The sequence below is a fragment of the Paenibacillus glufosinatiresistens genome, from assembly GCF_031470375.1.
Classification (GTDB): domain Bacteria; phylum Bacillota; class Bacilli; order Paenibacillales; family Paenibacillaceae; genus Paenibacillus_AQ; species Paenibacillus_AQ glufosinatiresistens.
In genome coordinates, this window is sequence record NZ_JAVFHT010000009.1 from 1 (window position 1) to 115,343 (window position 115,343).

The window sequence follows — 115,343 nt, forward strand, 5'->3', positions numbered from 1 at the left end:
GCTGGGTAGCTATGTACGGACGGGATAAGCGCTGAAAGCATCTAAGCGTGAAGCCCCCCTCAAGATGAGATTTCCCAGTATGTAAGACCCCTTGAAGACGACGAGGTAGATAGGCTGGGGGTGGAAGTGCAGCAATGCATGGAGCTGACCAGTACTAATCGGTCGAGGGCTTATCCAAAAGAAGTTGCAATGTGAGTTTCGGATCCGGTTTTCAGGGAGCAAACCCTGAACGATTTTAAGCTGCATGTCCTTTTAAGGATTGATATTTTGCTGAAGCCAAGCGCAGAAGCGAAGCAGCGCAAAAATCACGTTTGGTGGCGATGGCGGAGGGGTTCCACGCGTACCCATCCCGAACACGACCGTTAAGCCCTCCAGCGCCGATGGTACTTGGACCGAAGGGTCCTGGGAGAGTAGGACGCCGCCAAGCACAGATAACCACTGCCGATCTTTCGGCGGTGGTTTTTTGTTCATCCTGAAAGGGGCGTAGGCCAGTGAGTCAATCGGGTAAGATCTATGAAGGGAAATATACGGTTCACTCCAGCGATACGGATTTTCGTTCCAAGGGGAAATTGTCGTTTCTGCTGGATATCATGCAGCGGGCCGCAGATTCGGCTGTGCAGGATTATCAGGTCAGTCTGGCGGAGATGCTGAAGCTGAATATGGGCTGGATGCTCATGACGCTGGACCTGGAGATCCGGCGGATGCCGACTGTGGAGGACGAGCTGGTCGTGCGGACCTGGAGCAAGGGGACGAAGGGAGCGCTGTGGCAGCGGGACTTCCGCATTCTGGCGACGAAGGCAGGCGCCGAGGAAGGGACCGAGGCCGGGAAGGCAGAGGAAATCGCGGTAGCCCGCACCATCTGGGCGCTTGTGGATACCGGGAAGCGCAAAATGCTGCGTCCGTCCGCTTTTCCGGTACCGGTTGAACATTACACGGAAGACTCGGTTGGAGCATTTCCAGCCCAAGTCAAGGCCCCGGAAGGAACGGAATGGCAGGAGGTCTATCCTTACATCGTACGGTACAGCGGACTGGATCAGTATGGTCATTTGAATAATGCCCGGTACGGCGATCTTTGCTGCGATGTGCTGGAGCTGGAGGAGTGGCGCGGCATCGATCTAAAGCATTTCCGGATTACGTATGTGCAGGAAGCGACAATGGGAGCCGAGATTGGCCTCCAGCGCGCGAAGCTGAAGGAAGGATGCCTTGCGGTTCGCGGATGGAACGGCGAAGCTGTCTGTTTTGAAGCGGAACTGGAATGGGAAGCGGAAGAATCGGTGGGCCAAGACGAAGACGCCGGAATGGAGACCCTTTAAGTTGAAGACACTGGTGTTAGCGGAAAAGCCGTCGGTAGCTCGGGAGATTGCCCGGGTGCTGGACTGCCGGGAGAAACAGAAGAGCTTCATGGAAGGCCCCCGGTACATTGTGACCTGGGCGCTTGGACATCTGGTGGGTCTCGCTGAACCCGAAGATTATGATAAGAAATACGCTGTCTGGGCGCTGGAAGACCTGCCGATTCTGCCGGAGAAGAGCAGGCTAAAGGTGCTGAAGGAGACGGGCGGACAGTTCAAGGCCGTACAGCATTTGATGAAACGGGCCGATGTGGACGAGCTGATCGTGGCTACGGATGCTGCCCGGGAAGGCGAGCTGCTGGCGCGCTGGATTATGGCGATGGCGGGGTGGAACAAGCCCTTTCGGCGTCTGTGGATTTCGTCCCAGACCGACAAGGCGATCCGCGAGGGCTTCGCGGCTCTGAAGCCGGGCAGCGAGTTCGACCGACTGTACGAGTCGGCTCGCTGCCGCGCGGAGGCCGATTGGATGATCGGCCTCAATGTTACCCGGGCGCTGACTACGAAGTTCGGCGCCCCGCTCTCGGCCGGGCGGGTGCAGACGCCCACGCTCGGCATGATTATGGACCGGGAAGCCGAAATTGACGGCTTCCGGTCCCGGGAGTACGAGCGCCTGACGGCGGACTTCGGAAGCTGGCAGGCCGAGTGGCGCGGTGCGAACCAGGATGCGAGGCTCTGGGACAAGGCGCGGAGCGCGGAGCTGGCGAAGGCGCTGGAAGGCCGGAGCGGAACGGTCACGGGTGTGGTGCGGAGCGAGAAGACCGAGCCGCATCCGCTCGCGTATGACCTGACGGAACTGCAGCGGGATGCGAACCGGCGGTTCGGATTCTCGGCGAAGCAGACGTCGGGTCTGCTGCAGCGATTGTACGAGCAGCACAAGCTCGTCACCTATCCGCGGACGGACAGCCGGTATTTGACGGCGGATATGACGGATACGCTGAAAGAGCGGCTGGACAGTATCGGAATCGGTCCCTATGCGTCTTTGGCGCGCCCCTTGCTTCGGCGCAGTCTGAACATAACGAAGCGGATTGTGGACGACAGCAAGGTCAGCGATCATCATGCCATCATTCCGACGGAGCAGACGGTGCTGCTGAATGAGCTCTCGGCCGAGGAGCGCAAGCTCTATGATCTCATTGTCCGGCGGTTCATCAGTCTGTTCTATCCCCCTGCCCGCTATGACGCGGTATCGGTGACGGCGGAGGTCAACGGGGAGACCTTCACCGCAAGAGGAACGACCGGCAAGGAGCTGGGCTGGCGCGAAGTGTATGGCGGCGACCTGTCCGATACGGAGGAAGGAGAGTCCGAGGAAGAAGAGAACGCGGCTTCCCGAAATATCCGCCTGCCCGAAATCCGGGAAGGGGAGGGGGTAACGGTGCGCCGCTGCGTGCTGCGGCCCGGACGGACCCAGCCGCCGAAGCGCTATACCGAAGCCAGCCTGCTGACCCAGATGGAGAAGCATGGGCTTGGGACGCCGGCTACGCGGGCCGACCTCATTGAGAAGCTGGTAAGCTCGGATACGATTGAGCGCCAGGGCAATCTGCTCCACCCGACGAGCAAGGGCAAACAGCTGATCGGGCTGGTCTCGCCGCGGCTGCGGACACCGGAGCTGACGGCGCGCTGGGAGAGCGAACTGGAGCGGATTGCGCGCGGTCTGGGCAAGCCGGAGCCTTTTATCCGGGGAATTCGGGAGATGGCGCGGGAACTGGTCGGAGAGGTTAAGAACAGCCAGGCGGAATACAAGCCCCATAATGTCTCGAACAGCCACTGTCCGGACTGCGGCGCAAGGCTGCTGGAGAAGAAGACGAAACGGGGCAAGCTGCTGGTCTGTCCTTCGGAGAGCTGCGGATACACGCGGTCCGGTGAGAAACGTCTCTCCGGACGCCGCTGTCCGCAGTGCCACAAGAAGATGGAGCTGAAGGAAGGCAAGGCGGGTAGGTATGTGCAGTGTCTTCCCTGCGGCATCACCGAGACGGTCGACAAGGACAACGGGCGGGTGAACAAGCGGGAGCAGCAGAAGCTGGTCCAGCAGTACAGCAAGCCGGAGAGTCTGGGGACCAGTCTCGGCGATCTGCTGAAAGCCGCTCTGGAGAAGCAGCAGGAAGGTAAATAACGAAGCCGGCAGCGGCTTCTACTGAAGGCCCGGACCATGAAACCGGGTCGTTATTTTAAATTTAAAGTTGACGTTAACGTTAACAATACATATAATAAGACAATGGAAATGAAAGTCTGTCAGAAAGCGCATGAGGAGGAGCAGACATGGGCTGGCTCAAAATTGAACAGGTCGCTCAGGAGACGGGGCTGACGAAGCGGACGATCCGCTATTACGAGGAGATCGGGCTGCTTGACTCGCCGCACCGGAGCGAGAAGGGAACACGGCTCTACACGCCCGAGGATATCGAGAATCTGCGCCGGGTGGTCGATGCCAAGGAAGTGCTGGGAATCTCGCTTCAGGATCTTCAGCGGTTCGTCTCCTTCCGCCACTCACTGGAAGCCTACCGCCGGGATTACAAAGGCCGGGAGGCTCCCGAGGTCCGAAAGGAGCGGACGGAGAAGCTGTCGGAGCTGCGGGAACTGCTCGATGAACAGCTGGAGCTGCTGGACCGCAAGCTGGAGAAGATGACCGCCTTCCGCGACGAGCTGCACGGGATACGGGTACGGGCAACCGAAGTGCTCGATGAATTGGAATCTACGAAAGAGTAAGGACAGGTGAGGAATGAAGATGAATACAACGACTGTAAAAACGCCGAATCGCATTGAACCGGCCGATCTTGCGTCCGCCAAGCAGCCGCGGGCCGTCTGGGCCGTTGCGTTTGCGTGCGTGATTTCTTTTATGGGACTCGGGCTGGTAGACCCGATTCTGCCGGCGATCAGCCATCAGCTGAACGCGACGCCGAGCCAGACTTCGCTGCTGTTCTCCAGCTATAATCTGGTTACGGGCATCGCCATGCTGGCAACCGGCTTCATCTCTTCGCGCATGGGCGTGAAGTGGACGATGATGACGGGGACCCTGCTGATTATTGCTTTTGCTCTCCTCGGGGGGATGTCGGGAAGCATCGGGGAACTGGTGGGCTACCGGGCCGGATGGGGCCTCGGCAACGCGCTGTTCATTGCTACCGCACTGTCCGCCATCGTCGGGCTGTCGACGAGAGGATCGGCGAAGGCGGTCATCATGTATGAGGCGGCCCTGGGCCTTGGCATCTCGGTTGGCCCGCTGCTCGGCGGGGAACTCGGTTCGATCTCGTGGCGCGGCCCGTTCATCGGAGTCGGCGCGCTGATGCTGATTGCGTTCATCTCGATCGGTGTCCTGATGCCGAAGGTGCCGAGACAGGCCAACCGTACCTCGCTGGCCGATCCGTTCAAGGCGCTGCGCCATCCGGGTCTGCTCGTGCTGGCCGTTACCGCTTTTCTGTACAATTTCGGCTTCTTCACCCTGATGGCCTACACGCCGTTCGTCATGGACCTGGATGAGCATGGCCTCGGGTATGTCTTCTTCGGTTGGGGCATTCTGCTGGCCGTTACTTCGGTATTTGTTGCTCCCCGGCTGCAAAAGCGCTTCGGCTCCATCCGGTCCATGTCGGTGGCCCTGCTGCTGTTCGCCCTGGCGTTGCTGGTGATGGGCATCTGGACGTCGTCGCAGACGACCGTCATTGTGTCGGTTATCGTGGCCGGCGCCTTCCTGGGCACGAACAACACGCTGATAACGACAGCGGTGATGGAAGCGGCTCCGGTGGAACGCTCGACGGCATCGGCGGCCTACAGCTTTGTTCGGTTCATCGGAGGGGCGCTGGCGCCCTGGCTGGCCGGCAAGCTGGCCGAGTGGTACAACCCGCACATGCCTTTCTATGTGGGCGCGGCCTTTGTCGTCGTTGCGGTGCTGACCGTGCTGCTGGGGCGCCGCTTCCTGAGCCATGTGGATGCGGCTTCGGGACACTGAGAACAGACGCCGGCCCTTTCAGAAGCCCCCGATTTCGGGGTTCGGTAATCCGAACCGGAATCGGGGGCTTCTGCTTTCAGGGAACATGCAGTATAAAGGAAGAGTGCGCATTCATAAGCCGGGGGAATTCCCGGCGTCAGTCAGGAGGACAACGATGACCCTCAAGCCATGGAATCAAACGCCGCAGGACGGTTCGGCCCCGCAAGCCGCAGACCGGACAACGGCAGGAACCGCCGGCACGCAGAACAACCGCAAGAACCGGCGTTTCTTTCTGCTTCTCGTATTTCTGTTCTGGTTCTCCTCCTATATCTATGTCCCGGTCCTGTCTCCGTATGTGGAGCATCTCGGAGCCTCCTACCTGATGGTGGGTATGGTGATCGGCGTGTACGGCCTGATGCAGATTTTCCTGCGGATGCCGATCGGCATCGGCTCGGACGTTACCGGGCGGCGGCGTCCGTACATCTGGCTGGGCCTGGCCGCAAGCGGCGTGGGCTGCCTGCTCTTCCTCGGCGGGGACCAGCCCGGATGGGCGCTCGCCGGCCGGGCGGTCTCCGGCGTCGCGGCAAGCGCCTGGGTGGTATACAGCATTATGTTCGCGGATTACTGGCCGAAGGAAGAGTCCGGGAGAGCGATGGGGATGCTCCAGTTCACTACGGTAGCCGCCCAGCTTACCAGCATGCTCCTGAGCGGTTATCTGGTGGATCGCTGGGGCTGGAACACGCCCTTTATCCTCGGAGCTCTTGTAGCGGCCGGCGCGCTGCTGCTCGCGCTTCGGCTGCCGGAGCAGCGCCGCAGCGGCGATGGGCCGGGCATCCGGCTGAATGAACTGGTACCGGTCATGCGGGAACCGCAGCTGGTCCGGGTATCGCTGCTCTCCGTTATGGCCCACTGCGTTCTGTTCATTACGATGTTCGGCTATACGCCGAGTCAGGCGCTGAATCTGGGGGCCAGCAAGGGAGACCTCGGCTGGCTGACGCTGTCGTTCATGCTGCCCCATGCGATTGCGACGCTGTACGGCCGCCGGCTGCTGGGAAGCCGGATGGGGGACCGCGGCGTGCTGACGCTCGGCTTCGCCGGAACGGCCGCCTTCACGCTGCTGATTCCGTTCCTGCCGTCCTTCGGGGCGCTCTGCGCCACGCAGATCGGGAACGGGCTGATGCAGGGATTGATTTTTCCGCTGCTGCTCGGCAAATCGGTGGAAGGCATCCATCCGGCCAAACGGGCGACGGCGATGGGCTTCTATCAGGCGGTCTATGCGCTTGGCATGTCCGGCGGCCCGTTCGTGGCAGGCTGGATCAGCAGCCTCTGGGGCCTCCGCGGCGGCTTCTGGCTTGGAGCAGCGGTGGCGGCCGCCGCCGCCGGGCTGACGCGGGTCTGGCTTCGGGAGCACCGCATGGAACGCGGGGAATAGAAGGCGGGACGCCCGGGTAGGGGCGTCTCATTGGTTTTTTGATTCCGGTAGGAATATAATAGAAGCAGAGGACGCCCAGTAGAGGAGCCGGTACGAGCATGGAGAAGGGAATTGCCATCTGGTTGGCGCTGATCAATATCATCGGCTATGTCGTGATGTCGGAAGACAAGGACAAGGCTATGGCGAGAAGGCAACGGACGCCCGAGAAGACGCTGTTTCTCCTGGCGCTGATCGGAGGGGCAGCCGGTGTTCTGATCGCCATGTACCGCAGACGCCACAAGACGAGGCATTGGTCCTTCATCCTGGGTATCCCGCTGCTGCTGCTGGTGAACGTTCTATTCTACGGTTATCTTCTCATCCAATAACAAGAGAGGTGTCGCACATGTTATTCTCCAACATTCTGCTTGCCTATGACGGTTCCAAAGCTTCCAAGCAAGCGCTTCTGCGCGCAATCGAGCTGGCCAAGGTAACGCCGGATTCCACGCTGCATGTCATCCATGCCTTTGACTTCCCAAGATTCTTCATCGGAGAAGCGCTTGCCCCTCTGCCGGCCTCGCTCAACAAGGATTATTACGACCTGGCCGTACAGACCACGGACGAAGCCAAGACCCGAATTGCCGAAGCGGGCCTGACCGCCAAGGTCGAGCTGCTGCAGGGTCCGCCGGCCGAACTCATTCTGAAATACGCCAAGGAGAACGAGGTGGATGTCATCGTAATCGGCAGCCGCGGGCTCGGCGGAATCCGGGAATTTGTGCTCGGAAGCGTCAGTCACAATGTGGTGCAGAACGCCCGTATCCCGGTGCTGGTCGTTAAATAAGAATAGCCTTTCACCTTAGAGAAGAGAGAACGCTGCGGCGTTTTCTCTTTTTTTGAATCGGGGCATTCCTTCTCGGCGAGGTTGCATCTCAAGGAGCTGCTAGCAAATGCAGGGCGGAGTGGGCCCAATGGCCCTTGCAGCGCCCTCTCGTTGTCCAAAAAGCGAACGTTGCTGACTATCTATTTGCCAATGTTCGGCTTTAAGTTGACACCGGATGTAGGGGGTTGTTAAACTGGACTCATAACCGCTCGTATAAAACCGGGGATAGGGCCCGGAAGTTTCTACCCGGGAACCGTAAATTTCCGGACTACGAGGAAGACAGAAGCCGTTCGGGTTCTCCCGGATGGACAGGGACAGCCGCCGGCCGCGTGCTGTTCTGCTTAACGCCCGCTCTGCGTGCGGACAATGGCTTCTCTCTTCCCTGGCAGTCCGGGTTCCCGCGTGGCAGCGAGAGGTCCGGACTTTTTTTGTGGGCCGCCGGCCAGGGACAGCCGGATCGAAATATGATAACGGAAGGCAGGTACAAGGATGCCGCTACAGGTCGGAGTCATTATGGGAAGCAAATCGGATTGGGAGACGATGGAGCAGGCGTGCGCCGTATTGGACGAGCTCGGGATCGGATATGAGAAAAAGGTCGTCTCCGCGCACCGCACGCCGGATCTCATGTTCCGCTATGCGGAGGAGGCCGCGGAACGCGGCCTTCGCGTCATCATTGCCGGAGCGGGCGGGGCCGCGCATTTGCCGGGCATGGTCGCGGCGAAGACGACACTGCCGGTCATCGGGGTTCCCGTGCAGTCGAGGGCGCTGAACGGCTTGGACTCGCTGCTGTCGATCGTGCAGATGCCGGGAGGCATTCCGGTTGCCACGGTCGCGATCGGCAAGGCCGGCGCCGTGAACGCCGGCCTGCTTGCAGCCCAGATCATCGGCGCGTTCGAGCCGGAGGTTGCCGGGCGGGTGCAGGCGCGCCGGGAACAGATTGCGGCCGAGGTGCTGAAGGGGAGCGACGAGCTATGAGCGGACAGGAGAAGCGGCAGGGCCGTCCGGTGAAGCCGGGGGCGACGATCGGCGTGCTGGGCGGCGGCCAGCTGGGCCGGATGCTGGCGCTGGCCGGCAGCGCGATGGGCTACCGGTTCGTCTCGCTCGATCCGGCGGCAGACTCGCCATGCAGCCAGGTGTCGCCGGCCATCGCAGCGGCCTATGACGACCGGGAAGCGGCGCGTGAGCTGGCGCGCCGCTGCGATCTGGTCACGTACGAATTCGAGAATGTCGATGCGGGCGTGGCCGCGCTGCTGGCGGAGGAGTCGTACGTGCCGCAGGGCAGCCGGCTGCTGTATACGACGCAGCACCGGCTCCGCGAGAAGGCGGCCATCGAGGCGGCGGGCGTGCCGGTGGCGCCGTACCGGCCGGTGTCGAGCCTGGACGGTCTGCGGGCAGCCGCCGCCGAGCTGGGGCTGCCTGCGGTTCTGAAGACCGTCACCGGAGGCTATGACGGCAAAGGCCAGGCGGTGCTGCGCGAGGAGCGCGAGTTGGAGGAGGCGTTCCGGTGGCTGATGCCGGATGGAGCGGCGAAGGCGGCCGGAGCGGGCGCGGAAGCTGGACAGGCCGGTGGCGCGGAGAACGGGCAAGCCGCAGCAGCGGCAGCTCTTCAGGCCCCGCTCGTGCTGGAGAAATTCGTGCCGTTCCGGTGCGAGATTTCGGTGGTGGCGGCGCGCAGCCCGGGCGGTGAGGTGACGAGCTTCCCGGTCTCCGAGAATATTCATGTGAACAATATTCTGCATCTGTCCATTGTGCCGGCCCGGGTGCCGCAGAATGTGCAGCTCCGCGCACGGCGGCTGGCCGAGCAGCTGATCGCCGGCCTGGATGCCGTCGGACTGCTGGCCGTGGAGATGTTCGTTACGGAAGACGGAGAGCTGTATGTCAACGAGCTGGCTCCCCGGCCGCACAACTCTGGCCACTATACGATGGACGCCTGCGCGACCTCGCAGTTCGAGCAGCATGTCCGGGCCGTGTGCGATCTGCCGCTCGGCGAGACCGACCTGCTGACCCCGGTGGTGATGGTGAACGTGCTCGGCCAGCATCTGGAGGGGGCCGTCGCCCGCTTCTGCGGCAGGGACGAGGCGGCCGCCGAGCTCGGGGTGATCCCGAAGCTGCACCTGTACGGCAAGACGGACGCCAAGACCGGGCGCAAAATGGGTCATATCAACCTGCTCTGCAAGGATACAGCCGATGCGCTGGCCTGGGTGGAGCAAACCAACTTGTGGAGGAACGAACAATCATGATTGAACGATACAGCAGACCGGAAATGCGGGCCATCTGGACCGAAGAGAACAAATTCAAAGCCTGGCTGGAGGTGGAGCTGTGCGCCTGCGAGGCCTGGGCGGAGCTTGGGGTGATCCCGAAGGAAGACACGGCGCTGCTGCGGGAGAATGCGAAGTTCGACATCGACCGGATCTACGAGATCGAGCAGGAGACGCGCCATGACGTCATTGCCTTCACCCGCGCGGTATCCGAGAGCCTGGGCGCGGAACGCAAATGGGTGCATTACGGTCTGACCTCGACGGATGTCGTGGATACGGCGCTCGGCTATCTGCTGAAGCAGGCGAACGACATTCTGGAGAAGGATCTGCTGAATTTCATTGCGATTCTGAAAGACAAGGCGGTGGCCTACAAGGATACCCCGATGATGGGCCGGACGCACGGCGTCCATGCGGAGCCGACGACGTTCGGCCTCAAGATGGCGCTCTGGCACGAAGAGATGAAGCGCAATCTGGAGCGGTTCCGGCATGCCGCAAGCGGCGTTCAGTTCGGCAAAATCTCGGGCGCCGTCGGCACCTACGCCAATATCGACCCGTTCGTCGAGGAGTTCGTCTGCCGGAAGCTCGGCACGACGGCAGCGCCGATCTCGACGCAGACGCTTCAGCGGGACCGCCATGCGGAGTATATGGCGACGCTGGCGCTGATCGCCACCTCCCTCGACAAATTCGCGACCGAAATCCGGGCGCTGCAGAAGAGCGAAGTGCGGGAGGTCGAGGAGGCTTTTGCCAAGGGACAGAAAGGTTCTTCCGCGATGCCGCACAAGCGCAATCCGATCGGCTGCGAGAACATCTCGGGCCTGGCCCGCGTGATCCGGGGCCATATGCTGTCGGCCTACGAGGATGTGACGCTGTGGCATGAGCGCGATATTTCGCATTCCTCCGTGGAGCGGATCATTCTCCCGGATGCGACGATGCTGCTCAACTACATGCTGAACCGCTTCGGCAATATCGTGAAGAACCTGACCGTGTTCCCGGAGAACATGAAACGCAATATGGGCGCTACGTACGGCGTGCCGTTCTCGGGCCGCATCCTGACGAAGCTGATCGACAAGGGCTTCAGCCGCGAGCAGGCGTACGACACCGTGCAGCCGCGGGCCATGCAGGCCTGGGAGACGCAGACGCAATTCCGCGAGATCGTCGAGAACACGCCGGAAATTACGGCTGTGCTCAGCCCCGAAGAAATCGCCGACGCTTTCAATCCGTCCTGGCATCTCAAGCATGTCGATACGATCTTCCGGCGGCTGGAGCTTATCTAAAATAATGGGAGTTCAGGGAGGCCCGTTGCGGCAGCGATGGACGTGCGGGCCTCCGGCATCCCAAGGAGGTATTTCCATGACGGTATCTACAGCCGTCGACCTGATCGACGCGCCGCTGCTCTACAAAGGCAAGGTGCGCGAGCTGTACGATCTGGGCGAGAAGGAGATGCTGGTCGTCGTCACCGACCGCATCTCGGCGTTCGACTATGTGCTGGAGCCGGCTGTGCCGGACAAAGGCAATGTCCTGAACCGGCTCAGCGCCTTCTGGTTCGGCCAGACGGCGAAGCTGATGGACAATCACGTTGTTCATATCGACGTGGACCGGCTCGGCCCGGCCGCGAAGCAGCCGGAGCTGCTGCGCAACCGGATTATGGTCGTCCGCAAGGCGCAGCGGATCGACATCGAATGCGTGGTGCGCGGCTATATTACCGGCGGCGGCTGGAGGCAGTACCAGGAGAGCGGAGCCGTCAACGGCATCGCGCTCCCCCCGGGACTGCGGAAGAACGCCAGGCTCCCCGAGCCGCTCTTCACGCCCGCGGCCAAGAACGATGTCGGCCACGATGAGGATATCCCGTTCGAGCGGATGCAGGAGCTGATCGGAAGGGAGCTTGCCGAGGAGCTGAAGGCGAAGAGTCTGGAGCTGTATGCCTATGCGCGCGATTACTGCGCAGAGCGCGGCATTCTTTTGGCCGATTGCAAGTTTGAATTCGGTCTGCTGGACGGCCGGGTGATTCTGATCGACGAAATCTTCACGCCCGACGCCTCCCGCTTCTGGGCCAAGGAGAACTACGCCCTGGACATCGAGATCGACAGCATGGACAAGGAGCCGGTACGGGCCTATCTGGCCGCCTCCGACTGGGACAAGAACAGCACGCCGGACCCGCTGCCGGAAGAAGTGGTCGCCGAGACAACGCGGCGCTATCTGGAGATTTATCAGCGGCTCACAGGCCATGCGCTGAAGGGGTAAAACCCGGGGCACCCCCGCGCCTTTTGCCGAAGATTGTCCGTCACGCACTGAATCGTTCATTATCTGAATGCTTAACGGCATTGAACTTAGGAGGAAGACAAGGATGTTAAAAGCGACCGTTTATGTCACCATCAAAAAGAGCGTGCTCGATCCCCAGGGTGTAGCTGTGCAGGGCGCGCTGCATTCCGTCGGCTTCCAGGAGGTTGAATCGCTCCGCATCGGCAAGTATATGGAGCTGACGCTGGATACGGACAACCGCAGCGAGGCCGAAGCGCGTCTGCGGGCCATGTGCGAGAAGCTGCTGGCCAATACGGTGATCGAGGATTACCGCTACGAATTGGAGGCGTGAAGCGTCATGAAATTTGCGGTACTTGTCTTTCCCGGTTCCAACTGTGATCTGGACTGCTACAAAGCGGTGGAAGAAACGGTCCGCGAGCCGGTCGATTACGTCTGGCATACGGCGACCGACCTGTCTCCCTACGACTGCATTATTGTGCCGGGCGGCTTCTCCTACGGCGATTATCTGCGCTGCGGCGCCATCTCCCGCTTCGCGCCGGTTATGAACGAAGTGGCCAAGGCGGCAGAGGAAGGCAAATACGTACTCGGCATCTGCAACGGGTTCCAGATTCTGACGGAGGCGGGCCTTCTGCCCGGCGCGCTGCGCCGCAACATGTCGATGAAGTTCCGCTGCCATGATGCGGTGCTGACGGTAAGGAACAACCGGACGCCGTTCACCGGCGATTACGCCCAAGGGGAAGAGATCATTATTCCGATCGCCCACGGCGAGGGCAACTACTATTGCGATGAAGATACTCTCTCCCGGCTGAAGGCCGGAGGCCAGATCGTATTCACCTACAGCGACAATCCGAACGGTTCCGTAGCGAACATCGCGGGAATCTGCAACGAGCGCGGGAATGTGCTCGGCATGATGCCCCACCCGGAGCGGGCGGTCAGCCGGCTGCTGGGGTCCGAGGACGGCAAGCGGATGTTCACCTCGATTCTGAAGACATGGAGGGATACGCATGGCACAGCAAGTGTCCGTTAAGGAACCGACCGCGGAGCAGATCCGCGACCAGTGGATCTACCGGCAGTTCGGCGTGTCGGACAGCGAATACGAGCAGATCGTCTCGTTCATGGGACGGCTTCCGAACTATACCGAGATCGGCGTATTCAGCGTCATGTGGTCCGAACACTGCGCGTACAAGAACTCGAAGCCGCTGCTGCGGCGCTTCCCGGTCAGCGGCCCCCGGGTCCTGATGGGACCGGGCGAGGGCGCGGGCATCGTCGATATCGGCGACAACCAGGCGGTCGTCTTCAAGATCGAGAGCCATAACCACCCTTCGGCGGTGGAGCCGTATCAGGGCGCGGCGACCGGCGTCGGCGGGATTATCCGCGACATCTTCTCCATGGGCGCGCGGCCGGTTGCGATTCTGAACTCGCTGCGATTCGGCCGTCTGGAGAGCGACCGGGTGAAGTATCTGTTCGAGCATGTCGTCTCCGGCATCGCCGGGTACGGCAACTGCATCGGCATTCCGACGGTCGGCGGGGAGATTATGTTCGACGACAGCTATGACGGCAACCCGCTGGTCAACGCGATGTGCGTCGGCCTGATCGACCACGACAAAATCCAGCGCGGCGTCGCCAAGGGCGTCGGCAACCCGGTCTTCTACGTCGGCCCGCCGACGGGCCGCGACGGCATTCACGGCGCGACCTTTGCCTCGGTGGAGCTGAGCGAGGAGTCGGAAGCGAAGCGGACGGCGGTGCAGGTCGGCGATCCGTTCATGGAGAAGCTGGTCATGGAAGCTTGTCTGGAGCTGATTGATACGGGAATCGTGCTGGGCATTCAGGACATGGGCGCGGCGGGGCTGACCTGCTCCAGCGCCGAAATGGCGAGCAAGGCCGGCAACGGTCTGGAGCTGTATCTGGATCAGGTGCCCCAGCGCGAAGAAGGCATGACGCCATACGAGATGATGCTGTCGGAATCCCAGGAGCGGATGCTGTTCGTTGTGGAACCGAAGGATGAGCAGCAGGCGCAGGAAATCTTCGACCGTTGGGGCGTGATCTGCCGCAAGGTCGGCAAGGTGACGGACGACGGACGGCTGAAGCTGTTCCACCACGGCGAGGTTGTCGGCGACATGCCGGTGACGGCGCTGGTCGACGAATGTCCGGTGTACGAGAAGCCTTCGGCCGTTCCGGCCTATTACGAAGCGAATGCGGAGGTCGATACGCTGCGCTACGAAGAAGTGACAGACCTCGGCGGCGCGCTGAAAAAAGTGCTGGCTTCTCCGACCGTCGCCAGCAAATCCTGGGTCTATGACCAGTACGACTATATGGTTCGTACCAGCACGGCGGTGCGTCCCGGTTCCGACGCCGCCGTCGTCACCGTGCCGGGAACGCGCAAGGGACTCGCGATGACGACCGACTGCAACGGCCGCTACGTCTACCTCGATCCCGAGATCGGCGGCCGGATCGCGGTCGCGGAAGCGGCGCGCAACATCGTCTGCTCCGGCGCGCAGCCGCTGGCCATCACCGACAATCTGAATTTCGGAAGTCCCGAGAAGCCGGACATCTTCTGGCAGATGGAACGGGCGGTGGACGGCATGGCGGAGGCCTGCCGGACGCTGGATACGCCGGTTATCGGCGGCAATGTCAGTCTGTACAATGAGAATGCCTCCGGGGCGATCTATCCGACGCCGGTCGTCGGCATGGTCGGACTGGTGGAGGATGTCGACCACATTACCACTCAGGGCTTCAAGCAGGAGGGCGATGTCATTCTGCTGGTCGGCGAAACGCGTGCCGAACTGGGCGGCAGCGAATTCCAGTATGCGGTGCACGGGGTAACGGAAGGCCGTCCGCCGGTGATCGACCTGGAGAAGGAGCGCCTGACGCTGGATGCGGTGCTCGCGGCCATTCGGGCCGGGCTGGTGAAATCGGCCCATGACCTGTCCGAGGGCGGTCTTGCGGCGGCGCTGGCGGAGTGCTGCATCAGCGGGGGCATCGGGGCGGCTGTCGTGATGAAATCCGGCGGGCTGCGCCGCGACGTGGCGCTGTTCAGCGAGAGTCAATCGCGGCTGCTGCTGACCGTGGACACGGACCGGGCGGAAGAGCTGCGGTCGAGACTGGCCGCCGCCGGTGTGCCGGTGGAAGTGATCGGAACCGTCAACGGCGAAGGGCCGCTGCGGATCTGGATGGATGGTGAATTGGTGCTGGAGGAGCAGGTAGCGGAACTGAAATCGGTGTGGGAGGATGCGATTCCATGTCTGATGAGATAAAGACCGGGAACGCTAACCAAGACAAGACATCTGCGCTGTGGACCGGCGATTATTATAACCAGGGAACGGTTTCCGGTGATATTTTTGATACGCTGAAAGAGGAATGCGGGGTCTTCGGGGTCTTCGGACATCCCGAAGCCGCCTCGATGTCTTATTACGGACTGCATGCCCTGCAGCACCGGGGCGAAGAGAGCGCCGGCATCTGCGTTACGGACGGCGAGAATTTCAATTACCACCGGGGAATGGGTCTGGTCAAGGAAGTGTTCGACAAGGACCGCATCCAATCTCTGGTCGGGGATCGGTCGATTGGCCATGTCCGCTATTCGACCAGCGGCGACAGCCGGCTGACCAATGCCCAGCCGCTCGTATTCAAATACCGGGACGGGGACCTGGCGATTGCTACGAACGGCAATATCGTCAACGAGCCGCTGATTCGAAGACAGCTGGAGGCCAGCGGCTCGATCTTTCAGACGACAAGCGATACCGAGGTGCTGGCGCATCTGATCGCCCGGTCGCCGAAGGGATTCGTCGAAGCGGCCAGGGACGCGCTGAGCCAGCTTGTCGGCGGCTTCGCCTTCCTGCTGCTGATGAAGGACAAGCTGCTGGTCGCCTCCGACCCGAACGGCCTTCGGCCGCTTGTGATGGGCCGGGTCGGCGAAGCGTATGTCTTCGCTTCGGAATCCTGCGCGCTGGAGACGATCGGCGCGGAGATTGTCCGCGACATCGAGCCGGGCGAGCTGCTCGTCCTGGACGAGCGCGGCCTGACGGAAGACCGGTTCGCCGAGCCGAAGCGCAAAGCGCTGTGTGCGATGGAGTACATTTATTTTGCCCGGCCGGACAGCGATCTGAACGGGTCCAACCTGCACGCCGCCCGCAAGCGGATGGGGGGGAGGATGGCTATCGAGTCGTTCGTCGATGCGGACATTGTTACCGGAGTGCCGGACTCCAGCATCTCCGCCGCCATCGGCTATGCCGAGCAGACGGGAATCCCCTATGAGCTGGGCCTGATCAAGAACAAGTACACCGGCCGTACCTTTATCCAGCCGAGCCAGGAGCTGCGCGAGCAGGGCGTGAAGATGAAGCTCAGCGCCGTGCGCCGGGTCGTGGAGGGACAGCGGGTCGTCATGATCGACGACTCGATCGTCCGCGGAACCACTTCCCGCCGGATCGTCAATCTCCTGCGCGAAGCGGGCGCGACCGAGGTGCATGTGCGGATTACGTCGCCGCCCTTCAAGAACCCGTGCTTCTACGGCATCGACACGCCGGACCGGCGCGAGCTGATCGCCTCTTACAAGACGATTGACGAGATGCGGCGGGAGATCAACGCGGACTCGCTGGCCTTCCTCACCCCGGAGGGGCTGATCCAGTCGATCGGCGGACTGAACAAGGACGATTACAAAGGCGGCCTGTGCCTGTCCTGCTTCGACAACGATTACCCGACTCAGGTCGATTTCGGCGGCGACGAGAAGGAAGGCTGCTCCTGCTAAAGAGCCGGGCAGAGGCGTAACTGCGGAAGCATGGTGCGGGAGCAATCTGCGGGAGCGGCTGAAATACGGGGTGTGGGAGCATGGTGCGGAAGCGGTTGAGGAACGGGTTGCGGGAGCATGTTGCGGAAGCGGCTGAAGTACGGGTTACGGGAGCATGTTGCGGGAGCAGCTGAAGTACGGGTTGCGGGAGCATGTTGCGGAAGCGGCTGAGGAACGGGTTGCGGGAGCATGTTGCGGAAGCGGCTGAAGTACGGGTTACGGGAGCATGTTGCGGGAGCGGCGGAGGAACGGGTTGCGGAAGCAAGCCGGACCGTACGGACGCTATATTCGGCGGGAAAGCGGTTTTTCGCAGATTGCCGGACTCCACAGCCCTTATTTGCTTGAATTTGAGCCGTGAACAGCCGTTTGGGGCGAAATAAGGGCGCTGGGGTCCGGCAGCAAGCCCCAAAGCTGCATATTCGGGGAAATAAGGTCTCCTGTGTCCGCTATGCCGGAACTTCCGGCCAGTCAGAACGACTGCCGGGCTGGCAGGCCGGATGCAGAACAAGCAGGCCGACTGCAGAGCAGACAGCGCATGCAGAGCAAGCAGGCCGTGTGCAGAGCAGACAGCGCATGCAGAGCAAGCAGGCCGAGTACCGAGCAGAGAGCGTATGCAGAGCAAAACAGGCCGTGTACCGAGCAGACAGCAAAATGCTGAACCAGCAGGCTGACTGCGTCGGTTAAGCCAGATACGCACAAGTATTCATCCGGATCTGGCTGCCATTCAAGGTCTGGGCTGTCTGTGAGGCGGAGGTTTGAGCGGTACCCTATTCTTATGATAAAAGAGGTGTCTAACGTGTCGGAAGCCTACAAGAATGCCGGCGTCGATATTGCAGCGGGCAATGAAGCGGTCGAGCGGATGAAGAAGCATGTGAAGCGCACATTCCGGCCCGAGGTCATGACGGAACTCGGCGGCTTCGGCGCTCTGTTCGCGCTGAACAAGGACAAGTATGAGGAACCGGTGCTGGTATCCGGCACGGATGGAGTCGGCACGAAGCTGAAGCTTGCGTTCGCCGCGGACCGGCATGACACGATCGGGATTGATGCAGTGGCCATGTGCGTGAACGACATTGCGGTTCAGGGAGCGGAGCCGCTGTTCTTCCTCGATTATCTGGCCTGCGACAAAGTCATTCCCGAGAAGATCGAGGCGATTGTCTCGGGAATCGCCGAGGGCTGCCGGCAGGCCGGCTGCGCGCTGATCGGCGGCGAGACGGCCGAGATGCCGGGCATGTACGCCGAAGGCGAATATGATATCGCCGGCTTCACGGTGGGTATCGCCGACAAGGCCAAGCTGGTCACCGGCGGCTCGATTGCGCCCGGCGACCGGGTCATCGGTCTGGCTTCAAGCGGCATCCACAGCAACGGCTACTCGCTCGTGCGCAAGCTGCTGCTCGAAGGAGAAGACCGCTTCGGGCTGGACGAGACGCTGCCGGAGCTCGGCGAGCCGCTGTCCGATGTGCTGCTCGCTCCGACGAAGATCTACGTCAAGCCGGTGCTGGCTCTGGCAGAGAAGCTGACCGTCAAGGGCATGGCGCACATTACGGGCGGCGGCTTCATCGAGAACATTCCGCGCGTGCTGCCGGAGGGAGTGAATGTCGAGATCGACTACGGCTCCTGGCCGATTCAGCCGGTCTTCGGGCTGCTTCAGCGCCGGGGAGAAGTGACCCATCGGGATATGTTCACTACATTCAATATGGGCATCGGCCTCGTGCTGGTCGTGGCGGAGGAAGACGAAGCGGCGGCGCTGGAGCTGCTTAAGGCGGCGGGCGAAGAGGCTTATGCCATCGGCCGCGTGACTGCGGGGGAACGCCGCGTGACCTTCCGGGGAGCGGAGGTATGAGCCGGGAGGCACCCGCCCGGATTGCCGTGTTCGCTTCCGGCCAAGGCAGCAACTTCACGGCGCTGCTTGAGGCCGAGCGCGAGGGCCGGTTGGGGAAGGCGCGCATTGTCCTCTTTGTCTCCGACCGGCCGGAAGCCCCGGCGGGCCGCAGAGCGGAAGAGGCCGGCGTGCCGACGCTGCTGCTGCGGCCGAAGGATTTCTCAGACCGCGGCGAATACGAGGCGGCCATTGTGGAAGAACTGCAGCGGCAGGGCATTGACCTCATCGTGCTGGCCGGGTATATGCGGCTGATTACGCCGGTGCTGCTGAGTCCTTTTGCCGGACGGATTCTGAATATTCATCCCTCGCTTCTTCCCGCCTTCCCGGGCAAGGATGCGATTGGACAGGCCCTGGCTTACGGCGTGAAGCTTACCGGGGTCACGGTACATATTGTGGACGGAGGCATGGACACCGGCCCGGTGGTGGCGCAGCGGGCGGTTGAAGTGCTGGAGACCGACGACGCCGCTTCGCTGGCGCAGCGGATCCATGCGGCCGAGCATGAGCTGTATGCCAAGGTGGTAGCCGCCTGGTCGGAGGGCAGGATCGAACTGGACGGAAGGCAGGCGAAGACCGGCGGCCTCTGATCCGGTGAACAAGCGACATTTCCCGACCCGGGAGCGCCGGATCAGGGAGGAAGGTCGATATTTCTCGGGAAATACCGTGAAGCGCGGATTTTGACGAAGACAGGAAGACAGGAAGAGCAGCACAGCATCATCCAGGACAGGACCCAATCACCGGTTGACAAGAGGAGGATCATTCAAAGTGAGTATCAAAAGAGCGCTGGTCAGTGTATCGGACAAGCGGGGCATCGTGGAATTTTGCCGCGAGCTGTCGCAGCTGGGTGTGGAAATTATCTCGACGGGCGGAACAAGTTCGCTGCTGGCAAAAGAAGGCGTGCCGGTTATCGGCATCTCCGACGTGACCGGGTTCCCGGAGATCATGGACGGACGCGTTAAAACACTGCATCCCGCGGTTCACAGCGGCCTGCTGGCCGTGCGGGACAACGAAGAGCATACGCGGCAGATGCGGGAGCTGGGGCTGGATTATATTGATCTGGTCGTAGTGAACCTGTATCCGTTCGCGGAGACGATTGCCAAGCCCGGCGTGTCTTATGAGGAAGCGATTGAGAACATCGACATCGGCGGACCGACGATGCTGCGCTCGGCCGCGAAGAACCATGCGTTCGTCAGCGTGGTGGTGGACGCAGACGATTACGCCGGCGTGCTCGCCGAGGTGCGGGAGAACGGCGATACGACGCTGGCTACCCGCAAGCGGCTCGCGGCCAAAGTGTTCCGCCATACGGCGGCTTATGATGCTCTGATTTCCGATTACCTGTCGAATGTGAACGGCGAACCGCTGCCGGAGCGCTATACTGTTACTTATGAGAAGATCCAGGATCTCCGCTACGGCGAGAATCCACATCAGAAGGCGGCCTTCTACCGGAAACCGCTGGCTGGCGGAGACACGCTGACGGCAGCGGAACAGCTGCACGGCAAGGAGCTGTCCTACAACAATATCAATGATGCCAATGCGGCGCTGCAGATCGTCAAGGAATTCGACGAGCCGGCCGTTGTGGCGGTCAAGCATATGAACCCGTGCGGCGTAGGCGTGGGTGCGAGCATCTTCGAGGCGTACCAAAAAGCGTACAACGCCGATCCCGTCTCCATCTTCGGCGGGATTGTCGCAGCCAACCGCTATATCGATTCCGATACCGCAAATCTGCTGAAGGATGTCTTTCTGGAGATCATCCTGGCGCCGGGCTTCACGGATGAAGCGCTGGAGATTCTAACGAAGAAGAAGAACATCCGCCTGCTAAAGATCGGCGAGCTGGGCGCGGCGGCGGGCCGCAAGAGCAGCCTGGTCGTGACTTCCGTGGAGGGCGGCATGGTTGTGCAGGAGAGCGATGTGCATTCCATCGGCGAAGGCGACCTGAAGACGGTTACCGACCGGCAGCCGACGGAAACCGAGCTGAAGCAGCTCCTGTTCGCCTGGAAAGTCGTGAAGCATGTGAAGTCCAATGCGATTGTACTGGCAGCGGACGATATGACCATCGGGGTCGGGGCCGGTCAGATGAACCGGGTCGGAGCGGCAAAGATCGCGATTGAGCAGGCCGGCGCGAAGGCGCAGGGAGCGGTGCTGGCTTCGGACGCCTTCTTCCCGATGGGCGATACGGTAGAGGCCGCAGCGGCTGCCGGAATTACAGCCATTATCCAACCGGGCGGCTCCATTAAGGACGAAGAGTCAATCAAGGCCGCGAATGCGCACGGCATCGCCATGGTATTCACCGGCGTCCGCCACTTCAAGCACTAGAACAACGACAGAAGCGGAGGCATGAGCATGGATATATTGGTAATCGGCGGAGGCGGACGCGAGCACGCAATCTGCTGGAGCCTGTCGAAGAGTCCGAAGGCAGGTACGATCTATTGCGCTCCCGGCAACGCCGGGATTGCGCAGGTGGCCGAGTGCGTTCCAATTGAAGTCTCCGAGTTCGACCGGCTGGCGGCTTTTGCCAAGGATCGCAAGGTCGGGCTTGTGATTGTCGGACCGGATGACCCGCTGGCGGCGGGCATCGTCGATGTGCTGGAAGCGGCGTCCTTGCGGGTCTTCGGGCCGCGCAGGAACGCAGCGGAGATCGAAGGCAGCAAGACCTTCATGAAGGATCTGCTGCACAAGTACGGCATTCCGACGGCGGCCTACCGAAAGTTCGATCAGCATGCCGAGGCGCTGGCCTACTTGCGTACGCAGCCGCTTCCGGTCGTAATCAAGGCCGACGGACTGGCCGCGGGCAAAGGCGTCACGGTCGCCTATTCGGTTGAAGAGGCGGAGCTGGCGCTGGCAGACATTATGCTGGCCCGCGTGTTCGGAGACTCCGGCAGCCGGGTGGTCATCGAGGAGTTCCTGGAAGGCCAGGAGATGTCGATACTGGCTTTTGTGGACGGCGAGACCGTTCGGGCGATGCCGGCGGCGCAGGACCACAAGCCGATCTTCGACGGCGACCGGGGACCGAACACCGGCGGCATGGGCACGTATTCGCCGCTTCCGCATATCGACCCGGCCATCATCCATGAGGCCGTGGAGACCATCGTCAAGCCGACGGCCCGGGCGCTGGTCTCTGAAGGACGGCCGTTCACCGGCGTCCTGTTCGCGGGTCTGATGATCTCGCCGGACGGAAAGCCGAAGACGATCGAGTTCAACGCCCGGTTCGGAGACCCCGAGACCCAGGTCGTGCTGCCGCGTCTGCGGAGCGATCTGCTGGACATCTTCCTGGCGGCGACGGAAGGGCGGCTTGGAGAAGCCGAGATTGAATGGTCGGACGAGGCAGCGGTATGCGTCGTGCTGGCATCGGGCGGGTACCCCGGCGCATATCCGCAGGGCGTGCCGATCGAAGGCCTGGAAGACGGGGAAGCCGCCGAAGCGGCTCCAGCGGAAGCGGCTCCGGCGGAAGCGGAAGCGCAGACCGGAGAAGGCCGGGGCTTGGTCTTCCATGCGGGAACAGCCCGGGATGCGGACGGAAGGCTTGTAACCGCAGGCGGTCGTGTGCTGAACGTGGTCGGGCTCGGAGGCAGCATTGCCGAGGCGAGAGCTGCGGCTTATGCGCGGGCGGCCAACATCCGGTTCGCGGGCAAGCAGAACCGGACGGACATTGCAGCGAAAGCGCTGGTCTGAAGCGGGAACTTCGAATAATTTCGGGTAAAGAACAAACGCCGTTGGCACAGCTCACAATTTTTGATGTGGAAAGTCCTAAAAAAGGGACTGACAAGTTGTGCCTGGGATGCTATAATATTGTTCGTACGGGGGAACAAGTACGGATAAATACAGATAGAAGAGGGCCTTCTCGATTGCCGGGAAGGCCCTTTTTAAGCGTGGTTAAGGGGTCTCCAGCGATTTCCGGTGCCGCCAGACCGATACGCTATCGGGGAGACCCGGGAATAATGTTATAATGTCGTAAGAAGTTGTGCTCCCGGAGAGAGCCGGCTTGTTAGAGCTTAAGGAGGAATTATTCTTGATCAAGATTGGTAGAAACGACCCCTGCCCCTGCGGCAGCGGCCATAAATACAAGAAGTGCTGTCTCGAGAAGGACCGGGCGGATGCGATGCCGGCCCTGAGACTTGCCTTCAACCGGGAGGCGGCTGCCGCTTCCGCACAGGCCGGGCAGAGAGAGGAAGCTCCGACGGAAGCGCCGGGGCTTAAGCTGTCCCCCGCCCCTTCGGCCCCGCCGGCCAAGCTGACGCTTGCCGGACTGCGCAAGCTGGCGTCCCGCGATCTGGAGTGGGCACAGCCCGCTCATCTGGCCCTGGCCCAGACGCTGATCGAACGGATGAAGGGCGAGTACGACAAGGAGCTGATCCAGGAAGCGCTGCTGCTCTGGAACGCCTACTCGCGCCAGGTCCGGCCGGTTATCAAGAAGGAGGGGACGTACTGCGCGGCGATCGAATATTTCCTGTCGGAACAGTACGGGCTCTCTGTCCCGCTCAGCGGACTGGCGGACAAATACGAAGTCGCTTCCGCGACGATCAGCCGCCGCTGCAAGGAGCTGGCGGCCTATGCGGAAGAGTACGGCCTGCCGGATGGGCTTCCCGCGCCGGAAGACTTCGGCCTGATCGGGGATTCGTCCCGGGACCAGGCCCAGATTCTCGTCTACCGGGCTATGGAGACGGCGGGTTCCCGCCAGCGGGTTCAGCTTGCCCGGCGGGCGCTGGAACTGTATCCCGATTCGGCGGACGCCTATCAGATTCTCGCCGAAGAGGCCGGCAGCGAGGCAGAGGCGCGCTCGCTGCTGCAGCAGGGAATGGAAGCCGGGAGACGCGATCTCGGCTGGAGCTTTTTTGAGCAGCATAAAGGCCATTTCTGGGGATTGTTCGAGACCCGTCCCTATATGCGGGTGACCCGCAGCTATGCCGAATCCTGCTGGCTGGGAGGAGACGCCGACGAGGCGGCGGGAACGCTGGCTCACCTGCTGGAGCTGAATCCGGCGGACCATACGGGAGCCCGTTATCTGCTGCTGGCCGCGTACCTCTACACCGGGAAGCTGGAGGAAGCGCAGCGGGTGCTGAAACGCTATGGCGGAGAGGACTCCTCCGCTTCGTTCGCCTATGACCGGATGATTCTGGAGTACAAGCAGAGCGGAGTTACGTCCCGGCTGAAAATGCTGTACCGCGTCGCCCGCGGCGTGAACCGGCATGTGCCGGATTATCTGCTCGGCGTAAAGCGGCTGCCGCCGGTGCTGCCGGATTACACGACTCCCGGCGAAGCCAGCGAGGCTTCGGAGTATGTCATCATGCACTCCCGCCTCTGGGCAAGCGTGCCGGAGCTGCTGAAGTGGATGCTGAAGCAGGCGGAGTAAAGGCGGATTGGCCCCTGGCCTTCGGCCTCAGAGCAACAAGACGAGAAACGGGCTCCCAAGGGGAACCCGTTTTTCTTGTGCGTTTCTTGGGGCGTTCCCCGGATTTTTTAGCAAGAAACCTGACATCCTCTACATAAAGCATGCTTTTTTACCGATACGCTAAGTATTAAATTTGCATGTTGGCGCAATTTCACCGCCGATAGCAGGGGAATATGGAATGAGGGGGATGCCCGATGGTTCAGCAGCGAATGAACAGCGAGCAGATAGAAGCGGAAAATGAGAATAGAACCGGGAGAAAACGGCGGAAGAGGGAAGATAAGCTGACACGTCCGGAAGGGACACAGCGTTCCTCCTTGTCGGCGTCGGGCCTTGTCCGGCGCTATCGCAATATGGGGTTGCGGAGCAAGCTGTTCATGTCTGTCATTGCTTCCACGCTGCTGATTTTCCTGGTGGTAGCGGTGATTATCTATAGCAACGCCCGCAGGACGATCATTGACAATTTGGACCGCTCGCTGGGTTACGAGAAGGCGGCGATCGCCTCCAAGGTGGCCGAGATGCTGCAGCCGGCGGAGAGCAGCGTCGAACTGCTCGGCGCCAATGCGTTCCTGCGCGATTTCATCGGACAGGTGTCTTCCACGGACAGCGTTAAAGCCGTGCCCGGTTATGACGACGTAGTCCGGACCTTGAACCTCATCAAGGAGAATAACGACAACCTGCTGAATGTCTACATTGGCCTTGACCAAGCAGGCAAGCTGATCTCCCAGGACGAATTCGAGCCGCCGGCCGATTATGTGCTGAAGGAACGCGGCTGGTATTCCGGCGCCTTGAAGAACAACAGGCTGACCGTTACCGATCCTTATGTGGATGCCGGAACGGGCAAGCTGGTGGTCAGCGTCAGCGCCCCGATTCTGGACAATGCCGGCAAGGCCATCGGCGCGGCGGGAGCGGACATCGCCATCGACCAGGTAATCGGCATGCTTGGCGCCTTCAATTATGAAGGCAGCGGATTCGCCGTCATGATCGACCGCAAGGGCAATTTTATCTATCATCCGGATGAAGCCAATATTCTGAACCGGAATGTCGCCGATCTCGGGAAGGACTGGAGCGCGCTGGGGAACAAGCTCATGCAATGGGGGTCGCAGGTAACAAAGACAACGCTGGACGGCCGCAGCAGCTATGTCTCCTATGCGCCCGCAGTCGAGAACCAGTGGGAAGTCGCGCTGATTGTGCCGGCAAGCGATGCCGAGAAGGAGCTGCGCACGTTCCAGAAGATCTTCGGCTTCTCCATCCTCGGCTTCATTGTGCTGCTGGGCGCCGTGCTGTACGCCGTCTCCGCCAGTATGCTGAAGCAGATTCCGGCCCTGGCCTCCGCTTTTCGCACCGCCATGGACGGCGATCTGTCGGTGAGAGCGGATGAGAAGGCGAAGGGCGAAATCGGGGTGCTGACCCGGGGCTTCAACGAGCTGCTCTCTGCCCAGCAAGGGCTGATCGGAGAGATTCTCGCAGGCTCCCGCCGCATCTCCGAGTCGGTGAACGAGACGGAGCGCAATGCAGCGGAACTGAACGATGGGATCAATGATGTATCGGCTACGACTGAAGAGCTGTCGGCCGGGCTGGAGGAGACGGCGGCTTCGATGCAGGAGCTGAACGCTTCGACGGTCGAAATCGAGAGCGCGGTCGGGACTATCGCCGCGAAGGCGGACAGCGGAGCCGAAGCGGCGAAGGCGATCAGCGGCCGCGCCGAACGCCTCAGGGAAGAAGCGATCCGCTCCCGCGAAGAAGCGCAGCAGATCTATGGGCAGGGCCAGGAGAAGCTGCGCAGCGCCATCGAGCATTCGCGGTCAATCACCGAGATCGAGAAGCTGGCGGCGGCCATTCTGGAGATTGCGTCGCAGACCAATCTGCTGTCGCTGAACGCCTCGATTGAAGCGGCCCGGGCCGGAGAGGCCGGCCGCGGGTTCGCCGTGGTCGCCGAGGAGATCCGCCATCTGGCGGACAGCTCCAGGGAGACGGTCAATGAGATCCGGGAAGTGACCGGGCGCGTGATTGCCGCTGTCCAGAGCCTGGTGGAGGGGGCGGAGGAAATTCTCGGCTTCGTGGACCGCAAGGTGCTGTCCGATTACGACAATATGGAAGTCACCGGAACCCGGTACACGGAGGATGCGCGCTATGTCGAAGAGCTCGTGACCGATTTCAGCGCAACGTCCGCCCAGCTTCTGGCGTCCATCCGCAATATGCTGACTGCAATTAGCGAGACGGCGGTGGCGACAAGCGAAGGCGCCGAAGGGGCAGGCAACATTGCGGCACAGGCGGAGGCAATCATCGCCCGTTCGGGCGGCATTGTGGCCGAGATGGAGGACATCAAGCGCAATACGGCCCGGCTGCTGGGCACGGTGTCCCGATTCAAGGCGTAAGCGCTGCGGAGAATGCTTGATAAATCGTTCCCGGAAGAGTATCTTACAAAGAGCGGCGGATGGACAGGCCGCAAAGCGAAGCGAAACGGGGAATGGTTCATGAGAGAAGGCACAGACCGGATCGTAGGGATGGAGGATATTGTGCGGGCGCATCATATGCTGCGGGAAGTCGTCGTCCGCACGCCGCTGCAGCGCGATGCGGTCCTCTCGGCCCGCTACGGCTGCAACGTCTATTTGAAGCGCGAGGATCTGCAGGTTGTCCGCTCCTTCAAAATCCGCGGGGCGTACCATATGATTCGCACCCTCTCGGCAGAGGAAAGAGCGAAGGGCATCGTCTGTGCCAGCGCGGGGAACCATGCGCAGGGCGTTGCGTTCTCCTGCCGGGCGCTCGGCATTCACGGCAAGGTGTTCATGCCGAGCACGACGCCGAACCAGAAGGTGAAGCAGGTTCGCCGCTTCGGCGGCGAATTCGTGGAGGTCGTGCTGAAGGGCGATACGTTCGACGACGCCTATGAGGAAGCGATGCAGGCCTGCATTACGTACGGGATGACGCTGATTCATCCTTTTGACGAGCCGAAGATTATTGCAGGCAACGGAACGATTGCGATGGAGATTATGGAGAGCCTGGACGAGCCGGCGGATTATATCTTCGTGACCATCGGCGGCGGCGGCCTGGCGGCGGGTGTCTCCTCTTATATCAAGACCGTCAGTCCGGCGACCAGGGTGATCGGCGTGGAGCCTTCGGGGGCGGCCTCGATGAGCATGGCGCTGGAGCAGGGGGAAGTGGTGACGCTGCCGGAGATCGACAAATTCGTGGACGGCGCGGCGGTGAAACGTGTCGGCGGGCTGACGTACGACATCTGTTCCCGGAACCTGGACGATATTGTGAAGGTACCGGAAGGCAAAGCCTGTACGGCGATTCTGGAACTGTACAACGAGAATGCGATCGTCGTAGAGCCGGCCGGTTCACTCCCGGTGGCGGCCCTGGACTTCTATAAGGACCAGATCCGCGGCAAGACGGTCGTCTGCATTGTCAGCGGCGGCAACAATGACATCGACCGGATGCAGGAGATCAAGGAACGTTCGCTGATCTATGAAGGGCTGAAGCATTACTTCATGGTTCACTTTCCGCAGCGGGCCGGGGCCCTGCGCGAGTTCCTGTCGGAGGTGCTCGGGCCGAACGACGACATTACACGCTTCGAGTACACGAAGAAGAACGACAAGGAGAACGGTCCGGCGCTGGTGGGCATCGAGCTGATGTCTACGGACGACTATGGCCCGCTCGTTGAGCGGATGCGGCAGAAGGGCGTCGATTTTATCGAGATCAATAAGGATCTCAAGCTGTTCAACATGCTGATCTAGAGCCAAGCTAGTTCACGCAGAAAAAGGATGCTTCCCGCCCGGGAAGCATCCTTTTTGGTCTGGGCAGGGACGAGCAACGCCTCCCCCATAGGTCATCCTTTGGCCGCAGACTCCTTGCCGTCCCGGAATGCCTTGACCTCGTCGGTCAGCTTGTAGTCGTTGGCCTTCAGCAGTTCCATAAAGGCCGAGAGCTTGCGCAGATAAGCGCTGTTGCTGCCGGCGTTCTTGGCGAGCAGGGCGGTGTAAGCCGCCTTGGCCTCCAGATCCATCTCCAGATTGTCATAGTGGAACAGCGGCGTGTTGTTCAGCCCATAGAACGTGTCGGATTCATAGATGCTGTAGAGCTCCCTCACCTTGGCAACCCGGTTGGAACCCTGATAAGTCTCCGCAAAAGCTTCCTGCGACAAGGCGCGGGCCGCGACATCGCCCCAGGAAATAATCAAAGCCGCGTCCTTGGCGGCGGGCAGGTTGGACTCGGTGGTCATAATGGAGATATAGTCCCGGATATCCGGCGTTACATAAGCCTTGTACTGGCTGTACAGAGAGTAGTCGATGACCGGATAGTAAAAGCCTTCGGCCGTCTCCAGCTTATAGCCGCGTTCCTTCGCGCCGGTGATTATCGAAGCGAGCGCCTGGTCGCCCTTCTTCAAGGCGGCGTCCGCAAGCTTGCTCATGCTCAGGCCGGGGGCGTAGACGCTGTCCAGCTTCCGCTGCAGGGAAGGATCGGCGAACCGCTTCTCCCAGTTGTTCAGCACATAGCGCTGGGCGTTCTCCAGCTTGAGCGTCAGAATCGTTGCCCGATAGCTGCCTGTGGCATAGAGATTGGCATTGACGTATGCGCGGGCCTGGACCAGCTTCTCCGGGGAGGCCAGCAGCGGCAGCGCCGCCCGGTAGACGGCCTCGGCATGAGTGACGGTAGAGGAGGCGGACGCAGCAGACGGACTTGGGGAAGCGGCGGGAGCGGCTTCGGCGGCGCCTGAGGCTCCCGCTTGCAGCAGAAGAAGAAGGGAGGCGGCAGCGATTACAGTTCTCATGGCAACATTACCTCTTTCGCAGGAAGATGGGGTGGAGCAGGATTACGCCGGCGGCGAACAAGCCAAGACTGACGCCGGAAGGGAGCGGAAGAACCGGAAGGAGCGAGCCAAGGAACAGGCCGACGAACACAAGCGCAACCGCGGCTCCGATGTAGAGGCCAAGCGACCGGTAATCGAACGCGGCCAAGCGCGGTTGGTCCGCGTCCGGCAGCGTTCCGAGCCATTTCAGCAGCAGCTCGATCAGAAGAATCGAAGCAGCGGGGACGGCCAGCAGGGTGAACAAGCTGATATGGCCGAATTCTCCGCCGAGTTTCTCGTCCTTCCGGGTCAGCAGGCCGGCCGCTCCGATGACGCCGAATAGCAGCGTCAGCGACGTCCACGCGGTCAGCAGCATCCGCAGCGTCCGCGTCATCGGACGGCGGGGCGGAGCCGCCGCCATCTCATCGGCGAAATAAGCGGACGGGTCGCTGCCGAAGAGCTGCTTGGCGGTCCGGCCGCGGCCCTGCTCCTTCAGCAGCAGGGCCGCGGCTTCCAGCAGCAGCTCTTCCCGCCGGTGCGGCTCGACTGCGCTCTCGCGCATGGCGATAATCATGTCCTCATAATAAGAACGGTTCTGGGGTGTCATTTGTTCCCGAATCCGGTTATTTTCCCGAATCATTTGTCTGACGCTCGTCACTTGTGCAGGCCCTCCAGCTTCAGCAATCCTTGCAGTTGCAGCAGTTCAATTCTTACTTAAGAGTATACGTGTCCCGGATGCGATGCTGCAAGGGAGCCAGGGGGGAAGGGTGCGTATAATCCCGGCCCGCCGGTAAACAATGTAGAAGAACAACCAACATTCTCGGATGCCGAAGGGAGATTGCGTGACTATGAATCAGGAGAACCAAGTGAAGGAGCCCGGCACTTCCGACCCGGCCGTAAACGATGCGACTTCGGACTGGGGCGCTTCCGACGGATTCAGTCTGTGGGAACAGCAGGCGGAAGACGGCCAGTGGCTAAAGGATTGGGAAGGCCGCAAAGAGACGCATGATATGTTCCACGACAGCTACGAGTAAGGGCGGGACCTGACAAGAGCTCCCGCCTCTGCTTCCCTTGCAGACCGGCAGCCCGCGTACCGCTTCGCTCCATGCCCTTTCTCCATAAGGAGGAGGGGCATTTGTATTGACAAAAACAAAGGACATGGATATGATAATTTTATAATTCATAGTATTTCAATCGGATTTTAATTCAATCGAAAACACAAGGAGGCAACGCGCATGGAACGGGCGATCGTAATCCGGTACGGCGGCGAAGAATTGACAGCCAGCATCCATTATCCGGCTAAAGAAGGGGGAGGCGGGCGCTGCAAGAACCGCGTTCCGCTGGCCGTGATCTGCCACGGCTTCGTCGGGAACCGGATCGGCACCGACCGGCTGTTCGTCAAGGCCGCCCGGGAGCTGGCCGAGGACGGCTGCGTGGTGATTCGGTTCGACTATGCCGGCTGCGGAGAGAGCACCGGCAGCTACGGCGCCGAGAATATGGAATCTATGATCGCCCAGACCCGGGCGGTGCTGGATTACGGCCTGGGCGCAACCGATGTCGATCCTACCCGCGTCACGCTGATCGGCCACAGCCTCGGCGGAGCGGTGGCGCTGCTGACCGCCGTCCGCGACCGCCGGGTCAAGAACCTGGTTCTGTGGGCTTCCGTCGGCTATCCGTTCAACGATATCGTCAAGATCGTCGGCCGCAGCGCCTACGATCAGGCAGTGAAGGCCGGAAGCGCGGACCATGCCGGCTATGCCTTCACGCCGGCCTACTTCAATTCGCTTGCAGCGTTTCAGCCCTTTCAGGAGGCGGGCAAGTTCGGGGGCGACGTTCTGGTGGTGCACGGCACCTCCGACGACATCATCCCGGTCGATTACGCCTTCCTCTACCAGAAGGTCTTCTGGACGCGGCCGGAGGGCCGGTGCGACAAGGAGATTATTTTCCAGGCAGATCATACGTTCTCGTCCGGCACGGCGCAGAGCCAGCTTCTGAAGCGGACCCGGGAGTGGATCAATGAGCGGGAGCATGTCCAGCAGGAATGGCAGAACTGGATGATTTAGCCGGAACGCGATACAATAGAGGGGCAAACCGATCACCGACGGATAAAGATACGGAGGGAAGCATCCGATGAGAATGCCGGCTTTCTTTATCGCACACGGTTCCCCGACGCTGATTATGGAGAACAACGATTACACCCGTTTCCTGGAGCAGCTGGGCCGGGACCTGCCGCGCCCGCGGGGCATCGCGGTGTTCTCGGCGCACTGGGACAGTCCCGAGCAGCTGGTCTCGGTGGACGAGAAGCATACGGCGCTGCATGATTTCTACGGCTTCCCCGATGAAATGTACCGGCTGCACTATGATGCTCCGGGCGATGCGGCGCTGAACCGGGCGGTCTGCGACCGTCTGGATGCCGGCCATCTGCCGTATCAGCCCGTGCTGGGACGGGGACTGGACCACGGCATCTGGGTCATTCTCAGCAAAATGTTCCCGGAGGCGGAAATTCCGGTGGTGGCGCTGTCCGTCGATTCGATGCGCCAGCCCCGGGAGCAGTACGGCATCGGCGAGCTGCTGGCGCCGCTCCGCGAGGAGGGCGTGCTGTTCATCGGCAGCGGCGGGATGGTGCACAACCTGCGGCTGCTCGGGGAAGAGGATCGCCCGGCCGACTGGGCCGTCGCCTTCGACGAATGGATCGCAGAGCGGCTGGAGAGCTGGGATACGCCGGCGCTGTTCGACTACGCAGCGCGGGCGCCCCATGCCCGGGAGGCGGTGCCTTCCTATGGCCGGGAACATTTCGTCCCGCTCTTCTACGCCATGGGAACAGCCGCAGACGGACGCCGGGCAAGACGGATGATTCAGGCGTACCAGTACGGTACACTCAGCTTGAACTGCTGGATGCTGGATTGACGGACCGGGGGCCAAGGCCCTGACCGGCCGAATTGAACGGCCGCAGCCGGGGAAACCCGCGCTGCGGTTTTTTGGTATGCTTGCGGGACAAACGCCGGTACCTGTGATTAAATGGAAGAAGAATGCGAACGGCCCCTGCCGTTCTTGAAGGAGGAAGCTTATCCCTATGCACCTCGCACGCCGTCTGCTTCGCCCGGCTTCAACGCTCGCCATCCTCTCGCTGGCTGCCCTGCCGCTGGTCTCATGCGGCCGGCCGGACGCGGACCAGGGCGGGAATCCGCCATCTGTTACGGCCTCCGCTCCGGTCATCGCGCAAGCTTCTCCGCCGGGCTCCGCAGGGCCGCTTCCGGCAGAACCGCCAGAGCCCGCCCCGCTCTCGGGACTCACCGGTCTTCCGGCGGACAGCCTCCCGCTGCCGCGTCCGCTGGCCGTGATGATCAACAATGCGCCTGCCGCCCGGCCGCAGTCCGGATTAAGCCAGGCGGATCTCTTGTACGAGGTGCTGGCCGAAGGCGGCATTACGCGGCTGATCGCCATCTATCAGAGCCGGCCGGGCATTCCCGAGATCGGCCCGGTGCGGAGCATCCGGCCTTATCTGCTGGATCTGGGCGAGAGCTATGGCGCGGTAACGGTCCATGCCGGCGGCAGTCCGGCCGCCTACGCCCTTCTGCAAGCCGGCGGACGGGACGATATGGATGAGATCGGGAAGGCCGGGCCGTACTTCTGGCGCGACAAGAGCCGCAAGGCGCCGCATAATTTATATACGAACGAAGCGCTGCTGCGCTCGGGGGCGGAGAAGCTGGGCCTGGCCGCGCCGGCCGATGTTCCGGATTATACCTTCACCAACCCGGATTATCTTCCGGCAGGGGGGGAGCCGGCGTCCGGCTTCTCGCTTTATTTTCAATTAAAGAACTACACGGTAGCCTACAAATACGAGGCCGGAAGCCGCGTCTATGCCCGCTCTGTGAACGGCAAGGCCCACCTGGACCGGGGAACGGAGGCTCCTGTAACGGCGACCAATGTGCTGGTGATCGGTGCGGACCACAAAGTTCTCGACGAGGCCGGGCGGCTGGCTGTGGATACGGAAGTGGGCGGAGATGCGCTGCTCTTCCAGCGCGGACAAGTCATCCGGGGACAATGGGCCCGGCGTCCGGGCGACATCATCCGGATCGTAAAGAACGGAACCGAAGCCCCGATGTATCCGGGCGTTACCCATGTGCTGATTGTGCCGAATGCGCCTTCTTTCGACAGTCATGTCACGGTTCTGAGCCCCTGAATCGGCAGTACCCGGAACCAGGTCGGTATAAGCTGACGAAAGCGGGTAAAAGTAAAGGGAGAACATGATTCTGTTCCCCATTAAATCCCATAAGGTCCAAATGCAGCGGATACTTTGTGAGCATCCCGCGAATTGTCTGAGGAAGACCTTAAAATTTCAATTGTCCGCTTCATTCCCCCCATTCAATGTGATAAGATAACAAGGGTTGTCATCCGTTTTCATGGACGTTTTCAGCGTCGGATACCGGTTGGAAATCAGGCATTTTCCAGTAAAGGAGCACTATACATGAAGCTTAGGAAGAAAGACATTTTCTTTGAAACGCTTGAGAACATGGCGGATACGATTGTGCAGGCGGCGGATTTCTTTGCCAAGCACCTGTCGGATTTGCGCGACATCGAGCAGTTTACCGGAGAAATGAAGAAGTACGAATCCCAGTGCGATTCGTATACGCATACGGTGATCAAGGAATTGAACAAAACGTTCATCACGCCGCTGGAACGCGACGACATCATGGATCTGATTACAAGCATGGATGATGTCATCGACGGACTGGAGGCGTCCGCTTCGCGTCTGTATATGTACAACCTTGTGGAAGCCGACGAATACATCATTCAGTTCGCCGACATTCTTCGCCAGTGCGCCTACGAGATTCAGAAGGCGGTGCATCTGCTGTCCCAGAAGAAGCTGCTGGCCATCCGCGAATATACGATCCGTCTGAACGACCTGGAGAATCAGGGCGATGAAGTGCTGCGCATTTGCACCAAGGCGCTGTTCGACACGGTCAAGGACCCGATCGAGCTCATCAAGCGCAAAGAGCTGTACGAACGTCTGGAGACGACGACGGACAAATGCGAAGACGTCGCGAACATGCTGGAATCGATTATTATGCGCAATTCGTAAGGAGCTTGCAACCATATGGATACCTCGATTTGGGTACTGGGCATTGTCATTGTGCTTGCCCTGGGCTTCGATTTTATCAACGGGTTTCATGATACGGCGAACGCCATTGCAACGTCCGTATCCACCCGCGCGCTGCCGCCCCGGACAGCTATAATCATGGCGGCATGCATGAACTTCGTGGGAGCCCTGCTCTTCACGGGCGTCGCGAAGAAAATCGGCGGCAGCGTCGCCGACCCGACGACGCTGAGCAACGGAATCAACATCGTAATCGCCACGTTAATCGCGGCGATTATATGGAATCTGGTCACCTGGTGGTTCGGTATTCCGTCCTCGTCGTCGCACGCGCTGATCGGAGCCCTTGCGGGCGCCGTATATGTGGGCGCAGGTTCGGACCATGTGAAGTGGAGCGGATTTATCGAAATCGTGGAAGGCCTCGTGCTCTCCCCGATTATCGCTTTTGTCATCGGTTATATTGTCATGACTCTTCTAAAGTGGATCTTTGCCAAGCAAAGTCCGCACACGGTCAACAAAGGCTTCCGCACGGTTCAGATCGTAACGGCTGCCTTCCAGTCCTTCACGCACGGAACGAACGATGCCCAGAAGGCAATGGGGATCATCACCTTCGCGCTGGTCACTTCGGGTGAACTGAAGAGCATGGAGGTTCCGCTGTGGGTCAAGCTGGCGGCGGCAACAGCCATGGCGCTGGGTACCTCAATCGGCGGCTGGAAGATTATCAAGACGATGGGCACAAAGATTTTCAAGATCGAGCCGATCAACGGCGTGGCCGCCGACGTGTCGGCCGCATCGGTTATTTTCTCGGCTACCATGCTTCATCTGCCGGTCAGCACCACCCATGCCATTACCTCCGCCATTCTGGGCGTAGGGTCGGCCAAGCGGTTCTCCGCCGTCAAATGGGGAGTGGCCGGACGAATCATCGTCACCTGGTTCATTACCATTCCAATTACCGCCGTACTGGCGGGCATTATCACGAAGATTTTCTTCTAGTGTCGATTCAATGCAAGGCGGCGCCGAAATTCACGGATGAGTGAAGGACGGGGCCTTTTTTTGGCAGTACAGCGAGAGCAGGGGGATTCACGAATGAGGAAGTATGGCCGTCTGAAATGGCTGTTGTTCGGCGCAACGGTCCTTCTGATTCTGGTCGTAGCCATCGGAGGCTATGCCCGGAACGCCTGGCAGGAGCGCTCGGTCAGCACTACGAATCTGACTGGAGCAGAGGTGCGCGGGCTGAGCATAGGCGGGCCGGCGGACCGTCTGGACGCTTCCGGCCTGCAGCCGAATCCGGACTATGAGAACCGGACCGAACGCGGCAAGACGTACCGGTATTATGACGGGCTTATGCTGGTCAGCGATGAGTCGACGGGCAAAGTAACCAAGATTCAACTGATCTCGGAGACGGTGAAAGCCAGCATCAACGGCAAGCCGCTGAAGACGCTGGAGGATGCCGACCGGGAGCTGGGCAGCGAATATGTGAAGAAGCCCTACAACCATGAGCAGGGCCTGGACGCGAGAGTCTACTACGACAAAGAGAACCGGATCCGGGCGACGCTGGTCTATCCGAAGCAGGATGCGGAGAACCGGGGGATTGTCTGGACGATTCTGGAGCGGTATTGATGGGCGGGCTGCCGTGGGAGCTTCGGGATATAAAGCAACAGGACAGGGGCGTCTTTCGGACGCTCCTTTTCTTCTTCGTATCTGCCGGATCTTCGCCTTTATCCGTGAAAGTTGGTTCAAAAGGTCCATATAATCCATAGATAAACAGGGGTATATTCCTAAGGAATAACTCTTGAAGGAGGGTGGGCCCATTTGTTGAACAAAATGCGGATGCTGCTGGTTCTGGCTGCTGCTCTAGTCTCGGTTCCGGCTCTCTCCGCCTCGGCCTCCGGTTCTGCATGGAACAATTCTGCGCTGAACGGTTCTGCGCTGAACGGTTCTGCGCTGAATTCACCGGTACTGCTGAAGCTCAATCAGTTCTATGTGGTCTATACTTCTCCTGTGGCTCCGTATGTGGATCAAGAGAACCGCTTGATGGTGCCTCTGCGAAGCCTGTCCAACCTGTTGTCCGCGGATGTCTCCTACAACTCTGACAGCAAAACGGCAGTCATTACAAGGAAAAATTACGGGGAAGAGGCCAAAGTCAAATTCTACACCATAAAAATGAAGATAGGCTCGAAAAAGGCGGAGATCAACGGGGCGTCATCCGAGATGGATACGGCTCCTGCTCTGTATAAAGGAAGCATGTTTGTTCCGCTGAGCGTGATTACGTCTTCCTTTCACATCGGTACGAAGTGGGACGCTTCCAAAAGAATGGCAGCGCTGAATGTGGACCCTGCGTATCTGCCGTCCGGCGTGGTCATGGATGAGCTGCACTTTCTATCCGATAAACTGAATCCGGATATCCGACCCCTTAAGGCTTCTGCGGTTACCCGGACCAACGCATCCGGCATTCGCGTAGCTAATGTTCAATTGACTGTGGCGAACGAGGGGACCTCTACAATTTTAAAGGACCAGCTATATTTGCACGTTTATGTACAGGATTCGAGTTTCACCTACTTGGACATCCCGATGCAACCGGGAGCAGCGAAGGCGGGAGGAACTTTTACCGCAGACACCGCCCCCCACACCATTCTGGCGGATTCCCTTCAGTATGTTCTTGTGGGGGCCTATAACAACTAAGGCAATCTTGGAGGTCGGATACGACAGATGATACGGACGCTTGCCATCACGCACGAAGGCCGGGTGCAGACCGGCCTGAATCTGGAGCGGATTGTTTTGGATGATTACGCCTGGATCTGGGCCGACTTCTCGGAGCCTGTCCCGGAAGAGACCCGGCTGCTGGACACCTGCTTCCACTTTCATGAGCTTGCGATCGAGGACTGCCTGCATGTGCTGCAGCGGCCGAAGCTGGATTACTATGAGGAGGTTCAGTTCTTCGTGCTGCACGCGCTGAATGAAGCGACGCTTCAAGCGGAAGAGGTGGATCTCTTTCTCGGCCCGTCGCTGCTGGTGTCCTTTCACCTGCAGCGGCAGGCGGGAATCGACGAGGCCTGGGAGCAGGTCATCCGCAGCATCGAGCACCGGGAGGGCTGGTCGGGCACGCCGGTGGCAGCGGCTTATACGGTGATCGACAAGCTGGTGGACCGGTACTTTCCGACGCTGTACGCCATTGAAGACGAACTGGCCGAGCTGGAGAACAAGGGCGCCGAGGAAGCGGTGAATACGCTGCTGGCCCAGGTCTTCGATGTCCGCTCCCGGCTGCTCAAGCTGCGCAGGACGATTGTGCCGATGCGCGATCTCATGTACCGGGTCGTCAATTCTACGCATGTGCAGCAGAACCGGGAGGAGCGCATTTATTTTGGCGACATCCATGATCATCTGCTGAAGCTCGCCGATATGATCGAAGCCGACCGGGAGATGACTGCGGATCTCCGCGACAGCTACATCTCGCTGAATTCCAACCGGATGAATACGATTATGAAGACGCTCACGGTCATTACGACGATCTTCATGCCGCTGACGCTGATCGCCGGCATCTACGGCATGAACTTCGAGGTGCTCCCGGAGCTGAAATGGAGATACGGCTATTTTGCGGTGCTGGGACTGATGCTGCTCCTTGGCGGCGGGATGATTCTGACGTTCAAGCGGCGGGGCTGGTTCAAATAGGCGGGAGGCGGGCCGGGGCCGTAAGAAGAGCGGCGCCGCTCTGTCAGCGGCGCCGTTTGCGGACCGCGGGAGCGCTGCGCCGCCGGCCGGATGAAGAAGAAGGACGCTTCTTGGAAGAGGAGCGTCTTTTTTGACGCTTAGGCGCGTACAGCGCAGAATCCTCCTCGGCGGCCAGCAGTCCGGCTGCGCCGGCTCCCGCCGCAGCGGCGGCGCCTTTGCCGAAGCCGCCCATCAGCAGCTTGACCATCGGGGCCATCTGCTGGAAGCCCTGCATCATTTTCTGCACCTTGCCCATCGAGCTGACGATGCCGTCGATGCCGCCTACCCGGTCGAGAATTCCCTTGATCTGGTCCATGTTGGGCAGGTTGCCGAGTCCGCCGAGCAGACCGCTCTTGGTCGGAGCCGCTTCGAGAGCTGCTTCTGCGGCTTCCGCGCCGGCGGCGGGAAGCAGCGCCGCAGCGCCCGGAGGCGGGGGAGCCGGCACGTAAGGGCCGATGCCCGGATACGGCGAACCCGGATAGGATTCGGACAAAGCCCGGACGCTGCGGCGGGAGTGATGATGGTAATGCTGAGCCATGGGATCACATTCCTTTGCCTTTGAATTTACTTTACTGTATGTCATGGGCGAACATAAGGTATAGACATACGCCCGGGTGAAGCCGGGATAGGAGCGGAAAAGGGCGGATGCCCAGCGCGAAAGCCGGATTTTGAAGAAAGCGTGACCAAGCTTGAAAACGATGGTTTTTGAACGTCGTACAGATGAGGCGGCGGAGCAGCGGCTCCTTGCAGTACGATGACTGTAACAGGTAGGCGCGAGGAAGGGGTGTGCGCGTGGAATGGACAAATGTCCGCCATTTTCGCTCTTTACTGCGATAAACCGTTAATGCTTGAAAAAACCGCTTCGTTGCAATATAGTAGAGGCAGATAAGTCACAATAGGGGATGATACACGATGCAGCTCAAGAAGCTTAACGATAAGAGCGTCGATCAACTGTTTGAAGCGATTTTAACTTTAAAAGATATGGAAGAATGCTATGTCTTCTTCGACGACCTGTGCACGGTGAACGAGATTCAGTCGCTGTCCCAGCGTCTGGAGGTGGCGCGCATGCTCGGCAAGGGCTGCACCTACAACCAGATCGAAGCGGAGACAGGCGCGAGCACGGCGACGATCTCCCGCGTGAAGCGCTGCCTGAACTATGGCAACGACGGCTACAAGATGACGCTGGACCGGCTGGGGCGTTAAGAGATGAACGCCTCTGTCCGGCCGGGCGTCCTTGTCATCAGCCACGGGTCGCGCGACTTGTCCTGGGTGTCGATTGTGGAAGAGGCCGTGGCCGGCGCGCTTAAAGGCCGGAAGCTGCCGGCCGCGGTTTCTTTTCTGGAGCTGGTGGCGGGGCGGTCTATTCAGGATGGCGTCAGCGATCTGGAGCACCGGGGAGTCACGGATATTCTCGTGATTCCCCTCTTTGTCTCTTCGGGAAGCACGCATGTGGATGAGATCGCCTACGCGCTCGGCGTGAAGCCCGAGCCCGGACGCGAGACGGACCTGGAACGGTTCGAGGTCTCGGCGCGCATTCATTACGGCGATCCGGTCGACGATGATCCCATTATCGCGGAGATGGTCTGGGATAAGGCGCGGGAGCTGTCGGAGGAACCCGAGCGGGAGACGGTGCTGCTCATCGGGCACGGAAGTGTCCATGACGGCTTCCGCGAGCGGTGGCAGCGCGGCATGGCTTCGCTGGCGGACCGCGTGCGTGCGGAGAGCGGCGTCTCTTCCGCCGACTACGCGCTGTTGAACCCGAACGATGTCCGGGACAAAGTGGAATATTGGAATGGACAGGGGCATAGGGTATTGGTGGCCCCGATATTTTTGAGCGAAGGCTATTTCACGAAGACCGTCATTCCTTCAAGACTTGAAGGGCTCGATTACCGCTATTCCGGCCGGACGCTGCTGCCCCATCCGCGGCTTGCGGATTGGGTGGAGAGCCAGATCGGGAGGCTGCTGGAGCGGATTTAGCGTCCGCAGGGGCAGCCTCTTTCTATCACGGCTTCCGAAAGATTGATTGTCCCCCAGTGAATTGGTTATAATCAGGAAGTCGGCAAAACGGACGGATTGGCGATTATTCTGGAATCGGCAACTCTACACCGTTGCCTATTCTATGAACAGGTGGCGTTTCGGGAATGAAAACGGCAAGATTGATTTACAATCCCACCTCCGGGCGGGAGGAAGTCAGAAAGCGTCTGGCCGATATTTTGCAGCGGCTGGACCAGGGCGGCATTGAGGCTTCCTGCCATGCCACGACCGGAGAAGGCGACGCGACGCGCGCGGCCGCGGAAGCTGTGGAGCGGGGATACGATCTCATTATCGCTGCGGGCGGAGACGGCACGCTGAATGAAGTCATCAACGGCATGGCCGAGAAGCCGAATCTGCCCCCGCTGGGCGTGCTGCCGCTGGGCACGACCAATGATTTTGCGCGGGCTATGGGAATTCCGAAGAACTGGGAAGAATCCTGTGACCTCATTATCCGGCAGAAGCAGCGGGTGATTGACCTCGGCAAGGCCAATGACCGCTATTTCATCAACATCGCCGGAGGCGGGTCGCTGACGGAACTGACCTATGAGGTGCCGAGCCGGCTGAAGACGATGATCGGGCAGCTTGCGTACTATTTGAAGGGGATTGAGAAAATGGCCAGCCTCTCCCCGACCGAACTGGAGATCCGCGCGAACGGCCAGGACATGATCCATGACGAGTTCATGCTGTTCCTCATCGCCAACACGAACTCTGTAGGCGGCTTCGAGAAGCTTGCGCCCGATGCCCGCATCGACGACGGCCTGTTCGATGTCATCGCGCTGAAGAAATGCAATCTGGCGGAGTTTATCCGCCTCGTAACGCTGGCGCTGCGGGGAGACCATCTCTCGGACAAGAAAGTGGTCTACTTCCGGACCGACGCGATGGAGGTAACTTCTCCGGGCTATGTCCAGCTCAATCTCGACGGGGAGCTCGGAGGCACCCTGCCGGGCAAGTTCCGGATGCTTCCTTCGCATCTGAACGTCTTCGCGAACAGCCTGTAAGGCAAGGCTATGCTGCCGTTCTCCCGCACAGGGCGGAACGGCAGCAGGGAGCGAACGACAGAGGTCTAGGCAGGAGAAGGAGAAACGTCCAGGACGCGAACCGCTCTGGTGTGTGCAGCTGTACTTATTCATACGAAGGTTTGTTGATTCCTCCAGTCCGCCGTTCGAGAACTGGAGGTTTTGTCGTTGCCGGATCTGCGAAAATCAGTAGGAAGATGAAATATCGGCTATAATGGAAGAAGGCCGGAGGAATCTGGCCGTGAGCGCAGCACGATGGGCGCAGAACGATACAGAAATGAGTGTACAATCATGAATAATCACCGCAGCGGCCGCAAGAACGGCCGCGGGATGAACGATAGCGCCCGGGCCGGGTCCCGGGCTGAGCAGGGCCGCCCCCGGAACGAGCGGGGCGGAGCGGCCGCCGGAGGCGGCCAGAGTGGGCGCGCCCCGGAGCGCGCCGGAATGGCGGCAGCGGGCGGCGCGGAGCGGACCGGCCCGGGCCGCCGCGGCGCAGCTCCGGCGCGGGGAGGCGCAGCCGCACCGGCGGCACAGCGCGGCGCAGACCGCAGCCGGACGGCGCCCGCCGCGGCGCCGGCGGGCGTGCCTGTCGCCAAGAACGATGAGGTCCTCCTGGACATCATCGGACTGACGCACGAAGGCGAAGGCGTCGGCCGTGCCGACGGCTATACGCTCTTCGTGCAGGGAGCCCTGCCCAGGGAGAAGGTCCGGGCCAAGGTGCTTAAGACCAAGAAGCAGTACGGCTACGCCAAGCTGCTGGAGCTGGTCGAGTCCAGCCCGCACCGGATCGCGCCCCCCTGCCCGATCTACGATCAATGCGGCGGCTGCCAGCTCCAGCATATGGAGTACGCCGCCCAGCTTGCCTGGAAGCGCCAGCTTGTCGTGGACAATCTGGAGCGGATCGGCAAGCTCCAGGTAGCCAAGGCGGAGTCTGCGGCTGACGAAGCCAATGAGGCAGGCGGCAGTGTAACCGTCCTGCCGACTCTCGGCATGGACGAGCCCTGGCGCTACCGCAACAAGGCGCAGGTCCCGATCGGCGCAGCCGAAGGCGGGCTGGTCGGCGGCTTCTATGCGCGGGGCAGCCACCGGATTGTCGACATGGAGACCTGCCTGATTCAGCATGAGCATAACGATGCGGTGGTCGCCACCGTCAAGCGGCTCGGGCGCGAGCTCGGCATCTCCGCCTATCAAGAAGAGACCGGCCGCGGCCTGCTGCGGCATGTCGTTGTGAAGAAAGCCTTCCGCACCGGCGAGATGATGCTCGTCCTGGTCACCAACGGGCGGGACATTCCGCACGCAGACGCCTGGATCGGAAGCATCCGCGAAGCGCTACCGGATGTGGTCAGCATCTGCCAGAACGTCAACACCAAGGAGACGAACGTGATCTTCGGCCCGGAGACCCGGGTGCTGTGGGGACGGGATGTGATCTACGATTATATCGGCGAAGTGCAGTTCGCGATTTCGCCGCGATCTTTTTACCAAGTGAACCCGGTCCAGACCGAAGTGCTGTATAACCGGACTGTCGCCTATGCCGGACTGACCGGCAGCGAGACCGTCATTGACGCTTACTGCGGCATCGGCACCATCTCGCTCTTCCTGGCGCAGCATGCCGGTCAGGTGTACGGCGTAGAAATCGTTCCCGAGGCCATCGAGGATGCCCGCGCCAATGCGAGACTGAATGAGATGAAGAACGTAGTGTTCGAGGTGGGAGCGTCAGAGGATGTCATCCCCGCCTGGAAAGAGCAGGGCGTCGACCCCGACGTCATCGTCGTCGACCCGCCCCGCAAAGGCTGCGACCCGCGCCTCCTGGAGACCATCCTCCAGATGAAGCCGGAGCGCGTGGTCTACGTCTCGTGCAATCCCTCCACTCTGGCCCGCGACCTGCGGGTGCTGGAAGACGGGGGCTACCGGACGGTGGAGGTGCAGCCGGTGGATATGTTTCCATGGACGGTGCATGTGGAGGCTGTTTGTTCCTTGGTATATAAGGGTTTGTGAGTAGTGAGAGAGTAGGTTGGAGACGAAATGGGGACGCGAGTGGTTCGCGTCTCCTTTTTTAATAGTGATTAGTGTAGCCAAAACAAAGTTTTAAACTGCACATCATTGTTAAGCTAACGGGCAGATTAACGTAATCGATGCTTCCAACTCGAATTTGGCTAACTTTGAGTCTTTTAATTTTATGGAGTTAGCGTTTAAATGTTTTTATATAATGTGAGCACCGCATGGGAGGAGGGAAATTATAATGAGATTAACGAAAGATGTCATACAAAAGCTCTTAGATATGAATGAAGGATTTGAGAAAACTACTGAAAACGTCAGTGGAAATTTCAGGGAAACGAATTACTATTTAATTAACGATGGAAAATTACTCGTACGTTCTGTGGGCAAGACATCATGGGCTGATAGCCGCTTTAATAAAAACACTATTGCGGATATAGACCAAGCCAGAAGAGTTTTAAAAAAGTTTATGGATGCACTAAAAACTGATGGAATCAAGTAGATAAATTCCAAGTTATCTTCTTAATTTTAAGTCTTATCTGAACTACCCAATAGAGACATAATCTATGTAGCACCAAAATTATTTTTTGCTACATATTTGGATTAAACCGTCTGCTGACAGACACTACCGCTAAGGCCGTCCGTCCAAATCGTTCCTAAGTTTGCTGAAAAGTATTCCGTAGAAACTTCGTGATTTCGTATCGCCCAACCCTAAACACTGTGATAAAATGGAAGTAGTCAGCATCTCCGACGAGTAGCCAACGGTTCCAAACGACGGAAAGTTCCGTTTGCTATTGTTTAAAAAGCTATTTGCGGGTAACAGAATACGGGGCGGAATTTGAAACTACTTATGTATAAGTAACACCATTAGAGGAGGTAGGAACTATGACTAAACAATTAACTAGTTTAGAGGCATTAGTGAAACAAGGATGGGTTGTTTCTGACTCTAAGGTTGCTACCAATGACAAAACTGGTGAAGCTGTAGTGATAGTTGGTAATAAGGTTTTAGGTCTAAGGCATAAAGCTCGTGAAGCCGTAGTGAGAGTTGATAAAGGGGCTCGTCGTCAGCGTTTTATGGACAAAAAGTTAGCCATGAAACCGTCTAGGGAGTACCTTACTCCAATTACTTTATTACAGAACGAGACTTCTGATAATGAATTATTCGAAATTGCCGATTATGCCTCTAAGGAATTGGCAAGGCTGACCTCACAATATAAGGGGGATACCTTGGAGTCAATGAAGGCATTGGTCGCGGTCCACATTGGGCATATGATCCTTTCTTTGAAAGATTACGATGCCATTCCTCCTCGGAATTTAGATGTAATTTTTATACCATTTGGGACAACCTTCAAGCAAATTGAACGTGATATTGAACAAGATATAATGCGAGGAGAGGAATAACCTGCCTAAAGCTGTCGTTCTTTATGGTCCTCCATCTATAGGTAAAAGCACTTTCCTTAGGGACGAGGTACGAAAATATCCAAATGCGCAGATCTGCAGCGTGGACAAAGATATCATTAATGGTCATTTCTTCATACCTCCACTAGTTAAAAATAATACTGAGCAATCTCCTACAACCCTGTTGTGGAAAACAACTTCATACTTGCTTGAAGAGGCCATCAAATATGAATGGATAGATGTGCTTACTTCTCAGGGACAGAAAGACCTTGTGGTTATTCTTCAGGGTGTAACCCTTGGAGGGGTACAGAATGACATTATGACTTTAAATAAAAGTGGATTTGATGTCACGGTGAAGCTTCTTGCCACAGACTCAATAGATCTTCTCAAATTCCGTATTGACGAGAGATCCCGCCAGCCCGGATCCATGGGGGCTCCATCAATGACAAGAAATCAATTAGAAGATATCTCTAAGACTTGTTACCAAGGTTTTGGTCAAATGCTAAATGGAAATGCCGGCCTTCAGAATATATCTTATGAAGCTTTTATAATTGGAGTTGGGAATGCAGCGACAATAGACAGTAAAACTCGGATTTATACGTCCCATTTTAGTCAAGGTGAGATATCTTTTAGTAGTAGTACCTTATCATTTGGTGATGTGGCAAGACCTGCGTTATCTCTACAAACGGCTTAGATAGGTTTCATCGTGTGAAAAGGGAAAGCCAGTGATGGCTTTCCCTTTTAAAATTATCTTCGATACGTAGTTGGTTGCGTCGATTGGGGCTTATTAAGGTACTGGAGCGGGCAGGGCTGATCAAACGCCAGCAGAAGCCAAATGGTGGAACCTGGCGATGCGCGCCGAGCCTCTCAAATATTTCCGGAAAAAATATAACATCCGAGATAAATAAAGCCATTTCTAAAGGTCTTTCCTGGTATACTAATTTACGAAGACAAGTATCAGATAGGAATTGTCCCTCATTGCGCTAACGGAGAACGTTAGTTTAAAGAGACAGCGACAGTCTAGGAGACTTTATTTTCTCGTCCTTTTCTGTCGCTGTTTCAATTTCTAGGTCAGTTTAAAACTTATTTTTGGAGTCTAAAGGTATGAAATTAGAAAAACCGCATGGTATTCTGTTAACAATCCTATTCTATCAAAAACAGGGAAAATTAACCAGAATTATGTTACAATCGTAGAGTTGTATAAATAAAGCTGGGGGTTGGATTATGAGTTTTAAAAAGAAAATGTTTTTTTTAGTTGGACTTATTACTTTATCAGTTGCTGTAGCTGGCTGCGGTGGATCAGCCAACGAGAGTATAGGGACTGGAAAAACTGATGAGATCGCAAAGAATGTGATTGCTGCAACTGAAACAGCTAATACAGATGCAGAAACTGTAAACACACCAGATCCGGCCCAAGAACAAGCCCTTTCTATAGCTCCTTTGATTACCAAAGCAGGAGGTCTTGGGGATACCAAGGAGGTTATCGAGCAAGTTCGGGGAGCCGATGAGAACGACAGTGAAGCAGGAATCAGCTCTTATCAGAACAATACTGTTCTCGTAATGTATTCAGAAGATGATGTGACGAAGAAAAATACAGCGAACAATGTAACCTTGTCGTTTGAAGCTACGGATTCGAAACATCGCACTGCAGAGGAAGCATTAAATGAGTATTCCTCAGTCATTCCAAGTGACGCTGTCAAGGTCAAAGAATATAAAGCTGACGAGGGCCGTGATGTCATTCAGTATGAGAGTAAAATCCTTTCAGATCGGTTAAAAGGATTTTATGATTTCGCTGGAATTCTTGATTCCGAATTAAAGCCTGGTACCTTCATTGTTATCTTGAAACACGATGATAGTGGTGTTTTCTCGGTTGTGGTAGCAGCAGGTAATAATCCATAAGATTAAGTTAATGTAAATAAATAATATAACAATACCGGGCTACCGACATTGGATAGATTCGGTTTTTATCTAAACTATCAGGAAACTATAGTTCAACCAGAACAGGGAGCAGGTCGTCGCGGCGCTGCTCCCTGTTCCATTGAAGTATCGGGCAGTTGACGTCAACAAATAAGAAAATCTGCGTAGGTTCGACAAATCTTTGAATGAGAATATTAATCAAATGGAGGATATACATAATAACTTAGGTAGAATTCAAAGATTGCCTTATAAGATATGGGATTATGAAACAGAGCAACATGTGAGGGATCTACGTAAAATTCAACTATTAGATGAGAGCATAAACAAAAGGTTTGAACCTATTATGTTTGGTGACGTCTTTGAGATTGAACCTTCAAAGGGGGCACGAAGGCAATATTAATATCTCAAGTTTGTGATCTAGTTATAAGAATATTAAAAAAGGGTGACACGGCGCCTAATCGAAATGAATCATTAGGAACACTTATTTTGCAATCTGATATAATTGGAAATGGAAATAATATGTATAGATGAAGTATAGGAAATGATGATATTTACTGGGACGTTAGGAGAAAAATGATTTCCCCTACTGAATTACTTGATTTCTGTACAACAAATGAGCATGGGAGCATTACTCTTGATTTTGGACTTTCATTAGAAAGAAAGTTTTCATGGAGTAATCATTACCACACATACATATATGTCTGAGTCAGTCAAAAATAAGAATGATCAATTTGCTAAGTTGAATAATGGAACAAATTATGTCTCTTATAATAATGGTGCTTTGTATGAAATGGACAAAAACGACAAAGGGGTTAAATTCAAAATTAAAAGAATTGGCCGATTGGATAGTAATGTTGCCAATCATGTTGTCAGTCTTTATATTAATGCTCAAACAAGAGTACCGCTCTTAATGGATCCATCTAAAGATTTGTTAGAGTTAAAAGAGAGGGAAGTGCATTATAAAGGTGCTAAAAAAGAGAACATTAAAATGTATTATTATAACAAAAATGCGTATCTTGATCTGCTCACTTTAGAATCTCAATTTGAAGAATTAGGTTTAGATCTCCAACAAGTCTTTAATCAATGTTTACAAAAATAAAAACTGATTTGAAGCCGGAATATTTTTTGCTAAACGACCTTTAGTTACGGCTGCGTCTTCGAGAAGTTCTACAAAATCAGCTGCACGTAGACTCGATTTGTAAAGCGAACAAACAGGAACCTTTGCTATATCGCAGTTGATGAAAGAGAGCGATAACATGACAGGAAGAAATGACCCATATCCTTGCGAAAGCGGGAAAAAGTATAAGCAGTGCTGTTTGCGCAAGCAGGCGGAAGATCAGACGATGCAGGCAAAGGGCAGGCATTTTTTGATCGGAAAGAAAAATTGATACATGATTTATATCTCTTTTTGGCGCAAAAGCAAGGCGGAACGTGAACCTTCGACAGTCAAAATAAAAAAATCTTCGATTCATCTTTAAGTCATTACAGAGACGGAGCCAGCAACATGTGGGCTTACTTCTTTCGTATCTATGATAACGGCCTGCGGGAGATAGAATGGTTTCTGCAGGAGAGGGGCCAATTCCACCTAAACAAATTTTCAAAAATACCAACTAATATGTTTTTGGTTTACAAATCACTGCTTCCCATTTCTTTTTATCGATAACTTCTTTTAGTTTTTTCTCTTTAGAGAGAAGCACCGTTATGAATGAGTCATAAACACTTAAGAATGCAAATTGCATTCCTTCATCTGTTAGTATTATCTCAGTTGGTGCTAATTCACATATCTCTTTAGCTGTGACATTATTAATGAGCAGCGTACCATCCTGATCTAAAATCGGGTCAGAATATATTATTGTATCAGCCCCCGAAGAACTAAATACATCAAGAATGTCCGAAATCAAAAATTCGGATATTTTGTCTTCTCGAGGATAATAAAGGTCTTTATGTAGATTGTTATTTAATAAGGCAGCTAAATCTGGGCGAGAAAACTCCTTCTTTAATGCTGAGATAGATGTCTTCAACGCCATAACGAGTTCTTCATAAGATTGTATTCCAGTATCTTGCATGACTTCTTTCCAAGGTTTAGGCCTACCAAGTTGAATGGACTCTTCTAAATCAGGATATACATGATCATATTCACTTCTAGCTTTTGAGTCAGTCCAACCTACAGGCATTTGGATAAAAGGGTTGAGTAATATTGCCGCTTCTGTAAACGGGTGAGGTAGTTGATCTAAGATTGGCTTTTCGTAACTAAACCATATATAGTTCATACAGTCCTCCTTCAAGTCACATCTGCCTAAAGTCTTATTAATAGGTGCAAGGCTTCTGATATAGTTTAATACTTCATGTAATTTACTCTTTTCCAACCATTGGGCAAATGGAGCATCGCCGAGTTCAAAACTATCATAAACGATCTTGGGAATATCAAAGCTCTCATAGGCATTTTGTCACCTGCGGAATGAAATCCGCTGCTTCCGGGTAGAACGAATTTTGAACATTACGCGCACGTCATTATCATTTAGGCGTCCCGGTGACTTTTCGGCGCGTGCTTTTCTGATGAACAGTCTGTTCCCAGAACCTGCCGATTCCTCCCGATTCACCTCTTTGATTATTGAGGGCAGGGCAGAAGCTTTGGATGACTTATGCATTCATTGGTTTATGGAGCATTATTTACAGGAACGCACACCCACGCAAGCTACTTTTCTAGTTGAGCAAGAATCTCTGTATACACATATTCCGTATATCATTCTTCGTTATGGGAAATCGGTTCAAGTTATAGAGCCGCAAAATCTAAAGAATAGACTGGTAGAGATTGCGTCAGAGTTAATGGAATATTACAAAGGTTAACAACTTCACTGACGGCAGTTGTCAGTGAAGTTGTTTTATGATGAGGATAACCGGTCCTTGCCGATGCAAGGCTGCTGTAACCAAACGAACTTTAGAAGGGGACCTGAACATGAATCGTACGGTTTATCTTTATGTGTTGGATACCATGTCCGATTGGGAAGTCGGTTATTTAACCGCTGAACTGAACTCTGGAAGATATTTCAGACCGGCACTGGCTCCAATAAAAATCGTCACCGTTGGAGTAGATCGAACGCCAATCACTACAATGGGCGGCTTGAAAATAGTGCCTGATATTAATGTGGATGAGTGCGCCATTAAAGGCATAGGGGCACTGGTTTTACCGGGCGGAAATACATGGTTAGAGGCTGTTCACGCACCTATACTGCAAATTGCCGAGAGATGTTTAAAGGAAGGGGTGGCAGTGGGAGCAATTTGCGGTGCTACCTTGGGACTTGCTCAAGCCGGAATGTTGGATTCACGTTGGCACACAAGCAATGATCTATCCTATCTTAAAATGATATGCCCTTCTTACTCGGGCCAAGAGTATTACAAAGCGGAAGCTGCTGTCACCGACGGGAAATTGATTACCGCAGCCGGAGTGGCTCCGTTGGAGTTTTCTGTTCATGTTCTAAAAGCGCTGGATGTATTCTCTCCAAAAACCTTAGATGCTTGGTATAGTCTTAATAAAACTCATAAACCCGAATTCTTCTACGAACTGATGAACTCGATCCAATAATCAGCTGTAGTCCTCAATCAATGCTATCCTGCCTTCTTTAATTTCAAATACGGACTTTCCTTTTAGCTGCAGGGTATCTCCAGCTTTTAATCCGTTGGGCAAATCGATGGCCAGTCTTCCTTCATAATCAATTTGCACTTCAGCCTGGTCACCGGAAGCCCTGTAAGCTGTAAGGGTCTGACGACGGCTGGAGAACATTTGGGAGGACTGTTCTGCCAATTCTCTGAACGCTTCTGTTCCTCTGGTGACGGTCTGAAGTTCGCCATTGGAGAAATTGCGGAACACAATATCCTTGTGCAACAGCTGAATCATCCCTTCGACATCGAAAGAATTGTAGGCCCTCACGTACTTCTCAATGATTCGTCGGATCTCTTCCGGACTCATCGGAACCCTCCTTAATCAGTTAATCATAAATAACAGCCTTGCCCTGCTCCCGCAGCCTTTGAAGAGAGGCCAGCATTTGATTGATTTGTTCTTCGGAATGTCTGTCCCAGGAGCCCAGCTCCGCTACAATTTTCAAGGGGGACTTCGACCGGTAGGAGCGTGTCGGGTTGCCGGAGAACTTCTTGTCGGTGACATTGGGATCGTTCTCGAATTCCCCTAAAGGCTCGACGATATAGATTCGTTCTTTGGAGGCGGTGGAAGCGGCGGCTAGTTCAGCCCCCCATTTCGCCGCCTCCAGGGTTGCGGTGAAATAGATATGATTGGATATTTTGTTCTGATAATTGGATAGGTGCAGCGGCTCCAGACAATCGCCGATCTTCAGTTCTGCTTTTGTCCCATGAAAAAAAGGCCCCCGGTCCAAGACCTCGGTCGGATGATTCATACGCGGTCCACCCTTTCTGTTCTGGATTTGTATCCACCAGTATAAGCGAGAAATCTCCAAAAGAGCAGTCTACAAATTCATTGGAAAAAACTTTATAATTAAAGTGAAGGAAGCAGGAACACGACCAGAGGCAATGGGGATGATCCATTGCTTTTTTTGTCTCATCAAAACTAAACTTTTAAAGGGTGTGACAGAATGTCGCTTGAAGTTGGGATTTGGAAGATTTCGGGGGGTGTGGAGCGTCTCTCATTCTCAAAAATGGAAACGGAAAATAAATTAGAAGAGGTTATTAATCGGGATATAAGGATTATTGATCCCGGTCTGCTTTTGATTGGCCGGCAAGTTTATACGGCCTATGGAAAAATAATAGATATGCTGGCAATCAATTCGGTTGGCGATTTGACTATCATCGAGTTAAAGAAAGATAGGACTCCGCGCGATGTCGTTGCACAAATTATTGATTATGCCTCATGGGTTCAAACGTTAGACTATGATCAAATTGCCTCAATTTACTCTACATATAACCCGGTCTGTCCATTTGAGCAGGCCTTTTATGATAAATTTCAGGCTCCCCCACCTGAGCGGATTAATGAAAACCATACGATGATCATTGTGTCGTCGGAAATTGACTTTGCAACCGAACGTATTATTCAATATCTTTCCTCCTCGTATGGTGTGCCTATAAATGCAGTCTTTTTTAAATATTTCAAGCAAAACGAGCATGAATATCTGGCACGTACTTGGTTAATCGATCCTTACCAGGTTGAAGCAAATGCAAGTAATATGCAAAAACCAAAGCCAGGCAATCAACCATGGAATGGCCATGATTTTTATGTGAGTCTGGGAGAAGGTGAATATAGAAACTGGGAAGATTGCATCCAATACGGCTTTGTATCTGCTGGTCAAGGCAGGTGGTACAGCAATACTCTTCAGCTTTTGAAGACAGGGTCCAGAATATTTGCATGTATTCCAAAGGTGGGATATGTCGGCGTAGGAATAGTGGAGGAACCTGTTGTTCCTGTTCGGGAATTCAAGGTGAGGTTAAGCTCCGGGGAAGAAAGACCGATTTTGGAGGTTCCGCTAAAAGCAAGGAGTATGGGGGAGAATTTGAACAACCCCGATCTTTGTGAGTATGTGGTTAGAGTAAAATGGGAAAAAACCGTCCCTCGGGAACAAGCTTTGTGGGAAAAAGGGATGTTCGCTAACCAAAATTCAGCTTGCAAGCTAAGAAACAAATTTACCCTAGAGAAACTGTCCGAGTTTTTTAGATTGGATGAGGAGCTCTGATGGAAATTTGCAGATGCTAGGAATTATACAGAATTTCCTGCTGCAAGTATCGCTGATTGTGGTTCTTATCTTTACCTACGAGTTATTCTTCGCGGAGCGGTTAACGGCAGGGCGGCGGGACAAGCTGGTGCTGTCCGCTCTTTTTGGTACGACCATCATCCTGACGATGATTTTTCCCATTCAACTTACCGGCGATATTCATGTGGATCTCCGCGTAGTGCCGTTGCTGCTGGGTACGTTGTACGGCGGAAGAAGGACCGGAGTGGCACTGGCGGGGATCATTATAGTGTGCAGGCTGCTGCTCGGCTTCGGCCCTGGGTTCTACACTACAACGTTCGCGCTTGCGGTCAGCATGCCGGCGGTGCTGTATTTCCAGCGACCTTTCATTGCGGCACCGAAGGGACGGAAGATTCGGATCGCGGTTCTGCTGTCGCTGCTGTACGGTCTGATGGGCAGCGGCTCCACGTTCGCTCTGAAGGGCACCTCGGCCGAGATGGTGCGTCTGCATCTGGTATATCTCCCGACTATTGTTGTCAGTGTCCTGTTCTCTGTAGTCTTTCGCGAAGCCATTCGCGGGATCGTCGAGAGGAACCGGCAGCTTCAGACCCAGGTCAAGGAGGCGGAAATTGCGTTTCTCCGGTCGCAGATCCGCCCTCATTTTCTGTATAACGCCCTGAATTCCATTGCCGAGCTGTGCGTGGACGAGCCGCGTAAGGCAGAGGCGCTGACTCTGGATCTTTCGCAGTATTTGCGCAGGAGCTTCGATTTCTCGCCACAGGACAGGAGAACCACGATCCGGCATGAGCTGGAGCTGGTTGAAGCCTATCTGAACATCGAGCAGGCGAGATTCGGGGACAAGCTGCATGTAGAATACGATATCCGGGCGAACCGGAGGAGCCTGATTCCGGTGCTTATGCTCCAGCCGATTGTAGAGAATGCCGTCATTCACGGCATCCGAAGTTCGGACCTGCCGGTCGGCAGGGTCCGGGTAAGCATTTGCGAGGGGAAGGATGGAGTCATTCGTTTCCGTGTAGCAGATAACGGCATCGGCATGTCGGAGGAACGCTTAGAGGAGGTACTGGCCAGGGGAACGGAAAGGCAGGACAGCGAGGGCGTCGGTCTGCGCAATATTAACCGGCGGCTGGAGCTGCTGTACGGTCGCCAGCTGCGGATTGAGAGCCAAGCGGGAGCGGGAACGACCGTGTCGTTCGATATTCCGGCGGAATCGTAGGTGAAGGGAGAGGGAGAGATGCCGCAAGCTATTATTGTTGATGACGAGGCCCTGTCGATCAGACGGCTGAAGCGGCTTCTGGAGGAGGAGGGGACCGTGGAAGTCAGCGAGACCTTCCTCGGGCCGAAGGACGTATGCGATTATGTGCGTGAGCATCCGGTGGAGGTTGCGTTTCTGGATATCGCGATGCCGGCGGAGAGCGGGATGAGTCTGTCGGAACGGCTGCACGCGATCCGGCCGTCGCTCGACATCGTCTTTATTACCGGTTACGACGAGTACGCGGTAGATGCCTTTGAGTTAAACGCGCTGGACTATCTGATGAAGCCGGTGACGGAACAGCGATTATCCAAGACGTTGGCCAAAATCAAACGGAAGCACGGTACAGCGCCCGTGCAAGCCGCAACGGACTCCGGCAGCCGCCTGGCGGTGGAAATGTCCGGGAACGGACCTTTGACGGAGCAGGAGCTGCGCGTCGTCCGGCTGATTGCCGACGGCTTGTCCAACAAAGAGATCGCCGGCCGGCTGCATATCGCGCCGGAGACCGTCAAATGGCATATCAAGAACGCGTACCGCAAGCTGGGCATCGGCAACCGGGTCCTGCTGCTGCGGCACGCCAAGGATAATGGCTGGCTGAACTGATTCTCCCCCGAGGGGTCCCCCCCTTTCGGGGGATTTTTATTTTTACATTTTACGAGTATATTCGACAATATCACTAACTAGACGAGGTGGAAGCATGAGAGGCAACAGGAAAAAATTCGGGATGTTCCTTAGCATCCTGTTAATCGGCGCGCTCCTGAGCGGATGCGTGTCAACAACCAGGGCGGTCCAGTTCAATATGGAGGCCCAGCTGCAGGATGGAGAACAACTATACATCCGGTTCGCGGACGGGACGACGGCAACATCCGCCGGCCAGGCGGATCAGGACGAGATTGTGATATCCAACCCCGAGAGGAAACAGATTGTCGGCGGCTTTATTACAGACGGGACCATGAGCTGGGTTGGGAATTATTCCTATGGATATTCCAACAATTCCGCCAATGTTTCTTCGATTTCCGAGGGGAAACCTGATTTTGCAGCCAGCTATGTTCAGCAAGACGCTGCGGTCCCTTATTCGGACGCTTCTTCCTTCGACGGCTACTCCGTAACGTTTACCGTGTACGGTGAACAGGAAGGAGAAATGCTGCCGGTTACCGGCAGAACGGAGGTGTTCGTGGAAGCGGAAGGCGCCGTGTTCCTGGATATGGATCCGAAGTCCGGCAATGGAGAAAAAGATACCGCCGATGGTGGAATGTCCTCCTATACGACGAACGGACAGGTTACCTTTGTAATCCGGCCGCCTGTAGAGACGTCCATAAAGGATCTGAAGCTGCGGGTCTGGTCGGGGCCGAAGCTGCTGTATACCGACGATGCCGCGGATTTGATGGGTCTAGAACTGTCCACGGGCAGCCTGGAGGAGGCTTTCCAGCCGGATGTCACCGAGTACAAGGCCGAAGTGCCTTACTCCACGACGCGTGTATCCGTCACGGCAGCGGTCTATAGCCCGGACGCTTCGTTGACGATCGGGGAGGCTGCCGCAGCGTCCGGTGCTCCGAGTGGCGAGATTCCCCTGAAGGTCGGCGAGAATCTAATTCCGGTAGCGGTTGCGCTGCCGGACGGAACCACAAAGACCTACACCGTTAACGTCCATCGCCAGAGTCTCATGAAAGGGCTCGGAACCGAGCAGCAACCGTATTTAATTACGGATGCCGAACAATTGAGCCGGATGAACCGCTATCTGAACCAGCCGGACGTGTATTTCAGGCTGGCGGCCGACATTGATCTGGAGGGGTATAACGGTCAATCCTTCTGGAAGCCGATTGGTACGGGGGAGGCGCCGTTCCAGGGCCATCTGGACGGCGGCGGGTTCACGATATCGAATCTTACCGTTGCACCTTACGAAGTCACCGGTCTGTTCGGCTATCTGGGAGAACATGCAGAGATCCGGGATGTCAAGCTGACAGGAGTTCAGGTCAATTCTATCAATGGTCTCGGCGGTGCACTGGCCGGAGTTAATGCAGGCACGATCACGGACAGCATGGCAGACGGCAGTGTAACCAGCAACACTCGCGCCGGCGGTCTGGTCGGATATAACAGCGCGGAGGCGGTTATCCAGCGCAGCTCTTCAAGTATAGACATTTGGGGCAATGACGGTGCGGGCGGCCTGGTCGCTGTCAATAATGGTCGTATTGAACAAAGCTGGTCTACTGGAAAGGTAAAAAGCAATAATGCAGCGGGCGGCCTGGTTGGTGAGAATACTGGTGCAATTATGAACAGCTATACATTTACCGATGTGATGGGTATAGATGTCGGCAGCATCGCCGGGTACAACAATGGCACCATTGAGACCAGCTATGCCGGCGGCAGTGTGACGGCCTCCGGCGATCGGGGCCGTGCTGCGGGAATTGCCGTATCGTCCGGGTACGGCAACGACACCGTGGAGAGCAGCTTTTATGACGCCGAGGTTGCCGTTAACGCATTGGCTTCTTCGTACGGGCGGACGACCGAAGAGATGAAGTCGGCGGCTCTGTACACGGAAGCCGGCTGGGATCTGGCCGAGGTCTGGACGATGGACTCCGCAGTCAATGAAGGCTACCCGGCGCTGCGGCCGGCTGTATCGCATGTCCTCTACAAGGCCGGCGGCGCAGACAGCGGGACGGTGCCGTCCGACTCGAATGACTACACATCCGGAAGCAATGCCGAAATTGCCGACAATACAGGCAAGCTCGCGAAGGAAGGTTACCGGTTCAACGGCTGGAATACGGATGAGGGCGGAAACGGCATGCATCTTGCACCCGGAGCGGAAGTGAAGGTCGGAGTCTCCGGTCTGGTCTTGTACGCGGAATGGGTACTCGACCAGACACCGGAGCTGCTGGCCGCGACAGCGGGAGAGTCGGGCGTGGCGCTGGAATGGTCGAAGGTTCCATATGCAACCGGCTATGAAGTGTACCGCAGCACGGAATCGGGCCATTATGAGCTTCCGGTCCACACAGCGGATGCCACGGTTGACCGCTGGACGGATACAGGGGTTACAAACGGAACGACCTATTATTATGTGATTAAGGCGATAAGCCCCGGCGGGGACAGCGAGAACTCGAACGAGAAGAGCGCGACGCCGGTCAAGAGTGAGGAACCGGGCAATCCGGGCGGCGAACCCGCGAACCCTGGCAATAATACCGGCAATCCTGGTGGCGACACCGGCAATCCTGGCGGAAACGAAGCGGGCAGTCCAAGCGTCAGTACGCCAGCTCCATCTGCCGGTACGCCGACAGCGGCTCCGGTGACAGCAGCTCCGGTGACAGCAGCGCCGAGCACGGCGGCTATCGAGCTGCAGGTGAACGGGAAGACCGTTCAGGGTGTGACGGTCTCCAGCACAGAGGCCGGCGGACGGAAGACGATGAAGGTGGCCATCAGCACGGCCGGAGCCCAGTCGCTTTTGGCTGCGGCAGAAACGGGCGACGTGATTACAATCCCGGTTGCGGGCGGAGCCGATGCGGTAATCCAGCAGTTGAGCGGATCATTCCTTAAAGGTCTGGCTGAGAAGAAGCTCACGCTTAAGCTCCAGACACCAGAAGCCTCCTTCTCGCTCCCGGCGCAAAAGCTGGATCTGGCTTCTCTATTGAAGAAGCTTGGAGCAGCGAGCGTCGAAGAATTGACGCTGGAGATCGAGGTTGCTTCTCCGGCTTCCGAGGGCCTAAGCCTTGCCGACAAGGCTGCTGCCCGCTACGGCTTCTCGCTGGTCGGTTCTCCGGTTGAATTCACGGTACGGGGCACGTCCGGCGGACAATCGGCGACCGTTGCTTCGTTCAATGCTTATCTGGAGCGGACCCTGGAGATTCCGAACGGTATTCATCCGAGCCGGATTGCAACAGCGGTCGTCGTCGAGCCGAACGGCTCGGTGCGTCAGGTGCCGACCAAACTCGTTGAAATCGGCGGAAAGTACCAGGCCGTCATCCAGAGCAGAACCAACAGCTTGTATGCATTGATTGAGAACAAGGCGGCCTTTACGGACATGGAAGGGCACTGGGCGAAGTCATCCGTAATCGATATGGCTTCCAGATTGGTTGTGGGCGGAGAAGGCGACGGTTCGTTCAGACCGAACCGTGAAGTAACCCGGGTAGAGTTCGCAGCGATGGTAGTGCGCGGACTGGGAATCAAGCCGGAAGACATCTCCGGCAGCCCCGCGTACCCGGATGTGACCCCGAATCATTGGTACTATGAAACGGTCGTATCGGCTTCCCGGGCCGGTCTGATCCATGGGATGGAAGACGGGAAGTTCCACCCGAACGACAAAATCACCCGGGAACAGGCCATGGTTATCCTTGCCCAGGCAATGGATCTGACCGGCTTGTCGGCGGATTCGCATGCAGTTGCCGGCTTGCAGGCATACACCGACGCTTCATCGGTCTCCGCTTGGGCGAAGGAAGCGGCTGCGAAGAATATCGGTGCCGGCGTGATTAGCGGCCGGAGCGCATCGAAGCTCGCTCCGCAAGCCGCGATGACACGCGCCGAAGCCGCAGCGATTATTCGCAAGCTGCTGGTCCAATCGGGCTTGATCTAAGAAGCGCGGATGAAGGAGCAAGAGGCGGTCCGAACGTCATGCTGATGACGGGAGGACGCCTCTTTTTTTGGCGTGATGGGCGACGGGGTATGCTATACTTTGATAGACCATCTACAGAAAGGTACAGGGATATGACAACGAATTTTTGGCGTGAGCTGCCGCGCCCCTTTTTCATTTTGGCGCCCATGGAAGATGTAACGGATGTGGTGTTTCGCCACGTGGTCAGCGCAGCGGGCAGACCGGATGTATTCTTTACGGAGTTCGCGAATACGGAGAGCTACTGTCACCCCGAGGGCAACCATGCGGTGCGCGGGCGTCTGACTTTTACAGCGGATGAACAGCCGATGGTGGCTCATATCTGGGGAGACAAGCCGGAATACTTCCGTCAGATGAGCATCGGGATGGCGAAGGAAGGCTTCCGGGGCATAGATCTGAATATGGGATGTCCGGTAGCGAACGTCGCCGAGAACGGAAAAGGAAGCGGGCTGATCTGCCGGCCGGACACGGCCGCCGATATCATTCAGGCTGCCAAAACCGGAGGTCTGCCGGTCAGCGTGAAGACCCGGCTCGGGTTCAGCAGCGTGGACGAATGGCGCGGCTGGCTGACCCACATTTTGAAGCAGGATATTGTGAACCTGTCCGTTCATCTGCGGACGAGAGAGGAAATGAGCAAGGTAGCAGCCCACTGGGAGCTGATTCCCGAGATCAAGAAGCTGCGGGATGAGGTAGCGCCGGATACGCTTCTGACGATTAACGGGGATATCCCGGACCGGGAGACGGGTCTGCGGCTCGCCGAGCAGTACGGAGTGGACGGCATTATGATCGGGCGCGGCATTTTTCAGAACCCGTTTGCCTTTGAGAAGGAGCCGAGGGACCACAGCAGCGAAGAACTGCTCGATCTGCTCCGGCTGCACCTGGATCTGCACGATCAGTATTCGGAGTCGGCGCAGCGGCCGTTCCGGCCGCTTCAGCGGTTCTTCAAAATCTATGTCCGCGGGTTCCGGGGGGCAAGCGAGCTTAGAAACAATATGATGAACACCAAATCGACAAGTGAAGTGCGCGCCCTGCTCCAAGAATTTGAGAATATGGCGCAGGAGGAGTCGGAAGAAATCGGGGATTAAACGCCCGTTCTTCCGCAGAAACACCGAAGGAGGCTGACATGTCCTGGAGCAAGCTGAAGCAGCAGTTGGAGAGCTTTCTCGCGCCCGCATTAAGCGGCAGGGTGGAGTACCGCGCGCCGGGCTACCGCTATTTGCCCGATAAATCGGGGATTTGTTATCTCTCCGTCGATAAGAAGAACATCCTCCTGATGAATGACAGGAACAGCGGAATCCGGTGGTATGAGTCCGAACTGGAGATCAAGAATGACCTCTCCGCCATCATGCCTGTTCGCGCAGAGGAGGTGGAGGCGGTCCGTCAGAGCAGCCAGGGAACGATCCCGGAGGATCGGCTGATTGTCATGGCCCGAGGCCGAAAGAGTTCGGAGCAGGCCAAAGCCATTTGGTCCGCGCAGGTTGCGCTCAGCAAATCCGATTTTATTAAGGAAGCCCATAAGTTCCTGACGACTTCGATCGAGGAGAGTCTGGAGAGCACGGAGATTCTGTCGAATATTCTGGCGCTCCTGGATCGAAGAGTAGGGAAGAAGCGGCTGATGAATCTGTCGGAACCGATGAAGCTGAAGCATCCGGGCGTGCAGTATTTCTATGAGCTGCGGCGTGCGACGATATAAACGGATGAATTGAACCGGGAAAGTCTCTAGCAGAGTGGTCTGCGCCAGATTGACTGAGCTGTGCATTTTGGAAGAACTATGATCAGTCTCCGAAAAGGCAGGCTGTGGCTTGAACAATCCAAGAAGGCGGTAGGAATGCTATGAAGTATGATTACTTAATCGTCGGTGCAGGACCTTTCGGCGCGGTGTTCGCGCACGAAGCGACGAAGCGCGGCCGTACCTGTCTGGTGATTGATAAACGTCCTCATATCGGAGGCAACATTTATACGGAACAGACGGAAGGGATTCAGGTTCACAAATATGGAGCGCATATTTTTCATACCAATGATAAAGAAGTGTGGGACTATGTGAATCAGCTGGCTATGTTCAACCGGTATACGAACTCGCCTATTGCGAATTTCAAGGGTGAGATGTATAACCTGCCGTTCAATATGAATACCTTCTACCGCTTATGGGGCGTGTCCGATCCGTCCGAAGCCGAAGCAATCATCGAGTCGCAGCGACTGAAAGGCGAGGAGCCGCAGAATCTGGAGGAACAGGCGCTTTCTCTTGTGGGACGCGATATCTACGAGAAGCTGATCAAAGGCTATACCGAGAAGCAATGGGGCCGCGCCTGCAAGGACCTGCCGGCCTTTATTATCAAGCGGCTTCCGGTCCGCTTCACATGGGACAACAATTATTTTAACGACCAGTATCAGGGAATTCCGGTCGGCGGCTATACGCCGATGATCGAGAAGCTGCTTGAAGGAAGCGAAGTCAGGCTGAATACGGACTATTTTGCCGAGAGAAAGTACTTCGACGGCCTGGCCGAGAAGACGGTCTACACGGGAATGCTGGATGAGTTCTACGGATACCAATTCGGACCGCTGGAGTACCGCACGCTGCGATTCGATACGGAGATTCTGGATAAGTCGAACTTTCAGGGCAACGCGGTCGTGAATTATACCGACGAAGAGACGCCGTTTACCCGCATCATCGAACATAAGCACTTTGAATTTGGCACCCAGCCCAAAACGGTCGTTACACGTGAATATTCCAAAGAATACGAACCGGGGGACGAGCCCTATTATCCGGTTAACGACTCCAGCAACAATGCCCGTTACCTGAATTACAAGGCGCTTGCCGAGCGGGAAGAGAACGTTATCTTTGGCGGAAGACTGGCCGAGTATAAATATTATGATATGTGGCAGATTGTCCGCAACGCGCTCGATCTGGCGAGAAGAGAGTTGGAGGGAGCTTGAATATCTCCTTGTTATCTAAGCAGGCAGCATCGACGAAGAAAGGAGAAATGGATGCTATGAAGATATGGGGTCATCGCGGAGCCTACTCCTCTGCCCCGGAGAATACACTGGAAGGATTTCAACGGGCTGTTGAAATGGGGGCGGACGGAGTAGAGCTGGATATACAGCTTACCAAGGATAAGGAAATCGTCGTCATTCACGACGAAACGGTTGATCGAACGAGCAATGGGCACGGATGGGTGAAGGATATGACACTCGCCGAGATCAAGAAGCTCAACTTCAATAAGAGCGGGCGGTCCAAGCCGTTGTTTATGGAAGTGCCTACGCTATCGGAAGTGCTGGAACTGCTGGAGCCAACAGGGCTGACCCTCAATATTGAGCTGAAGACAGGTCTGATTTATTATGAAGGAATTGAAGAATTGGCGCTGAAGCAAGTGCAGAAGCAGGGAATGGCAGAACGGATCGTATGGTCGTCATTCAACCATTACTCTATACAGCAAGTGAAGCGGCTTAATCCTTCCTCCAGGACGGCGCTGCTCTGCGGCGGAGAAATACTGGTTACTGCGGAGCAGTGCGAGAAGGTCGGAGCGGAAGCGCTCCATCCCTATGTAGCCATGCTGCGCCATCCGTTGCTAGCGGAAGACTGTCGCCGGCGGGGCGTACTGCTCCGTCCGTGGACGGTCACGCATGAAGATGATCTCAAGCTGGCCATGGAATTGGATGTTGATGCTGTTATGGTGAACAGAATTGACTGGGCAAAGGAAATCTCCGTTCTTTTAAGAGATTGAACTCTAGTTCCGCTTGTTCGGCTTGTAATGTTGGCTGACAACCTCTATTGGTAAGATAACTATAATCATTCTTTCCATGGCAGGGCCTTCGGCCGCTTGCTATACTCGGTTTATCTGAATCAAAGGGAGCGATGCAGGATGATAAGTCGGAAGGAACACACTCAAGCAGGGAATCGAAATAGCTAAGCTGCGGAAGCTGTATGGATACATATGAGGTGCTTCTGTGGTTTCCATACATGGAGGTTAGAGAATTGAGCAAAAACAATTGGGAAGCTTTCTTTGATGCACATGCCCCTCACTATATGAATAACGGCTTTACGAAGAACACTGTTTCGGAAGTGGACTTTGTCGTCGAAGAGCTGCAGCTTGCGCCGGGGAGTCGGGTGCTTGATATCGGCTGCGGTACAGGAAGACATGCGGTCGAGCTGGCCGGACGGGGGTACCGGGTTACCGGTGTGGATATTTCGTCGGGCATGCTGGCGGAAGCCCGCAGGAGAGCGGCGGAAGAGGAGGTGGAGGTGGAGTGGGTTCAGGCGGATGCGGCAGCCTATGTTCCTGCCCGAACCTTCGATGCGGTCATCTGTCTCTGCGAAGGGGCCTTTGGGCTGGTCGGCAGAGAAGAGGAGCCCATCGCCCACGACGCGGCCATTCTGGCCCACATTTCCGAAGGGCTGAAGCCCGGAGGACGGATGATCCTGACGACGCTGAATGCCTACGCCAGAATCCGGAGTCTGACCCAGGAGGATGTCGCTTCCGGCCGGTTCGATCCGGTGACGTTGGTGGAGCACTACGAGGACGAATGGGAGCTGCCGGAGGGAAAGAAGCGGGTCGAAGTGAAGGAACGCCGATATTTCCCTTTTGAACTGAAGGCGATGTTCGCCGAAGCAGGGTTGAAAGTGGAGAATATTTGGGGCGGCGCTCTGGGCGAATGGAGCAAGCGGCGGAGCATCGGTCTGGATGAGATCGAGATTATGGCCGTCGCCGTCAAGGAATAAAAGAACGGGGATTGCCGTCAAAGGCAATTCCCTTTTTTAATCAGCCGATCAGGCAAGCCTGCGGCTTTTTTTGTTATGATAGAAGGGAGCATAATTCGATTCATTGGGAGTGTAGGAACGGACGATGATTAAAAAAGAAATTGCCCATATTCGCAAGCAGTTCAAGCTGGACCACGAGATGCTGAAGCTGTATGACATTTTGAATGTGTACATCATGAAGGACAGCAGCGAAATCTACCATTTCGAGCGGCAGCCGTTCGCGATGCTGGACCGGGAGAAGCAGGAACTCTATATGGGGAACTTCAAGAAGCTGCTGACCGGCGAGCTGGATCAGAAGCTCTTCGAGCTGAAGTTCCAGGAGGCGGAGGAAGACGTCAAGGACCCGAGCCGGGTACTGCTTCATCAAGGGCTTGTTACCGGGGACCCGGATGAATGGCATGATCTGATGATGCTGCTTGTCGACAAAATGCTGGCAGACACCCGGTATGCCAAAGACATGGTGGTGACCTTTGTACGGGGACAGTATTTCCGGCCAACCAAGAAGCGCAGCGAGGAGTCGGAGGAGAGCGGCAAGGACGAGGTGTTCGCCAATCCCTTCATTCTCTGCAGCGTGAATTCGACCGAGGAGCAGCGGAAGTCGCTGATGTTCGACTATGTGGAGCGCGAGTTCAAGTACAATGTCATCGTGGACCCGATCATCAAGCTGAGCGCGCCGGAGCAAGGATTTTTTTATCCCAGCGTAACGGACGGCTATTCGGATGTGAATCGGGTGCTGTACTGCTCGGGCCGAGCCAATGAGCCGAACCCGCATTTTATCGATCAGATTTTGAATGCGGAGAAGACGGTGACGGCCCAGGAGGAACGGACGATCTTTGAGGAGATTGTGAAGGAAGTGGCCGGGGACCAGCTCGATGCGGCCACGATTGCCCAGGTATATGAGGAAATCCACCAGGTTATCGAATCTCACGAGAATGAGGAAGAGCCGCCGACGCTGGATTTTAAAGAGGTCGAGCGGGTGCTGAGTGTCAGCGGAGTGGAGAATGTAACCGAGGAGAAGGTGGAGCAGGCTTTCCGAACGGTTGTGGATGACCGGAACTACGAGATCAAAGCCAACAGCGTGCTGCCGAAGTTCACTTCAAAGTCGATCAAGATCAACACCAAAGTAGCGACCATCTCGGTCAGCCCGCAGGATCTGAAATATGTGAAGCAGGTCAATTACCAAGGAAAGCGGTGCATCCTGATCGAGATTGACGAGGACGCCGTCATTGAAGGGTTCACGCTGAATACGGAGACGTTGTAGAAAGGGATCGGGGAACCCAATGGGTTCCTCGTTTTTTTGTGGAGGAGCAAAGACCGGGGTCTTAAGATCAAGATACTAAGAATAGGAGAAATACAGAATGCTTAATAGATTAATTTCTTTATTTGCCAAAAGGGATATCGTTCCGAGCCGAAGTGTGCCTAAGAATCGCTCAGCGGTATCACGCCCAAAAATAGAATCCACCTGTGCAACAAACTGCGCAAAATTACCACGATAAGTAAAAAATGCAGGGGATTCACCTTTAATTTGTTAAGTGTTTTGAAAGCGGTTACCTTCTATAATTTTCCTGAAAGGAGGCGAGGGGCGAACATACCGTTTCTTTTAAGGAGACGGAAGGCAGGCCTATAAGAATCGGCGCGTACGAACGTATTCCACGGATGGTGAATGCATCATCCTAAAAAATCAGGAGGCGAATTCGGATGAAGATCACAAAGAAAATCTCGGCATTGCTTATGGCGGTAACGGTAAGTTGTACAAGCCTGTTTGCTGCAAGCGCTTATGCTGCGACGGACTATTGGCAGAACTGGACGGACGGCGGCGGAACGGTCAATGCAACGAACGGCTCCGGCGGCAATTACAGCGTGAACTGGAAGGACACCGGCAACTTCGTCGTCGGCAAGGGCTGGAACGCCGGCTCGCCGACCCGGGTGGTCAATTACAACGCCGGTGTTTTTGCTCCGTCGGGCAATGCCTATCTGACTTTATACGGATGGACCCGCAACTCGCTGATCGAATATTACGTGGTGGATAACTGGGGAACCTACCGGCCGACCGGAACCTACAAAGGCAGTGTGACCAGCGACGGCGGCACCTATGACATCTACACCGCAACGCGTTACAATGCTCCGTCCATTGACGGAACGGCCACGTTCACCCAGTTCTGGAGCGTGCGGCAGTCCAAGCGCTCGATCGGAACGAACAATACCATTACGTTCGGCAATCATGTCAATGCCTGGAAGAACGTGGGCATGTATCCGGGCAGCAGCTGGGTCTACCAGATTGTAGCGACTGAAGGCTACCAGAGCAGCGGCAGCTCGAACGTTACGGTGTGGTAAAATAGCCCTCCCGCCGGCGCAGAGCGGCTGACCGCTTGGAGCTGGCCATGAGGGAGCGGCAAGTACCGCTCTCCATGAAGCGGATAAGGCTGAACGGGTCCACTGCCGTCGGCCTTATCTGTTCCCGGGAGTGGCGGAGAGATAGACTCAGAAGGAGAGACGGTATGAGAACAAGGCTGCTAGTCCTGCTGATCGGACTGTCGATGGTCATCTCCGCCTGTTCGGACGGGAATGCGGCGTCATCTTCGCCGCCTGGGCAGTCCGCCCGGCCGGAGAACAGCGCCCGGCCTGCGAACGGTTCGGACGCCTCCAATCATTCGGCGGAACCGGGCAGTTCAGAGGTGCCCGGCCATTCGGCCGTTCCGGACCATCTGGATTCAACGGAGAGTTCGGCCCGCGCCGATAAGGCCTCCGGCCTGGTGTTCATCCAGGGAGGAGCCGTGCGCAGCACCCGCACCGCTGAAGCCGACACGCGGAAGGAAGTCGCAAGCTTCTACATCGGAAAGTACGAGGTTACCCAACAAGAGTGGACAGAAGTAATGGGGAACAACCCCTCCCAGTTCCGGGGAGACCGGCTGCCGGTCGAAGAAATCAGCTGGTATGATGCGGTTGAATACTGCAACAAGCGAAGCCTGAAGGAAGGCTATACACCGGTATACAGGATCGACAAATCGAAGCCCGATCCCGGCAACAAGAACGATCATGATCCCGTGAAATGGAAAGTTACGATCAAGGAAGGCGCCAACGGCTACCGGCTGCCGACCGAGGCGGAGTGGGAGTATGCCGCCGGAGGCGGACAGCAGAGCCGGGATGATCTCTACAGCGGAAGCGGCAATGCCGAAGACGTCGCCTGGTACTGGAGGAACGCCGGAGACAAGCCGCTGACGGGAGACTGGAACTGGCCGTTGATCGAGAGCAATCATAACCGGACCCATCCGGTCGGCAGCAAGAAGCCGAATGAACTTGGCCTCTACGACATGTCCGGCAACGTCAGAGAATGGTGCTGGAACTGGTATGAGAACCCGGAAGGCGATACCGGCAGCCTGAAGATCGTCAAGGGCGGCGGCTGGATCGGAGACGTGGTGAGCAGCGAGATTGCCTACCGGGGCAAATTCGAAGCGAGCGGCCTGGGACCGGACCAGGGACTGCGGGTGGCCAGGAGCGAATGAAGCCCCGCTACAGCGGCAGCAGGCAATTCGGTAAGCCCGCAGGCAGGCGGCGGAGCGCTCTGCGCGATCAGCACCCGGCAAAAGATTCCCCGGCCTTGGCGGCCGGGCTTTTTGCATGCACCTTAAATCCGCATAGGGCAGCGGCCCTTCCGCACAGGACCGAAGGCGGCCTGCCCGCTCCCTATGCTATAATGGACGGGCGAAGCAAGATACCAACAACCGGGAGTGAAGACCAACAAATGAGAGGCTATAATATCTGGCGGCCGCTGATGGTCATTATTGTGGCGCTGCTGATGCGGAATCTGGTAACCGGTATCGGCACAGCATTCGGCATGGGCGCGGAAGCGGCGGCCGGGCTTGGCATGGTTGCGGCGATTTTGTCTGCGCTGTTCATGTATACCCAATATACAAAACGGAACCGAAAGTAGAGAAAGAGCCCGTAGTGAACGGCAAGGGAGAGGAGAGAGAACTTGTACAACACGTATATTTTTGACCTGTATGGCACGTTGATTGACATTCGGACCGATGAGGACGACCCGAGGCTGTGGGAGACGCTGAGTGTCCATTTCCGGTACAAGGGGATGGAGATTACCGGTCCCGCGCTGCAGAAGCGGGCAGCCGAGGAGACGGAGCGGCAGCTGGCGGCTCTGCGGTCAGGCTGCGAATATCCCGACTTTGTGCTGGAGAAAGTTTTGGAAGCGGTTGCTGACGGGCTTGGCGTCAAAGTCAGCGCAGGCTGGCTGAACGAGACGGTGCGGTGGTTCCGTACGCTCTCGATGCGTCATCTGGCCCTGTACGACGGCGTAGAGGAGGTGCTGACCGCTCTGCGCAGCCAAGGGAAGAAGATCTACCTGCTGTCGAACGGGCAGAAGACGTTCATTGAAGCGGAGCTGGGCGCGCTGGGCATTCTCGGCCAGTTCGATGGCATTGCGATTTCGTCGGAAGCGGGGCTGAGCAAGCCCGATCCGCTGTTCTACCGCTATTTGCAGCGTACATACGGAGCGGATCTTACCTCAGCGCTGATGGTCGGCAACGACCCGCGCACCGATCTGGAGGGGGCGCGAAGAGCCGGCATCGACGGTTGTTACCTTCATACCGAGAGCTCTCCCCGGGGAATGGAGGTAACGAGCGCTTATCAGATCTGGGACGGGGATATTCGCCGGATACCGGGCTGGCGGTAAGCCGGAGGAGGGCTGTACTGCAAGGTCTCCCGGGCTATGGGAGTTGAGGCAAGTGGAAGCTGGTGCAAGACCGCCCGATGTGTTTATTAATGGGCTAAGAGCGGATGTCCTGCCGGATAGGCCGGCTCGTCTAAGGCTACACTAAGCGCAAGTCAGCCCGGAAGGCCAAGGAGGAATTCCCATGAAGGAAGAATCGAGAGAACCGAGCTACGGAAGCGATTATCACCGGATTCCCGCGACCTCGATCACCAGCGGTACCGGGGTGGAGGTTGCGCAGGACCTGTACGGCTATACCGTTGGGATTGTTAATGTTGCGCTGGTCGGCCGTCCCGGCGGCCCCGGCTATGTGCTGGTGGACGCGGGCATGCCGGGTTCGGCGGATTCCATTGTGGAAGCGGCGGAAGAGCGGTTCGGCAAAGGCAGCCGCCCGGATGCGATCGTGCTGACGCACGGACATTTTGACCATGTAGGTGCGATTGTGGAATTGCTGGAGCGCTGGGATGTGCCGGTGTACGCGCACCCGCTGGAGCTGCCTTTCTTAACGGGCGAAGAGAGCTATCCCGAACCGGACCCGAGCGTCGAGGGCGGGATTCTGGCCAAAATTTCCTCGGTCTTCCCCAACGAACCGATTCAACTGGGCAGCCGGATCCAGGCGCTTCCGGAAGACGGGACAGTGCCCCATCTTCCGGGCTTTCGCTGGATTCATACCCCCGGCCATGCGCCGGGGCAGGTCGCGCTGTTCCGGGAAGCTGACCGGGCGCTGATCGCCGGCGACGCTTTTATTACCGTAAGGCAGGATTCGCTGTACAAGGTGCTGGTCCAGAAGACCGAGGTGTGCGGTCCGCCGCGGTATTTTACGACCGACTGGAAGGCAGCCCGTGAATCGGCGCTGCGGCTGGCGGCGCTGCGGCCAGCGATGGCCATCACGGGGCACGGCCGGCCGATGGCCGGCGAAGAGCTGGCGGAAGGGTTGGAGCGGCTTACGCGCACGTTTGATCAGACGGCGGTGCCGGATCACGGCAAATACGTGTAGCAAAGGCTGACGGCGGGCAGCCGGAGAGCGGGCGAAAAGCGGGCGGAGAGCCGGGGTCCGGCTCCCGGAGGGCAACGGAACAGGAAGACGGAGAGGCAGGACTCTCCGTCTTTTTTTGCTGCCGGGAAAGGGCGGGTTGCACAGACAGGTGCAGATCGGCTACAATACTGAATATTCGTTCAGTATTCGAGGGGGAAGAACGCTTGAACAAGAAACAGCAGCAGACCGAGGAGACCCGCCGGAAGATTGCCGCAGCTGCGCGCCCGCTGTTCATCCAGAAAGGCTACAATAGGACCGCGATTGACGACATTGTCAAGGCGACGGGATGCAGCGCGGGGAATATCTATTACCATTTCAAGAGCAAGGAGGGGCTCTTCCTGTATCTGATTGAAGAATGGGATACGGAATGGGAAGAAGTCTGGCGAAGCAAGGAGGCCGATTACCCCACCGTTGCCGGGAAGCTGTACGGGCTGGCGGAGCATATGGCGATGCAGCAGATGAATCATCCGCTGACGAAGGCCGTCGATGAATTTTATAACAACACCGTCAAGGAATCGCACGCCGAGGAGCGAATCCGGGAGATGGTCAACGGCTACCTGAACTTTAACCGGAACCTGCTGCAGCAGGGGATGGACAGCGGTGAATTCGCCCCCCGCGATGCAGCGCGGCTCGCCGTCATCCTCGACAGTCTGCTGTACGGCCTCAGTCTTCATACCCGGGAGATGGGGCAGGAAGAAGCGCTGGCCGCCTATCGGCTGGCCATCGATGTCTTTATAAGCGGTGTAGCCGGGGACTAGGATGGGTCTGTATGGATCTAGAACGATCATTCAGTATTCTAAATACGATGGAGGCTTTATGTCTATTTTTTTGAAGAACCGCGGCGCTCTGCCGATTCTGATGTTAAATCTGTTCCTGGTGTTCACCGGCATCGGTCTCATTATTCCGATCATGCCGAAGTTCATGAACGATCTGGGCATAACCGGCGGCCTGATCGGGCTGCTGGTTGCGACCTTCTCGCTCACCCAGTTTATTTTCTCGCCGCTGGCCGGAAGGCTGTCGGATTCCTTGGGACGCAAAAGAATGATCGTCTCCGGGATGGTGCTCTTCGCTCTCTCCGAGGGTCTGTTCGGACTGGCGTCCTCTCCGCTCCTGCTGTTCGTCGCCCGGATGCTGGGCGGCGTCAGCGCGGCGATGATTATGCCGGCGGTGATGGCCTATGCCGCCGATATTACGACCGATGAAGAGCGGGCCGCAGGGATGGGCTATATCAACGCCAGCATTACGACCGGTTTCATTATCGGGCCGGGGATCGGCGGATATATTGCCGATTTCGGCATCCGGGTGCCCTTCTATGCGGCGGGTGTCGCAGGCCTTGCGGCGGCGCTGATTACTCTGCTGATTCTCCGCGAATCGCGACGGGCCCCGGCTGCGGTAAGCACGGCTGCCGCTTCCGGGGAACCGGGGCCGCAGGAGAGGGGCGGCCTGCTGAGCCAGCTGCGGCAATCTGTGCGCGAGCCTTATTTTATCAGTCTGATTGTTGTATTCGTCATGTCCTTCGGCTTGGCCAATTTCGAGACGGTGTTCGGCCTGTTCGTAGATCATAAATTCGGCTTCGATCCGCAGGATATCGCCTTCATCATTACCTTTGGCTCCATTGCGGGGGCTGTCGTCCAGATGACGGCGTTCAGCTGGATTCTGAACCGGTGCGGCGAGAAGCGGGTAATTACGGTCTGCCTGCTGTTCGCGGGAATTTTTATTCTGCTGACGCTTCTCGTGAGCGCCTTCTGGATGATCTTTGCCGTTACTTTCATTGTTTTCCTGGCTATCGACATTATGCGGCCGGCGGTCGGAACTCAAATGTCGAGGCTGGCGCGGGATCAGCAGGGCTATGTGGCGGGTCTGAACTCGGCGTTCACCAGTCTGGGCAACATTGCCGGACCGATTGTGGCCGGGTACCTGTTCGATTTTAACCTGAACCTGCCGTATGTATTGTCGGGTCTGGTTCTTCTGGGCTGCTGCGTTCTGTCGCTGAGCATGCGGACCGGACGGGACAAGACGGCGGCCTCTTCCTGAACACGGCCCGCTGCGAAGAGCATAAGAGCGTCCATTGAAGCGATGGCGCCGGGAGAGTACCATAAGGATTGAAGTCGGCGGAAATGGCCGCATGACTTATATCTGGGATGAGTGAGGAATCGAGGAATGAAGAACAATCCGAAGCTGAAGGAAATGACGCTGGCCGAAGCCGAAGCCGTCCGGGTCCATGGCCGCACGACAGGCTCGCGGTCGCCCCTGACGCTGTTCTGGACGGGCAGCGGCGTAGAGATGAATGTTACCGGAACCGAGCTCTGGATCGAAGTAGAAGCCGATTATGAGACGTACGAGCCCTGGATCAGCGTCCTGCTGAACGGCGCGCCAATCAGCCGGCAGATGCTGACGGCCGGACGCCGCTGGATCTGCCTGTTCCGGGGGATGAGCGCCGGCTCCGTCAAGCATGTGCGCCTTTTGAAAGACATACAGGCGATGAGCGAAGATCCGGGTGCCCTGCTTCAAATTCATGCCCTCCGCTTCGACGGAGACCTGCTGCCGGTGGCGGACAAGCCGCTGAAGATTGAGTTTGTCGGAGACAGCATCACCTCCGGCGAGGGCGCCATCGGCGCGAGAGAAGAGATGGACTGGATTCCGGTCTGGTTCAGCGCCGTGCACAACTACACCGCCCTGACGGCGGAAGCGCTGAACGCCGATTACCGCGTGCTGTCCCAGAGCGGCTGGGGCGTTCTGACAAGCTGGGACAATAATCCCCGCAACCGCATGCCGCGCATCTATGACCAGGTCTGCGGGCTGCTCTCGGGCCGGAGGAACGAGGAACTCGGGGCGCTGGAGCCGAATGATTTCCGCTCCTGGCAGCCCGACGCCGTTATCGTCAACCTCGGAACGAATGACGAAGGCGCCTTTCATAACGCCGGGTGGCAGGACCCGGCGACCGGCGAGCGCCGCAAGCAGCGGCTGAACGAGGATGGAAGCTATAACGAAGAAGATCTGGGAACCGTGGAACAGGCCATTGAACGGTTCCTTGAACTGATTCGCTCACGCAATCCCCGCGCCCGGATCGTCTGGGTCTACGGCATGCTGGGGCTTGGACTCATGCCTGCCATTTACCGCGCGGTCGATGCTTACGGCAAGCGGACCGGCGACCGGAACGTATCCGTCTTCCAGCTTCCGAATATGACGGAGGAGACGGTGGGGTCCAGAGTGCATCCGGGGCGGCTCGCCCATGAGAGAGCGGCGCGGGAGCTGGCCGGCTACCTGAGAGGGATCTTGCCGCGGGCAGGCGGGGGAAGCGGTTCAGGCCGTTAACTTAGGGAAGGAACGACGAAGCGGCTCGGGGGGCTGGAAACAGCACCCCGAGCCGCTTTCTCTGCCCTTAGCCGTCCGCCCTTAGCCGTTCTGTGAAAGCGCCTCTAATTCTCTATGATATTGCCTCTAATTATACGGGTAGCTCCTCACTGCGGTTCTCGCTTACAATACGCTCGAGGAGATGATGACAATGTCCGCACCAACCTATTTTCCTTTTCAGAATCCTGACTTGCCTCTGGAAGAACGGGTGAATGACCTGGTCTCCCGGTTCACGCTGGAAGAAAAGGTAGATCTCATGATTCAATATCAGGCCGCCGTTGAACGGCTGGGCGTGAAAGCGTATAAGCACGGAACGGAAGCGGCGCATGGCATGGCCTGGCTCGGGGAGGCCACCGGCTATCCGCAGCCGATCGGCCTCGGATGCACCTGGGACACTGAACTGATGCAGCGCATCGGCAGCGCGATCGGCGATGAAGCGCGCGGCTTCTATAAGCGCAATCCCGAAATCAACGGGCTGACCCTGTGGGCGCCTACGGTAGACATGGAACGCGACCCGCGCTGGGGGCGGACGGAAGAGGCCTACGGCGAAGATCCGGTACTGACCGGGAAGCTGGCGTCTGCGCTCGTGCAGGGCATTCAGGGCGACCATCCCCGATATTTGAAAGCGGTTGCCACGCTGAAGCACTTTATCGCCAACAACAATGAGGTCGGCCGGGGCGACGCTTCGGTCAGCATTGATCCGCGCAACATGCGCGAATATTACCTCAAGGCGTTCGAGATTCCGTTCAAGGAAGGCGGCGCCCAGTCGATGATGACGGCCTACAATGCCATCAACGGCGTGCCGGCCAACCTGAGCCCGGATGTGAAGGCGGTGGTGAAGGAAGAGTGGGGCATGGACGGCTTCGTCGTCAGCGACGCTTTTGACGTGACGGGAACCGTCCGCGATCACGGCTATCTGGAGAGCTATAAAGAAGCCGTCGCCCGTTCGGTCAAAGAGGGCGGCATCGACAGCATTACGGACGACGGAGAGGCCATCAAGGCGGCGCTGCGCGAAGCGCTGGCCGAGGGTCTGCTTGCGGAGAGCGATCTGGACATCGCCCTCCGCAACACCTTCCGGGTCCGCTTCCGGCTCGGAGAATTCGACCCGGAAGCGGGCAACCCGTACGCGGCCATTGATGAATCGGCCATCCTGCGTCCCGAACATGCCGAGCTCTCCCGGGAAGCCGCGTGCAAAGCGGCCGTTCTGCTGAAGAATGAAGGCGGCCTGCTGCCGCTGCAGGCGGATCAGCTGGGCCAGGTGGCCGTGATCGGCCCGCTCAGCGGGACGGTCTACCGGGATTGGTACAGCGGCTCGCTGCCCTATGCGGTAACGCCGCTGGAAGGAATCGAAGCGGAGCTGGCCGAAGCCGGCAACCGTGCGGAGCGGAAGACGCTGTTCGCAGGCGGAACGGATCGCATCCGGCTGAAATCGAAGAAGACGGGCCGGTATGTGACGCTCGGTGAAGGCGAAGAGGCTGCGCTGGCGGCGACGGCGGAGAAGGCCGAGGACGCCGATATTTTTGAAGTGACGGACTGGGGCTGGGACAGCCATACGCTGATTGCCGAGAAGAACGGCAAGTATCTGACGACGGACGACCGGATCGTGAAGGCAGCGGCCGACCGAATCTGGGAATGGTTCACGAAGGAGGTCTTCCTGATCTCCGCCGTAGACGGTCAGCCGCAGACTGTAACCTTCTCTACCTGGAACGGTACGCCTGTAACGGTAAGCGGCAATTCGGGCGCTCTGCTGGTCGGCGACGGCAGGGCCGCTGAAATGGCGAATGAAATCAACGTAGCCGGCGCAGCGGAAGTCTCGGGCGAGAGAGCGGTAGCCGTTGCCGCCGACGAATTCGAAGTGGAAGTGCTGACCGACAAGCTGAAAGAGGCGAGAAGAGCGGCGAGCGAGGCGGACCTGGCGGTCGTCTTTGTCGGCAATCATCCGCTGATCAACGGCAAAGAAACGATGGACCGTCCCGACATTACGCTTCCGGCTTCGCAGGAAAAGCTGATTCAGGAAGTATACGCGGCCAATCCCAACACGGTAGTCGTGGTCATCGGCAGCTATCCGTTCGCGCTGAATTGGACCGATGCCCATGTGCCGGCCATTCTGTACAGCACTCACGCCGGACAGGAGCTCGGCCATGCGCTCGCCGACGTGCTGTTCGGGGCGTTCAACCCGGCCGGCCGGCTCAATATGACCTGGTACCGGTCTGTGGATCAGCTTCCCGAGTTCATGGATTACGATATTATTAAGCACGGACGGACCTATCAGTATTTTGAAGGCGACGTGCTCTATCCGTTCGGCCACGGCCTGTCTTATTCCAGCTTCCGCTACGAGGAAATCCGCCTGGACAAGACGGAGGCGGATGCGGAGAGAGACCGGGAGATCGAAGTGACCGTCCGGATTGCGAATACCGGCGGGCGCGCCGGTGAAGAAGTGGTTCAGCTCTACGGCCGGGCGGAGCAGTCCCGGGTGAAGCGGCCGCTGAAGCAGCTGCTGGCATTCCGGCGCATGCTCCTTCAGCCGGGCGAGACGGCCGAGGTGACGTTCACACTGCCGCTGGCAGAGCTGGCGATGTGGGATGTAACCCGCGACCGTTACTGGGTGGAGGCCGGCAACTATACATTCCTGGCCGGTTCTTCTTCGGCCAGCCTGCCGCTCTCTGCTGTGCTGAAGCTTGACGCTGAAGCGATCCCGCCGCGTAATCTGAACGAGGCGACCCGTGCCGTCAACTATGACGATTATGAAGGCCTGCAGCTCGGGGAATGTACGGAAGGCGGAAGCGCGCTTGAAGTGCGCAGCGGTTCCGGCTGGGCCGTCTACCGGGACGCCGATCTCGGCGAGGGCGCAGCGGCGCTGGCCTTCCGGGCGGCGGCAGACAGAGAGGCGTCGCTTGAGGTCCGGCTCGGCGGCCCGGACGGACGGTTGGCCGGAGAAATACGGCTGAGCGGAACAGGCGCGCAGGAGTGGCGCGATTATACCTGTGCGCTCAGCGGAGCAGCCGGCCGCCAGGATGTCTGTCTGGTGCTGAAGGGCGCTATGAGAGTTAGCGGGTTCCGCTGCTCGTAGCAGACGGAATTCATCAAGGAGAAGAGACAGAACCGCTCGGGTGCCAGCCCGAGCGGTTTTTTTGACGAAAAGTGTAAGATAGGGATACGGTCTTGCGTCTGTAAGGATGAAGGAGGTGGAGACCTGATGGAAGAATCAACCGGAGAGATGATGGAGCGCTGGTTCCGGGAGTACAGCGGAGAGGTCTACCGCTTTCTGGTCTATTATACGGGCCGGGCCGACCCCGAGGATCTCGTTCAGGAGACCTTCATTCGCGCCCTGCATGCGGCGGAAGAGACGCAGGTGCGCAACCCGCGCACCTGGCTGCTGCGGATTGCCCGCAATGCGGCGATCGACGAGAGCCGCAGGCGTCGGCTGACCGCCTGGCTGCCCGATACGCTGCTGCGTCAGGTGGCTTCGCGGGATCGAACGCCCGAAGAAGAGCTGGAGCTTGGCGAGGACAAGCGCGCACTGTATGAAGCGATCGGGCGGCTGCGGCGCAGCTACCGCGATGTGCTGGTGCTGCGCGGCATCAAGGGCCTGAGCGGCAAGGAGGCGGCCGAGGTGCTAGGCTGGAGCGAATCGAAGGTGAATGTGACGCTGCACCGGGCCATCCGGGCGCTGCGGCGGGAGCCGGAGGATCGGCAGAGAAAGAAGACCAAGGAGGTCATGCAGGATGCCGTCATACGATGAACGGACAATGCTGGAGGAGCTTCGGGCGTTCCCGGAGCAGAAGATGGCGGCCGGGGCGGAAGAACGGATTATGGAGCAGCTGCGGAAGCGGGAGCCGCAGGTGCGCGCCAGAGCGCGGCGAACCCGCAGCATGAACCGGGCGATGACCGGACTGCTGGCTTGCCTGGCGGTTATAGCGCTGATCGGGCTCGGTTCGTGGCTGCTGACTTCGGACCGTACAGAGACGGCTTCCCAGCCCGGCACGGAAGCGGATGCCCCTTACCGGAAGGCTGCCGAGCGGGAACTCCGCGAGCTTGGCCTGAAGGGTGAATATCAGTGGGAAGCGATGTTGCGGGACAGTGAGTTGTGGCTGCTTCGGACGTCAAAGAGCGAAGTTACGGCCATCTTCAACCCCGATGACCCGAAGCCTGCAAGCCTGTCGGCGACCGTTGCCGCCGGCAAGCTCCCGTCTGCGTATAAGTCTCAGAAGAAAGCGGCGGAGGCCGCGCTTCGGGAGGAAGGGCTGGTGAACACCGGCTTGCGGACCGTGGAGATTGTAAGAGGAGCCGGAGAGACCGTGCTGTATTTCCAGATGAACGAAGGCAATTATGTCGGTGTAGACCGTGACTCGGGCTTTGTGGTCAGCAGCCGTCTGGCCTTCAAGCCGGAAGCCATGAATGCGGAGCTTCAAGCGGCTGCGCTCCGGGCGCTGGAGCCTCTGGCCGGCGGCCGGGCGCTGACCTTCACTTCAGCCGAACGAACGGTGCAGAAGGGCCAGCCGACCCAGTGGCAGTTTACCAATGAGGACGGGCATTATAGGGTCCTGCTGACCGACGGGCCGATGCGGATTCTTCAGGTCCATTATCCGGAAGAGACGCTCCGCATCCGTTCGGCGCAGGAAGCGCTGAAGATAGCCGGGCCGCTCATCCGGGAAATCTTCGGCACGGACACAGCCGGTTACGGAGCTTACGGCGGACGGGATATCGGCGGTTATGTGTTGCAGAAGAAAGGCGAGCCGTCTTTCTCGGTGCTGCTGAGAGACCTTGACGAAGGGTCCCTCCTTGGATTGGTACGCTGGGACCCGCGCTGACGGCTGCGGACGGAAGACAGCCGTCAGCCGATAATCAGACAGCCGGGAATTTTGGCTGATCGCAGACTTAAGCCGGCAGCTGACCATCGGCAGCAGAGCGCAGCTCGCGCGCCAAGAGAGCGCCGGAGATAGAGAGCGCAGGATATCTGGAGCGCAGGATATCTGGAGCGCACCAAAAAAGCCGTCCCGAATGGGACGGCTTTTTTTGATGCTGCCGGATACCCTGCATCCCCGGCAGCGTGATCGAAGATGATGAAGGCGGCGAAGAATAATTGTGAAGTCAGGCTTCCATCTTCTGCGCTGTGTAGAGACGGTGATACAGCCCCCGCTTCGCCAGCAGTTCGTCGTGCGAGCCGGATTCGGCGATGCCCTTGTTCGAGACATACATGATCCGGTCGCAGTTCTTCACCGTGGAGAGACGGTGCGCGATAATGAAGGAAGTCCGGCCTTTCAGCAGCTCGTTCAGCCCCTGCTGGACCAGCCGCTCCGTCCGGGCGTCGATCGACGAGGTGGCCTCGTCGAGAATGAGAATCCGCGGATCGGCCAGCAGCGTCCGGGCGAACGAGATCAGCTGCCGCTGTCCTTGGGAGAGCTTCGAGCCGCGTTCATTGACCTCGGTCAGATAGCCGTGCTCGAATTCGCGGATGAACTCGTCGGCGCAGACCGCTTGGGCGGCGGCGACCACTTCTTCCTCGGTGGCGTCCAGCTTGCCGTAACGGATATTGTCCAGAATCGTCCCCGAGAATATAAAGCTGTCCTGCAGCATGATTCCCATCTGGCTGCGCAGGGAGCGCAGCGTGACCTGCGAAATATCGTGCCCGTCGATCCGGATTGCGCCTTCTGTTACATTGTAGAACCGGGAGATCAGATTCACGACCGTTGTCTTGCCGGCGCCGGTCGGTCCGACCAAGGCGACGCTCTCGCCCGCTTTTACGTCGAAGCTTAAATGCTCCAGGATATTGAGGCCCGGATCGTAGGCGAACGTCACGTTGTCAAAAGCAACGTCGCCCCGCACCGGCGGGAGCGCCTTGGCGCCCGGAACGTCGGTGACGGTGACCGGCTCGTCAAGCGTCTCGAAGATGCGCTCCAGATAGGCGACGGCATTGATGAAGCTGTTGTACAGGTTCGACAGGTTGAGAATCGGCTGCCAGAACCGGGCGGCATAGCTGCTCATGGCAAGGATGACGCCGAAGCTGACTTCGGCGGGTCCGAGCGCGAGCAGCCCGACCAGGAAGATGGCGGCTGTTACGAGCGTGGACAGATTGTCGACTGTGAACGGAATCAGCAGGTTATAGCGCAGCGCGCGCATCCATACCGTGCGGAAGCTGGCCGCGAGCCGGGTGAAGATGCCCTCGTTATGCTCTTCGCGGGTGAAGATCTGGGTTACGCGAATGCCGCTGATGCTCTCCTGCAGATAGGCGTTCAGATTGGAGCTCTTGTTCGAGACGGCCTGCCAGGCCCGGCGCTGCCGGGTCTTGATCAGCAGCATGACGGCCAGGAAGACCGGCAGTCCGGCCAGAATAATGAGCGACAGCTTCACATTGACCGCGAACATGAAAGCGGCGATGAAGATCAGGTTGACGATTTCGAGAATGAAGTTGATGATGCCGTTGGACAGAACGTCCGACACGGAGTTGACATAGTTGACGACACGGATCAGGATTTTGCCCTGCGGCCGGTCGTCGTAATATTTAAAGGGAAGATCCTGCAGATGCCGGAACAGATCGCTGCGGATCTCAAAAATAATGTCCTGGCCGACCCGGGTCATAATCCGCGAGCGGATCGTAGCCAGAATGACGCTGACCACAATGGTAACCAGCGTCAGCGCCGACCAGCCGATCAGCGCCCCGTGCGCCTTCTCGGGAATCGTCACATCCACCACATGCTGGAGAATCAGCGGAGCCGACAGTCCGATCGCAGCCGAAAGGGCGCTCAGTGTGAAGGCGAGAATCATCGGCTTCTTCTGCTTGCGGATATAGACCATGGCCCGCCGGAAATGCGCCAGGTCAAACGGCGATTCCAGATCCTCGTCGACATCGAATCTATTTCGTGCCATGCTCGCTCACTCCCCTTCCGATGCCTTCGTTCTGCAGCTTGAATACTTCGTAGTAATACCCGCGCTTGGCCAGAAGCTCGGCGTGGGTGCCTTCCTCAATCAGACGGCCGTTCTCCAGAATGAGAATGCGGTCGGCTTCCGCCGTCGTGGAGACGCGCTGGGCGATAATGATTTTGGTGCACGGATATTCCAGCCCGCGGAGACTCTGCTGGATATGCTCTTCAGTCTCCAGATCGACGGCCGAGGTCGTATCGTCCAGAATCAGAATCGGCCGCCGTACGGCCAGCGCGCGGGCCAGCGCAATGCGCTGCTTCTGACCTCCCGAGAGGCCGACGCCGCGTTCGCCCACAATCGTGTCGTAGCCTTCCGGCATCCGCACGATGAAGTCATGGGCGGCGGCCAGCTCGGCGTAATGCACCGATTGTTCCTCGGACAGCTCGGGATCGCCGTAAGTAATGTTGCCGTCGACCGTATCCGAGAAGAGCAGCACATCCTGGGTAGCGACGCCGATGTTGCCGCGGAGCTCATCGAGCTCCAGCTTCCGGACATCCATGCCGTCTACGAGCACCCGTCCCTTCGTCGTATCGTAGAAGCGGGGGATCAGGTTGACGAGCGTCGTTTTGCCGGCTCCCGTAGCTCCCATGATGGCGACCGTCTCGCCGGGCTGAATCGTGAAGCTGAGATCATCGAGCACCGTCGACTGGCCGTATTGGAAGCTGACATGGTCGAATTCGATCTTGCCCTCATAGCGGCGCTTGTTCCCGGCGCTGTGGTTATTGACGATGCCGGGATGGGCATAATACACTTCGATAATCTTGTTCAGGCTCGCCGAGAAGCGCTGCAGATCGTTGATGATGATGCCGATGTTGCGCATCGGATTCGACAGGCCCCAGACCAGGGCCGAGAAGGCGGAGAACTCGCCGAAGGTCAGCCGTCCGTCCATGACGAGGAAGCCGCCGACGAGCATCAGAATCACGTTGAATCCCTGGGCGAAGGTCTCGAGGTATGGAAAATAATCCAGCCACACGAGCGCAGCCTTCTTGTTGGCGGTCGAGTAATTGATGTTCTTCTCATTGAATTTCTGCATTTCGAACTCCTCGCGCGCGAACGCCTTCACCACGCGGTTGCCGGAAATGTTCTCCTGCGTCGTGGTATTGAGCTGGGAGAGCCGCTCGCGCAGGTCGATATACATCGGACGCACGCGCTTCGCGAACAGATAGGCGACCACGAAGATCGGCGGAGACAGCACCAGCAGCCACAGCGTCAGCTCGGCGTCGATCGTGAAGAAGTAGACCACGGCCGCCGCAAAAATCGTCAGCGACTCGATAATCGTCTTGATAATCCACGCCATGGAGTGCCGGACCATATCGAGGTCGCCCGTCATCTTGGTCATGAGATCGCCCGTCCGGTTGCGGTCGTAATACGCCATATCCTGTTCCTGGATTTTGTTGTACAGATACACGCGGACACGATAGAGCATATTCTGCGACGAAATTTCATACTGCATGGCCGTCACATAGGCAAGGCCGGTGCGAAGCAGGGAGAAGCCGACCATGGCAAGGCAGAGGCCGATCAGCAGTCCGCGCTGGTCGGTCAGGTTGTGCATGGCGTTGTCTCCGGTGAGGAAGGTATCGACGACCCGCTGGCCGAGGTAAGGATTGACAATGGTCAGCGAGCAGCCGATTACGGAGAGGCAGAGGCCCAGGATGTACCGCGCCCGGTCACCCTCCAGATTCTGCCACAGCCATTTGAACTGGAACATGCGATCACCCGATTTCTATTATTCTATCCAATCGACAAACTATGGAGATTATACCACACTGACGCGAAAGCGCAGCCAAACGATATTACAAAATGTAGGTCGGAAGGGGGAGGCTCCGCGCCGTTTGAAGGCAGGGCATACGGGTTACAGTAATGAAGAGTCCAGCTTATCAAGAGGAGGTTACGTACATGATCGATCAATATACGCTTCAGAACCCGGTTACCCAATACCCGAAGGCCAGTCCCCGGATGAAGCAGCAGCAGCCGAGTCCGGGACTGGAGACGGAAATGGCGCCGAAGCCCGACGCCGGCGAGCAGAGCTACCGCGGCACCGGCCGCCTGGCCGGGCGCAAAGCCATCGTCACCGGCGCCGACAGCGGCATCGGCCGGGCGGTAGCCATTGCTTATGCCCGCGAAGGCGCAGACCTGGTCCTCTCCTACATGCCGGAGGAGGAAGCTGATGCCAAGGAGGTTATCGAGCTGATCAAGGCCGCCGGCCGGAAGGCGATTGCCGTTCCGGGCGATCTCAAGGATGAGGCTTACTGCGAGCAGTTGGTGGAGACGGCGGTGAAGGAACTCGGCGAACTGGATCTGCTCGCGAATATAGCGGGCAAGCAGGTGTTCGTCGAGAACATCGAAGATCTGACCACGGAGCAGTTCGATGCGACATTCAGAACGAACGTCTATTCGATGTTCTGGCTCTGCAAGGCGGCCATCAAGCATATGAAGCCGGGGAGCACGATTATCAACACCTCGTCGATCCAGGCGTACAAGCCGTCGCCGGGACTGCTCGATTATGCAACGACCAAGAGCGCAATCAACACATTCAGCAAGGCGCTGGCCCAGCAGGTCGCCGACAAGGGCATCCGTGTGAACGTGGTGGCCCCGGGGCCGGTATGGACGCCGCTCCAGGTTGCCGGCGGCCAGCCGCCGGAGGCGCTGCCGAAGTTCGGCGAACAGACGCCGCTCGGCCGTCCCGGCCAGCCCGCCGAGATGGCGCCGGCCTATGTGTTCCTGGCAAGCGCCGAATCGAGCTATGTCAGCGGCGAGACGCTGAATGCGAACGGCGGTACGCCTACGCCGTAAGCCAAGCGGCTGGTTCATCCGCCGCTCGTTCAGCTTTCAAGAAGCCCCAGCTCCCATATAACGGGAGTTGGGGCTTCTTTTGTCTTTTTGTCCCGAAATCTTCACTTAATTTCCAAGGAATGTGCGCCCATATGAACAGGTATAAGGTAATATAAGGAATGTGGGGGCCGGGTATTTCGAAATAGGAAACTGGTCTTACATATATAGAACAGGAGCGATTGTGCATGTATATTCAATTGAAGAACAGCGTAGGGGTGCTCAAGACGGCTAAGATTGGGTTCAGCTGGACGACATTCTTCTTCGGTTTTATTCCGGCATTGATCCGGGGTGATCTGAAATGGGCAGCGATTATGTTCATTTTTGCCGTAGTGACAGGCGTCTTCACGCTTGGGTGGGGCACCTGGATTCCGAGCCTGATCTTCTCGTTCTTCTACAATAAGATCTATTTGAAAGAACTTCTGGAGAAAGGGTACGTGCCTGCCGACGACATGGCGAAGTACCTTCTCCAGGAACGGGGCATCATTGCAGCCTAAGTTTTTTAAATAAAAAGCGGACGTCTCCCCTTTCGGGCGGATGTCCGCTTTTGCTAATTCCTTGCGTTACAACAGCTCTTTCGCCAACAGCCGGTACACATTTAGCCGGGCCTCTTGGTCGAACTGGTTGCTGTTGATCATGATTTCGTCAAAACCGTACAGTTCCTGCCCCTGCCGGAGTTGCTCGGCAATCTCGCGGGGTGTGCCGACCAGATGCAGCCTCCGGTTATGGGCGATCATGGCCCGGTCCATCTCCGTCAGCGGATAATCCTGCGCTTCCTGCGGAGACAACGTCTGGCTGAGTCTGCCCTTCATCAGGAACAACCGGGACAAGTCAATCGGTCCGGCCAGCCATTCGGAAGCGGCCCCGCGGGGAAGTGCCTGTCAGCCTGTCGGCGGACAGGGAACCAAAGATTCAAGACCTGTTAAATTAATCCGTCCGCGTCCGATATAAAAGTCATGCGTCCAAAGTAGGAGAGGATGCAAATACATAGATGAGAGAAGGCTGGGGATAAGGTGAAGGACAAACTGAAAGGGCTATGTATTGGGGTAGTGGCCGGAGCGCTGCTCACCGGTGGATCGGCTTATGCCGCAACTAACGTCAAACTGAGCGTGGTGATGGAGAATGTGAAATTTATGTTTGACGGTGTGCATAAGCAGACTGCGCAATCCATTGTATATAACGGACAACTGTACGCCCCCGTTAAGAATGTAGCCCAAGGCATGGGAGAGAGCTTCTCGTACGACGGGAAGACCAAAACCGCTTGGATCGGCGCCAAGCAGGGCGCGTTCAAATACTTGGATGAAATTTCATACGCCCGGATGGATGGCGATAACTCCAAAGGAGAAATTTACTTCAAGAATTGGACAAATCCGAGTGGGTTGAAGTTCACGATTGCGGACCAGAAGTTTCTTCACGGAGTCGGCTCTATCCTCGACGCGCCTTACAACGGCAAGGACTTCCGGAATTCTATCGATTATAATCTGAACGGCAAGTATAAGCGGCTGAATGCCCTTGTCGGGGTAGATGATTATACGAAGAACTCCGACAATCAAGGGACCATTGCCATCTATGGAGACGGCGTGGAGTTGTACCGGAGTGAGAGTCTCAAAGGCGGGGATTTAGCCAAAGAAATCAACGTGGAGCTGACGGGTGTGCTTAAGCTTCAGATTGTATTCGAGACCGCTAAAGACGAAGCGGAGCAGCTGGATCTCGTTCTGGCAGACGCCAAGCTGTTCTAGCAGCCAAAAGACAGGAAGCAGACAAGCGGACAACCGGGCGTTAAGCCTGGTTGTCCGCTTGTTCTATGAGAAAGGCCCGTTACAACAGCTCTTTCGCCAGCAGTCGGTACACATTTAGCCGGGCCTCTTGGTCGAACTGGTTGCTGTTGATCATGATTTCGTCAAAACCGTACAGTTCCTGCCCCTGCCGGAGTTGCTCGGCAATCTCGCGGGGTGTGCCGACCAGATGCAGCCTCCGGTTATGGGCGATCATGGCCCGGTCCATCTCCGTCAGCGGATAATCCTGCGCTTCCTGCGGAGACAACGTCTGGCTGAGTCTGCCCTTCATCAGGAACAGCCGGGACAAGTCAATCGGTCCGGCCAGCCATTCGGCTTCTTCCTTCGTCCCGGCAACGGTAACCGCATAGGAGACGCTGACCGCCGGCTTCTCCATGAAATAGGAAGGCTCGAAGTTCGAGCGGTACGCTTCGAGAATATCCCGGGACAATTCTCCGTTGAAGAATTGGGCGAACGAATAGCCGACGCCGAGCCTTCCGGCGCGAATAGCGCTGTTGCCGCTGGAGCCGAGCAGCCAGGCTTCGGGAAGCGTCACTTCGGCAGGCGCGGCGACCACGCGGGAGTAGGCCGGGTGGTTCGGTTTGCGGTCGTTGATAAGCTGAAGCGTGACATCCAGCTTGTCGTACAGGTCGCTGTGCACATAGGGCCGTCCTTCGGCCAGCGCCTGGGTGGCGATCGGGTCGCCGCCGGGAGCGCGTCCGGCCCCGAAGTCGATCCGCCCCGGAGCCAGGGCGCTCAAGGTCTTGAACACCTCGGCCAGCTTCAGCGGCGAATAGTGCATAATCATGACGCCGCCGGTGCCGATGCGGATGCGCTCCGTCTTGGCCGCCAGATAGGCGGCGGTCACTTCGGGGGCCGAGCTGGCGAGAGAGCGGCCGTTGTGATGCTCGGCCAGCCAGATCCGGTGATAGCCCAGCTCGTCCCCGAGCCGAGCCAATTCGACCGAATGGCGCAGCGCGTCGGTTGACGTGCTGCCCTGCGGAATAGGGGCTTGATCCAGTATACTGATTCTCATGCGATTTCATCCTTTCGGCTTGTATTGTTGACCCACAGCCGCAGGCCGTTCATTTCTTCCATATATTCGCCGCCGCACATGGAGTCGGCCAGAGAGGCGATCGTTTCCCGTCCCAGAATGGAGCGCCAGGAGGCTTCGGCCTCGTCCATCAGGCCAGACAGCCGGCAGCTGCAGCCCTCCTTGCGGGGCCGCTCCAGCATGTCCTCCAGGGTGCCGCGCGGGGCAAAAAGCGACTGGCGGCCTTCCACCGCCAGATAGACGTCGTAGACAGTAATCGAATGCGGTTCCCGCTTCAGGCGGAAGCCGCCCTTGGCGCCGGGCGAGGATTGGACCAGCCCGGCGTCTACCAGCCGGCGCAGCAGCTTTTGCATATAGGTAGGAGAACCGCCGAGCCGGGAGCCGATGGCTTCCCCGGGCAGCACGGCTTTATCCGGCAGCAGGCTCAGCAGCAGCAGTGCATAGACGGCCTGTTCGACTCCGGTCTTCATCTGCATAACATCACCTTCTTGCTCTATAATCTGTACAACCCGGATAATTATTATCCACGTTACTAGTATAACAAGAGCGCGGCAGTTATTCCAGCAAGGGGACAGGCGAGGAATTGAGCGAATGAAAGTCGAATAAATGAAGCATTAGAATATAGAGGAGGGATTGGGATTGGAGAGGAGAGAAGGCCCTGAACGGAGGAGAGGGGACGGAGAGGAACCGCTGCGGCTGGTACGTCCGTCCGGGGAATACCGGGAAGCTTATCTGGACTTCTACCGGGAATGGAAGGAGAGCGGCGAGACGATTGTCCCTTGGGTGGTCGACCGTGACCCCGTTGATTTTGAAGCGTATCTTTTGTTCCTGGAAGGAATGGAGAAACGGGAAGGACTTCCGGAGAATTGGGTCCCTTCCAGCACCTTTTGGCTGGTTGGCCGAACAAGGAGGATTCTGGGAGCCGTCAATCTTCGCCATGAGCTGAATGAGTGGCTGCTTCAGAGCGGCGGACATATCGGCTACGGAATTCGTCCCTCGCAGCGGGGACGGGGATATGCGGCCGTTCAGCTTGCTCTGGCGCTGGAACAGGCCCGCGAACGGGGCATTCCCCGATGTCTTGTGGTCTGCGACCGGGACAATCTTCCGTCGGAGCGGACGATTCGCCGCTGCGGCGGGGAGCGGGACGAGGATTATACCGAGGAGGACGGGAACGTTATCCGGCGGTTCTGGATCGGAACCGGGGGATGAGAGATTGCCGCGATTTCCAAAAGCACCATTGACAAAAGATGGATATCTGTTAAACTGAACCTAACAGATCCCACCACGCCTCTTAATAATGCGTACCACGGTGGGCCTTTTTATTTTTAAGGAGACTAAACAGATGCCCCCTGAAAAAGTTTCCGTTAAACCTCCAGCGACTTTTAAAGAGCAATTACAGATTTTAAGAACACGAGGAATAGTCATCAGTAACGATCAGTTGGCCTTGCAGATGCTCGAGAAAATTAATTACTATCGCTTAACAGCTTATGCACTTGAGTTTAAGAAGGATGATCATTATATCGAAGGTACAACGTTTTCTCGTATTTGCTCTCTCTATGAATTTGATCGTCAACTTCGCTATCTGCTGATGGGCTTAATCGAACAAGTTGAAATTGCCTTTCGCACTCATATATCCTACTCTATCAGTCATACTTATGGTTCTCTGGGTCATCTGGAGGCATGTCATTTTAAGGATGAGTTTTTTCATAGTAAGTTTTTGGAGAAACTAGATAAAGAGTATCGACGTTCGAATGAGATTTTTATCAAACATCATCTTTGCAAATATAATGGGGTCATTCCTGTGTGGGTAGCTGTTGAGGTTCTATCCTTTGGGGATTTGTCCAAGCTGTTTGCAAATATGAAGAATGTTGATAAAAATCGAATTTCCAAGGAATACTATCAAATCCCTTTTGATTACATAGAGAGCTGGCTGAAGTGTCTGTCAGTTATACGCAATATCTGTGCTCATTATGGGAGATTATACAATAGGCCTTTGACTAGCAGACCGAAGTTAGATTCCCAAACGAGACGCTTAGGACTTGATTCAGCTCGTATCTTTGCACCCATTCTTGTATTAAAGCAGCTTACCTTGGATTACGATCAGTGGACAAATTTTATTACACATTTGGAAGCATTGATCCATAGATTCAATGAAGACATTCATCTCGCTCATATTGGTTTTCCTGATAACTGGGAGTCACTGCTAAGAAATTAAAAGGCAACGTTCTCTTTACAAGAGGACGTTGCCTTTTCTGTGATTGACTAGCTGTGCCGCTCTAATGATGTGGAAACATTATTATTACTGACAGGCTACCCCGTCCCCGTCGCGGTCCAGCCTGCGCGAATAGCCGGGCTCTCCGCGCCGGAGCGGAGCGGCGCCAGCGGCGCGGACGGCATCGCAGTTCGCATAGGTCACTGTTCGGGCGGACGAAGCGGAAGGGGAGCGGTCTGCGGCTGATGGCCGGGACGAACCGGCCTTGCCCGGCGCGGCTGTCTGTTTCGGTGCTGCCGATTGCTGGGGCTCGGCCGCTTCGGTTGCCGGATTACGGCCGGCTTCGCTCTCGTCGAAGCCGCGGTCCGTCGCATAGTCCTCCATGCTCCAGATGCCCCGCCGCTGCGACCGGGCGCGGTCCTGGAGGCGGCGGAATTCATCCACGTACTTGACGTTGGGCGGGTATACGGCAACGCGGGCCAGTCCTTCGGTCAGGAGCAGCTCGTTGAGCATGCTCCCGTCCTGGAGGTAGACGTAAGCGAGCAGGCGGCCGTAGCGGTCGCGTTCGGCGGCGTCGAATTCAAGCCGGACCTGTGCGTTCTTCAGCTTGCCTGCCGTATAGGCGCTGGCTTCCGGCCCGAAGGGCTGCACCGGCTTGGTCGGATGCTTCGTCTCGGGCGTATCGACCAGGAGCAGCCGGATTTTCTCGCGGGAGCCGTCAGCCATCTCGGCCGTAAAGGTGTCGCCGTCGGTTACCGCCACGACAGTGGCCCGAAGCGGGTCGGGTCCGCCCGTCTCCGGACGGCTTAGCCAGAAGACGGCCAGCGCGGCGAGCAGCAGACAGGGAAGAAGAATACGAAGCGTGCGAGACAATGGAAATCTCCTTTCCGTAACAGGGGATCGAATGTTCCTATGGTAGCATAGTCAGGGTTTTTACTGAAGTGTAAGTGCGAAAATGCAAGACAATATTCGACAAAAGTTCTAAACAAAGCCTGACATTTTAACGAATTATGGTGGATTCTAGGTCCGAAGTTCGGCTTTATTCATTCCCTATCTTTACAAATTGCGGTATGATGAATGGGAAAGAATAACTTGGCTGGTATTGGAGAAGGGATCAGGGATCGTCACATGTACAATCGTATTCATATTTTAAATCACCGGATTCGTTCTGTGGCGATTTATCTGATTGGGCTGTCATTCATCGCCGGAGCGGCGATCAATTATGTTCTTCAGTATCATTTGAAAGATGGCCCCCTTCACGCCGTACTGCTCAACAGCGGCATTCTGATTCTGCTGGGAACCTTGATTATGGGAATCTTCTATTCCGGTCTGCGGTCCAGAACCGTGCTTGTCGGCATTATCATTGCGCTCTCCATCCCGATTATCACGCTCCGGTTCGCCGACTGCGCGGGTGTTACGATCTGGGCATTCCCGTTCCTCTTTCTGATTCTGATGATGGTGGTGACGAATCGGGGAATCTTCGCCCTGCTGAGTCTGTCGATCCTGACAACCCAGATCCTGATGTGGGCGGTACAGCCGAAGCTTACGGTCGAGATCAACGGCGCCGATCATTTGGGGCGGATCGCCTTTTTTGTTGCCGGAATTATTTCGGCGTATTTTGTCAATAAAAGTTATACTGAGCGGCTAAGAGAGAATCACGAGCAGCTTCGGCAGATCGAGAAGCTGGCCTACCGGGACCATCTGACCGGCCTGCCGAATCTGGTCCAGTTCAGTCGCATACTGGAGGAGCGGCTGGCCCAAGACGCGTCCCGGCGCCAGGGGGCTGCCGTGGTGCTGTTGGATGTGGATGAATTCAAGCTGATCAACGATACATTGGGACATGACAAAGGCGATCGGCTGCTGCTGGAGGCGTCCAAGCGACTCGTCGGCACCGTGCAAGGCGCCGAAATGGTCGCCCGCATGGGGGGCGACGTGTTTCTCGTGCTGCTGGAGCTGGAGCCCGAGCGGATGAAGGAGCGCTATGAAGCGCTGCTCCAGTGCTTCCGCACGCCTTTTCAGATTGACGATCAGGAGATTGAGGTCACAGCCAGTGTCGGGGTAACGGTCTATCCCGAGGATGGAGTCACGGCCGCGCAGCTGACCAAGAACGCCGAAATTGCGATGTACGAGGCCAAGAACCGCGGCAAGAACCAGATCGCCGAATGCACGCCGGCACTGCGCAGCAAGGTGGAAGTGACGGTCGGAATGATGAGACAGCTTCTGCGCGCCCAGGAGCGCAACGAGCTGGAATTGTTCTACCAGCCTCAGGTATGCTGCGGAACCGGAGCGGTCGTCGGCCTGGAAGCGCTGATCCGATGGCGCCATCCCGAGAAAGGAATGATTCCGCCGGGACTGTTCATCCCGGTGGCCGAGCAGACCGGGCTGATTCTTCCCATTGGGGAATGGGTGCTGCGCACCGCCTGCGAGCGCAACAAAGCCTGGCAGGACGCCGGCCTTCCGCCGGTACGAATCGGAGTCAATCTCTCCGTTCGCCAACTGCAGAACCCGGGCATCGTCGATACGGTCAAGGCTGCGCTGCGGGATTCGGGTCTTGAACCGCGCTATCTGGAACTGGAGATTACGGAGAGCGTCGTCATGAAGGGCACGGATACGATCGACACTATCAACCGCCTGAAGGAACTGGGCGTATACATATCCATCGACGATTTTGGAACCGAGTATTCTTCGCTGAACTATTTGCGCAGCCTCGACGTAGACCGGATCAAGATCGCCATGCCGTTCGTGCAGGGCGTGGAAGAGAGCCGGAAGGACCGGGCCATTACGAAGGGCATTATCGTGCTGGCGAAGACGATGGGCCTCGGCGTCATTGCCGAGGGCGTCGAGACCCGCACCCAGCTCGATTATGTCACCGAGCACGGGTGCGACGAAGTGCAGGGATATTATTATTACAAGCCGCTTCCGTCCGCCGAAATGGAAGAGTTGCTTCGCCAGCAGGGACTGAGCGAACGGCTGGTAACGCTGGGCCGGACCGGGCATTCAGCGGATGGATCGGCAAGAAGCTAGAATACAGACAGGGAGGCCTAAGCATGCTGCAATCTTTACTTCAGGAATATTTAACGTTGTCGGAGTCGCTTCGTCCCGGCTATACCGCCAGTCTGGGCCAGGGCGGTCCGGAGGCGGCCGCGAAGCTGGAGGCCAGCGTGCCGGATGCGCCGGAGCTGCTCCGCGTGATCTACGGAACCGTTAAGGGGACGGACAGCGGACTGGAAGAAGCCCGGCTGATCGAATTTATGCCGGGCTACCGGCTGATTCATATCGACGAGTACGAGGCGGAACGCAGAGCCTTGGCGGCTGTGCTCCGGGACAAAGGCGTCGAAGGCGGCGAGAGGCTGCTGCCGGTGCTTGCGAACTACGGGGGAGACTATATTTGCTGGATGAGGGATTCGGAAGGCGCAGAGCGCCTCTGCGATGTTTTGGCCGATTACGGCGATCCGATGATCATGTTCGATTCTCCGGAGCTGTTCCTGCGGACGCTGTGCGCGTTCTACCGGGAATCCGTCTATGCGGCCGATGAGGAGGGCTATCTCGACAGCGATCTGATCCGCGAAGGCGAGGTGGCGGCGGAGCTTAATCCGCAGTCGCCTTACTGGACCGAGCAGGAGCTCGGGGAATAGCAGCCGGCAGCCTGAGGCCGACTCGCGGCAACGGAGTTCGGCATGCCTTACAGGAGCAAGACCGTGTCATACCGAATCGCAAAGAACCTGCCGCCCGGAGAGGCGGCAGGTTCTTTGTGATTCAGTAGAGAGGCGCCGGGGACAGACCGGACCGGCCCGGACCCCGGCAAGGGATCAAGCGTTATAGCGCTCGCGTTCGCGCAGCTCAACGCGGCGGATTTTGCCGGAGCTGGTCTTGGGAAGATCCTCAATGAACTCAATCCGGCGCGGGTATTTATACGGCGCGGTCCACTCCTTGACATGCTGCTGCAGCTCCTTGACCAGCTCGCTGCAGGCGTCCTCGGCCTGGCGGAGAACTACAAAGGCTTTGACGACATGGCCCCGAATCTCGTCGGGACTGGCTACAACGGCGCATTCCCGAACCTTCGGATGCTTCATGAGCGCTTCTTCGACTTCGAACGGTCCGATTGTATAGCCGGAACTGATAATAATATCGTCGCCCCGGCCCTGGAACCAGAAGTAGCCGTCCTCGTCCTTCGCGGCCCGGTCGCCGGTGATGAAGAACTCGCCGCGGGTGGCTCCGGCTTTGCGTTCAGGGTCCTTGTAGTAATTGTGGAACAGGGCGGGCATGGAGACATGCACGGCAATGTCTCCGACTTCTCCGGCCGGAAGCGGAACGCCGTTCTCATCGACGACTTCGATGAGTCCCGGAGCCATTGCTCTGCCCATGGAGCCTACGCGCACCGGAGTGTCCGTCAGCGTGCCGATCAGCAGCGTGCTCTCGGTCTGGCCGTATCCGTCGCGAATGGTCAGATTGAATTCGCGCTGGAAGGTCTCGATGACCTCGCGGTTCAGCGGCTCGCCGGCCGAGACGGCGCAGCGCAGCTTCGAGAGATCGTAGCGGCCGAGGCCGTCGAGCTTGGCCATCAGCCGGTATTCCGTAGGCGTGCAGCAGAGAACGGCGACGCCGCCGTCCTGAAGCAGCTGGAGGTAACGGTGCGGCTGGAAAGTGCCGCTGTAGACGAAGCCGGTCGCCCCGTTGCCGAGCACCGCAAGGAACGGGCTCCAGATCCACTTCTGCCATCCCGGCGCGGCGGTGGCCCAGACGACATCGCCTTCGCGGATGTCGAGCCACTGCGGCGTCGTAATCCGCAGATGGGCATAGGCCCAGCCGTGGCTGTGTACGACGGCCTTCGGATTGCCGGTCGTGCCGGAGGTGTAGGCGAGAATCGCCATATCGTCCCGGTGGGTATCCACGGCAGGCCGTTCGGCGGGCTGCCCCTCCATCAATGAGGCCAGATCTGTCCAGCCGGGAGCCGGCTCTTCCTCGCTGTCATCGAGCATCGTCAGGCGATGCGCAAGGGCCGGCAGATCGTCGCCGATCCGGTCCACTTCGCCGCAGACGCGGGACCAGGAGATGACGGCCCGGGCTTCGGAGTGGCGCAGCCGGTAGGAGAGATCCTTGGCGCGCAGCATTTCCGAAGAAGGAATAACGGCCAGCCCGAGCTTGAGGCAGGCCAGATAGACCACATAGGCCGTGATGCGCCGCGGAACCATAACCAGCACGCGGTCGCCTTTGGCCAGACCCAGCTCCGCCAGTCCGCCGGCCAGCCGGTTGGCCCGGCTCACCAGATCGCCGTAGGTGATCTCTTCGCGCGTCCCGTCCTCGCCCAGCCATTTCAGCGCCGTTCGCCCGGCCGGATGGCGTTCCATCTCTGAAGTGAGATTATAGCGCTCCGGCGCAATCCATTGCTCTATATTCAATTGAATTCATCTCCCGTAGTCGTAGGTATAAAATCGCAGTTACGTTGCTATTATAGCACGAACTTCTAGTACCAGGTTCTAAAGGTATGAACATTTCATGTAACCCCGGCCCCGAGGCTAAGGGTTGAACCTTCGTTCTTTATAAAGTACGATGAGAAGGACAGGTCTGCGAACGGCGAGCGGACCGCAAGCGATGGAGGGAATTATGGCGGCAATTAGCGGAATGTTTGCGCTCGGGAGGGCGTCCGGCGTAGAATGTGCCAAGGCCGGCGCGGAGATATGGAGCCGGCTGAACGGCTACAGGTTTGACCGAACCGGAGAATGGGGAGGGCCAAGCGGCTGGATGAGCTGCGGGCTGGTCTTCAATACCCCCGAATCCAGACGGGAGCGTCTGCCGTTCAGCCGCGAAATCGGCGGACGGCCGCTCGCGATCACGGCGGATGCGATTATCGACAATCGCAGCGAACTGCTGGAGCAGTTCGGTATTTCATCCGGCGACGCGCTCCTGACTCCCGACAGCGAGCTGATTCTGAGAGCCTATGCGAAGTGGGGAACGGACTGCGTGCGCCACCTTATCGGCGACTATGCGTTTGCCGTTTGGGACAAGAAGGCGGACCGGCTGTTTCTGGCCCGGGACCCGATGGGCTCCCGGAGCTTATACTATACGCACAGCGAGCAATTTATAGCTTTCTGTACGCTGGAACGGCCCCTGCTGGGGACCTGCGGATACAAGCCGGAACTGAATGAGCGCTGGATTGCGGATTTCCTGGCCATCGAGGGCATTCCGCATGAGACCCAGTGCGAAGAGACAATATACCGCCACATTCTTCAGCTTCCGCCCGCGCACTATGCCGTCGTCCAGGGCCGGCGGCTTGAGGTGGTTCGTTACTGGGATTCGCTGCGGGATATCAAGCCGGTGCGCTATGCCGCCGACCAGCAGTACGTTGAAGCGTTTAACCGGATATTTGAGGAGGCGGTGGCCTGCCGTCTGAGAAGCGCGGGAGAAGTGGGCATTTTTCTGAGCGGGGGAATGGACTCCGGTTCGATTGCCTCGGTGGCCGCTCCGCTGCTGGAACGCGAGGGCCGCAAGCTGTACGGCTATACGTCCGTTCCGCTGGCGGAATTCAAGGAGCAGCAGCCCAGCACCGTGATCTATAATGAATCACCGGAGGTCATGGATCTCGTTCGGGCCTATCCGAATATCGAGCCGTATTTCTCCAGTCTGCCGGGCGAGAGCAGCTTCAGCAGTATCGACGAATTGCTGGCTGCCCTGGAGCACCCCTACAAAATCTTTCAGAACGGCGGCTGGCTGCTGTCCTTCATGCGGGAGGCCTCCGGGAAGGGCTGCACGCTGATGCTGAACGGCCAGACCGGCAACGGAACGATCTCCTACGGTGTATTCCCGATTCATATGAAGACCTTGTTCCGCCAGGGCAGATGGCTGTCCCTGCTGCGGGAGATGCGGGCGGTCAGCCGGCAGAAAGGGGTGCCGGTCCGTAAGGTGGCGCTCCGCACACTCCCGGTCCTGGTTCCCTATCGGCTCAAGGCGTGGAAGAACCGCAAGGCGCTCCGCCGCTTTGACCGCTACGAGCAGGTCCCGGTATCCCGAAGCCTGGCGGCCAAGTGGTCGGTGGCGGACCGCTTGGACCGGATGGAAGCGAACCTGCCGCCGATCGAGGATTATCCCGACTACGGGGAGGATCAGAAGAGCAGAGCAGACCTGCTCGCGCTGGCGCACATCGGAGCGATCGAGACGAAGCTGTCGCTGGCAGCCCGGATTACGGTGCGCGATCCTTCGCGGGACCGCCGCGTCTACGAGTTCTGCATGGGCATTCCTTATGACCAGTATGTCAAAAATGGACAGGACCGGCGGCTGCTTCGCCGGGCCATGGAAGGCAAGCTGCCCGATTCCATCCGGCTGAATACGGATTCGAAGGGCGTGCAGAGCGCCGACTGGCTGTTCCGCCTCGGGGCGGACAAGCCGGCGCTGCTGCGGGAGCTTAGCAGGGCGCTGGACGAAGGAGAGGTCCTGCCGTATGTGGAAGAGGAACGTCTTCGGGCAGGGCTCCGGCTGGAGGAAGGCCGTTCAGGTCCGATGGACGATTCGTTTGCCCGCATGGCATTGACTACGATTATTCTGGCAAGGTTCATTCAGAAGTTCAATACACCCAGGAAGGAAGAAGCCGAATGATTCCTACGAGCAGTTATGAATATCGCGCATTTGGTCTGAACATTGCTTCCGCCATCCGGCTGGACGGTCTCTTGCCGTCTTCGGGAGAACCCGATGTGCAGATTCGGGAAGGGCGGCTTCCCGTCGAGATTCCCGGGCCCGAGACGGAACCGGCCTGTGCCCGGATCGGCGAAGACGGCTTTGCTTTTCGCGTGCCGGAGATCGGCCGCTTCCTCGTCACCGGCGATTCGATTCTGGTGGAGAAAGACGAGCGGAACGGTACGGACTCGCATCTGCTCTTCGTATTGGGAACCTGCATGGGAGCGCTGCTGATGCAGCGGAGCCTGCTGCCGGTTCACGGAAGCGCGCTGCAGGTCGGGGACAAGCACATCATCCTTACCGGCGAATCGGGAGCCGGCAAATCGACGCTTGCCGCCGCATTCAACCGGCGCGGCTATTCCTTCCTGGCCGACGACGTGTCGGCCTTGGAGGAGAAGGGGGACGGCTCTTTTGAGATTGTCCCCGCTTTTCCGAGGCAGAAGCTGTGGCGGGATACCGCCGAGCATTTTTTTGGCAGCGCGGAAGGGTTGGAGCGGATTCCGGGCTCCCGGGACAAGTACCATGTGCCGATGGAAGGGCTCTTCATTACGGAGCCGAGACGGGCGGATGCGCTCTTTCAACTGTCGGTTCATGAGGGGGACGACGTGCGCGTAACACCGGTAACCGGGCCGGACAAGCTAGCCATTCTGATGAACAATGTCTACCGGCCCGAGATTGTCGGCATCTTCGGAAGGGAGCGGGAGCATTTCCTGAAATGCGCCCGTCTGGCGTCCCGGCTGTCCGTCTACAAAGTGGAACGCCCGGCGGCAGGATTTACGGTGGAACAGCAGATCCGCGCCATCGAGGAACAGCTCAATCAAGGGTGAGCGAACCCTCTGTTCTTTATAACGATCAATTTGTCTTGATTTTTGGAAATAAATGAGGTATCGTAAGCACAACGATATTGCTTGACTCCCAGGCTGCTATTGCAGAACTGCCGGAGAGAGCAATATACGAAATTTAGGAGGTGAAAAGGATGACGAAAAAAGCTTGGCAGAAACCGCGTGTTGAAGAACTGAAGGTGAGTGCCACAGAGTACGGCACCAAAATCAAGGTTAACCCTGACGCTCAATTCGCTGACGGTAAAGGCAACATCTTCTATTCCTTCTCCTAATGATTCGAAGCAACGACAGCAAAGGAGCGTATGTGGATGCACATCCACATACGCTCCTTTTTTTAGGTTCCGCCTCCGAAGGCGGCAGATGCCGCGCAGGCGTTCCCGGGACTAGAGCGCCTGGGATTCCGCATGCTTCAGGGCATCCTCCCGCTGCTGGCGGTAGAGGCGCCCGTCGGAGAGGCGGTAAATCTCGTCGCATACATCGAATACGGACAGGCGGTGGGTAATGGCGATGCAAGTCCGCCGGGGCTTGAGCGACCGGATGTTGCACAGCACCTTCCACTCGGTATCCATATCGAGAGCGGAGGTGGCCTCGTCCAGCAGAAGGATGGGAGCCGGACGGAGCAGCGCGCGGGCGATGGCAATCCGCTGCGCCTGCCCTTCGGACAGGCCGCTGCCGTGCTCGCCGATCCGAGTATCGACTCCTTCCGGCAGCCGCTCGACGAATTCCTTGGCGCAGGCCGCCTCCAGCGCGTCCATCATCTGCTCGGGCGTCGCGTCGGGACGGCCGATGCGAAGGTTGTCCGCAATCGAACCCGAGAAGAGGGTATTGCCTTGCGGCACATAAGAGAAATAGGCGCGCGTATCGGCGGACAGCGTCCGTTGTCCGCCGCTGCCGCTCTCCAGCAGGATGCGTCCGGCATCCGGCTCCATGAGGGCCAACAGCAGACGAAGCAGGGTGGTTTTGCCTTCTCCGGAGGTTCCGACCAGTGCGACCAGTTCTCCCGGCCGGATCTTCACATTCACATCCCGGAGAATCGGCTTCCCGGTCACGTAGCTGTAGGCGGCTCCCTCGATGCTGAGGCCGGCCTCCCCTTCAGGCGCTGCGGCTGCCGTCCGCTTCTCGGGCTTGATCCGGTGAAAAGCGACAAGCCGCTCCGCCGAGGCAATCATTCCGAAGACGCCCGGAAGCATCCGGGACAGTCCCTCCAGCGGCCCCTGAATCTGGCCGACGAGCTGGAGAAAGGCCGTGAACATGCCGAAGCTGGCCTGGCCGTTCGAGACGCGGTAGGCCCCCCAGATGAAGGCCAGGAAGAAGCCGAAGCGGTAGCCGCTTCCGAGGGTCACGTCGGCGGCAACGTTGAAGCGGTTCCGGCGGATTATCCAGTACAGCCGGTTGTCCTGCGAACGGCGGATCTGCCGCAGGCTGTCCTCTTCGTTCTCGAACGTTTTGACGATCATCAGATTCTGAATCGATTCATGCAGCAGGGAGCGGTACTGGCCCTCCGCGTTCTGGATCTGATGCTGCAGCGCCTTGAGCCTGCGTCCGATGAACCAGCTGGCAATGACCGAGACCGGTCCCAGAACAAAAGCGAACACGGCAAGCGTCGCATCATAGAACAGGAGCGTGCCGAACGCGGTAGCGAACTGCACAACCAGCGCGAGAACGCCGGGCGCAGTAACGGTAATGGTCTCGGATACCGAATTGACGTCGCTGGTTAAATGAGTCAGCAGATTGCCGCTGTGATACCGGTTGGCCGCTCCCCATTCGGACCGGTACAGCCGGTGCATGAACTTGTGTTGCAAGTCGTTGTTCAGCGATTCCCGAAGCCGGACCACCCGCAGGGAGAGGAAGGCGTTCAGCACAATCTGCATGACCAGGATAAAGGCGAACGCCAGCAGAAAAGGAAGACCCTGGCGGAATCCCGAATGAATGGAGCGGTCGATCAGCTCCTTGGAGAAGATCGCCTGAAGCGCTCCGCTTGACGAGATGATGATCTGAAGGATGGCGATGATCCAGAATGCGCCCCATTTCCCCTTCATGACGTCGCGAAGCCAAGGGTACGCATCGGTATTCACAAGGCGTTTGATTCGGTTCATGAATGGCTACTCCAGTCTGCCCAAAGGCGTTGTTCTCTGTAAGGAACAGTCTTTTAGGTGAAGTCTATCAAAGTTGGCTGAAAAATCAAGAGAGAGGATGCGTTTGAAAGAAGACGATTGTTCTTTATTAAGTACGGAATTGGTGATAAATTTAATATATCGAATTGATGAGAAGTGTCGAGGGGGATTAAAGAATGCGCAGCACCCGCCGCTACAACCGGAATACCATTCCGGCGCTGCTGTACGGCCGAGCCGTCTCTTTTCCGAAAGATACCGCTTACTGTTATCCCGAATGGGGACAGTCGTACAGCTGGTTAGGGCTATGGCGAGAGACCCGGCAATTGGCCAAAGCCTTTCTCGGGGTTGGCGTTCAGAAGGGAGACCGAATCGCTCTCTTGATGCAGGGGCGCATGGAAATGATATTGGGGATGTTCGCCGCCGCGTGCATCGGCGCTGTCGCCGTTCCGCTCAACGCCTATTCCAGAAAGGATGAAGTCCGCGAATATCTCCGGCAAACCAGGCCGGTCCTGATGATGGCAGGGACAGAAGGGCACCGGATTCATTATCCTTCTCTGCTCCGGGAGATCGTAGATGAAGCCGGGACGGCCGGGGAGGACCCCTCCTGGCTGCCGCAGCGGATTGTTGTAGTGGGCGTAGACGCCGGGGAGAATTCGTTTGATTGTTCCGGCCGGTTTGAAACGTACAGCCAGCTGTTGGACCGCAGAGCCGCCGTGAATGACCTGGATCTGGATTCGGCTTGCGCGGCGGTCCGGGATGAAGACCCGCTGATTCTTCTTTATACCTCCGGGACTTCAGGCGAACCGAAAGGAGTTCTGCGTTCCACCCGTTCTTTTATCGGCAAGGAGGGCTTCTCCTCCCAAACCGGGCGATCGGGTAAATTCTCCGCTTACCTCACGGACCGCATCGCCAAACGCTTCTCGGTGTTGAACCTGCTCCCGCTGTATCATTTAGGCGGATTCAGCGCCATCTTTATTTCGCTGCAGACCTGCTGCTTGCGGATGGTCATGCTGTCGCACTACAATCCGGTACAGGCGCTGACCGCTATTGAGCATGAGCGGTGCACGGTGCTGGCAGGAACGCCGTTTATGGTCCAGCAGATGCTGGCCTCGCCCAAGAGAGCCCAGTTCGATCTGTCCTCGCTCCGGGGGATCACCTTTACTTCGGCCCCCATGAACAGAGTGCTGCTGGATAAAGTGTACCGCGACTCGGGCTTGCGGCTGCTGTTTCTGATGCTCAGTTACGGCTCCTCCGAAGCGGGTATAGTCGCTACGGGGATCTGCTTTGTCAATAAGCGCCCGGGAGCGCTGTCGCATTTGCTGCATCGGCTGCTCTCCCGCCGCTCTTTCCTTGGAGGGAGAATCGAACCGGGAGAGATGGAACTCGGCGATTACAGTTTTGGAGGCAAGCTGGAGCAGGGAGTTGAAGTTAAGATTGATCAGCGAGGAGAGATATTGATTCGCAGCCATAAAGTCATGCGCTACTGGAAAGAGAGTCCTGAGCAATTTACAGAAGACGGCTGGTATCGCTCCGGAGACTACGGGAAGTTCGGTCCGGGCAATCTGCTGATGATCGGCGGCCGGCTTAACCGGATCATCTCACGCGGCGGGGAGAAGATTGCACCGGCAGAGATTGAGAACGCGCTGCTGCGTCTGCCCGGTGTGGAAGATGCCTTTGTGCTGGGCGTACCGGATGAATTGTACGGAGAACAGGTCTGCGCCTGCATTATTCCTTGTTCCGAAGCGGAACTCAGCGCAGTGACGGTTCGGGAAGAGCTGAGCGTCCATCTCTCTGCCTTCAAGATTCCCCGCCACATTCTGTTCATGACCGATTTCCCGATGTCGCCGTCCGGTAAAGTGGCTGCCTCTGACATTCGCCGGCTTGTCCTGGAACAGATGGAGGAGATGGCGGTCCATGCGTAAATACTATCCAGGCATCACACTGTTCAAAATAGCGGGTTCCCTCCTTGTGCTGGCCGCCCATATTGTGCTGTTGCAGGTTCTAAGCACAGCGATGAACGGTTCCGGTTCGCAGCTTCATTATCTTTTTAACGGCCTGAAAATCGTGGTGCCCTGCTTTTATCTGATTTCGGGCTTTCTGGTCTACCGGGGCTGGAACCGGTCCGGCTCGCCCAAGGTTTATGTGAGATCCTATCTAAGAAAGCTGCTCTTTCTGTATCTGCTCTTCATGGCCATGTTCGCCCTTCAGTACCTGCTGCCTCCGCTCATTCATGAATTCAGTCTCCACAACCTGCTTCTTCAGGCTAAAATGCTGGCTGTGGCGTTCGTTCTGAACGGTCCTTATGTCCAGCTGTGGTTCATCCCTCCGCTTTTGTTCGGAACGGCCGCCGCTTTCTGGCTGATGCGCAGACAGTCGGGCAAGGCGATTGCCGCTTGCATCGCGGCGTCCTTTCTGGCCGGACAGCTCGTCCAGGGCAGCCTTCGGGCGCTGCTTGAGTCCGTATGGGGTCCGTTCTCCTTTCTGGAGACAGGCATCGGACCCTATGCCGTGCTGATGATCGCCCGCTATTTGGGCTACGGTCTGACATTCACCGGTCTCGGCGCTCTGCTCGCGAAGCATGAAGCGAAATTTACCGGCCGCAGGGGAAGCGGACTGCTGTATACTGCACTCGGATCGTTCTTTATTGAGATCGTCTTATTGGGGGTTCTTATTCCCTGGAAGGAGAGCTATGCGCTGTCGATAAGCATGCTGCCGATGTCTGTCCTCCTGTTCTATGGGGTGCTGCGGATTCGGAGCAGCCGGCTGGAGAATTGTCACCGGGCCCTGAACCTCGGGACGATGGTCATCTTTTTCGGACATATTCCCTTGATGCAGCTGAATGTATGGATGACGGGGGATACGGCGTCGCAGGTGGGGATAGGGTCTTCGGCAGGGTACTACGTATTGACCCTTCTGGAATGCATTTTTCTGACTTGGATTATGATCCGATGGAACGGAAGACATGGGAGGCGGCCCAGACAAGGGGCAACCGCCTCTAAATAAATTGTGACCAAGGTCCCGGCTTGCTATTTACAATCTTTTGTTCCCATTATATTCTTTATAAAGAACTATCACTTGTTCAGATTGGGGGAAAACGGATAAGAATGAAGAAAAGGGTGAAACGGTTGTCCGGTTCGCTGATGGTCATGCTGTTGCTGGCTTCCATTATGCTTCCGGTTTCAGCCTCTGCTTCGCCGAGTCAATCAGCGGCCTATCAATCCTCGACCGCCACGTCTTTTTTGTCCTCGCTGCTGGGTGCCATTGGTTCGCTCTTCCACAAGGACACCCCTCCCGCCAACAACCCTCCCCAGAATCAACAGCCAAGCGGAATCAACTGGTCGGATTGGCTGAAGGGCAACAACTGCGGAAATGGATGGTGGGGAGACACCAAGAACGACTCCTATAAGATTTGGGAGAAGTACTACTGCTATTGATTCGGCTTGAACCGCAGATGCGGAGCATCAAAAAGCTGGGTTCCGTTAAAGGAATCCAGCTTTTTGGCGTTTCAGCGCTGCACGTTGCCGCTCTGGCTGTCATTGGCCTTGAGCAGCATGGAGGCGTGGTCGAAGATATTGTTCTGAATGAGATAGGCGGGGGCTCCCGCGCCGGCATAGAGCGTGGAGAGTCCGATGCCCGCCACATTGGTGCTGACGGTATTGCCGGTGAAGCTGAAGCCGAGAACCCGGGACGGCTCATCCTTCTTGAAGAAGTTCCCGACTTTGACTACTTCCAGATTGGTTCGTTTCAGATTCATGGCGTTGAAGACATTGTTGCTCATGACCACCTTCTTCGCGCCCTGTAGCGTAACGGCGCTGGAGTCTCCTTTGACATTGAACACGGAATTCGTTACGGTCAGATCCAGATTGTCATTGTCGGCGGCGAGTGCCGTATTCCCCGTCAGATTCGTGCCGAAGGAGCTCTTGTCGAACACATAAGTTCCGGCGGAGAGGGTAACCGAGCCGAAGGTGCTGCCCTCCGCCGGCTCGAAGACCGAGTTCGTATAAGTTCCCGGCGGAAGGGCGAGGCCGTAGACCGGATTGTAATCCAGAATCCGCAGATTGCTGAATTTATTCCCGATTGCTCCGCCGGTCAGGCTTCTCAGCGCAGGCTGGCCGGTAATAGTGATGTTCGAAGCTTCGATTGGCTGGTTGTTGACGCTCATGCCGCCGCTGGCTTTGTTCGTCAGCGTAATATTGACATTGCGGACCTTTACGCCGAAGGGAACCTTGGCATTGGTCTGAAGCGTAGCGTTCGTCATATCCATGCCGTCCACAACAATGTCGGGCCCTTCCAGGAACGTGGACGCGTCATTCATCCGGTTGTTGGTGAACCGCGCATCGTGGTAGGCGACAAGCCGGGTGGCGTCAAAATGGTTGCCGGTTACGTCGGCATTCTTGAAGGTCTGGGAGACGGCAAGGCCGATGACTCCCCGGGATGCCAGATGATTGCCCTCTACGGTAGCATTGTAGCCGTCATAGAGAATGACGTCATAGGCAGCGTTGTTATAGAACTCATTGTTCTTGATCGTTATGTTCGTATTGAGACTGCCGTTCTCGCCGTATCCGCCCTCAACGTCGATGCCCGACTGCGGAGCAACGCCCTTGATATCATGCAGGACATTGTTGAGAATAAGCGCATGGTCCGCACCGCCTACGGTGATGCCCTGACGCCGGTTGAAAGCGAACTCCGAATTGCGGACGACCGCATTCTTGGTCACGGAGCGGTTCCAGAGTTCGGCGTAGGCATCCCCGGCCCCGACTTTGTCGAAGACGAGATGGACATAAGCGGCTCCGGCCGGAAGGGTCATGGTCTCGCGGGGGGAAGCCGTCTGCTTCTTCAGGAAGCTTCCGTCCGCTTTATAGAAGAACACCTGGAAGCTGTTCGACAGGTTCGTAATATTCGAGAGCTCGAACGTGTTCTCGGTCTTGAAGATCGCATTGTTCAAGTAAATCGGGTCCTTCGTGCGAACCTGGCCCGGGCTTCCGCTTACACTCTGGCCGCTGTCATTAATGGAGCCGCTCACAAAGCTGGAAGCATACAAATCTTTGAACATAACCCCGTAACCGCCGAGCATCAGACCGTCGCCGGTGAAGTTGAAGGCTTTGACGTTCTCGACCACTGTATGGACGGCCCCTTCGATGAAGATGCCGTATCCGCCTTCATGGGTGCCGGGACTGTAGGGGTCGCGTCCCGAATAGTCATGGGTGAGACGGTCGCCCATATAGGTCCCGCCCCGGAGTGTAACATTGTTGGCCCCGTATCCGATATACATAAGATCGTAGCGCTCGACGCCGTTGGTCTCTTTCTGGAGAGTAACGTCGTCCGGGAGATCGAAGAGCATGTTGCCGACCATCTTGATTCGGCTGCTCTTGTCGATCAGATAGGTTCCCGAAGGCAGTGTGGTGGCTGTAATCCCCTGCTTATACGCCCAGGACAGCGCGCTGTTGATTCCGGCTGTCGTCTCGGCCGGATGCGTGCCGTCGTTGTAGATGCCCCACCGCTTGAGGTCGATCAGATAATGGGTCGGCTTGGCGACAGCTTCGGAACTGGGCTGCGAGACGTTCTCCTGCTTGTCTACAGCCTGCACCTGAAACGTATAGGAGGTGCCAAAATCAAGGTCGGATACGGTATAACGGGTATCGGCCAACGGCTCCTGGTTCACAGGCTTGCCGTTAAGCAGAACCCGATAACCGGCCACATCCTTGCCGGGGCTTGGCGACCAGTTCAGCGTGACCCGGCTGGGCCCTCCGGCAGCCTGAAGATCTTCGGGCGCATCGGGAGGCGCAGCCTTCGCCGTGCGAAGGGAGGCCTCGTATCCCGGGGAGCGGTTGCCGTATTTATCGACCGTCCGCAGCGTATATCGGTATTCCTGGTCCGCCTTGAGACCGGCCGCCGTAAAAGCGCCGTCGGTAGAGATGCCCAGAAGCTCGGTTCCCGCGTAGATCTCAACCTGCTTGAAATCGGCATCGGCCGGATTGCTCCAGCTCAGGCGAAGGCTGGTATCCTTGGCTTCCGCCGCGAAGCCGCTGATTTCGGCGGGAGCCAGCTGGTCGGCCAGTGTGGCCGCCTGCACACGAACCGGCGGCGACTCTTGGCCTGCCGGATCGACCGCAACCACCTGAAGGCTGTAAGAAGTCGCGGGTTCCAGTCCCCGGAAGGTGACGGGACCGGCAAGCTCCGGTTCCTGCCGGATACCGTCCAGATAAAGACGGACTTCCTTGACCGCAGCCTGATCTGCGAGCTTCCATTCGAGCGTGATGCTGCTGCTTGTTGCCGTCCACTTCACGCTGATCGGCTCCGCCGCCGGCGCTTGGGAAGGCGAAGCGGAAGGCGCGGCCGCAGGCGAAGAAACAGCCGGTGCCGTTGGAGCCGCAGCCGAAGGCGCCGGCGTCGGACCGGCGGAAGGCGCCTGGGTAGCCGCCTGCGAAGGTGCCGGAGCGGGAGTCGGCGCCTGGGAAGCCGCGGCCGAAGGCGCCGGCGTCGGACCGGCGGAAGGCGCCTGGGTAGCCGCCTGCGAAGGCGCTGGAGCGGGAGTCGGCGCCTGGGAAGCCGCGGCCGAAGGTACCGGCGTCGGACCGGCGGAAGGCGCCTGGGTAGCCGCCTGCGAAGGCGCCGGAGCGGGAGTCGGCGCCTGGGAAGCCGCGGCAGAAGGTGCCGGCGTCGGACCGGCGGAAGGCGCCTGGGTAGCCGCCTGCGAAGGCGCTGGAACGGGACTCGGCGCCTGGGAAGACGCGGCCGAAGGCGCCGGCGCCGGAGCGGGAGTCGGCGCTACGGGCGGCTTGGCTGCCGCCTCCGGCGGAGCCGGAACGGCAACGGCTCCGCCGCCGGACGCGCCTCCGCCGATGGGCTCCGCCATTCCGCCCCCTGCGAAGCCACCGCCACCGCCTGCCAACAAGGCTTCGGGGATGGCTCCGGCCTCCGCTTCAGGCGACGCGGGGGCCGCGGAGGCCGGAGCCGCAGAAGGCTCGGCGGCTGCGGTATCATTCACTCTCAGTTCTTTATATAAAGTCCGGGCCAGAAGGGCGGCGAATTCGGAACGCGTTACCTTCTTGGAGGGCTGAAAGTTGCCGTTCTCGTCGCCGTTGGCAATTCCGCTTGCGACCAGCTTGGAGATAGCTTCGGCGGCCCAATGGCTGCCGGAGACGTCGGAGGGCGTAGGGGTCCGTTCCCCCGAATCCGGAAGATGGAAGGCTCTGGCGATAATTACCGCACTGTCCGCCCGGGTAAGCGTGTCCCCAGGCCGAAATGAACCGTCGGCATATCCTGTAATAATCGAACTCTTCTGGGCAGCCTCGATATAGGAGTAGGCCCAGTAGCTGCCGGGCACGTCCTTCAACGGCTGGGCCGGACCTGCGGCCTCGGCGCGGAGGTCGGCGGCTTGCACGATCAGCTTGACGGCCTCGGCCCGGGTAATCAGGTTCGCGGGACGGAAGGTGCCGTCCCTATATCCGCCGATGAGCTTCTGGTTATGAAGCCGTTCGATTTCCGGCAGCGCCCAGTAGGTAGATGAAATATCGCTGAAGAACGGCTGTCCGGCCGCTTGAGCGGGTTCGGGAAATTGCGCCAAGAGGGGAGTGGTCCATAATAAGGCGGCAAGTATGATTTTTTTCATGCTTGTAGTCCCTTCTCTAAAAAATACAGATTTTTCTACCGAATTCTACACTTTCTTTATCGGTAGAAGAAACGAAGGGCTGGAGAGAAGGAATGAGGTCCAATTATTCATTATCAGGGGACTAAAGACCTATTTTTTGAGGAATCTATTTCCTTTCCTTCGCAGTCCGTCCATGCTAAGGGGGAAAGGTATTCGTTTTAGAGAACAATAGGAACAAAGGAGGGGATCGCAATGAAGGGGTTGTTATCCAAGTTCATGGTAAGCGCAGCCATTCTGCTGGCAGCCCAGACGGTCTATCCGGATATCTCGGGTCCGCTTGCCAAGGCGGACAGCATTCCGGCGGGAGGCCTTTATGCAGCCGATCTGGCTAAATGGAGCATTTACAATAACGGCAGCCATGCGCCCGAGACGACCAAAGGAATCAACGAGGCGCTGGCCTGGGCCCACCGCCAGGGATATCGAGGCCTTGCGCTGCCGTCCGGCACCTATTTGATCGACAAGGACAGCCGGATCAATATGGTCAGCGATATGACCTTCCAGCTTTCCGCCGATGCGGTTCTGCAGAAAGAGACGAACGGCCGCGAGCGGTATGAGCTGATGTACCTGGGATACGGTGTTCAGAATGTTACGCTGCAGGGCGGCGTCTACAAGGGGGACCGGGATACGCACGATTACACGAAGAAGGACAATCCGTACACGGCCGGGACCCATGAGAGCGGGTTCGGCATTGCCCTGGAAGGGGCCAGCAATGTCGTGATCGACGGGGTCAAGACCGTGAACTTCACGGGCGACGGCATCATTGTCGGAGGGGTCGGTCAGCTGATTAAAGATGTCTATCCCGACGGCTTCGTCTCGGGCGGGCTGGATGCGCAGGGACGCCCCGCCAAGAATGCGGCCAAGATCCGGACCCGCGATCCGATCCCGCTTACGAACGACATGCTGAAACAGGAGCGGAAATTCGAAATCTCGAATACGGTCAACCTGCCCGGATGGTTCGAGGCCAACTTTTATAATAAGGAAGGGAAATGGCTTAAGAAGGTTACAGCCAAGATCAGAGACTCCGTGGCCATTCCCGACGGCGCCGTCTCCGTTCATCTGGTGTTCACACAGGCCAGCGCTCCCAAAGGCTATCTGGAGCTGTGGAGCCGGGTCGTCAGCGAGAATGTAGTCATTCAGAACAGCGAATCGGCGAACAACCGGCGCCAGGGCGTGACCGTGGGCGGCGCCGACCGCGTCCGGATTACGAACTCGGTATTCCATGACATGAAAGGAACGGCTCCCCAGTCCGGTATCGACGTTGAGGGCGGTTACGGGGAGAACGGCTATCTCAATACCAATATCCTGATCGACAACAATGAGTTCTACAACAACGCTTCCTATGATGTCATTCTCTACGACGGCCGGCAGGCGACGGTCAGCGGCAATCACTTCGCCTCCAAAGGCGTCATCGGGCTTGCGGTGGCCCCTCCTTTCCAGACGGCAGCCGTTCAGGGCAACCATTTTGACGGAACCCGGATTCTCGCGTACCACGATGCCGTCTTCACCGATAACCGGCTGAATGACTCGTACACCTATTTTGAAGGTCCGAACATTGCCATCGACGGAATGGAGGTAGTCAACGGCCAGTTGTCCGTCAGCGCCAAGACCGCATTCGGCGTCAGCGTCAAGAATGTCGATATCCGAATTACGGATAAGAAGGACGGAGGACTGTTCGTGAACGGCCAGCCGATCCAGGTTACCAACGCGACCATAACCGGGGAACCCAAGCTCAGAAGCTTCGGCGGCAGCGCCGCTGCCGGAAGTGTATTCACGAACCTGAAGGTCCTGGGGTACAGCGGAGTGTACGGCTTATCCCTTCCTCCCGGCAAATATGTGGATTCCCGTTTTGAAGCGGCGGAAGGTGGCTCGTTCGGAACGCTGTCGGCTGCGCTGCCCGGTGCGTACACCTTCGAGCGGACGACCTTTGTCACCAATTCTCTGAGCGGCGGCTATTTGTACGCGGACAACAAGGATTTAGCGCTGAGCGTGTCCGATTCGACCTTCGAAGTCCGGGGCAGTTCCCCGGCTGTAAGCGTACAATCCGCCAAGAGCGTACGTCTGGAAGGCAACGCGGTGAACGCGGCCGGGCTGGTGAACAAGAATACGGAGCTGTTCAAAATCAACGACTATTTCAAACGCACGGAGCCCTGCGATGTGTTCAATGTCGTTATCAGTGGGAATAGGCTGACCGGCAATCTGGCCGCGGTCGGCATCTCGACCCAGTATGCGGGAGTCAACGCCCCGCCGTACAGGGTAGAGAACAATGTGCTGGTCAAACTGACCAAAGCCTTGAAGACGAATGATATAGCCGGCGGAAATGTGCTCCGCTAGTCCGCAAATAGAAGGGCAGACCCCCGGGTCTGTCCTTTTTTTGTTCTTTTGGAAGAACAGACAAGCCGAGAATCCAGAGTTGACACGTTCTATATAAAGAACTAAAATTGATGAATAATGTTCTTAATTGAAGTCCAACTAGAGGCGGGTGAACCATGGAAGAGAATATGGGCACAAAGGACCGGGACACCCTGCAGGCGGCAGGGGGCCGGGAGATCAGCTTGAAGAGCTGGTTCGATGTCATCAAACGGAGACTGTGGCTGGTGCTGCTGCCGGCTGTACTATTGGGACTGCTCGGCGGTCTCATCAGTTCGGCTCCTCAGACTCCGATGTATGAAGCCTCCAGCCGTCTCGTTCTGTCGACGGATTCGGCGGATAAGCTGGGAACGCTCCGGGTATTTATGCGCGAGCCGGTGGTCCTGGGCGATGTTATCGAGGAGCTGGGACTGCGTGAATCGGCAGGTTCCCTGCGCAGCCGGGTTGCGGTCAGAAGTGTGGACAATTCGATTATTACGGTGGTCAGCGTACTGGATGCCGATCCGGTGCAGGCGCCGCGGATTGCCAACGCCGTAGTCAGCGCCTTCACGAACGAAGCGGCCAAGCGTCTTGGCTTTACAGGCGTGAACGTGCTGACTGAGGCGAAGCCGGCGGAATACCCGATGCCGGTGAACTCATCGAGCAACCGCGCCCTTTATCTCGGCATTATGGCCGGACTTGTCATCGGGCTGGGGCTGGCCTTCCTGAGAGACTCGCTGGACGGCGCCGTTCGCGGAGAGGGAGCGCTGGAAGCTCTCGGTATTCGGCCGCTCGGACGGGTCTCGCGGTTCCGGGGCCGGGATATCCGGATGGCCCAGACCAAACGCAAACACGAATACATAAGAGGTGAGCATTTTGGGGCGTAAGGAATCGTCGGCAACCAAGGCGGACGCCGGTAAATACCTGATCACGGCGGCGAACCCGGACTCCGCGCTCGCGGAGCAGTACCGGACGGTCCGCAATCGCATCCGGACGGCGCTGGGAGAAGCGGGTTCCATCCGCTTCGTCGTATCCTCCCCGCTGCCGGGGGAAGGCAAGACGACGTCTGCGCTCAATCTGGCCGTCAGCTTCGCAGGCAGCGGAGGGAAAGTGCTGCTGATCGATACCCATTTCAGACGGCCGGGGCTGGCTGCGCTGCTGGACGCCAAATCCTGGCCGGGCCTTACCGACGGATTAACCGGGAATGGCAAGCTGAATGAGCTGGTTCAAGAGACCGGACTGGAGCGCATTGATGTCCTGGCGGCAGGCTCGCCGCTGCCGGGAGCCGGAGATCTGCTGAATCACCCCGATCTGGCGGAGTTCCTGGAATGGGCCGCTGAAGCTTACCCGGTTGTCATTATCGACGCCCCCGCTGTTCTCGATTCATCGGCCGCCGTTATGCTGGCCGGCCGGTGCGACGGCTGTGTGCTCGTGCTGCATGAAGGCCGAACGGGCGTACAGAAGGTGCAGGAGGCCAAGCGCGTTTTGGAGCTTGGCAAGGCTCGTCTGATCGGAGCTGTACTTAACCGCAGCAAATAAGAAAGGAGTGGATGGCATTGATCTATAAACACCGCTTGTCGGTCTTGATGCTGCTGGATTCTCTGATTGTCGTCTCGGCTATTTTTCTGGGCGCTTTTCTGGTAAATGCCTCGTTCAACGTGTTCACCTTTCCCGTTATTGCTAGCTCGGTTGCCCTGTTCGCAAGCTACCATCTCTTTGCCTTTGTCTACCATCTCTATAAGAAGGCCTGGGAATATGCCAGCATCCAGGAGATGCTGCTCATTGCCAAGGTCGTCTCGGTCTCCATCGTCTGCGCCGGAGTGGTTCAGCTTGCGGCTACCGGCAATCTCCAGTACCGGCTGCTGCTGGTAACCTGGATGCTCCATATTCTGCTCATTGGCGGTTCCCGGTTCTGCTGGCGGGTATTCCGCACGAATGTCCTTTCGGTTCCCGGAGAGCGGGAAGACGTCAAGCGGACGCTGATCGTCGGAGCCGGTTCCGCCGGCACGATGGTGGTCCGCCAGCTGCTCTCCGGTTCGCAGGAACTGAAGCCGGTCGCTTTTGTCGACGATAACGTCAATCTGCTCGGACTGGACATCATGGGGCTTCCGGTTCTGGGGAGCACCGCCGATATTGAAGCGATTGTAACGAGCCTGCGGATCGAGCATGTGGTAATCGCCATTCCTTCCCTGGGCAAGAACAAGCTGAAGAAGATCTATGACGAATGCGCCAAAACGCCTGCCAAGACGCAGACGATCCCCTCCCTGGAAGACCTTGCCATCGGAAAGATTGCCGTCAGCCAGTTCCGCGATGTGCAGGTCGAAGACCTGCTCGGACGCGAGCCGGTAACGCTCGACCTGGAGAGCATCTCCGATTACATTACGGACAAAGTCGTGCTGGTCACAGGAGCGGGCGGCTCCATCGGTTCGGAAGTGTGCCGCCAGATCTCGGCCTTCCGCCCCCGGAAGCTCGTTCTTCTGGGACACGGCGAGAACAGCATCTACTCGATCGAGATTGAACTGAAGGCGGCGTTCCGGGATTCGGGCATTCAGTTCTACACGGAAATCGCCGACCTCCAGGACGAAGCCAAAATCATCGGCGTGATGAACTATCACAAGCCGAATGTCGTCTACCACGCCGCGGCGCACAAGCATGTGCCGCTGATGCAGCGCAATCCCGAAGAGGCGGTCAAGAACAATATTCTCGGCACGCTGCATGCAGCCAAGGCGGCCGATCTGGCCGGAGTCGGCACCTTTGTTATGGTATCGACCGACAAGGCGGTCAACCCGACGAGCGTAATGGGCTCCACCAAGCGCATCGCCGAGATGATTATTCAGAATATGGACCGGTTCAGCCAGACCAAATTCGTGGCGGTACGCTTCGGGAATGTGCTCGGCAGCCGCGGCAGCGTCATTCCTCTGTTCCGCAGACAGATCGAGAACGGCGGACCGGTTACGGTCACGCATCCCGATATGGTCCGGTATTTCATGACGATCCCTGAAGCCTCCCGGCTGGTCATCCAGGCCGGGGCGCTTGCCCGAGGCGGCGAGATCTTCGTTCTGGATATGGGCGACCCGGTCAAAATTCTGGATCTCGCGAAGAATCTGATCCGGATGTCGGGCTATTCGCTGGAAGAGATCGGAATCGAGTTCACGGGAATGCGGCCCGGCGAGAAGCTCTACGAGGAGCTGCTGAATGAGACCGAGGTCCATGAGGCGCAGATTTATCCGAAGATTTATATCGGCAAATCGACAGAGGTCGATTTCAACGGCATCCATCACCTGCTCAGCGTCTATGAGGACCTGACGATAGAGGAGCTTCGCAAGCTGCTGCTTGATATCGCCAACGACCGGCTTGAGTTGGGTTCGATTCCGCTGGCCACGGTCAGCGCCGGTTAGGCCCGGGAAGAGAGGAAGAACGGAGAATGGCCAACAAAATCCTGCTGTGCGCAACCGTCGACTTTCACTTCAGTTCGTTTCATCTTCCTGTGATGGAGTGGTTCAAACAGCAGAACTGGGAGGTCCATGTCGCGGCTAACGGCGATATGGACCTCCCGTTTACCGACCGTAAATTCAACATCCCCTTCGAGCGCTCGCCGCTGGGCCGAGGGAATCTGGAAGCCTACCGGCGCCTGAAGGAACTGATGGACCGGGAGCAGTACCAGATTATTCACGCCCATACGCCGATGGGCGGGGCGCTGGCGCGGCTCGCAGCCGCGAAGTCGAGAAAGCGGGGGACGAAGGTGCTGTACACCGCGCACGGCTTTCACTTTTGCCAGGGAGCCCCGCTCCTGAACTGGATGCTATACTATCCGATCGAGAAAATGCTCGCCGGCCGGACGGACTGCCTGATTACCATTAATCAGGAGGATTACCGGCTGGCGGAAGCGAGGTTCCGGCCCCGGCGGCTCGAGCATGTCCACGGCGTCGGCATCGACTGTACCCGGTTCGCGCCGGTGGACGAAGAGACGAAGCGCCGGTTGAGAAGGGAGCTTCCCTATCCCGAGGACGATCTGCTGATCTTCTATGCGGCCGAGTTCAACCGCAATAAGAACCAGCAACTGCTGATCCGGGCGCTGGCCAGCGTCTCCGGGGAGCTGCCGGAAGCCAGGCTGCTGCTCGCGGGACGCGGAGGGCTTCTGGAAGAATGCCGGACGCTGGCCGATTCGCTCGGCGTGGGCGACCGGGTGCATTTCCTGGGATACCGCACCGATCTGGACCGGCTTCTGCCCCTGTGCGATCTTGCCGTGTCCGGCAGCCTCCGGGAAGGGCTGCCGGTCAATATCATGGAAGCGATGGCCTGCGGCCTGCCGATTGTGGCAACGCGCAACCGGGGACATCTCGAACTGGTGGAGGATGGTGTCAACGGCTATCTCGTTCCCGCGGAAGACCCGGGGCCGCTGGCGGGCCGGCTGCTGGAGCTGGGCCGGTCAGCGGAACGGAGAAGAGAGATGGGAGCGCGAAGCCGGGCCAAGGTAGCCGACTTCGGGCTGGAACGGGTCGTTACCGAACTGAGCGGAATATACAAGACCTACATGACGGACACGGCGGAAGCGGAATCCGTCCGGGCCGCCGGAGAGTCCTTATCTGATTACTAAAGATGTGAGGTGCAGCACATGGAAGTCCTTCGGATTCTGCAAGTCGTTACGGTGATGAACCGGGGCGGTCTGGAGACGATGCTTATGAACTATTACCGCCGGATGGACCGGACGCGCATTCAATTTGACTTCATGGTACACCGCGCGGAGCGGGGACATTACGATGATGAGATCGAAGCCCTCGGCGGCGTCATTTACCGGATGCCTCCGATCCGGCCCGGCCATTACCGCAGCTATTTCCGGCAGCTGGATCAGTTCTTCAAGGAGCATCCTTCTTACCGGGTTGTGCATTCCCACATCAACGAGAACAGCGGCTTTGTGCTCCGCGCCGCCCGAAGAGCGGGGATATCCTGCCGGATTGCCCACAGCCATATCAGCGACCAGAAGCTGGACATCAAGCTGCCGTTTCGCCTTTATGGGAGAATGGTCATGAAGGGAAAGCCGAATGCTTATTTTGCCTGCTCCCGGAATGCGGGAAGATGGCTGTTCGGCGCCAATTCCGACATTCAGTCCAAGCTGGTCGTCATGAACAACGCGGTGGATCTGTCCGACTTTGCCTACAGCGAAGGGAAGCGAAGCGAGGTCCGTCAGGAATGGAAGGCCGAAGGACGCCTTGTGATTGGACATGTGGGGCGTTTTGACAAGCAGAAGAATCACGACTTTTTAATTGATATTTTTCAGCAGATCCATAGCCTGAATCCCGAAGCGCTGCTCGTTCTGGCAGGAACGGGGCAGCTGGAGCCCTCCATCCGGGCCAAGGTCGAACGTCTCGGATTATCGGAGCATGTCCGGTTCCTCGGCGTTCGCAAGGACATCTCCAGACTGATGCAGGGCATGGACGTCTTTCTGTTCCCGTCGCTCTTTGAGGGCCTGCCGGTCGTTCTGGTTGAAGCCCAGGCGGCCGGACTGCGCTGCGTGGTCTCCGATGCGATTACAGCCGAGTGCGATCTGTCGGGAAGAATTGAATTCCTGAGTCTGAAGCATCCCGCGGAATACTGGGCCCGCACCGTTCTGTCGCAGACCTGTGAGCATGCCGATACGGCAGAGCTGCTGCGCGGCCAAGGCTATGACACGAAGACCATGTCCGAATGGCTGGCAGGCTTTTATACCCGGGCCTCGGCGCTGTCCGGAGAGGCGAGGTGAGCATATGGTTCCGACATTGACCGTTTTTACTCCGGCTTATAACCGGGCGTCCACCCTGCCTATGTGCTACGAGAGCCTGAAGCGCCAGACCTGCCGCGATTTTGTCTGGCTGATTGTCGATGACGGTTCAACAGACCGGACCCGCGAGCTGGTGGAGAGCTGGATCGCGGAGGGACAGGTGGATATCCGCTATCACTACCAGGACAATCAGGGGATGCACGGAGCCCATAATACCGCATACGAACTGATGGATACCGAGCTGAACGTATGCATTGATTCTGATGATTATATGGCGGATGAAGCCGTGAAGACCATCCTGGACTTCTGGCGGGAACATGGAGGAGAGAATGTTGCCGGAATTGTCGGCCTGGACGCCTCTCCCGCGGGGGAGGTTATCGGTACCCGACTGCCGGAAGGAATGAAGGCGGCTCCCTTGAGCCATCTGTATGACAAGCATGGGGTCTTGGGCGATAAGAAGCTGGTCTACCGGACCCGGCTGATCCAATCCGCTCCGCCGTATCCGTTGTTCCCCGGGGAGCGATATGTGCCGCTGGCTTATAAGTATCTTCTTATCGACCAGCAGTATCCGCTGCTGCTGCTGAACCGGGTGCTGTGCCATGTCGAATACCGGACGGACGGATCGAGTCTGAATATGTTCAGCCAGTACCGCGCCAATCCGCGCGGGTTTGCCTTTTATCGCAAGACGGCCATGCGGTATTCGCCCACATTGCGCAAAAGGTTCCGCGAAGCCATTCACTATGTCTCCAGCAGCCTGATGATCCGCAACCGCCGCTTTCTGAGCGAATCGCCGAACAAGGCGCTTACGCTTCTGGCGGCTCCGCTGGGCAGTCTGCTCTACTTCTATATTCAGCGGACTTCCCGATCGGCGCCGGCTTCGGTGACGAAACAATCAGGAACCGCAGGTAGCCAGGGGAGCGGGGTTCAATGACCATTCTCTGGCTTCAGCTCGGCTTTGCGTTTCTGTGCGCATTGCTGGCCCGCTATTATGCCGTCCCGGCATTGGCCGGCTCCCTTCCGGTGCGTCCAAACCGTATGCTCGTCGCCCTGACGGCGGTGAGCTTCATAGCAGTTGCCGGGCTGAGGAACAACATCGGGGACACGGTCTTTTATGTTCACAGCTATGAGATCACCGATTTCACCTGGACGTATGCGCTGCACCACAGCGACATGGGCTTCAGTGTCCTTCAGATGCTGCTCCAGCAGATCAGCGACGATCCGCAGATCCTGATCTTTACCACAGCCCTGATTACCCATACCCTGATTATCTGGACGTTCTACCGGTATTCCCGGCTGTTCGAGCTCAGCGTATATGCGTTTATTACCTCCGGCGGTTTTGTCGTCTCGATGAACGGTATCCGCCAATATTTGGCGGCGGCGATTGTGTTTGCGGCCACCCCTTATATTATGAAAGGGAACTGGGCGAAGTACATGCTCGTTGTTCTGCTCGCCGCCCTGATTCATCAGAGCGCGCTTATCCTTATTCCCATCTATTTCATTGTCCGGCGGGAAGCCTGGAAGGGCTCGACGTTTGCCCTGCTGGGTGTGGCGGTGGCGATTGTGATCGGCTTCAACCAATTCTCGGAGCTGCTGTTCTCGGCCATCCGGGATACGAAATATGCGACCTACCAGGACTTCACCGAGGGCGGCGCCAACGTGCTCCGGGTCTTCTTTTACGCCATCCCGCTGGTGATTGCCTTTGCGGGGAGACGCCGGCTGAAGCAGCTCTATCCCAAGATTGACATTCTGGTGAATCTGTCCCTGATCGGCATGGTTCTGATGATCGTTTCCACGCAGAACTGGATTTTTGCCCGGGTGGCGATTTACTTCAACCTTTATCAGATTCTGCTGTGCTCGTGGGTGGTCAAGGCTTTTCGGGAGAAGGATCAGAAGCTGGTCTATCTGGCCTTGCTCGCCGTGTACGTCCTTTATTTTTTCTACGAGAACGTGATTTCCCTTGGCCTTATTTACAGCAGCGATTATTTGCCCTGAACCGGACACGAAAGGAGAATGAAGCATGGAGACCCAGGCAGCCATACCGAAGATTATCCATTACTGCTGGTTCGGCCGCGGCGAGAAGCCGGCTCTGGTGGAGCGGTGCATCCGCAGCTGGCGCAAGCATCTGCCGGATTATACCATTAAGGAATGGAACGAGAACCATTTTGACGTGGAGAGCAACCGCTATGTCAGAGAAGCGTACCAGGCGCGCAAATACGCCTTTGTCAGCGACTACGTCCGTCTGCACGCGCTCTACACCGAAGGCGGCATCTATATGGATACGGATGTGGAGGTCGTCCGCTCGCTGGACCGGTTTCTGACCCTGGGAGCCTTCTCGGGCTTCGAGGATGACCACTTCCTGCAATCCGGTACGATGGGGGCGGTGGCAGGGCATCCCTGGATTCGGGAGCTGCTGGACTATTATGAGGGCAGACCCTTCCTGAAACCGGACGGCTCGCCGGACACCACGACGAATACGGCCGTAATCAGCGACATCTGCCGGCGGGAGGGCCTTGAGCTGAACGGCCGGCTGCAGACCATAGCCAACGGGGTGACCTTCTATCCCCGCACATATTTCAGTCCTTACGATTATATCAACGGCGGCAACTATTTATCGGAGGAGAGCTATACCATCCACCACTTTGCCCAATCCTGGCTGCCGCTGCATGTCCGGCTAAGAAGCAAGCTCAAG

General features: G+C 57.6%; 99 protein-coding genes, 2 rRNA genes, 1 pseudogene and 1 riboswitch. Of the genes and pseudogenes, 87 read left to right on the forward strand and 15 right to left on the reverse strand.

Translation table 11 applies throughout. The features are described 5' to 3' along the window. The 24 genes from RBI05_RS11355 to ilvA all read left to right on the forward strand — a co-directional run. A 23S ribosomal RNA gene (locus RBI05_RS11355) occupies positions 1 to 178 on the forward strand; the annotation flags it as partial. A 132-nt stretch (positions 179 to 310) separates the two neighbouring features. Then, a 5S ribosomal RNA gene (gene rrf / locus RBI05_RS11360) occupies positions 311 to 427 on the forward strand. Between the two features lie 64 nt (positions 428 to 491). Further along, positions 492 to 1,313, forward strand: a complete 822-nt coding sequence (locus RBI05_RS11365; protein ID WP_310551194.1) for an acyl-[acyl-carrier-protein] thioesterase — start codon at positions 492 to 494, stop codon at positions 1,311 to 1,313. A gap of 1 nt (position 1,314) precedes the next feature. Further along, complete coding sequence (locus RBI05_RS11370) at positions 1,315 to 3,456, forward strand: DNA topoisomerase III (RefSeq protein WP_310551195.1); 2,142 nt, start codon at positions 1,315 to 1,317, stop codon at positions 3,454 to 3,456. A gap of 146 nt (positions 3,457 to 3,602) precedes the next feature. Beyond that, the gene (locus tag RBI05_RS11375; protein ID WP_310551196.1) at positions 3,603 to 4,046 is read left to right on the forward strand and encodes a MerR family transcriptional regulator; all 444 of its coding nucleotides are present in this window, start codon (positions 3,603 to 3,605) and stop codon (positions 4,044 to 4,046) included. Positions 4,047 to 4,059: 13 nt separating this feature from the next. After that, positions 4,060 to 5,280 (forward strand): MFS transporter, encoded by a 1,221-nt coding sequence (locus RBI05_RS11380; protein WP_150457901.1) that lies wholly within the window; start codon positions 4,060 to 4,062, stop codon positions 5,278 to 5,280. Positions 5,281 to 5,434: 154 nt separating this feature from the next. Next, complete coding sequence (locus RBI05_RS11385; protein ID WP_310551197.1) at positions 5,435 to 6,691, forward strand: MFS transporter; 1,257 nt, start codon at positions 5,435 to 5,437, stop codon at positions 6,689 to 6,691. A 98-nt stretch (positions 6,692 to 6,789) separates the two neighbouring features. Further along, positions 6,790 to 7,056, forward strand: a complete 267-nt coding sequence (locus tag RBI05_RS11390) for a DUF1294 domain-containing protein (protein ID WP_150457903.1) — start codon at positions 6,790 to 6,792, stop codon at positions 7,054 to 7,056. Between the two features lie 17 nt (positions 7,057 to 7,073). Continuing rightward, a complete protein-coding gene (locus RBI05_RS11395) occupies positions 7,074 to 7,508 on the forward strand; it encodes a universal stress protein (protein ID WP_150457904.1) in 435 nt (144 codons plus the stop codon). A gap of 228 nt (positions 7,509 to 7,736) precedes the next feature. After that, positions 7,737 to 7,838, forward strand: a riboswitch (purine riboswitch). Between the two features lie 198 nt (positions 7,839 to 8,036). Next, on the forward strand, positions 8,037 to 8,522 hold the full coding sequence (gene purE, locus RBI05_RS11400; protein WP_150457905.1) for a 5-(carboxyamino)imidazole ribonucleotide mutase: 486 nt from the start codon (positions 8,037 to 8,039) through the stop codon (positions 8,520 to 8,522). Then, positions 8,519 to 9,787 carry a 5-(carboxyamino)imidazole ribonucleotide synthase gene (locus RBI05_RS11405; protein WP_310551198.1) on the forward strand — a complete coding sequence of 423 codons (1,269 nt, stop codon included), beginning with the start codon at positions 8,519 to 8,521 and terminating at the stop codon, positions 9,785 to 9,787. Before purE ends, RBI05_RS11405 begins: the two co-directional genes overlap by 4 nt. Continuing rightward, a complete protein-coding gene (gene purB, locus RBI05_RS11410) occupies positions 9,784 to 11,079 on the forward strand; it encodes an adenylosuccinate lyase (RefSeq protein ID WP_150457907.1) in 1,296 nt (431 codons plus the stop codon). The genes RBI05_RS11405 and purB overlap by 4 nt, the downstream gene beginning before the upstream one ends. A gap of 76 nt (positions 11,080 to 11,155) precedes the next feature. Then, the gene (locus tag RBI05_RS11415) at positions 11,156 to 12,046 is read left to right on the forward strand and encodes a phosphoribosylaminoimidazolesuccinocarboxamide synthase (RefSeq protein ID WP_310551199.1); all 891 of its coding nucleotides are present in this window, start codon (positions 11,156 to 11,158) and stop codon (positions 12,044 to 12,046) included. Between the two features lie 103 nt (positions 12,047 to 12,149). After that, positions 12,150 to 12,395: a phosphoribosylformylglycinamidine synthase subunit PurS gene (purS, locus tag RBI05_RS11420; protein ID WP_150457909.1), complete on the forward strand. Its 246-nt coding sequence runs from the start codon at positions 12,150 to 12,152 to the stop codon at positions 12,393 to 12,395. Positions 12,396 to 12,401: 6 nt separating this feature from the next. Beyond that, positions 12,402 to 13,091, forward strand: a complete 690-nt coding sequence (gene purQ, locus RBI05_RS11425; protein WP_310551200.1) for a phosphoribosylformylglycinamidine synthase subunit PurQ — start codon at positions 12,402 to 12,404, stop codon at positions 13,089 to 13,091. Beyond that, positions 13,069 to 15,318 carry a phosphoribosylformylglycinamidine synthase subunit PurL gene (gene purL, locus RBI05_RS11430; RefSeq protein WP_310551201.1) on the forward strand — a complete coding sequence of 750 codons (2,250 nt, stop codon included), beginning with the start codon at positions 13,069 to 13,071 and terminating at the stop codon, positions 15,316 to 15,318. The genes purQ and purL overlap by 23 nt, the downstream gene beginning before the upstream one ends. Next, positions 15,303 to 16,805 carry an amidophosphoribosyltransferase gene (purF, locus tag RBI05_RS11435; RefSeq protein ID WP_310551202.1) on the forward strand — a complete coding sequence of 501 codons (1,503 nt, stop codon included), beginning with the start codon at positions 15,303 to 15,305 and terminating at the stop codon, positions 16,803 to 16,805. The genes purL and purF overlap by 16 nt, the downstream gene beginning before the upstream one ends. Before the next feature lie 835 nt (positions 16,806 to 17,640). After that, positions 17,641 to 18,684 carry a phosphoribosylformylglycinamidine cyclo-ligase gene (gene purM, locus RBI05_RS11440; protein WP_310551203.1) on the forward strand — a complete coding sequence of 348 codons (1,044 nt, stop codon included), beginning with the start codon at positions 17,641 to 17,643 and terminating at the stop codon, positions 18,682 to 18,684. Next, positions 18,681 to 19,307, forward strand: a complete 627-nt coding sequence (gene purN / locus RBI05_RS11445; protein WP_150459744.1) for a phosphoribosylglycinamide formyltransferase — start codon at positions 18,681 to 18,683, stop codon at positions 19,305 to 19,307. The genes purM and purN overlap by 4 nt, the downstream gene beginning before the upstream one ends. A 178-nt stretch (positions 19,308 to 19,485) precedes the next feature. Beyond that, positions 19,486 to 21,033 carry a bifunctional phosphoribosylaminoimidazolecarboxamide formyltransferase/IMP cyclohydrolase gene (purH, locus tag RBI05_RS11450; protein ID WP_310551204.1) on the forward strand — a complete coding sequence of 516 codons (1,548 nt, stop codon included), beginning with the start codon at positions 19,486 to 19,488 and terminating at the stop codon, positions 21,031 to 21,033. Positions 21,034 to 21,060: 27 nt separating this feature from the next. Continuing rightward, positions 21,061 to 22,389 (forward strand): phosphoribosylamine--glycine ligase, encoded by a 1,329-nt coding sequence (purD, locus tag RBI05_RS11455; RefSeq protein WP_310551205.1) that lies wholly within the window; start codon positions 21,061 to 21,063, stop codon positions 22,387 to 22,389. A 337-nt stretch (positions 22,390 to 22,726) separates the two neighbouring features. After that, complete coding sequence (locus RBI05_RS11460) at positions 22,727 to 24,067, forward strand: SEC-C metal-binding domain-containing protein (protein ID WP_310551206.1); 1,341 nt, start codon at positions 22,727 to 22,729, stop codon at positions 24,065 to 24,067. A 413-nt stretch (positions 24,068 to 24,480) separates the two neighbouring features. Next, entirely contained in the window at positions 24,481 to 26,481 is a 2,001-nt protein-coding gene (locus RBI05_RS11465) for a methyl-accepting chemotaxis protein (protein WP_310551207.1), read from the forward strand. A 99-nt stretch (positions 26,482 to 26,580) separates the two neighbouring features. Continuing rightward, complete coding sequence (gene ilvA / locus RBI05_RS11470) at positions 26,581 to 27,843, forward strand: threonine ammonia-lyase IlvA (protein ID WP_310551208.1); 1,263 nt, start codon at positions 26,581 to 26,583, stop codon at positions 27,841 to 27,843. Positions 27,844 to 27,935: 92 nt separating this feature from the next. On the opposite strand, the gene RBI05_RS11475 is transcribed toward ilvA, so the two are convergent. Both RBI05_RS11475 and RBI05_RS11480 read right to left on the reverse strand, forming a co-directional pair. After that, entirely contained in the window at positions 27,936 to 28,877 is a 942-nt protein-coding gene (locus RBI05_RS11475) for a hypothetical protein (protein WP_310551209.1), read from the reverse strand. A gap of 7 nt (positions 28,878 to 28,884) precedes the next feature. Continuing rightward, on the reverse strand, positions 28,885 to 29,553 hold the full coding sequence (locus RBI05_RS11480) for a DUF1129 family protein (RefSeq protein ID WP_310551210.1): 669 nt from the start codon (positions 29,551 to 29,553) through the stop codon (positions 28,885 to 28,887). 190 nt (positions 29,554 to 29,743) lie between these two features. Between RBI05_RS11480 and RBI05_RS11485 the strand changes: the two genes are divergently transcribed. The 9 genes from RBI05_RS11485 (at position 29,744) to corA (ending at position 37,659) form a co-directional block, all read left to right on the forward strand. After that, positions 29,744 to 29,929, forward strand: a complete 186-nt coding sequence (locus RBI05_RS11485; protein WP_150459737.1) for a hypothetical protein — start codon at positions 29,744 to 29,746, stop codon at positions 29,927 to 29,929. Positions 29,930 to 30,130: 201 nt separating this feature from the next. Continuing rightward, entirely contained in the window at positions 30,131 to 30,958 is an 828-nt protein-coding gene (locus RBI05_RS11490; RefSeq protein ID WP_310551211.1) for an alpha/beta hydrolase, read from the forward strand. 67 nt (positions 30,959 to 31,025) lie between these two features. Then, positions 31,026 to 31,802: a DODA-type extradiol aromatic ring-opening family dioxygenase gene (locus RBI05_RS11495; RefSeq protein WP_310551212.1), complete on the forward strand. Its 777-nt coding sequence runs from the start codon at positions 31,026 to 31,028 to the stop codon at positions 31,800 to 31,802. Positions 31,803 to 31,968: 166 nt separating this feature from the next. Continuing rightward, positions 31,969 to 33,078 carry a DUF3048 domain-containing protein gene (locus RBI05_RS11500; protein WP_310551213.1) on the forward strand — a complete coding sequence of 370 codons (1,110 nt, stop codon included), beginning with the start codon at positions 31,969 to 31,971 and terminating at the stop codon, positions 33,076 to 33,078. 285 nt (positions 33,079 to 33,363) lie between these two features. Further along, positions 33,364 to 33,978, forward strand: coding sequence for a DUF47 domain-containing protein (locus RBI05_RS11505; RefSeq protein ID WP_150459733.1), 615 nt, complete (start codon positions 33,364 to 33,366; stop codon positions 33,976 to 33,978). 15 nt (positions 33,979 to 33,993) lie between these two features. Next, positions 33,994 to 34,983 carry an inorganic phosphate transporter gene (locus RBI05_RS11510; RefSeq protein ID WP_150459732.1) on the forward strand — a complete coding sequence of 330 codons (990 nt, stop codon included), beginning with the start codon at positions 33,994 to 33,996 and terminating at the stop codon, positions 34,981 to 34,983. 93 nt (positions 34,984 to 35,076) lie between these two features. Beyond that, the gene (locus RBI05_RS11515) at positions 35,077 to 35,610 is read left to right on the forward strand and encodes a hypothetical protein (protein WP_310551214.1); all 534 of its coding nucleotides are present in this window, start codon (positions 35,077 to 35,079) and stop codon (positions 35,608 to 35,610) included. 192 nt (positions 35,611 to 35,802) lie between these two features. Then, positions 35,803 to 36,672 (forward strand): copper amine oxidase N-terminal domain-containing protein, encoded by an 870-nt coding sequence (locus tag RBI05_RS11520; protein WP_310551215.1) that lies wholly within the window; start codon positions 35,803 to 35,805, stop codon positions 36,670 to 36,672. A gap of 27 nt (positions 36,673 to 36,699) precedes the next feature. Then, positions 36,700 to 37,659, forward strand: a complete 960-nt coding sequence (corA, locus tag RBI05_RS11525) for a magnesium/cobalt transporter CorA (protein WP_310551216.1) — start codon at positions 36,700 to 36,702, stop codon at positions 37,657 to 37,659. Between the two features lie 43 nt (positions 37,660 to 37,702). Here corA and RBI05_RS11530 read toward each other — a convergent pair whose 3' ends face one another. After that, the gene (locus RBI05_RS11530; protein WP_310551217.1) at positions 37,703 to 38,236 is read right to left on the reverse strand and encodes a tyrosine protein kinase; all 534 of its coding nucleotides are present in this window, start codon (positions 38,234 to 38,236) and stop codon (positions 37,703 to 37,705) included. A 374-nt stretch (positions 38,237 to 38,610) separates the two neighbouring features. On the opposite strand from RBI05_RS11530, the gene RBI05_RS11535 reads away from it, so the two are divergent. The 10 genes from RBI05_RS11535 to RBI05_RS19310 all read left to right on the forward strand — a co-directional run bounded on the left by RBI05_RS11535 (position 38,611) and on the right by RBI05_RS19310 (position 47,446). After that, a complete protein-coding gene (locus RBI05_RS11535; RefSeq protein ID WP_150459727.1) occupies positions 38,611 to 38,901 on the forward strand; it encodes a YerC/YecD family TrpR-related protein in 291 nt (96 codons plus the stop codon). Between the two features lie 3 nt (positions 38,902 to 38,904). Then, positions 38,905 to 39,675 (forward strand): sirohydrochlorin chelatase, encoded by a 771-nt coding sequence (locus tag RBI05_RS11540; RefSeq protein ID WP_310551218.1) that lies wholly within the window; start codon positions 38,905 to 38,907, stop codon positions 39,673 to 39,675. Positions 39,676 to 39,839: 164 nt separating this feature from the next. After that, positions 39,840 to 40,730: a diacylglycerol kinase gene (locus RBI05_RS11545; protein WP_150459725.1), complete on the forward strand. Its 891-nt coding sequence runs from the start codon at positions 39,840 to 39,842 to the stop codon at positions 40,728 to 40,730. A gap of 309 nt (positions 40,731 to 41,039) precedes the next feature. After that, positions 41,040 to 42,743 (forward strand): 23S rRNA (uracil(1939)-C(5))-methyltransferase RlmD, encoded by a 1,704-nt coding sequence (gene rlmD, locus RBI05_RS11550; protein WP_310551219.1) that lies wholly within the window; start codon positions 41,040 to 41,042, stop codon positions 42,741 to 42,743. 244 nt (positions 42,744 to 42,987) lie between these two features. Then, positions 42,988 to 43,245, forward strand: coding sequence for a hypothetical protein (locus tag RBI05_RS11555; protein ID WP_150459724.1), 258 nt, complete (start codon positions 42,988 to 42,990; stop codon positions 43,243 to 43,245). A 383-nt stretch (positions 43,246 to 43,628) separates the two neighbouring features. Next, entirely contained in the window at positions 43,629 to 44,144 is a 516-nt protein-coding gene (locus tag RBI05_RS11560) for a hypothetical protein (RefSeq protein WP_150459723.1), read from the forward strand. Between the two features lie 100 nt (positions 44,145 to 44,244). Beyond that, positions 44,245 to 44,835 carry a hypothetical protein gene (locus RBI05_RS11565; protein ID WP_150459722.1) on the forward strand — a complete coding sequence of 197 codons (591 nt, stop codon included), beginning with the start codon at positions 44,245 to 44,247 and terminating at the stop codon, positions 44,833 to 44,835. 530 nt (positions 44,836 to 45,365) lie between these two features. Next, complete coding sequence (locus tag RBI05_RS11570) at positions 45,366 to 46,040, forward strand: hypothetical protein (protein WP_310551220.1); 675 nt, start codon at positions 45,366 to 45,368, stop codon at positions 46,038 to 46,040. Between the two features lie 808 nt (positions 46,041 to 46,848). After that, positions 46,849 to 47,157 (forward strand): hypothetical protein, encoded by a 309-nt coding sequence (locus RBI05_RS11575; protein WP_150457914.1) that lies wholly within the window; start codon positions 46,849 to 46,851, stop codon positions 47,155 to 47,157. Positions 47,158 to 47,314: 157 nt separating this feature from the next. After that, entirely contained in the window at positions 47,315 to 47,446 is a 132-nt protein-coding gene (locus RBI05_RS19310) for an SEC-C metal-binding domain-containing protein (protein WP_408638327.1), read from the forward strand. A gap of 222 nt (positions 47,447 to 47,668) precedes the next feature. Here RBI05_RS19310 and RBI05_RS11580 read toward each other — a convergent pair whose 3' ends face one another. Next, the gene (locus tag RBI05_RS11580; protein ID WP_150457916.1) at positions 47,669 to 48,328 is read right to left on the reverse strand and encodes a DUF2711 family protein; all 660 of its coding nucleotides are present in this window, start codon (positions 48,326 to 48,328) and stop codon (positions 47,669 to 47,671) included. A gap of 686 nt (positions 48,329 to 49,014) precedes the next feature. On the opposite strand from RBI05_RS11580, the gene RBI05_RS11590 reads away from it, so the two are divergent. Further along, positions 49,015 to 49,641, forward strand: a complete 627-nt coding sequence (locus tag RBI05_RS11590) for a type 1 glutamine amidotransferase family protein (RefSeq protein WP_310551221.1) — start codon at positions 49,015 to 49,017, stop codon at positions 49,639 to 49,641. Here the strand turns inward: RBI05_RS11590 and RBI05_RS11595 are convergent, their stop codons facing one another. After that, complete coding sequence (locus tag RBI05_RS11595) at positions 49,642 to 50,025, reverse strand: nuclear transport factor 2 family protein (RefSeq protein WP_310551222.1); 384 nt, start codon at positions 50,023 to 50,025, stop codon at positions 49,642 to 49,644. Positions 50,026 to 50,044: 19 nt separating this feature from the next. Further along, positions 50,045 to 50,467, reverse strand: a complete 423-nt coding sequence (gene arr / locus RBI05_RS11600; RefSeq protein WP_310551223.1) for an NAD(+)--rifampin ADP-ribosyltransferase — start codon at positions 50,465 to 50,467, stop codon at positions 50,045 to 50,047. Positions 50,468 to 50,662: 195 nt separating this feature from the next. On the opposite strand from arr, the gene RBI05_RS11605 reads away from it, so the two are divergent. From RBI05_RS11605 to RBI05_RS11705, 21 genes are all read left to right on the forward strand, one after another. After that, complete coding sequence (locus tag RBI05_RS11605; protein ID WP_310551224.1) at positions 50,663 to 51,754, forward strand: endonuclease NucS domain-containing protein; 1,092 nt, start codon at positions 50,663 to 50,665, stop codon at positions 51,752 to 51,754. Positions 51,755 to 51,767: 13 nt separating this feature from the next. Then, positions 51,768 to 52,985 carry a sensor histidine kinase gene (locus RBI05_RS11610; protein ID WP_310551225.1) on the forward strand — a complete coding sequence of 406 codons (1,218 nt, stop codon included), beginning with the start codon at positions 51,768 to 51,770 and terminating at the stop codon, positions 52,983 to 52,985. A gap of 18 nt (positions 52,986 to 53,003) precedes the next feature. After that, a complete protein-coding gene (locus tag RBI05_RS11615; RefSeq protein ID WP_310551226.1) occupies positions 53,004 to 53,624 on the forward strand; it encodes a response regulator transcription factor in 621 nt (206 codons plus the stop codon). Between the two features lie 121 nt (positions 53,625 to 53,745). Further along, a complete protein-coding gene (locus RBI05_RS11620; protein ID WP_310551227.1) occupies positions 53,746 to 57,582 on the forward strand; it encodes an S-layer homology domain-containing protein in 3,837 nt (1,278 codons plus the stop codon). A 131-nt stretch (positions 57,583 to 57,713) separates the two neighbouring features. Continuing rightward, positions 57,714 to 58,703, forward strand: coding sequence for a tRNA dihydrouridine synthase (locus RBI05_RS11625; protein WP_310551228.1), 990 nt, complete (start codon positions 57,714 to 57,716; stop codon positions 58,701 to 58,703). A 38-nt stretch (positions 58,704 to 58,741) separates the two neighbouring features. Next, positions 58,742 to 59,311 (forward strand): SF0329 family protein, encoded by a 570-nt coding sequence (locus RBI05_RS11630; protein ID WP_310551229.1) that lies wholly within the window; start codon positions 58,742 to 58,744, stop codon positions 59,309 to 59,311. A gap of 140 nt (positions 59,312 to 59,451) precedes the next feature. Continuing rightward, the gene (gene glf, locus RBI05_RS11635) at positions 59,452 to 60,552 is read left to right on the forward strand and encodes a UDP-galactopyranose mutase (RefSeq protein WP_310551230.1); all 1,101 of its coding nucleotides are present in this window, start codon (positions 59,452 to 59,454) and stop codon (positions 60,550 to 60,552) included. Continuing rightward, positions 60,549 to 61,340, forward strand: a complete 792-nt coding sequence (locus tag RBI05_RS11640) for a glycerophosphodiester phosphodiesterase (RefSeq protein ID WP_310551231.1) — start codon at positions 60,549 to 60,551, stop codon at positions 61,338 to 61,340. The genes glf and RBI05_RS11640 overlap by 4 nt, the downstream gene beginning before the upstream one ends. 251 nt (positions 61,341 to 61,591) lie before the next feature. Beyond that, positions 61,592 to 62,335, forward strand: a complete 744-nt coding sequence (locus tag RBI05_RS11645; protein WP_310551232.1) for a class I SAM-dependent methyltransferase — start codon at positions 61,592 to 61,594, stop codon at positions 62,333 to 62,335. Between the two features lie 124 nt (positions 62,336 to 62,459). Next, positions 62,460 to 63,635 carry a DUF4317 domain-containing protein gene (locus RBI05_RS11650; RefSeq protein WP_150457928.1) on the forward strand — a complete coding sequence of 392 codons (1,176 nt, stop codon included), beginning with the start codon at positions 62,460 to 62,462 and terminating at the stop codon, positions 63,633 to 63,635. A 437-nt stretch (positions 63,636 to 64,072) separates the two neighbouring features. After that, positions 64,073 to 64,708, forward strand: coding sequence for a glycoside hydrolase family 11 protein (locus RBI05_RS11655; RefSeq protein ID WP_310551233.1), 636 nt, complete (start codon positions 64,073 to 64,075; stop codon positions 64,706 to 64,708). Between the two features lie 164 nt (positions 64,709 to 64,872). Further along, entirely contained in the window at positions 64,873 to 65,877 is a 1,005-nt protein-coding gene (locus RBI05_RS11660; protein WP_310551234.1) for a formylglycine-generating enzyme family protein, read from the forward strand. A gap of 239 nt (positions 65,878 to 66,116) precedes the next feature. Further along, positions 66,117 to 66,305 carry a hypothetical protein gene (locus RBI05_RS11665; protein WP_310551235.1) on the forward strand — a complete coding sequence of 63 codons (189 nt, stop codon included), beginning with the start codon at positions 66,117 to 66,119 and terminating at the stop codon, positions 66,303 to 66,305. 42 nt (positions 66,306 to 66,347) lie between these two features. After that, complete coding sequence (locus RBI05_RS11670; protein ID WP_310551236.1) at positions 66,348 to 67,058, forward strand: HAD family hydrolase; 711 nt, start codon at positions 66,348 to 66,350, stop codon at positions 67,056 to 67,058. A gap of 181 nt (positions 67,059 to 67,239) precedes the next feature. Then, on the forward strand, positions 67,240 to 68,091 hold the full coding sequence (locus tag RBI05_RS11675; RefSeq protein WP_310551237.1) for an MBL fold metallo-hydrolase: 852 nt from the start codon (positions 67,240 to 67,242) through the stop codon (positions 68,089 to 68,091). Between the two features lie 203 nt (positions 68,092 to 68,294). Further along, positions 68,295 to 68,888 carry a TetR/AcrR family transcriptional regulator gene (locus RBI05_RS11680; protein ID WP_310551238.1) on the forward strand — a complete coding sequence of 198 codons (594 nt, stop codon included), beginning with the start codon at positions 68,295 to 68,297 and terminating at the stop codon, positions 68,886 to 68,888. 58 nt (positions 68,889 to 68,946) lie between these two features. Continuing rightward, on the forward strand, positions 68,947 to 70,164 hold the full coding sequence (locus RBI05_RS11685; RefSeq protein WP_310551239.1) for an MFS transporter: 1,218 nt from the start codon (positions 68,947 to 68,949) through the stop codon (positions 70,162 to 70,164). A gap of 126 nt (positions 70,165 to 70,290) precedes the next feature. Then, the gene (locus RBI05_RS11690) at positions 70,291 to 71,445 is read left to right on the forward strand and encodes an SGNH/GDSL hydrolase family protein (protein WP_310551240.1); all 1,155 of its coding nucleotides are present in this window, start codon (positions 70,291 to 70,293) and stop codon (positions 71,443 to 71,445) included. Positions 71,446 to 71,635: 190 nt separating this feature from the next. Continuing rightward, positions 71,636 to 74,554 carry a glycoside hydrolase family 3 C-terminal domain-containing protein gene (locus RBI05_RS11695; RefSeq protein WP_310551241.1) on the forward strand — a complete coding sequence of 973 codons (2,919 nt, stop codon included), beginning with the start codon at positions 71,636 to 71,638 and terminating at the stop codon, positions 74,552 to 74,554. Between the two features lie 126 nt (positions 74,555 to 74,680). Beyond that, positions 74,681 to 75,226 carry an RNA polymerase sigma factor gene (locus RBI05_RS11700; RefSeq protein WP_310551242.1) on the forward strand — a complete coding sequence of 182 codons (546 nt, stop codon included), beginning with the start codon at positions 74,681 to 74,683 and terminating at the stop codon, positions 75,224 to 75,226. Beyond that, positions 75,210 to 76,295 (forward strand): hypothetical protein, encoded by a 1,086-nt coding sequence (locus RBI05_RS11705; RefSeq protein ID WP_310551243.1) that lies wholly within the window; start codon positions 75,210 to 75,212, stop codon positions 76,293 to 76,295. The genes RBI05_RS11700 and RBI05_RS11705 overlap by 17 nt, the downstream gene beginning before the upstream one ends. 280 nt (positions 76,296 to 76,575) lie before the next feature. On the opposite strand, the gene RBI05_RS11710 is transcribed toward RBI05_RS11705, so the two are convergent. Together RBI05_RS11710 and RBI05_RS11715 are read right to left on the reverse strand one after the other, a co-directional pair. After that, the gene (locus RBI05_RS11710) at positions 76,576 to 78,351 is read right to left on the reverse strand and encodes an ABC transporter ATP-binding protein (RefSeq protein ID WP_310551244.1); all 1,776 of its coding nucleotides are present in this window, start codon (positions 78,349 to 78,351) and stop codon (positions 76,576 to 76,578) included. Continuing rightward, complete coding sequence (locus RBI05_RS11715; RefSeq protein WP_310551245.1) at positions 78,338 to 80,113, reverse strand: ABC transporter ATP-binding protein; 1,776 nt, start codon at positions 80,111 to 80,113, stop codon at positions 78,338 to 78,340. The genes RBI05_RS11710 and RBI05_RS11715 overlap by 14 nt, the downstream gene beginning before the upstream one ends. Before the next feature lie 188 nt (positions 80,114 to 80,301). On the opposite strand from RBI05_RS11715, the gene RBI05_RS11720 reads away from it, so the two are divergent. Both RBI05_RS11720 and RBI05_RS11725 read left to right on the forward strand, forming a co-directional pair. Beyond that, on the forward strand, positions 80,302 to 81,198 hold the full coding sequence (locus RBI05_RS11720) for an SDR family oxidoreductase (protein ID WP_310551246.1): 897 nt from the start codon (positions 80,302 to 80,304) through the stop codon (positions 81,196 to 81,198). Between the two features lie 224 nt (positions 81,199 to 81,422). Beyond that, the gene (locus RBI05_RS11725) at positions 81,423 to 81,731 is read left to right on the forward strand and encodes a DUF2628 domain-containing protein (RefSeq protein WP_310551247.1); all 309 of its coding nucleotides are present in this window, start codon (positions 81,423 to 81,425) and stop codon (positions 81,729 to 81,731) included. Between the two features lie 66 nt (positions 81,732 to 81,797). Here the strand turns inward: RBI05_RS11725 and RBI05_RS11730 are convergent, their stop codons facing one another. Next, on the reverse strand, positions 81,798 to 82,064 hold the full coding sequence (locus RBI05_RS11730) for an LLM class oxidoreductase (protein ID WP_310551248.1): 267 nt from the start codon (positions 82,062 to 82,064) through the stop codon (positions 81,798 to 81,800). Positions 82,065 to 82,247: 183 nt separating this feature from the next. Between RBI05_RS11730 and RBI05_RS11735 the strand changes: the two genes are divergently transcribed. Beyond that, positions 82,248 to 82,973, forward strand: coding sequence for an NPCBM/NEW2 domain-containing protein (locus RBI05_RS11735; RefSeq protein WP_310551249.1), 726 nt, complete (start codon positions 82,248 to 82,250; stop codon positions 82,971 to 82,973). 79 nt (positions 82,974 to 83,052) lie between these two features. Here RBI05_RS11735 and RBI05_RS11740 read toward each other — a convergent pair whose 3' ends face one another. Beyond that, positions 83,053 to 84,045, reverse strand: a complete 993-nt coding sequence (locus tag RBI05_RS11740) for an LLM class flavin-dependent oxidoreductase (protein ID WP_310551250.1) — start codon at positions 84,043 to 84,045, stop codon at positions 83,053 to 83,055. Next, positions 84,042 to 84,539: an RrF2 family transcriptional regulator gene (locus tag RBI05_RS11745; protein WP_310551251.1), complete on the reverse strand. Its 498-nt coding sequence runs from the start codon at positions 84,537 to 84,539 to the stop codon at positions 84,042 to 84,044. Before RBI05_RS11745 ends, RBI05_RS11740 begins: the two co-directional genes overlap by 4 nt. 163 nt (positions 84,540 to 84,702) lie before the next feature. Here RBI05_RS11745 and RBI05_RS11750 point away from each other — a divergent pair, with 163 nt between their 5' ends. Both RBI05_RS11750 and RBI05_RS11755 read left to right on the forward strand, forming a co-directional pair. Beyond that, positions 84,703 to 85,272: a GNAT family N-acetyltransferase gene (locus tag RBI05_RS11750; protein ID WP_310551252.1), complete on the forward strand. Its 570-nt coding sequence runs from the start codon at positions 84,703 to 84,705 to the stop codon at positions 85,270 to 85,272. Between the two features lie 133 nt (positions 85,273 to 85,405). Further along, positions 85,406 to 86,278: an Abi family protein gene (locus RBI05_RS11755; protein WP_310551253.1), complete on the forward strand. Its 873-nt coding sequence runs from the start codon at positions 85,406 to 85,408 to the stop codon at positions 86,276 to 86,278. A gap of 84 nt (positions 86,279 to 86,362) precedes the next feature. Here RBI05_RS11755 and RBI05_RS11760 read toward each other — a convergent pair whose 3' ends face one another. Further along, entirely contained in the window at positions 86,363 to 87,148 is a 786-nt protein-coding gene (locus RBI05_RS11760; protein WP_310551254.1) for a thermonuclease family protein, read from the reverse strand. A 255-nt stretch (positions 87,149 to 87,403) separates the two neighbouring features. On the opposite strand from RBI05_RS11760, the gene RBI05_RS11765 reads away from it, so the two are divergent. Beyond that, a complete protein-coding gene (locus RBI05_RS11765; RefSeq protein ID WP_310551255.1) occupies positions 87,404 to 89,299 on the forward strand; it encodes a putative bifunctional diguanylate cyclase/phosphodiesterase in 1,896 nt (631 codons plus the stop codon). Positions 89,300 to 89,322: 23 nt separating this feature from the next. Next, positions 89,323 to 89,910 (forward strand): hypothetical protein, encoded by a 588-nt coding sequence (locus RBI05_RS11770; protein ID WP_310551256.1) that lies wholly within the window; start codon positions 89,323 to 89,325, stop codon positions 89,908 to 89,910. Between the two features lie 174 nt (positions 89,911 to 90,084). Here RBI05_RS11770 and RBI05_RS11775 read toward each other — a convergent pair whose 3' ends face one another. Then, entirely contained in the window at positions 90,085 to 91,623 is a 1,539-nt protein-coding gene (locus tag RBI05_RS11775; RefSeq protein WP_310551284.1) for an acyl-CoA synthetase, read from the reverse strand. Between the two features lie 256 nt (positions 91,624 to 91,879). On the opposite strand from RBI05_RS11775, the gene RBI05_RS11780 reads away from it, so the two are divergent. The 3 genes from RBI05_RS11780 (at position 91,880) to RBI05_RS11790 (ending at position 95,057) form a co-directional block, all read left to right on the forward strand. Beyond that, the gene (locus RBI05_RS11780; RefSeq protein ID WP_310551257.1) at positions 91,880 to 93,865 is read left to right on the forward strand and encodes an asparagine synthase-related protein; all 1,986 of its coding nucleotides are present in this window, start codon (positions 91,880 to 91,882) and stop codon (positions 93,863 to 93,865) included. After that, the gene (locus RBI05_RS11785) at positions 93,862 to 94,770 is read left to right on the forward strand and encodes a hypothetical protein (protein ID WP_310551258.1); all 909 of its coding nucleotides are present in this window, start codon (positions 93,862 to 93,864) and stop codon (positions 94,768 to 94,770) included. The genes RBI05_RS11780 and RBI05_RS11785 overlap by 4 nt, the downstream gene beginning before the upstream one ends. Before the next feature lie 149 nt (positions 94,771 to 94,919). Then, a complete protein-coding gene (locus RBI05_RS11790; RefSeq protein ID WP_150459574.1) occupies positions 94,920 to 95,057 on the forward strand; it encodes a paeninodin family lasso peptide in 138 nt (45 codons plus the stop codon). 111 nt (positions 95,058 to 95,168) lie between these two features. On the opposite strand, the gene RBI05_RS11795 is transcribed toward RBI05_RS11790, so the two are convergent. Beyond that, positions 95,169 to 96,881, reverse strand: coding sequence for an ABC transporter ATP-binding protein (locus RBI05_RS11795; RefSeq protein WP_310551259.1), 1,713 nt, complete (start codon positions 96,879 to 96,881; stop codon positions 95,169 to 95,171). 194 nt (positions 96,882 to 97,075) lie between these two features. On the opposite strand from RBI05_RS11795, the gene RBI05_RS11800 reads away from it, so the two are divergent. The 3 genes from RBI05_RS11800 (at position 97,076) to RBI05_RS11810 (ending at position 100,333) form a co-directional block, all read left to right on the forward strand. Continuing rightward, positions 97,076 to 98,821, forward strand: a complete 1,746-nt coding sequence (locus RBI05_RS11800) for a class I adenylate-forming enzyme family protein (RefSeq protein ID WP_310551260.1) — start codon at positions 97,076 to 97,078, stop codon at positions 98,819 to 98,821. Beyond that, complete coding sequence (locus RBI05_RS11805; RefSeq protein WP_310551261.1) at positions 98,814 to 99,902, forward strand: acyltransferase family protein; 1,089 nt, start codon at positions 98,814 to 98,816, stop codon at positions 99,900 to 99,902. The genes RBI05_RS11800 and RBI05_RS11805 overlap by 8 nt, the downstream gene beginning before the upstream one ends. A gap of 101 nt (positions 99,903 to 100,003) precedes the next feature. After that, positions 100,004 to 100,333 carry a hypothetical protein gene (locus tag RBI05_RS11810; RefSeq protein ID WP_150459570.1) on the forward strand — a complete coding sequence of 110 codons (330 nt, stop codon included), beginning with the start codon at positions 100,004 to 100,006 and terminating at the stop codon, positions 100,331 to 100,333. Positions 100,334 to 100,404: 71 nt separating this feature from the next. Here the strand turns inward: RBI05_RS11810 and RBI05_RS11815 are convergent, their stop codons facing one another. Then, positions 100,405 to 104,511, reverse strand: coding sequence for an S-layer homology domain-containing protein (locus tag RBI05_RS11815; protein ID WP_310551262.1), 4,107 nt, complete (start codon positions 104,509 to 104,511; stop codon positions 100,405 to 100,407). Positions 104,512 to 104,742: 231 nt separating this feature from the next. On the opposite strand from RBI05_RS11815, the gene RBI05_RS11820 reads away from it, so the two are divergent. From RBI05_RS11820 to RBI05_RS11860, 9 genes and pseudogenes are all read left to right on the forward strand, one after another. Further along, on the forward strand, positions 104,743 to 106,881 hold the full coding sequence (locus RBI05_RS11820) for a right-handed parallel beta-helix repeat-containing protein (protein WP_310551263.1): 2,139 nt from the start codon (positions 104,743 to 104,745) through the stop codon (positions 106,879 to 106,881). 155 nt (positions 106,882 to 107,036) lie between these two features. After that, positions 107,037 to 107,783 carry a YveK family protein gene (locus RBI05_RS11825; protein WP_310551264.1) on the forward strand — a complete coding sequence of 249 codons (747 nt, stop codon included), beginning with the start codon at positions 107,037 to 107,039 and terminating at the stop codon, positions 107,781 to 107,783. Beyond that, positions 107,773 to 108,435 (forward strand): CpsD/CapB family tyrosine-protein kinase, encoded by a 663-nt coding sequence (locus RBI05_RS11830; protein WP_310551265.1) that lies wholly within the window; start codon positions 107,773 to 107,775, stop codon positions 108,433 to 108,435. Before RBI05_RS11825 ends, RBI05_RS11830 begins: the two co-directional genes overlap by 11 nt. 17 nt (positions 108,436 to 108,452) lie before the next feature. Further along, positions 108,453 to 110,294, forward strand: coding sequence for a polysaccharide biosynthesis protein (locus tag RBI05_RS11835; RefSeq protein ID WP_150459565.1), 1,842 nt, complete (start codon positions 108,453 to 108,455; stop codon positions 110,292 to 110,294). 26 nt (positions 110,295 to 110,320) lie between these two features. Continuing rightward, positions 110,321 to 111,493 (forward strand): glycosyltransferase family 4 protein, encoded by a 1,173-nt coding sequence (locus RBI05_RS11840; protein ID WP_310551266.1) that lies wholly within the window; start codon positions 110,321 to 110,323, stop codon positions 111,491 to 111,493. 18 nt (positions 111,494 to 111,511) lie between these two features. After that, positions 111,512 to 112,636 (forward strand): glycosyltransferase family 1 protein, encoded by a 1,125-nt coding sequence (locus RBI05_RS11845; RefSeq protein WP_150459563.1) that lies wholly within the window; start codon positions 111,512 to 111,514, stop codon positions 112,634 to 112,636. Positions 112,637 to 112,640: 4 nt separating this feature from the next. Then, positions 112,641 to 113,585 (forward strand): glycosyltransferase family 2 protein, encoded by a 945-nt coding sequence (locus tag RBI05_RS11850; RefSeq protein WP_150459562.1) that lies wholly within the window; start codon positions 112,641 to 112,643, stop codon positions 113,583 to 113,585. Then, positions 113,582 to 114,646: an EpsG family protein gene (locus tag RBI05_RS11855; RefSeq protein WP_150459561.1), complete on the forward strand. Its 1,065-nt coding sequence runs from the start codon at positions 113,582 to 113,584 to the stop codon at positions 114,644 to 114,646. The genes RBI05_RS11850 and RBI05_RS11855 overlap by 4 nt, the downstream gene beginning before the upstream one ends. A gap of 25 nt (positions 114,647 to 114,671) precedes the next feature. Then, a pseudogene (locus RBI05_RS11860) lies at positions 114,672 to 114,983 on the forward strand (glycosyltransferase family 32 protein); the annotation flags it as partial. Positions 114,984 to 115,343: the final 360 nt, after the last annotated feature.

Excerpts from the sequence above, each read along its gene's own strand:
- RBI05_RS11490 (WP_310551211.1), top strand. The coding sequence starts at position 30,131 with ATGGAACGGGCGATCGTAATCCGGTACGGCGGCGAAGAATTGACAGCC.
- RBI05_RS11475 (WP_310551209.1), bottom strand. The coding sequence starts at position 28,877 with ATGAGAACTGTAATCGCTGCCGCCTCCCTTCTTCTTCTGCTGCAAGCG.
- RBI05_RS11625 (WP_310551228.1), top strand. The coding sequence starts at position 57,714 with ATGACAACGAATTTTTGGCGTGAGCTGCCGCGCCCCTTTTTCATTTTG.
- RBI05_RS11745 (WP_310551251.1), bottom strand. The coding sequence starts at position 84,539 with ATGCAGATGAAGACCGGAGTCGAACAGGCCGTCTATGCACTGCTGCTG.
- rlmD (WP_310551219.1), top strand. The coding sequence starts at position 41,040 with ATGAATAATCACCGCAGCGGCCGCAAGAACGGCCGCGGGATGAACGAT.
- RBI05_RS11595 (WP_310551222.1), bottom strand. The coding sequence starts at position 50,025 with ATGAGTCCGGAAGAGATCCGACGAATCATTGAGAAGTACGTGAGGGCC.
- RBI05_RS11855 (WP_150459561.1), top strand. The coding sequence starts at position 113,582 with ATGACCATTCTCTGGCTTCAGCTCGGCTTTGCGTTTCTGTGCGCATTG.
- RBI05_RS11545 (WP_150459725.1), top strand. The coding sequence starts at position 39,840 with ATGAAAACGGCAAGATTGATTTACAATCCCACCTCCGGGCGGGAGGAA.
- RBI05_RS11710 (WP_310551244.1), bottom strand. The coding sequence starts at position 78,351 with ATGGCACGAAATAGATTCGATGTCGACGAGGATCTGGAATCGCCGTTT.
- purL (WP_310551201.1), top strand. The coding sequence starts at position 13,069 with ATGGCACAGCAAGTGTCCGTTAAGGAACCGACCGCGGAGCAGATCCGC.
- RBI05_RS11805 (WP_310551261.1), top strand. The coding sequence starts at position 98,814 with ATGCGTAAATACTATCCAGGCATCACACTGTTCAAAATAGCGGGTTCC.
- RBI05_RS11740 (WP_310551250.1), bottom strand. The coding sequence starts at position 84,045 with ATGAGAATCAGTATACTGGATCAAGCCCCTATTCCGCAGGGCAGCACG.
- RBI05_RS11810 (WP_150459570.1), top strand. The coding sequence starts at position 100,004 with ATGAAGAAAAGGGTGAAACGGTTGTCCGGTTCGCTGATGGTCATGCTG.
- RBI05_RS11695 (WP_310551241.1), top strand. The coding sequence starts at position 71,636 with ATGTCCGCACCAACCTATTTTCCTTTTCAGAATCCTGACTTGCCTCTG.
- RBI05_RS11385 (WP_310551197.1), top strand. The coding sequence starts at position 5,435 with ATGACCCTCAAGCCATGGAATCAAACGCCGCAGGACGGTTCGGCCCCG.
- RBI05_RS11690 (WP_310551240.1), top strand. The coding sequence starts at position 70,291 with ATGAAGAACAATCCGAAGCTGAAGGAAATGACGCTGGCCGAAGCCGAA.
- RBI05_RS11755 (WP_310551253.1), top strand. The coding sequence starts at position 85,406 with ATGCCCCCTGAAAAAGTTTCCGTTAAACCTCCAGCGACTTTTAAAGAG.
- purE (WP_150457905.1), top strand. The coding sequence starts at position 8,037 with ATGCCGCTACAGGTCGGAGTCATTATGGGAAGCAAATCGGATTGGGAG.
- RBI05_RS11530 (WP_310551217.1), bottom strand. The coding sequence starts at position 38,236 with ATGGCTCAGCATTACCATCATCACTCCCGCCGCAGCGTCCGGGCTTTG.
- purF (WP_310551202.1), top strand. The coding sequence starts at position 15,303 with ATGTCTGATGAGATAAAGACCGGGAACGCTAACCAAGACAAGACATCT.
- RBI05_RS11415 (WP_310551199.1), top strand. The coding sequence starts at position 11,156 with ATGACGGTATCTACAGCCGTCGACCTGATCGACGCGCCGCTGCTCTAC.
- RBI05_RS11675 (WP_310551237.1), top strand. The coding sequence starts at position 67,240 with ATGAAGGAAGAATCGAGAGAACCGAGCTACGGAAGCGATTATCACCGG.
- RBI05_RS11705 (WP_310551243.1), top strand. The coding sequence starts at position 75,210 with ATGCCGTCATACGATGAACGGACAATGCTGGAGGAGCTTCGGGCGTTC.
- RBI05_RS11570 (WP_310551220.1), top strand. The coding sequence starts at position 45,366 with ATGAGTTTTAAAAAGAAAATGTTTTTTTTAGTTGGACTTATTACTTTA.
- RBI05_RS11515 (WP_310551214.1), top strand. The coding sequence starts at position 35,077 with ATGAGGAAGTATGGCCGTCTGAAATGGCTGTTGTTCGGCGCAACGGTC.
- RBI05_RS11560 (WP_150459723.1), top strand. The coding sequence starts at position 43,629 with ATGACTAAACAATTAACTAGTTTAGAGGCATTAGTGAAACAAGGATGG.
- RBI05_RS11505 (WP_150459733.1), top strand. The coding sequence starts at position 33,364 with ATGAAGCTTAGGAAGAAAGACATTTTCTTTGAAACGCTTGAGAACATG.
- RBI05_RS11610 (WP_310551225.1), top strand. The coding sequence starts at position 51,768 with ATGCTAGGAATTATACAGAATTTCCTGCTGCAAGTATCGCTGATTGTG.
- RBI05_RS11555 (WP_150459724.1), top strand. The coding sequence starts at position 42,988 with ATGAGATTAACGAAAGATGTCATACAAAAGCTCTTAGATATGAATGAA.
- RBI05_RS11495 (WP_310551212.1), top strand. The coding sequence starts at position 31,026 with ATGAGAATGCCGGCTTTCTTTATCGCACACGGTTCCCCGACGCTGATT.
- RBI05_RS11815 (WP_310551262.1), bottom strand. The coding sequence starts at position 104,511 with ATGAAAAAAATCATACTTGCCGCCTTATTATGGACCACTCCCCTCTTG.
- RBI05_RS11780 (WP_310551257.1), top strand. The coding sequence starts at position 91,880 with ATGGCGGCAATTAGCGGAATGTTTGCGCTCGGGAGGGCGTCCGGCGTA.
- RBI05_RS11790 (WP_150459574.1), top strand. The coding sequence starts at position 94,920 with ATGACGAAAAAAGCTTGGCAGAAACCGCGTGTTGAAGAACTGAAGGTG.
- RBI05_RS11665 (WP_310551235.1), top strand. The coding sequence starts at position 66,117 with ATGAGAGGCTATAATATCTGGCGGCCGCTGATGGTCATTATTGTGGCG.
- RBI05_RS11615 (WP_310551226.1), top strand. The coding sequence starts at position 53,004 with ATGCCGCAAGCTATTATTGTTGATGACGAGGCCCTGTCGATCAGACGG.
- RBI05_RS11785 (WP_310551258.1), top strand. The coding sequence starts at position 93,862 with ATGATTCCTACGAGCAGTTATGAATATCGCGCATTTGGTCTGAACATT.
- RBI05_RS11620 (WP_310551227.1), top strand. The coding sequence starts at position 53,746 with ATGTTCCTTAGCATCCTGTTAATCGGCGCGCTCCTGAGCGGATGCGTG.
- RBI05_RS11700 (WP_310551242.1), top strand. The coding sequence starts at position 74,681 with ATGGAAGAATCAACCGGAGAGATGATGGAGCGCTGGTTCCGGGAGTAC.
- glf (WP_310551230.1), top strand. The coding sequence starts at position 59,452 with ATGAAGTATGATTACTTAATCGTCGGTGCAGGACCTTTCGGCGCGGTG.
- purN (WP_150459744.1), top strand. The coding sequence starts at position 18,681 with ATGAGCCGGGAGGCACCCGCCCGGATTGCCGTGTTCGCTTCCGGCCAA.
- purD (WP_310551205.1), top strand. The coding sequence starts at position 21,061 with ATGGATATATTGGTAATCGGCGGAGGCGGACGCGAGCACGCAATCTGC.
- arr (WP_310551223.1), bottom strand. The coding sequence starts at position 50,467 with ATGAATCATCCGACCGAGGTCTTGGACCGGGGGCCTTTTTTTCATGGG.
- RBI05_RS11405 (WP_310551198.1), top strand. The coding sequence starts at position 8,519 with ATGAGCGGACAGGAGAAGCGGCAGGGCCGTCCGGTGAAGCCGGGGGCG.
- RBI05_RS11655 (WP_310551233.1), top strand. The coding sequence starts at position 64,073 with ATGAAGATCACAAAGAAAATCTCGGCATTGCTTATGGCGGTAACGGTA.
- RBI05_RS11660 (WP_310551234.1), top strand. The coding sequence starts at position 64,873 with ATGAGAACAAGGCTGCTAGTCCTGCTGATCGGACTGTCGATGGTCATC.
- RBI05_RS11630 (WP_310551229.1), top strand. The coding sequence starts at position 58,742 with ATGTCCTGGAGCAAGCTGAAGCAGCAGTTGGAGAGCTTTCTCGCGCCC.
- RBI05_RS11715 (WP_310551245.1), bottom strand. The coding sequence starts at position 80,113 with ATGTTCCAGTTCAAATGGCTGTGGCAGAATCTGGAGGGTGACCGGGCG.
- RBI05_RS11795 (WP_310551259.1), bottom strand. The coding sequence starts at position 96,881 with ATGAACCGAATCAAACGCCTTGTGAATACCGATGCGTACCCTTGGCTT.
- RBI05_RS11845 (WP_150459563.1), top strand. The coding sequence starts at position 111,512 with ATGGAAGTCCTTCGGATTCTGCAAGTCGTTACGGTGATGAACCGGGGC.
- RBI05_RS11720 (WP_310551246.1), top strand. The coding sequence starts at position 80,302 with ATGATCGATCAATATACGCTTCAGAACCCGGTTACCCAATACCCGAAG.
- RBI05_RS11375 (WP_310551196.1), top strand. The coding sequence starts at position 3,603 with ATGGGCTGGCTCAAAATTGAACAGGTCGCTCAGGAGACGGGGCTGACG.
- RBI05_RS11725 (WP_310551247.1), top strand. The coding sequence starts at position 81,423 with ATGTATATTCAATTGAAGAACAGCGTAGGGGTGCTCAAGACGGCTAAG.
- RBI05_RS11485 (WP_150459737.1), top strand. The coding sequence starts at position 29,744 with ATGAATCAGGAGAACCAAGTGAAGGAGCCCGGCACTTCCGACCCGGCC.
- RBI05_RS11840 (WP_310551266.1), top strand. The coding sequence starts at position 110,321 with ATGGCCAACAAAATCCTGCTGTGCGCAACCGTCGACTTTCACTTCAGT.
- RBI05_RS11535 (WP_150459727.1), top strand. The coding sequence starts at position 38,611 with ATGCAGCTCAAGAAGCTTAACGATAAGAGCGTCGATCAACTGTTTGAA.
- purB (WP_150457907.1), top strand. The coding sequence starts at position 9,784 with ATGATTGAACGATACAGCAGACCGGAAATGCGGGCCATCTGGACCGAA.
- RBI05_RS11775 (WP_310551284.1), bottom strand. The coding sequence starts at position 91,623 with ATGGAACGCCATCCGGCCGGGCGAACGGCGCTGAAATGGCTGGGCGAG.
- RBI05_RS11850 (WP_150459562.1), top strand. The coding sequence starts at position 112,641 with ATGGTTCCGACATTGACCGTTTTTACTCCGGCTTATAACCGGGCGTCC.
- RBI05_RS11575 (WP_150457914.1), top strand. The coding sequence starts at position 46,849 with ATGGACAAAAACGACAAAGGGGTTAAATTCAAAATTAAAAGAATTGGC.
- RBI05_RS11765 (WP_310551255.1), top strand. The coding sequence starts at position 87,404 with ATGTACAATCGTATTCATATTTTAAATCACCGGATTCGTTCTGTGGCG.
- RBI05_RS11510 (WP_150459732.1), top strand. The coding sequence starts at position 33,994 with ATGGATACCTCGATTTGGGTACTGGGCATTGTCATTGTGCTTGCCCTG.
- RBI05_RS11800 (WP_310551260.1), top strand. The coding sequence starts at position 97,076 with ATGCGCAGCACCCGCCGCTACAACCGGAATACCATTCCGGCGCTGCTG.
- RBI05_RS11380 (WP_150457901.1), top strand. The coding sequence starts at position 4,060 with ATGAAGATGAATACAACGACTGTAAAAACGCCGAATCGCATTGAACCG.
- purQ (WP_310551200.1), top strand. The coding sequence starts at position 12,402 with ATGAAATTTGCGGTACTTGTCTTTCCCGGTTCCAACTGTGATCTGGAC.
- RBI05_RS11650 (WP_150457928.1), top strand. The coding sequence starts at position 62,460 with ATGATTAAAAAAGAAATTGCCCATATTCGCAAGCAGTTCAAGCTGGAC.
- RBI05_RS11395 (WP_150457904.1), top strand. The coding sequence starts at position 7,074 with ATGTTATTCTCCAACATTCTGCTTGCCTATGACGGTTCCAAAGCTTCC.
- RBI05_RS11605 (WP_310551224.1), top strand. The coding sequence starts at position 50,663 with ATGTCGCTTGAAGTTGGGATTTGGAAGATTTCGGGGGGTGTGGAGCGT.
- corA (WP_310551216.1), top strand. The coding sequence starts at position 36,700 with ATGATACGGACGCTTGCCATCACGCACGAAGGCCGGGTGCAGACCGGC.
- RBI05_RS11685 (WP_310551239.1), top strand. The coding sequence starts at position 68,947 with ATGTCTATTTTTTTGAAGAACCGCGGCGCTCTGCCGATTCTGATGTTA.
- ilvA (WP_310551208.1), top strand. The coding sequence starts at position 26,581 with ATGAGAGAAGGCACAGACCGGATCGTAGGGATGGAGGATATTGTGCGG.
- RBI05_RS11825 (WP_310551264.1), top strand. The coding sequence starts at position 107,037 with ATGGAAGAGAATATGGGCACAAAGGACCGGGACACCCTGCAGGCGGCA.
- RBI05_RS11820 (WP_310551263.1), top strand. The coding sequence starts at position 104,743 with ATGAAGGGGTTGTTATCCAAGTTCATGGTAAGCGCAGCCATTCTGCTG.
- RBI05_RS11770 (WP_310551256.1), top strand. The coding sequence starts at position 89,323 with ATGCTGCAATCTTTACTTCAGGAATATTTAACGTTGTCGGAGTCGCTT.
- RBI05_RS11540 (WP_310551218.1), top strand. The coding sequence starts at position 38,905 with ATGAACGCCTCTGTCCGGCCGGGCGTCCTTGTCATCAGCCACGGGTCG.
- RBI05_RS11500 (WP_310551213.1), top strand. The coding sequence starts at position 31,969 with ATGCACCTCGCACGCCGTCTGCTTCGCCCGGCTTCAACGCTCGCCATC.
- RBI05_RS11390 (WP_150457903.1), top strand. The coding sequence starts at position 6,790 with ATGGAGAAGGGAATTGCCATCTGGTTGGCGCTGATCAATATCATCGGC.
- RBI05_RS11580 (WP_150457916.1), bottom strand. The coding sequence starts at position 48,328 with ATGAACTATATATGGTTTAGTTACGAAAAGCCAATCTTAGATCAACTA.
- purS (WP_150457909.1), top strand. The coding sequence starts at position 12,150 with ATGTTAAAAGCGACCGTTTATGTCACCATCAAAAAGAGCGTGCTCGAT.
- RBI05_RS19310 (WP_408638327.1), top strand. The coding sequence starts at position 47,315 with ATGACAGGAAGAAATGACCCATATCCTTGCGAAAGCGGGAAAAAGTAT.
- RBI05_RS11465 (WP_310551207.1), top strand. The coding sequence starts at position 24,481 with ATGTCTGTCATTGCTTCCACGCTGCTGATTTTCCTGGTGGTAGCGGTG.
- RBI05_RS11590 (WP_310551221.1), top strand. The coding sequence starts at position 49,015 with ATGAATCGTACGGTTTATCTTTATGTGTTGGATACCATGTCCGATTGG.